At 68.3% G+C, this 108,008-nt stretch carries 128 protein-coding genes, 1 tRNA gene and 3 pseudogenes (1 of these 132 only partly in view); 27 read left to right on the top strand and 105 right to left on the bottom strand.

The features are described 5' to 3' along the window. Window positions 1–79: 79 nt before the first annotated feature. The 5 genes from DK389_RS25230 to DK389_RS25210 form a co-directional block, all read right to left on the bottom strand. On the bottom strand, window positions 80–478 hold the full coding sequence (locus tag DK389_RS25230; RefSeq protein WP_109893775.1) for an exopolysaccharide production protein YjbE: 399 nt from the start codon (window positions 476–478) through the stop codon (window positions 80–82). 186 nt (window positions 479–664) lie between these two features. Next, window positions 665–1,954 (bottom strand): Y-family DNA polymerase, encoded by a 1,290-nt coding sequence (locus DK389_RS25225; protein WP_109893773.1) that lies wholly within the window; start codon window positions 1,952–1,954, stop codon window positions 665–667. Then, the gene (locus DK389_RS25220; protein WP_109893771.1) at window positions 1,951–2,406 is read right to left on the bottom strand and encodes a LexA family protein; all 456 of its coding nucleotides are present in this window, start codon (window positions 2,404–2,406) and stop codon (window positions 1,951–1,953) included. Before DK389_RS25220 ends, DK389_RS25225 begins: the two co-directional genes overlap by 4 nt. 680 nt (window positions 2,407–3,086) lie before the next feature. Next, window positions 3,087–3,855 (bottom strand): IS5 family transposase gene (locus DK389_RS25215; RefSeq protein ID WP_109893769.1). Its coding sequence is split into 2 segments (ribosomal slippage): window positions 3,087–3,537 and window positions 3,536–3,855, totalling 771 coding nucleotides; the frame shifts between segments, so codons are not numbered across the junction. Window positions 3,856–3,994: 139 nt separating this feature from the next. Then, window positions 3,995–5,089, bottom strand: coding sequence for a calcium-binding protein (locus DK389_RS25210; protein WP_109893767.1), 1,095 nt, complete (start codon window positions 5,087–5,089; stop codon window positions 3,995–3,997). A 593-nt stretch (window positions 5,090–5,682) separates the two neighbouring features. Here DK389_RS25210 and DK389_RS25205 point away from each other — a divergent pair. Further along, window positions 5,683–6,150: a Ros/MucR family transcriptional regulator gene (locus DK389_RS25205; protein WP_109893765.1), complete on the top strand. Its 468-nt coding sequence runs from the start codon at window positions 5,683–5,685 to the stop codon at window positions 6,148–6,150. Window positions 6,151–6,222: 72 nt separating this feature from the next. Here the strand turns inward: DK389_RS25205 and DK389_RS25200 are convergent, their stop codons facing one another. The 24 genes from DK389_RS25200 to DK389_RS25080 form a co-directional block, all read right to left on the bottom strand. Further along, the gene (locus DK389_RS25200) at window positions 6,223–6,477 is read right to left on the bottom strand and encodes a DUF6894 family protein (protein WP_109893763.1); all 255 of its coding nucleotides are present in this window, start codon (window positions 6,475–6,477) and stop codon (window positions 6,223–6,225) included. A 504-nt stretch (window positions 6,478–6,981) separates the two neighbouring features. Beyond that, window positions 6,982–7,419, bottom strand: a complete 438-nt coding sequence (locus tag DK389_RS25190; RefSeq protein WP_418291971.1) for an SRPBCC family protein — start codon at window positions 7,417–7,419, stop codon at window positions 6,982–6,984. A gap of 226 nt (window positions 7,420–7,645) precedes the next feature. Beyond that, a protein-coding gene (locus DK389_RS25185) for an IS3 family transposase (protein WP_109893757.1) occupies window positions 7,646–8,883 on the bottom strand; the annotation gives its coding sequence in 2 pieces (ribosomal slippage) (window positions 7,646–8,523 and window positions 8,523–8,883; 1,239 coding nt in all). Window positions 8,884–9,635: 752 nt separating this feature from the next. Beyond that, window positions 9,636–9,944, bottom strand: coding sequence for a DUF6894 family protein (locus tag DK389_RS32880; RefSeq protein ID WP_162560847.1), 309 nt, complete (start codon window positions 9,942–9,944; stop codon window positions 9,636–9,638). A 136-nt stretch (window positions 9,945–10,080) separates the two neighbouring features. Further along, window positions 10,081–11,880, bottom strand: coding sequence for a DUF4214 domain-containing protein (locus tag DK389_RS25175; protein WP_109893753.1), 1,800 nt, complete (start codon window positions 11,878–11,880; stop codon window positions 10,081–10,083). 793 nt (window positions 11,881–12,673) lie between these two features. Beyond that, window positions 12,674–12,916: a hypothetical protein gene (locus tag DK389_RS25170; RefSeq protein WP_109893751.1), complete on the bottom strand. Its 243-nt coding sequence runs from the start codon at window positions 12,914–12,916 to the stop codon at window positions 12,674–12,676. Then, window positions 12,913–13,368 carry a hypothetical protein gene (locus tag DK389_RS25165; protein WP_109893749.1) on the bottom strand — a complete coding sequence of 152 codons (456 nt, stop codon included), beginning with the start codon at window positions 13,366–13,368 and terminating at the stop codon, window positions 12,913–12,915. Before DK389_RS25165 ends, DK389_RS25170 begins: the two co-directional genes overlap by 4 nt. After that, window positions 13,365–13,823, bottom strand: a complete 459-nt coding sequence (locus DK389_RS25160; RefSeq protein ID WP_162560846.1) for a hypothetical protein — start codon at window positions 13,821–13,823, stop codon at window positions 13,365–13,367. The genes DK389_RS25165 and DK389_RS25160 overlap by 4 nt, the downstream gene beginning before the upstream one ends. Before the next feature lie 20 nt (window positions 13,824–13,843). After that, complete coding sequence (locus DK389_RS25155) at window positions 13,844–14,347, bottom strand: hypothetical protein (protein WP_109893745.1); 504 nt, start codon at window positions 14,345–14,347, stop codon at window positions 13,844–13,846. 221 nt (window positions 14,348–14,568) lie between these two features. Beyond that, window positions 14,569–15,408: an N-acetylmuramidase family protein gene (locus DK389_RS25150; RefSeq protein WP_109893743.1), complete on the bottom strand. Its 840-nt coding sequence runs from the start codon at window positions 15,406–15,408 to the stop codon at window positions 14,569–14,571. A gap of 37 nt (window positions 15,409–15,445) precedes the next feature. After that, window positions 15,446–15,637: a hypothetical protein gene (locus tag DK389_RS25145; RefSeq protein WP_109893741.1), complete on the bottom strand. Its 192-nt coding sequence runs from the start codon at window positions 15,635–15,637 to the stop codon at window positions 15,446–15,448. A gap of 31 nt (window positions 15,638–15,668) precedes the next feature. After that, a complete protein-coding gene (locus tag DK389_RS25140; protein ID WP_109893739.1) occupies window positions 15,669–16,307 on the bottom strand; it encodes a gp53-like domain-containing protein in 639 nt (212 codons plus the stop codon). Continuing rightward, a complete protein-coding gene (locus tag DK389_RS25135) occupies window positions 16,307–17,434 on the bottom strand; it encodes a hypothetical protein (protein ID WP_162560845.1) in 1,128 nt (375 codons plus the stop codon). The genes DK389_RS25140 and DK389_RS25135 overlap by 1 nt, the downstream gene beginning before the upstream one ends. 103 nt (window positions 17,435–17,537) lie before the next feature. Further along, window positions 17,538–17,900 (bottom strand): hypothetical protein, encoded by a 363-nt coding sequence (locus DK389_RS25130; RefSeq protein ID WP_109893735.1) that lies wholly within the window; start codon window positions 17,898–17,900, stop codon window positions 17,538–17,540. Window positions 17,901–17,904: 4 nt separating this feature from the next. Continuing rightward, window positions 17,905–18,468, bottom strand: a complete 564-nt coding sequence (locus DK389_RS25125) for a hypothetical protein (RefSeq protein WP_162560844.1) — start codon at window positions 18,466–18,468, stop codon at window positions 17,905–17,907. Then, entirely contained in the window at window positions 18,465–18,932 is a 468-nt protein-coding gene (locus DK389_RS25120) for a hypothetical protein (RefSeq protein ID WP_109893731.1), read from the bottom strand. The genes DK389_RS25125 and DK389_RS25120 overlap by 4 nt, the downstream gene beginning before the upstream one ends. Before the next feature lie 32 nt (window positions 18,933–18,964). Further along, window positions 18,965–19,960, bottom strand: coding sequence for a hypothetical protein (locus DK389_RS25115; RefSeq protein ID WP_109893729.1), 996 nt, complete (start codon window positions 19,958–19,960; stop codon window positions 18,965–18,967). A 75-nt stretch (window positions 19,961–20,035) separates the two neighbouring features. After that, a complete protein-coding gene (locus DK389_RS25110) occupies window positions 20,036–20,866 on the bottom strand; it encodes a YmfQ family protein (RefSeq protein ID WP_109893727.1) in 831 nt (276 codons plus the stop codon). Continuing rightward, complete coding sequence (locus DK389_RS25105; protein ID WP_109893725.1) at window positions 20,859–21,944, bottom strand: baseplate J/gp47 family protein; 1,086 nt, start codon at window positions 21,942–21,944, stop codon at window positions 20,859–20,861. Before DK389_RS25105 ends, DK389_RS25110 begins: the two co-directional genes overlap by 8 nt. Before the next feature lie 3 nt (window positions 21,945–21,947). Next, window positions 21,948–22,439: a phage GP46 family protein gene (locus DK389_RS25100; RefSeq protein WP_162560843.1), complete on the bottom strand. Its 492-nt coding sequence runs from the start codon at window positions 22,437–22,439 to the stop codon at window positions 21,948–21,950. Beyond that, the gene (locus DK389_RS25095; protein ID WP_109893723.1) at window positions 22,436–23,050 is read right to left on the bottom strand and encodes a phage baseplate assembly protein domain-containing protein; all 615 of its coding nucleotides are present in this window, start codon (window positions 23,048–23,050) and stop codon (window positions 22,436–22,438) included. Before DK389_RS25095 ends, DK389_RS25100 begins: the two co-directional genes overlap by 4 nt. Next, window positions 23,047–24,171 (bottom strand): phage baseplate assembly protein, encoded by a 1,125-nt coding sequence (locus DK389_RS25090; protein ID WP_109893721.1) that lies wholly within the window; start codon window positions 24,169–24,171, stop codon window positions 23,047–23,049. The genes DK389_RS25095 and DK389_RS25090 overlap by 4 nt, the downstream gene beginning before the upstream one ends. A 3-nt stretch (window positions 24,172–24,174) precedes the next feature. Further along, window positions 24,175–24,846, bottom strand: a complete 672-nt coding sequence (locus DK389_RS25085; protein ID WP_109893719.1) for a hypothetical protein — start codon at window positions 24,844–24,846, stop codon at window positions 24,175–24,177. Further along, a complete protein-coding gene (locus DK389_RS25080; protein ID WP_109893717.1) occupies window positions 24,846–25,367 on the bottom strand; it encodes a DNA circularization N-terminal domain-containing protein in 522 nt (173 codons plus the stop codon). The genes DK389_RS25085 and DK389_RS25080 overlap by 1 nt, the downstream gene beginning before the upstream one ends. A 35-nt stretch (window positions 25,368–25,402) precedes the next feature. Here DK389_RS25080 and DK389_RS32875 point away from each other — a divergent pair, with 35 nt between their 5' ends. Continuing rightward, window positions 25,403–25,705, top strand: coding sequence for a hypothetical protein (locus DK389_RS32875; RefSeq protein ID WP_162560842.1), 303 nt, complete (start codon window positions 25,403–25,405; stop codon window positions 25,703–25,705). A 4-nt stretch (window positions 25,706–25,709) separates the two neighbouring features. Here DK389_RS32875 and DK389_RS25075 read toward each other — a convergent pair whose 3' ends face one another. From DK389_RS25075 to DK389_RS25010, 15 genes are all read right to left on the bottom strand, one after another. Then, window positions 25,710–27,479: a phage tail tip lysozyme gene (locus DK389_RS25075; RefSeq protein ID WP_162560841.1), complete on the bottom strand. Its 1,770-nt coding sequence runs from the start codon at window positions 27,477–27,479 to the stop codon at window positions 25,710–25,712. Window positions 27,480–28,190: 711 nt separating this feature from the next. Then, complete coding sequence (locus DK389_RS25070) at window positions 28,191–28,520, bottom strand: phage tail assembly protein (RefSeq protein ID WP_109893713.1); 330 nt, start codon at window positions 28,518–28,520, stop codon at window positions 28,191–28,193. Then, the gene (locus DK389_RS25065) at window positions 28,520–28,879 is read right to left on the bottom strand and encodes a phage tail tube protein (RefSeq protein WP_109893712.1); all 360 of its coding nucleotides are present in this window, start codon (window positions 28,877–28,879) and stop codon (window positions 28,520–28,522) included. Before DK389_RS25065 ends, DK389_RS25070 begins: the two co-directional genes overlap by 1 nt. A gap of 12 nt (window positions 28,880–28,891) precedes the next feature. Further along, on the bottom strand, window positions 28,892–30,400 hold the full coding sequence (locus DK389_RS25060; RefSeq protein WP_109893710.1) for a phage tail sheath C-terminal domain-containing protein: 1,509 nt from the start codon (window positions 30,398–30,400) through the stop codon (window positions 28,892–28,894). A gap of 6 nt (window positions 30,401–30,406) precedes the next feature. Further along, a complete protein-coding gene (locus DK389_RS25055) occupies window positions 30,407–30,619 on the bottom strand; it encodes a hypothetical protein (RefSeq protein ID WP_109893708.1) in 213 nt (70 codons plus the stop codon). A 23-nt stretch (window positions 30,620–30,642) separates the two neighbouring features. Continuing rightward, window positions 30,643–31,185, bottom strand: coding sequence for a hypothetical protein (locus DK389_RS25050; RefSeq protein WP_109893706.1), 543 nt, complete (start codon window positions 31,183–31,185; stop codon window positions 30,643–30,645). Further along, window positions 31,182–31,547 (bottom strand): head-tail joining protein, encoded by a 366-nt coding sequence (locus tag DK389_RS25045; protein WP_162560840.1) that lies wholly within the window; start codon window positions 31,545–31,547, stop codon window positions 31,182–31,184. The genes DK389_RS25050 and DK389_RS25045 overlap by 4 nt, the downstream gene beginning before the upstream one ends. Window positions 31,548–31,553: 6 nt before the next feature. Further along, the gene (locus DK389_RS32870) at window positions 31,554–31,814 is read right to left on the bottom strand and encodes a hypothetical protein (RefSeq protein ID WP_162560839.1); all 261 of its coding nucleotides are present in this window, start codon (window positions 31,812–31,814) and stop codon (window positions 31,554–31,556) included. Between the two features lie 2 nt (window positions 31,815–31,816). Beyond that, a complete protein-coding gene (locus DK389_RS25040; RefSeq protein WP_109893702.1) occupies window positions 31,817–32,848 on the bottom strand; it encodes a major capsid protein in 1,032 nt (343 codons plus the stop codon). Window positions 32,849–32,854: 6 nt separating this feature from the next. After that, on the bottom strand, window positions 32,855–33,223 hold the full coding sequence (locus DK389_RS25035) for a head decoration protein (protein ID WP_109893700.1): 369 nt from the start codon (window positions 33,221–33,223) through the stop codon (window positions 32,855–32,857). Between the two features lie 2 nt (window positions 33,224–33,225). After that, complete coding sequence (locus DK389_RS25030; RefSeq protein WP_109893698.1) at window positions 33,226–34,482, bottom strand: S49 family peptidase; 1,257 nt, start codon at window positions 34,480–34,482, stop codon at window positions 33,226–33,228. Between the two features lie 12 nt (window positions 34,483–34,494). Next, on the bottom strand, window positions 34,495–36,141 hold the full coding sequence (locus DK389_RS25025; protein ID WP_109893696.1) for a phage portal protein: 1,647 nt from the start codon (window positions 36,139–36,141) through the stop codon (window positions 34,495–34,497). Beyond that, window positions 36,141–36,413 carry a gpW family head-tail joining protein gene (gene gpW / locus DK389_RS25020; protein WP_109893694.1) on the bottom strand — a complete coding sequence of 91 codons (273 nt, stop codon included), beginning with the start codon at window positions 36,411–36,413 and terminating at the stop codon, window positions 36,141–36,143. The genes DK389_RS25025 and gpW overlap by 1 nt, the downstream gene beginning before the upstream one ends. Before the next feature lie 14 nt (window positions 36,414–36,427). Next, entirely contained in the window at window positions 36,428–38,530 is a 2,103-nt protein-coding gene (locus DK389_RS25015) for a phage terminase large subunit family protein (protein WP_109893692.1), read from the bottom strand. Then, entirely contained in the window at window positions 38,478–39,098 is a 621-nt protein-coding gene (locus DK389_RS25010; protein WP_109893690.1) for a hypothetical protein, read from the bottom strand. The genes DK389_RS25015 and DK389_RS25010 overlap by 53 nt, the downstream gene beginning before the upstream one ends. Before the next feature lie 220 nt (window positions 39,099–39,318). Here DK389_RS25010 and DK389_RS35025 point away from each other — a divergent pair, with 220 nt between their 5' ends. Together DK389_RS35025 and DK389_RS25005 are read left to right on the top strand one after the other, a co-directional pair. Beyond that, window positions 39,319–39,453, top strand: coding sequence for a hypothetical protein (locus tag DK389_RS35025; protein WP_257791912.1), 135 nt, complete (start codon window positions 39,319–39,321; stop codon window positions 39,451–39,453). A 132-nt stretch (window positions 39,454–39,585) separates the two neighbouring features. Continuing rightward, window positions 39,586–39,822 (top strand): hypothetical protein, encoded by a 237-nt coding sequence (locus DK389_RS25005; RefSeq protein WP_109893688.1) that lies wholly within the window; start codon window positions 39,586–39,588, stop codon window positions 39,820–39,822. Window positions 39,823–39,883: 61 nt separating this feature from the next. On the opposite strand, the gene DK389_RS25000 is transcribed toward DK389_RS25005, so the two are convergent. After that, window positions 39,884–40,108: a hypothetical protein gene (locus DK389_RS25000; RefSeq protein ID WP_109893686.1), complete on the bottom strand. Its 225-nt coding sequence runs from the start codon at window positions 40,106–40,108 to the stop codon at window positions 39,884–39,886. A gap of 97 nt (window positions 40,109–40,205) precedes the next feature. Between DK389_RS25000 and DK389_RS24995 the strand changes: the two genes are divergently transcribed. Beyond that, complete coding sequence (locus tag DK389_RS24995; RefSeq protein WP_236960353.1) at window positions 40,206–40,487, top strand: DUF6522 family protein; 282 nt, start codon at window positions 40,206–40,208, stop codon at window positions 40,485–40,487. 109 nt (window positions 40,488–40,596) lie between these two features. Here the strand turns inward: DK389_RS24995 and DK389_RS24990 are convergent, their stop codons facing one another. Further along, a complete protein-coding gene (locus tag DK389_RS24990; RefSeq protein ID WP_109893684.1) occupies window positions 40,597–41,115 on the bottom strand; it encodes a hypothetical protein in 519 nt (172 codons plus the stop codon). A 249-nt stretch (window positions 41,116–41,364) separates the two neighbouring features. On the opposite strand from DK389_RS24990, the gene DK389_RS24985 reads away from it, so the two are divergent. The 3 genes from DK389_RS24985 (at window position 41,365) to DK389_RS24975 (ending at window position 42,502) form a co-directional block, all read left to right on the top strand. Then, window positions 41,365–41,757, top strand: a complete 393-nt coding sequence (locus tag DK389_RS24985; protein ID WP_236960352.1) for a hypothetical protein — start codon at window positions 41,365–41,367, stop codon at window positions 41,755–41,757. A gap of 126 nt (window positions 41,758–41,883) precedes the next feature. Further along, window positions 41,884–42,114 carry a hypothetical protein gene (locus DK389_RS24980; RefSeq protein ID WP_109893680.1) on the top strand — a complete coding sequence of 77 codons (231 nt, stop codon included), beginning with the start codon at window positions 41,884–41,886 and terminating at the stop codon, window positions 42,112–42,114. Window positions 42,115–42,247: 133 nt separating this feature from the next. Further along, window positions 42,248–42,502 (top strand): hypothetical protein, encoded by a 255-nt coding sequence (locus tag DK389_RS24975; RefSeq protein WP_109893678.1) that lies wholly within the window; start codon window positions 42,248–42,250, stop codon window positions 42,500–42,502. A gap of 171 nt (window positions 42,503–42,673) precedes the next feature. Here DK389_RS24975 and DK389_RS24970 read toward each other — a convergent pair whose 3' ends face one another. The 19 genes from DK389_RS24970 to DK389_RS24895 all read right to left on the bottom strand — a co-directional run bounded on the left by DK389_RS24970 (window position 42,674) and on the right by DK389_RS24895 (window position 55,216). Beyond that, window positions 42,674–43,405, bottom strand: coding sequence for a hypothetical protein (locus DK389_RS24970; RefSeq protein ID WP_109893676.1), 732 nt, complete (start codon window positions 43,403–43,405; stop codon window positions 42,674–42,676). 414 nt (window positions 43,406–43,819) lie between these two features. Continuing rightward, entirely contained in the window at window positions 43,820–44,158 is a 339-nt protein-coding gene (locus DK389_RS35350) for a Fic family protein (protein ID WP_335645500.1), read from the bottom strand. Further along, complete coding sequence (locus tag DK389_RS35345) at window positions 44,155–44,475, bottom strand: hypothetical protein (protein ID WP_335645499.1); 321 nt, start codon at window positions 44,473–44,475, stop codon at window positions 44,155–44,157. Before DK389_RS35345 ends, DK389_RS35350 begins: the two co-directional genes overlap by 4 nt. After that, window positions 44,465–44,650, bottom strand: coding sequence for a hypothetical protein (locus DK389_RS24960; protein WP_109893674.1), 186 nt, complete (start codon window positions 44,648–44,650; stop codon window positions 44,465–44,467). Before DK389_RS24960 ends, DK389_RS35345 begins: the two co-directional genes overlap by 11 nt. A 132-nt stretch (window positions 44,651–44,782) precedes the next feature. Beyond that, a complete protein-coding gene (locus DK389_RS24955; protein ID WP_109893672.1) occupies window positions 44,783–46,510 on the bottom strand; it encodes a DUF3987 domain-containing protein in 1,728 nt (575 codons plus the stop codon). Beyond that, complete coding sequence (locus DK389_RS24950) at window positions 46,507–47,244, bottom strand: hypothetical protein (protein ID WP_109893670.1); 738 nt, start codon at window positions 47,242–47,244, stop codon at window positions 46,507–46,509. Before DK389_RS24950 ends, DK389_RS24955 begins: the two co-directional genes overlap by 4 nt. 1 nt (window position 47,245) lies before the next feature. Then, entirely contained in the window at window positions 47,246–47,665 is a 420-nt protein-coding gene (locus DK389_RS24945; protein ID WP_109893668.1) for a DUF6511 domain-containing protein, read from the bottom strand. After that, entirely contained in the window at window positions 47,662–49,302 is a 1,641-nt protein-coding gene (locus DK389_RS24940) for a DEAD/DEAH box helicase (RefSeq protein WP_109893666.1), read from the bottom strand. The genes DK389_RS24945 and DK389_RS24940 overlap by 4 nt, the downstream gene beginning before the upstream one ends. Beyond that, window positions 49,296–49,463 carry a hypothetical protein gene (locus DK389_RS32865; protein WP_162560838.1) on the bottom strand — a complete coding sequence of 56 codons (168 nt, stop codon included), beginning with the start codon at window positions 49,461–49,463 and terminating at the stop codon, window positions 49,296–49,298. The genes DK389_RS24940 and DK389_RS32865 overlap by 7 nt, the downstream gene beginning before the upstream one ends. Continuing rightward, a complete protein-coding gene (locus DK389_RS24935; RefSeq protein ID WP_194075108.1) occupies window positions 49,460–50,098 on the bottom strand; it encodes a methyltransferase in 639 nt (212 codons plus the stop codon). Before DK389_RS24935 ends, DK389_RS32865 begins: the two co-directional genes overlap by 4 nt. Continuing rightward, on the bottom strand, window positions 50,095–51,054 hold the full coding sequence (locus DK389_RS24930) for a PD-(D/E)XK nuclease family protein (RefSeq protein ID WP_109893664.1): 960 nt from the start codon (window positions 51,052–51,054) through the stop codon (window positions 50,095–50,097). Before DK389_RS24930 ends, DK389_RS24935 begins: the two co-directional genes overlap by 4 nt. Then, window positions 51,054–51,584: an HNH endonuclease gene (locus tag DK389_RS24925; protein ID WP_109893662.1), complete on the bottom strand. Its 531-nt coding sequence runs from the start codon at window positions 51,582–51,584 to the stop codon at window positions 51,054–51,056. Before DK389_RS24925 ends, DK389_RS24930 begins: the two co-directional genes overlap by 1 nt. Before the next feature lie 90 nt (window positions 51,585–51,674). After that, window positions 51,675–52,241, bottom strand: coding sequence for a DUF669 domain-containing protein (locus DK389_RS24920; protein WP_109893660.1), 567 nt, complete (start codon window positions 52,239–52,241; stop codon window positions 51,675–51,677). Window positions 52,242–52,247: 6 nt separating this feature from the next. After that, the gene (locus DK389_RS24915) at window positions 52,248–53,051 is read right to left on the bottom strand and encodes an ATP-binding protein (RefSeq protein ID WP_109893658.1); all 804 of its coding nucleotides are present in this window, start codon (window positions 53,049–53,051) and stop codon (window positions 52,248–52,250) included. 115 nt (window positions 53,052–53,166) lie between these two features. Next, window positions 53,167–53,718, bottom strand: coding sequence for a RuvC family protein (locus DK389_RS24910; RefSeq protein ID WP_162560837.1), 552 nt, complete (start codon window positions 53,716–53,718; stop codon window positions 53,167–53,169). Next, window positions 53,715–53,873 (bottom strand): hypothetical protein, encoded by a 159-nt coding sequence (locus tag DK389_RS32860; protein WP_162560836.1) that lies wholly within the window; start codon window positions 53,871–53,873, stop codon window positions 53,715–53,717. The genes DK389_RS24910 and DK389_RS32860 overlap by 4 nt, the downstream gene beginning before the upstream one ends. Next, entirely contained in the window at window positions 53,870–54,166 is a 297-nt protein-coding gene (locus DK389_RS24905) for a hypothetical protein (protein WP_109893656.1), read from the bottom strand. Before DK389_RS24905 ends, DK389_RS32860 begins: the two co-directional genes overlap by 4 nt. A 424-nt stretch (window positions 54,167–54,590) precedes the next feature. Continuing rightward, complete coding sequence (locus tag DK389_RS24900) at window positions 54,591–55,019, bottom strand: hypothetical protein (protein ID WP_109893654.1); 429 nt, start codon at window positions 55,017–55,019, stop codon at window positions 54,591–54,593. After that, window positions 55,019–55,216, bottom strand: a complete 198-nt coding sequence (locus tag DK389_RS24895; protein ID WP_109893652.1) for a hypothetical protein — start codon at window positions 55,214–55,216, stop codon at window positions 55,019–55,021. The genes DK389_RS24900 and DK389_RS24895 overlap by 1 nt, the downstream gene beginning before the upstream one ends. 38 nt (window positions 55,217–55,254) lie before the next feature. On the opposite strand from DK389_RS24895, the gene DK389_RS24885 reads away from it, so the two are divergent. The 5 genes from DK389_RS24885 to DK389_RS24865 all read left to right on the top strand — a co-directional run bounded on the left by DK389_RS24885 (window position 55,255) and on the right by DK389_RS24865 (window position 58,646). Next, window positions 55,255–56,244, top strand: coding sequence for a LexA family transcriptional regulator (locus DK389_RS24885; RefSeq protein WP_162560835.1), 990 nt, complete (start codon window positions 55,255–55,257; stop codon window positions 56,242–56,244). Between the two features lie 724 nt (window positions 56,245–56,968). Beyond that, complete coding sequence (locus DK389_RS24880) at window positions 56,969–57,400, top strand: hypothetical protein (protein ID WP_109893646.1); 432 nt, start codon at window positions 56,969–56,971, stop codon at window positions 57,398–57,400. After that, window positions 57,400–57,837, top strand: a complete 438-nt coding sequence (locus DK389_RS24875) for a hypothetical protein (protein WP_109893640.1) — start codon at window positions 57,400–57,402, stop codon at window positions 57,835–57,837. The genes DK389_RS24880 and DK389_RS24875 overlap by 1 nt, the downstream gene beginning before the upstream one ends. A 3-nt stretch (window positions 57,838–57,840) precedes the next feature. Then, on the top strand, window positions 57,841–58,056 hold the full coding sequence (locus DK389_RS24870; RefSeq protein ID WP_109893638.1) for a hypothetical protein: 216 nt from the start codon (window positions 57,841–57,843) through the stop codon (window positions 58,054–58,056). Then, complete coding sequence (locus DK389_RS24865) at window positions 58,053–58,646, top strand: winged helix-turn-helix domain-containing protein (protein ID WP_109893636.1); 594 nt, start codon at window positions 58,053–58,055, stop codon at window positions 58,644–58,646. Before DK389_RS24870 ends, DK389_RS24865 begins: the two co-directional genes overlap by 4 nt. A gap of 352 nt (window positions 58,647–58,998) precedes the next feature. Here the strand turns inward: DK389_RS24865 and DK389_RS32855 are convergent, their stop codons facing one another. The 3 genes from DK389_RS32855 to DK389_RS24855 form a co-directional block, all read right to left on the bottom strand. Continuing rightward, the gene (locus DK389_RS32855) at window positions 58,999–59,304 is read right to left on the bottom strand and encodes a hypothetical protein (protein WP_162560834.1); all 306 of its coding nucleotides are present in this window, start codon (window positions 59,302–59,304) and stop codon (window positions 58,999–59,001) included. A 169-nt stretch (window positions 59,305–59,473) separates the two neighbouring features. Continuing rightward, a complete protein-coding gene (locus tag DK389_RS35770; protein WP_109893634.1) occupies window positions 59,474–59,722 on the bottom strand; it encodes a PilZ domain-containing protein in 249 nt (82 codons plus the stop codon). Between the two features lie 57 nt (window positions 59,723–59,779). Next, complete coding sequence (locus DK389_RS24855; protein WP_109893632.1) at window positions 59,780–60,031, bottom strand: pilus assembly protein PilZ; 252 nt, start codon at window positions 60,029–60,031, stop codon at window positions 59,780–59,782. Window positions 60,032–60,387: 356 nt separating this feature from the next. Between DK389_RS24855 and DK389_RS24850 the strand changes: the two genes are divergently transcribed. Both DK389_RS24850 and DK389_RS24845 read left to right on the top strand, forming a co-directional pair. Then, window positions 60,388–60,537 carry a hypothetical protein gene (locus tag DK389_RS24850; RefSeq protein WP_236960350.1) on the top strand — a complete coding sequence of 50 codons (150 nt, stop codon included), beginning with the start codon at window positions 60,388–60,390 and terminating at the stop codon, window positions 60,535–60,537. Then, entirely contained in the window at window positions 60,534–61,625 is a 1,092-nt protein-coding gene (locus tag DK389_RS24845) for a tyrosine-type recombinase/integrase (protein WP_109893628.1), read from the top strand. Before DK389_RS24850 ends, DK389_RS24845 begins: the two co-directional genes overlap by 4 nt. Before the next feature lie 40 nt (window positions 61,626–61,665). Here the strand turns inward: DK389_RS24845 and DK389_RS24840 are convergent. The 14 genes and pseudogenes from DK389_RS24840 to DK389_RS24775 all read right to left on the bottom strand — a co-directional run bounded on the left by DK389_RS24840 (window position 61,666) and on the right by DK389_RS24775 (window position 72,951). Further along, window positions 61,666–61,742, bottom strand: a tRNA-Met gene (locus tag DK389_RS24840). A gap of 114 nt (window positions 61,743–61,856) precedes the next feature. Continuing rightward, window positions 61,857–63,098 (bottom strand): tryptophan synthase subunit beta, encoded by a 1,242-nt coding sequence (trpB, locus tag DK389_RS24835; protein ID WP_109893626.1) that lies wholly within the window; start codon window positions 63,096–63,098, stop codon window positions 61,857–61,859. A gap of 106 nt (window positions 63,099–63,204) precedes the next feature. Further along, a pseudogene (locus DK389_RS24830) lies at window positions 63,205–63,851 on the bottom strand (phosphoribosylanthranilate isomerase). A gap of 16 nt (window positions 63,852–63,867) precedes the next feature. After that, on the bottom strand, window positions 63,868–64,230 hold the full coding sequence (locus DK389_RS24825; protein WP_109893624.1) for a lipopolysaccharide assembly protein LapA domain-containing protein: 363 nt from the start codon (window positions 64,228–64,230) through the stop codon (window positions 63,868–63,870). A gap of 17 nt (window positions 64,231–64,247) precedes the next feature. Further along, a complete protein-coding gene (gene ihfB, locus DK389_RS24820; protein ID WP_109893622.1) occupies window positions 64,248–64,562 on the bottom strand; it encodes an integration host factor subunit beta in 315 nt (104 codons plus the stop codon). A gap of 50 nt (window positions 64,563–64,612) precedes the next feature. Then, a complete protein-coding gene (sppA, locus tag DK389_RS24815; protein WP_109896831.1) occupies window positions 64,613–65,596 on the bottom strand; it encodes a signal peptide peptidase SppA in 984 nt (327 codons plus the stop codon). 409 nt (window positions 65,597–66,005) lie between these two features. After that, window positions 66,006–67,724, bottom strand: a complete 1,719-nt coding sequence (rpsA, locus tag DK389_RS24810) for a 30S ribosomal protein S1 (protein WP_109893620.1) — start codon at window positions 67,722–67,724, stop codon at window positions 66,006–66,008. A 286-nt stretch (window positions 67,725–68,010) separates the two neighbouring features. Further along, window positions 68,011–68,421, bottom strand: coding sequence for a hypothetical protein (locus DK389_RS24805; RefSeq protein WP_236960348.1), 411 nt, complete (start codon window positions 68,419–68,421; stop codon window positions 68,011–68,013). Between the two features lie 234 nt (window positions 68,422–68,655). Beyond that, window positions 68,656–69,369, bottom strand: a complete 714-nt coding sequence (locus tag DK389_RS24800) for a DUF1013 domain-containing protein (RefSeq protein WP_109893618.1) — start codon at window positions 69,367–69,369, stop codon at window positions 68,656–68,658. Between the two features lie 151 nt (window positions 69,370–69,520). Further along, on the bottom strand, window positions 69,521–70,429 hold the full coding sequence (locus tag DK389_RS24795; RefSeq protein WP_109893616.1) for a hypothetical protein: 909 nt from the start codon (window positions 70,427–70,429) through the stop codon (window positions 69,521–69,523). A 111-nt stretch (window positions 70,430–70,540) separates the two neighbouring features. Next, entirely contained in the window at window positions 70,541–71,485 is a 945-nt protein-coding gene (locus DK389_RS24790) for a ribose-phosphate pyrophosphokinase (RefSeq protein WP_109893614.1), read from the bottom strand. 218 nt (window positions 71,486–71,703) lie between these two features. Next, window positions 71,704–71,931, bottom strand: coding sequence for a DUF4170 domain-containing protein (locus DK389_RS24785; RefSeq protein ID WP_109893612.1), 228 nt, complete (start codon window positions 71,929–71,931; stop codon window positions 71,704–71,706). Window positions 71,932–72,076: 145 nt separating this feature from the next. After that, window positions 72,077–72,451 (bottom strand): YybH family protein, encoded by a 375-nt coding sequence (locus DK389_RS24780; protein ID WP_109893610.1) that lies wholly within the window; start codon window positions 72,449–72,451, stop codon window positions 72,077–72,079. A gap of 56 nt (window positions 72,452–72,507) precedes the next feature. Continuing rightward, window positions 72,508–72,951: an OsmC family protein gene (locus DK389_RS24775; protein WP_109893608.1), complete on the bottom strand. Its 444-nt coding sequence runs from the start codon at window positions 72,949–72,951 to the stop codon at window positions 72,508–72,510. Window positions 72,952–73,250: 299 nt separating this feature from the next. Here DK389_RS24775 and DK389_RS24770 point away from each other — a divergent pair, with 299 nt between their 5' ends. Both DK389_RS24770 and frc read left to right on the top strand, forming a co-directional pair. Beyond that, complete coding sequence (locus tag DK389_RS24770) at window positions 73,251–73,679, top strand: PAS domain-containing protein (RefSeq protein WP_109893606.1); 429 nt, start codon at window positions 73,251–73,253, stop codon at window positions 73,677–73,679. A gap of 116 nt (window positions 73,680–73,795) precedes the next feature. Beyond that, window positions 73,796–75,045, top strand: a pseudogene (gene frc / locus DK389_RS24765) (formyl-CoA transferase). Window positions 75,046–75,577: 532 nt separating this feature from the next. Here frc and DK389_RS24760 read toward each other — a convergent pair. Both DK389_RS24760 and oxc read right to left on the bottom strand, forming a co-directional pair. After that, complete coding sequence (locus DK389_RS24760) at window positions 75,578–76,270, bottom strand: alpha/beta hydrolase (protein WP_109893604.1); 693 nt, start codon at window positions 76,268–76,270, stop codon at window positions 75,578–75,580. Window positions 76,271–76,448: 178 nt separating this feature from the next. Then, a complete protein-coding gene (oxc, locus tag DK389_RS24755) occupies window positions 76,449–78,224 on the bottom strand; it encodes an oxalyl-CoA decarboxylase (protein ID WP_236960347.1) in 1,776 nt (591 codons plus the stop codon). A gap of 471 nt (window positions 78,225–78,695) precedes the next feature. Between oxc and DK389_RS24750 the strand changes: the two genes are divergently transcribed. The 3 genes from DK389_RS24750 (at window position 78,696) to DK389_RS32845 (ending at window position 80,041) form a co-directional block, all read left to right on the top strand. Then, a complete protein-coding gene (locus DK389_RS24750; protein ID WP_109893602.1) occupies window positions 78,696–79,541 on the top strand; it encodes a transglutaminase-like domain-containing protein in 846 nt (281 codons plus the stop codon). A 117-nt stretch (window positions 79,542–79,658) separates the two neighbouring features. Continuing rightward, window positions 79,659–79,811 (top strand): hypothetical protein, encoded by a 153-nt coding sequence (locus tag DK389_RS32850; RefSeq protein ID WP_162560832.1) that lies wholly within the window; start codon window positions 79,659–79,661, stop codon window positions 79,809–79,811. Window positions 79,812–79,888: 77 nt separating this feature from the next. After that, window positions 79,889–80,041, top strand: coding sequence for a hypothetical protein (locus DK389_RS32845; RefSeq protein ID WP_162560831.1), 153 nt, complete (start codon window positions 79,889–79,891; stop codon window positions 80,039–80,041). A gap of 324 nt (window positions 80,042–80,365) precedes the next feature. Here DK389_RS32845 and DK389_RS24745 read toward each other — a convergent pair whose 3' ends face one another. Continuing rightward, complete coding sequence (locus tag DK389_RS24745) at window positions 80,366–80,578, bottom strand: hypothetical protein (RefSeq protein ID WP_109893600.1); 213 nt, start codon at window positions 80,576–80,578, stop codon at window positions 80,366–80,368. Between the two features lie 222 nt (window positions 80,579–80,800). Between DK389_RS24745 and DK389_RS24740 the strand changes: the two are divergent. Both DK389_RS24740 and DK389_RS24735 read left to right on the top strand, forming a co-directional pair. Beyond that, window positions 80,801–82,536: pseudogene (locus tag DK389_RS24740) on the top strand (type I secretion system permease/ATPase). 26 nt (window positions 82,537–82,562) lie between these two features. Further along, entirely contained in the window at window positions 82,563–83,915 is a 1,353-nt protein-coding gene (locus DK389_RS24735; RefSeq protein WP_109893598.1) for an HlyD family type I secretion periplasmic adaptor subunit, read from the top strand. 10 nt (window positions 83,916–83,925) lie between these two features. Here DK389_RS24735 and DK389_RS24730 read toward each other — a convergent pair whose 3' ends face one another. From DK389_RS24730 to DK389_RS24715, 4 genes are read right to left on the bottom strand one after another with little or no spacing between them, the layout of a single operon-like run. Beyond that, window positions 83,926–85,116, bottom strand: a complete 1,191-nt coding sequence (locus DK389_RS24730; RefSeq protein WP_109893596.1) for an adenylate/guanylate cyclase domain-containing protein — start codon at window positions 85,114–85,116, stop codon at window positions 83,926–83,928. 15 nt (window positions 85,117–85,131) lie between these two features. Next, complete coding sequence (locus DK389_RS24725; protein ID WP_109893594.1) at window positions 85,132–85,503, bottom strand: response regulator; 372 nt, start codon at window positions 85,501–85,503, stop codon at window positions 85,132–85,134. Then, complete coding sequence (locus tag DK389_RS24720) at window positions 85,500–86,300, bottom strand: sensor histidine kinase (RefSeq protein ID WP_109893592.1); 801 nt, start codon at window positions 86,298–86,300, stop codon at window positions 85,500–85,502. The genes DK389_RS24725 and DK389_RS24720 overlap by 4 nt, the downstream gene beginning before the upstream one ends. After that, window positions 86,300–87,808 (bottom strand): PDC sensor domain-containing protein, encoded by a 1,509-nt coding sequence (locus tag DK389_RS24715; RefSeq protein WP_162560830.1) that lies wholly within the window; start codon window positions 87,806–87,808, stop codon window positions 86,300–86,302. The genes DK389_RS24720 and DK389_RS24715 overlap by 1 nt, the downstream gene beginning before the upstream one ends. Before the next feature lie 206 nt (window positions 87,809–88,014). Between DK389_RS24715 and DK389_RS24710 the strand changes: the two genes are divergently transcribed. Beyond that, on the top strand, window positions 88,015–88,710 hold the full coding sequence (locus DK389_RS24710) for a Crp/Fnr family transcriptional regulator (RefSeq protein ID WP_109893588.1): 696 nt from the start codon (window positions 88,015–88,017) through the stop codon (window positions 88,708–88,710). A gap of 19 nt (window positions 88,711–88,729) precedes the next feature. Here DK389_RS24710 and DK389_RS24705 read toward each other — a convergent pair whose 3' ends face one another. Beyond that, window positions 88,730–90,622, bottom strand: coding sequence for an SUMF1/EgtB/PvdO family nonheme iron enzyme (locus tag DK389_RS24705; RefSeq protein WP_109893586.1), 1,893 nt, complete (start codon window positions 90,620–90,622; stop codon window positions 88,730–88,732). 308 nt (window positions 90,623–90,930) lie between these two features. On the opposite strand from DK389_RS24705, the gene DK389_RS24700 reads away from it, so the two are divergent. Further along, window positions 90,931–91,794 (top strand): DUF4399 domain-containing protein, encoded by an 864-nt coding sequence (locus tag DK389_RS24700; RefSeq protein ID WP_236960346.1) that lies wholly within the window; start codon window positions 90,931–90,933, stop codon window positions 91,792–91,794. Window positions 91,795–91,802: 8 nt separating this feature from the next. Here DK389_RS24700 and DK389_RS32840 read toward each other — a convergent pair whose 3' ends face one another. Next, complete coding sequence (locus DK389_RS32840; protein ID WP_162560829.1) at window positions 91,803–91,976, bottom strand: hypothetical protein; 174 nt, start codon at window positions 91,974–91,976, stop codon at window positions 91,803–91,805. A gap of 210 nt (window positions 91,977–92,186) precedes the next feature. On the opposite strand from DK389_RS32840, the gene DK389_RS24695 reads away from it, so the two are divergent. Beyond that, window positions 92,187–93,212, top strand: a complete 1,026-nt coding sequence (locus tag DK389_RS24695; protein WP_236960345.1) for a M23 family metallopeptidase — start codon at window positions 92,187–92,189, stop codon at window positions 93,210–93,212. A gap of 24 nt (window positions 93,213–93,236) precedes the next feature. Here the strand turns inward: DK389_RS24695 and DK389_RS24690 are convergent, their stop codons facing one another. After that, window positions 93,237–94,007, bottom strand: coding sequence for a sensor histidine kinase (locus DK389_RS24690; protein WP_109893584.1), 771 nt, complete (start codon window positions 94,005–94,007; stop codon window positions 93,237–93,239). Between the two features lie 107 nt (window positions 94,008–94,114). On the opposite strand from DK389_RS24690, the gene DK389_RS24685 reads away from it, so the two are divergent. Next, window positions 94,115–94,462, top strand: a complete 348-nt coding sequence (locus DK389_RS24685) for a response regulator (protein ID WP_236960344.1) — start codon at window positions 94,115–94,117, stop codon at window positions 94,460–94,462. A gap of 80 nt (window positions 94,463–94,542) precedes the next feature. Here the strand turns inward: DK389_RS24685 and DK389_RS24680 are convergent, their stop codons facing one another. From DK389_RS24680 to DK389_RS24620, 13 genes are all read right to left on the bottom strand, one after another. Then, entirely contained in the window at window positions 94,543–95,457 is a 915-nt protein-coding gene (locus DK389_RS24680) for a DUF3108 domain-containing protein (protein ID WP_236960343.1), read from the bottom strand. A 91-nt stretch (window positions 95,458–95,548) separates the two neighbouring features. Then, the gene (locus tag DK389_RS24675; protein WP_109893580.1) at window positions 95,549–95,851 is read right to left on the bottom strand and encodes a cytochrome C oxidase subunit IV family protein; all 303 of its coding nucleotides are present in this window, start codon (window positions 95,849–95,851) and stop codon (window positions 95,549–95,551) included. Further along, on the bottom strand, window positions 95,848–96,513 hold the full coding sequence (locus DK389_RS24670; protein ID WP_109893578.1) for a cytochrome c oxidase subunit 3: 666 nt from the start codon (window positions 96,511–96,513) through the stop codon (window positions 95,848–95,850). Before DK389_RS24670 ends, DK389_RS24675 begins: the two co-directional genes overlap by 4 nt. Beyond that, on the bottom strand, window positions 96,510–98,207 hold the full coding sequence (gene ctaD, locus DK389_RS24665; protein ID WP_109893576.1) for a cytochrome c oxidase subunit I: 1,698 nt from the start codon (window positions 98,205–98,207) through the stop codon (window positions 96,510–96,512). Before ctaD ends, DK389_RS24670 begins: the two co-directional genes overlap by 4 nt. A 37-nt stretch (window positions 98,208–98,244) precedes the next feature. Next, entirely contained in the window at window positions 98,245–99,312 is a 1,068-nt protein-coding gene (coxB, locus tag DK389_RS24660; RefSeq protein WP_109893574.1) for a cytochrome c oxidase subunit II, read from the bottom strand. Next, window positions 99,312–99,794, bottom strand: coding sequence for a hypothetical protein (locus DK389_RS24655; protein ID WP_109893572.1), 483 nt, complete (start codon window positions 99,792–99,794; stop codon window positions 99,312–99,314). The genes coxB and DK389_RS24655 overlap by 1 nt, the downstream gene beginning before the upstream one ends. After that, on the bottom strand, window positions 99,787–100,749 hold the full coding sequence (locus DK389_RS24650; protein ID WP_109893570.1) for a hypothetical protein: 963 nt from the start codon (window positions 100,747–100,749) through the stop codon (window positions 99,787–99,789). The genes DK389_RS24655 and DK389_RS24650 overlap by 8 nt, the downstream gene beginning before the upstream one ends. Continuing rightward, on the bottom strand, window positions 100,746–101,207 hold the full coding sequence (locus DK389_RS24645; protein ID WP_236961046.1) for a c-type cytochrome: 462 nt from the start codon (window positions 101,205–101,207) through the stop codon (window positions 100,746–100,748). The genes DK389_RS24650 and DK389_RS24645 overlap by 4 nt, the downstream gene beginning before the upstream one ends. Before the next feature lie 98 nt (window positions 101,208–101,305). Continuing rightward, entirely contained in the window at window positions 101,306–101,821 is a 516-nt protein-coding gene (locus DK389_RS24640) for a DUF3341 domain-containing protein (protein ID WP_109893566.1), read from the bottom strand. Then, window positions 101,818–103,173 (bottom strand): NrfD/PsrC family molybdoenzyme membrane anchor subunit, encoded by a 1,356-nt coding sequence (gene nrfD / locus DK389_RS24635; protein WP_109893564.1) that lies wholly within the window; start codon window positions 103,171–103,173, stop codon window positions 101,818–101,820. The genes DK389_RS24640 and nrfD overlap by 4 nt, the downstream gene beginning before the upstream one ends. Continuing rightward, window positions 103,170–105,992 carry a 4Fe-4S dicluster domain-containing protein gene (locus tag DK389_RS24630; RefSeq protein ID WP_109893562.1) on the bottom strand — a complete coding sequence of 941 codons (2,823 nt, stop codon included), beginning with the start codon at window positions 105,990–105,992 and terminating at the stop codon, window positions 103,170–103,172. The genes nrfD and DK389_RS24630 overlap by 4 nt, the downstream gene beginning before the upstream one ends. Next, window positions 105,980–106,639, bottom strand: coding sequence for a cytochrome c3 family protein (locus DK389_RS24625; protein ID WP_109893560.1), 660 nt, complete (start codon window positions 106,637–106,639; stop codon window positions 105,980–105,982). The genes DK389_RS24630 and DK389_RS24625 overlap by 13 nt, the downstream gene beginning before the upstream one ends. A 113-nt stretch (window positions 106,640–106,752) precedes the next feature. Next, the gene (locus DK389_RS24620) at window positions 106,753–107,610 is read right to left on the bottom strand and encodes an SDR family oxidoreductase (RefSeq protein WP_109893558.1); all 858 of its coding nucleotides are present in this window, start codon (window positions 107,608–107,610) and stop codon (window positions 106,753–106,755) included. Between the two features lie 163 nt (window positions 107,611–107,773). Between DK389_RS24620 and DK389_RS24615 the strand changes: the two genes are divergently transcribed. Further along, window positions 107,774–108,008: the 5' portion of a hypothetical protein gene (locus DK389_RS24615; RefSeq protein ID WP_109893556.1), read on the top strand. The gene runs 71 nt beyond the window's last position; only the first 235 of its 306 coding nucleotides appear in the window; the start codon lies at window positions 107,774–107,776; its stop codon lies beyond the right edge, outside the window.

Raw genomic sequence — 108,008 nt, 5'->3', positions numbered from 1 at the left:
CCACAGTTGACAGCGACAACGAAAGAGCCCGCCGCAGCGTTGGCTGGACGGGCCCTGGCTCAATCTCTAGGCGCAGTGATCAGCAATCGTCGTCCTTCTTGCCGACCTTCTGGTCCGCGCCTGCATTGTTCATCGCACCGACCGTACCAGGCGAAGCCGGCTGCTCGCCGCCTGCGAGGTTCTTGGCGCCTGGGTCCGTGCGATCCCCCTTGTTGGCCTGCGCCGTCGAACCCGTGTTCGCGCCCGCCGCCTGGTTCGCGCCGACGTTGTTCATGGCGCCGACGGTCCCCGGCGAGGCCGGCTGCTCGCCGCCCGCGAGGTTCTTGCTGGAGGTGTCGACATCCGAGCTCTTCGGGTTCGCCGCTTGCTGCCCGGGGTTCTTGTCCTTGGTCGTGCCGGTGTTGCACGGAGCGGCCAGCGCAAAGCTGCTCGAGAGGGCCAGCGCAGCAGCAGCGCTGATGAAGGTTGAAGCTTTCATGGTGCGTTCCTCCAAGTCTAATTGGCGCGGAGAGAATCATCCAGCTGCTCAGAAGTTCCTTAGGGAGCGGCAGACTGATTTTGTGCGGTGCCGATGGTGGCCGCCGGCAGTAAGAGCCTCGCTGTACATAGCAACGCTGCTGCCTCGGCCGGAAAGTGGTCAGCTCTGGCGCCAGTCGCCAGCAGCTCACGCATTCGCGGTCGGCAGTTCAGACAGCTGTGTCGTGTAGCGCGGGGTCCGCATCTCGAACTTGGTGCTCCAGTCGCGCTTCGCCTCAAGGCCCGCGCGCGCCGGGACCACTGTGCCGCGGCCGAAGCGGGCGTTGCAGGCATCTATCGCTGCCATCAGCGGCCCAGAGTGCTCCCGATCGAGGCGGCCGATCAGCGCCCGCGGGCTCGCCTCCAGCAGCATCAGGTCGGTCGTGACGATGCCGGCCTTGCTGTAACGCCAGGCGCGCTCGCCGGGCTCGCGCCACGTCTTCGCGACGCCGAGGCGCGCGGCCTTGATCAGGGCCAGGGTGTCGTTCGTCGCTTCCGGCAGCGTCACGGTGGTCGAGACCGACCGCATCGGCTCGCCGCGGTCGTGCTCGCTGGTGTGGTAGAAGACCGTCACATGCGAGGTACCGAGACCACCGCGCCGCAGCTTCTCCCCGAGCCGGGTCGCGTGGGCGGACACCGCCTGCTCCATCGTCTCGCGATCGCTGATCCGGGATGAGAAGGAGCGCGTTACGGCGCAGCCCTTGCGCTGGGCCGGCATCAGCTCGAGGGGCAAGCAGGACAGGCCGCGCAGCTCGTGAATGATGCGCTCGCCTACCACGGTCATGGCCTTGCGGACGGGCCGTGGGTCGAGATCGCGCAGATCGGCCACGCTGTCGACGCCCATTGCCTCGAGCTTGGCGAGCGAGGCGCGGCCGATGCCCCAGACCTCGCCGACATGCACCCGGCAGAGCCAGGCCGCCCGCTCATCCTCGTCGCTGAGATCGCAGACGCCGCCGAGATCGGGAATGCTCTTGGCGATGTGATTGGCAAGCTTCGCCAGCGTCTTCGTTGGACCGATGCCGACACAGGTCGGGATGCCGGTCCAAGCTTTCACCGTAGCACGCAGATCCCGAGCGAGCTCGAGGCGGTCGCGCTCTCGCACGTCCGACAGGTCGAGGAAGCTCTCGTCGATCGAGTAGATCTCCACGGCCTTCGCGAAGTCGCGGTAGACCGCGTTGGTGCGCGCCGACATGTCGCCGTAGAGTGTGTAGTTCGAGGAGAAGACCCGCACGCCTTGCGCGCGGCAGATGTCCCGGATCTTGAAGTACGGCTCGCCCATGCGGATGCCGAGCGCCTTGGCCTCGGCCGTGCGGGCGATCGCGCAGCCGTCGTTGTTCGAGAGCACGATGACGGGCACGCCGGCGAGCTTCGGATCGAACACACGCTCGCAGGAGCAGTAGAAGCTGTTGCCGTCGATCAGGGCGATGGCGCGCGTCATCGCACGAGGCCCGCCCGCGCGATGTGCCAGCGGATCGAGAAGCGCACGACGCCCCAGATCTCAGCCTCTCCAAGCTCCTCGACGGCGAACACCGGCAGTTCCGAATTGTCGAAGGCAAGGCGTGCCACGTTCCCGTCGATGACAAGGCGCTTGATCGACATCTCACCGTCAACGGCCGCCACGACGACGCTGCCGTGACCGGCCTTGAGGCTGCGATCGACGACCGCAAGATCGCGATCGAAGATGCCGGCACCTCGCATCGAGTCGCCCGAAATGTTCCAGGCGAAGGTCGCTGGTGGGTTCGGCGCGAGCCAGCGCGGCAACTCCAGGGCCCCTTCCAGAAAGTCGTCAGCGGGCGACGGGAAGCCGGCGCAAAGGCACTGGCCGAGGATCGGGATGTGGACGAGATCCCGACCGCCATCGCCGCCATCGCTGATGCGATAGACGCCCATCCGCCTCCCCGTGTGAGAACATACGAGGAACAAACAGGATGGGCGGCCTCGGTTCAATCCGGAGTCTGCCCGCCGCCGTTCAAGCCTGTGCACTCCTGTGGACGGCGGCCAGAAAGATGAGGCGGCGACGGCTGTTAGGCGTGCTGCAAAATGTGAATGGGAACCGGCGATGGTGATGCGGACGAGCTACGCGGTCCCGCAATCTCGCCTGAGCGCGATCCACCCGCTTCGGGAACCGCCTCAGCTCATCCAGCTCACCGCGGCGGGCTTTTATGGGGCTACAAGCTGCAGGATCTTACGGCTCGGAACCTTCGAGCGTAACAGTTGCGGGGGGATGAGCGACATAGATAAAGTTACTATTGATTAACCTAGGTAGGTGCGCGCGAGCACATCATTGGCATAGCCTGCAAGCGCTGGTAGTCTAGGCTATTGGCGTGGCCCTGCTTCACGAAAGTCTCCTAAGCTGGAATGGCAGGGCCACTTTTTACTGATATTTAGGGAATATCATACTACAAATTTTTTGTCTAAGTTCATCCTTCAGGCGAGCGTTGCAAAATTTACCAATAGACAATACGAAATCTGCTATTCGAAGCTGTCAGTTTAGCTGTTGCCACGAGCATAGCTCATTTTCGCAAATAGGATGATCGACAGACCAGCACTAGCCACCCGGCTACGGCCTGTTATGACTTGAGCCAGTCGAGTGCGGCGGCAAGGCAGAGGACACCGGCGAAGCTGGTGGCGGTCTTCTCGTAGCGGGTGGCGACGGCGCGCCATTCCTTTAACCGCGCCCAGAGACGCTCGACCCGGTTGCGGTTGGTGTAGATCCAATCCGGACAGGCGACAGGCGCCTCGTGCCGCTGCGGCGGGATCGCAGGCCGTGCACCCATGCCCCAGATGTGCGCGCGGAAGCGATGGCTGGTGTAGCCCCGGTCGGCCACCACCCACTTGGGCACGCCCGGCAGCTGCTCGAGCAGCGGGATGGCCTGAGGCAGTTCATGTGCTTGCCCAGGCGCGATCCGGAACGCGATGGCGCGACCAGCGCCATCAGCGATCACGCAAGCCTTGGTCCCTGAGAGGCCACGAGAGCGGCCAAGCGCCTCACGCTTGCTCCGCTCAGCTTGAGATCCCCCTTCGCGCAGCCCCCGCCGCCTTCTGGTGAGCGCGCACGCTGGTGCCGTCGAGGAACACCATGCCGAGCTGCACGCCGCGCTCCTGAACGAGGCTGAGGAGCCGCTCCCAGACACCAGCGCGTGCCCACCGGATGAAGACCTGAGCGGCCCGCCACCAGGGTCCGAGTTCAGCTGGCACGGCGCGCCACTTGGCGCCATTCTGATGCCGCCAGAGGATAGCCGAGACGGTGCGACGCAGATCCTGTGGTGGCGTCTTGCCCTTCGGCCGGCAGGCTTCCACCAGCGGCTCCAACTCAGCCCATTGTGCGTCCGACAGCATCGCTCCTCCTCGTTCAGGAGAGGCGAAACGCTCACCGCATCAGACGGTTCAAGCGATCACAGGCCGTAAGCGCCGAGGGGCTAGCGGTGTATTGAGACGCCTGAAATTGGTCAACAAAACTTCAGGCATTCAATCATCTTTAATGGAAGAAAACTCCATCACTGACAACTTGGCGTCCTTCCACGGCGCCGAATTCCAAATAATGCACCAGAGGATTGATGCCGGCCGCTGCAACGTCCGGGTTTGCGGCAAGATATCCTCTCGTGTCAAAGTTCGCGGACGGGTCGCGTCCCTCTTTCCAGCCAAAATTGAGATAGTGCTCCAGCGGATTCACTCCTGCCGCTCGCACATCTCCGTAAGCATTCAGATACCCCTGCGTATCGAAAAAGGCGTTCGGGTTGCGGCCTTCGCGCCAACCAAACGTATTGTAGTGCGAGTCTGCGTCTAAACCTGAGTTGAATACATCTTGGTTTCGGCTCAGATAGAATAGATCATCAACGAGCGGGCTTCCGTCGCCCTGAACAATCGTGCGGTCACCGAACTGGAAGACCTCAGTATTTTTCACAATGTCTGTGCCGTTTTCCCCTGTTCCACTGACGGATACAAGGGTCCCCCGAGAATCGATGCCCGCTTGCAGGAACGCGAAATTGAAGATGGCAGTATCGCGGCCAATTCCTCCGTCCAAGATGTCGTTACCTGCGCGCCCGTTCATGACGTCGTCGCCAGAGTCGCCGAAAATGACATCATTTCCGGCTTGCCCGTCCAACAGATCATTGCCTGCATCGCCATCTACTAAATCGTTGCCGGGGCCTCCATCAACGTAATCGTCATCGTCGCCGCCAGCCACAAAATCGTCGCCCTGCTCGCCATAGACTTGATCGCGTCCTGCCTCGCCAACAAGGAAGTCATTGCCGAGCCCGCCGACTACGAAGTCGTCACCTGGGTTACCGGCGGCATAGTCATCACCATCTTGTGTGAAGATGCGGTCGTTGCCGGCTTCGCCAATGATCTGGTCATTGCCACCGCGGCCGAAGACCGTGTCGTCGCCGGGCCCAGCCGCGATGTAGTCGACGTCGCTGCCGCCCGTAATCGTGTCGTTGCCGTCCTGCCCGTCTATCCGGTTGAAGCCGCCTGGGTCCGTGATGATGTCATTGCCCAGAAGACCGAGGATGATGTCATCGGCAGTTGTGCCGGTCAGGTTGTCTGGACCGTTGGTGCCAGAAATCGTCGCCATCGGAGCGTCTCCCTAAGCTGTGCATTGCGCATTCAGCTTCAGAGCCAACCGGAGGCATGGAGTAATAGATCCTTAACAGAGATTAACGAGTACGCTTTTGTGCAGAAAAGGCCAAGCTAGAAATTGGCAAAACGCCTTCTTGGTATTCATTTTTTGGACGACTAACGCGACAACCTGCCGCAACTTACGGCGAAGCTTTAATGACGAGAATGCCTCTCTACTTTGGTTTTATCGTACCATGAGTTTGTTGAGGCGGCGCCTTCGAAGGCGACCATGTTGCATCGCAGATGCTTGACTGTTTCTGCGGTGCGAAAAGCCTTAGAGTTAGTTTTACTCTCATGCCCCGGGCCAGCCGCGCGGATCTGTGAGCCGCTGGAGCGGCGCGGGTGGGCTGAGCGGCGCGGGACGAAGGCGCTGCCGACGTGGCGAAGATGCGAAGGCGACCACAAGCTACGAGGCTACAGCTAGCGTAGCAGAAAGCTACTCTTCCACACGACGATCGCCACGCATCGAAGAACAATGCCCGGGCCCGCTTGATGTTTGCGGAATGATCTTCCATAGGCGAGCCGAGGGGCAAGCTACGGAACATTAACATGACAGAAGAAGAGCAGGGGCAGAGCCCCGACTTCGTGCAACTCGCAGCCGATATCGTCTCGGCTTACGTGAGCAACAACTCTCTCCCGGTCGCCGAGCTGCCGACTCTGCTCGCCAGCGTGCACGTGGCGCTGAACGGCCTCGCCAGCGGCGCGCCTCAGGCTGCTGAGGAAGTGGTCGAGAAGGCCACGCCTTCGCAGATCCGCAAGTCGATCACGCCGGATGCGCTGATCAGCTTCATCGACGGCAAGCCCTACAAGACCCTGAAGCGCCACCTAACGACGCAGGGGCTTGATCCGCATACGTATCGTCAGCGCTACGGCCTGCCCAACGACTACCCAATGGTCGCGGCCAGCTACGCCGCCCAGCGCTCCGAGCTCGCCAAGGCGATCGGCCTTGGGCGCACAGGCGGTATGGCGGAGGCTGCCGAGGCACCGAAGGGCCGCGGGCGCCGTAAGGCTGGCTGATACGGCCGGGCTCGCCCTTCCTAAGGGCGAGCACTCACCTCCTTCGAGCGGCTTCCTCGAATCGTGTTCCGATCAGCCCATGGCGGGAGGTCCACCATCTGGCCCCGTCGGCATCGGCACGAGAGCCAGCACGGTTCCATGCACGTCTAGGATGGCAACATTCCAGTGCTGAGGATCCCGGCCGCCGCCAGCACGCTCCTCAATGATCCTGTGCCAGATCCCGATCGCGTGGCTCTGGGCCGCGTCCATATCGGGGAGGTCTACACCCTTGTGATCCCGGGTGACGTCATCCCCATCGTGCAGCACGTCGAAGAAGTACCAGGGCATGAGCGCTCCCGCCGGCAGATGGGCTCTGCCGTCGTCAACGCACGGGCTTGCGCGCGGTGCTCGCCCGATCGCTCCAGCGCCCCCGACCTTGGCAACTCGGCCACGCATGCGGAAGGTGTGAGATCGGCAGGACGGGCGGCTCGGATGACAGCTTGGTATTGATCAAGTCACAATCTGAAGCCCACCGCCCTCCGAGAAGCTTTCCTCTGTCGTCCCCGACAATTCGTACAAGGCTTGGTTGAGCAGCGCCGGCCATGACTCGCCTCGCTCGTGAAGCAACATGGCTGCCTCAACGAGCGCACGAAGCTGTCGGGTAGGTATCTCCTGATCCGCGAGCCGAGCCATGAGCACGCGATCGGAAAGATCGATAGCCAAGCGAATGAGCTCGCCGAGGCGTTCAGAGCCGCTTCCATTGGTCGTGCTCACTTCAAATAGCCCTTCGCTGTCATTGCAGCCACGTATGAAGCAGGGGCAGGGCTTGCCGGCCCCTGCTGAATTGATGGCTTACTTCGCCTTCTCGGTGATTCCCTTGAGCCCAGCTTCGTAGATGCCGCCAATCACCTCCTGAGCCTTGGCATCAGGGGCACCTTTGGCCTTGAACGAGCCGGTCCAGGTAAGCTTCGAGCCCGCGCCATTCGGTGCCACAGAGAGCGTCGACTTGTAGTCCGACACCGGCAGCGGGCTCTGTAAGATCGTATAAGTGTAGTCCATCTTCTTCTCGTCGCGGGAGACCTGCTCCTCGACGATCTCGCCACCGCCCTTAAGGTTCAGGGTGCGCATCTTCTTGCCGCCCTTCTCGGAGAGCGTGCATTTCTCCACTGCCGGGTGCCAATCCCCAATCCCACAGAACTCGCCGATGGTCTTCCAGACTTTTGGGGGTGGGGCCGCGACATCTGCGGTCTTGGTAACTTCGAGGGCTGCGGCGGGGCTGAGGGCTGCCATAACGAAAGTAGCGGTCAGCGCTAACGACCTGAACATAAGGCGTTTCCTCGAATGGTTGATTGCGTTGGCATCGAAGCCGCCGAAGAAGATAGCGCACAATCAATCGGAAGCGAGGCCGCACGGTGCCATGCTTGCGCATGTGTGAACAAAATAATTGCCGTATTGAAAGCCGCGCGAGCCCCGAGTGGAGTGCACCCTGTCTGAGCGGACAGGCGGCGGGGCGGGTTTAGGCACTCCGGCTGAGGAACTCTCGGGGCGAGAGCATGCGCAGGCCGGAGTGCGGGTGGATGGTGTTGTAGTCCTCGAACCAGCCGGGCAGAAGCCGCATCACGGTCTCGGCGTCCGGCAGGATCGTGAGGCGGGCGTAGTCGCGCTTGAGCGTCTTCACGAATGCCTCCGCGATGCCGTTGCTCTGGGGCGAGCGCACCGGCGTGAACAGCAACCGCAGGCCGAGCGCAGCGGCCGTTTGAGCAGTCTGCTTGGCGATGTAGGCGGAGCCGTTGTCGGACAGCCACTCGACCGGATGCGGTGTCTTTGTCGCGCTGAACCGGCGCTCGGCGCAGGCAAGCATCAGGTCGCAGACCATCTCGGCCGAGACACCCGCCGTGGTCGCTGACCAAGCCATGATTTCGCGATCGCAGGCGTCGATGGCAAACAGCACCCGCACGACTGCGCCGTCCCGGCAGCGCAGTTCGAGGTGGTCCGAGCACCATCGCACGTTCGAGTGTAGTGCGACGACGACGCCGTCGTGGGTCCGGCCGGGACGGCGGGCAGTGTGCGGCGCGAGGGTGAGCCCGTTCGCCCGCAGGATGCGGAGCACGCGCTTGGCGTTGATGACGGGCTCGCCGCGCGAGCGCAGCACCCGGTTCACCAGCGCAGTGACGCGGCGGTAGCCGTAGCTCGGCCGCGCATCGACGATCGCGCGGATCGTCGGCAACAGCAGCGCATCCTTGGGCTTGCGGTAGGGGCCGCGCGGCCGGGAGGAATGGCTCAGGCGCTCGGTCAGATGAGAGCGGGCTACGCCGAGCGTGTCGGCGACCGCCTTCACCGCGAACCGCCCGTCGGCTCGCCCCAGGAGGCGAGCGGCAAGCTCAGTTTTTTTGTGCGCGCGAGGTCGAGCGCCTCCTTCAGGATCTCGACTTCCATGGTCTTGCGCCCGAGCAGGCGTTCGAGATCGCGCACGCGCCGTTCCAACGCGCGCACCCGGCTGGTTCCGACGACCTCCTCGTCGGCTTGCACGGCCTGATGGCCGCCCTCCAACATGCGTCGCTTCCACGAGAACAGCAGGCTCGGCGATATGCCGTAGCGGCGGGCCACGAACGATACGGACGAGCCGGGCTGCTGGCTCTCCTCGATGAAGCGGATCTTCTCGGACGTGGACCAACGACGTCGGCGCTGAACGCCAGCCAGGATCTCGCCGTGCACCGGCGGGGCAGTCGGATCAGGTGACATAGCCTTACCCATAGGCTTGCGCCTATGCCTTCGTGAGCTATGCCGCCTGTCCGGTCAAAACGGGGTGCAGTTCACCGAGACTGCGGGGCCGGCCTAAGCATGATGATTGCTGGCGAAACGGCCCTGCCAGCGGAGAATCCCTGAGAGGCGCCGGCAAGGCCGTGTTGGATGTGCACTTCCAGCCTGTTCACCGTGCCTGATCAGCCGCCCGCGGCATTCACCCAGATTAGGCGCCTCAGAGGGAACCCAGGCGTCTGGGACAGCAGGGCTGTGCCGAGCAAAGCAGTACGGTTTGAAGAGCGGCCCCGCCGCCAGCTTAGGGGGCACGGTTGGTAGATCGGCGGAGCCGGGCTGAAGGGTACCCGGGAGGGTTCCGCTTCAGCCCGGCCAGCATGATCCTCAGATCCTGGCGGGCATTCACGCAGGTGAAGCGCGGCAGGAGAAAGCCCCGCGAGCGTGCAGAGCAAGGATTGGGCAAGCCTGACACCTGACGTCGTGTAACCGTGATTAATGCATAGGCTCACGCGGCCGCATACGACGGAGACTCGCGCTCGACGGCGGCGAGCCAGATCCGGAGGCCGTGAGTGAGTCCCGACATGCAGAAATTTCTGCGCGTTCTGGCGGAACGCGGTCGTCCACTCGGCCCACGACAGATCGGCATCGGCTGCACGGTGGCCCAGGGGCAAGCTCGACAGGCTGCGCGCGCTCTCGGCTATGTGACGTTCGACGCGACGGCGCACGTGTGGGCGATCACCCAGGCGGGCCTAGAGGCTCTCGAGAGGATGCAAGCCTTCTTGTAGGATGACGGACCGAGCATCGGGTCGACGGCTTACGGCTGGGCCTGCTTCCACTCGCCAACCAGGCTTAGGGTTGCGGTAGAGCGTGGCACCGCGCTCATCCCGGATGCTGATGCAGAAGGTGCGGCAATCTCCGTCAGGCAGCCTTTCTCGGGCCATGTCGGGAAACAGCATCATCGCCGCGTCTCGAGCTGCTGCCAGATCGCGAAACTCCTGTCCCTCATCGTCCTCGACGAGCATGTCATCGTCGTTCGAGTCGATGAAGAACCGCGGCATGCCCCTTCCCCGTTTGAGCGCGAGTACAACTTGGGGCTGCAATGTAGGCTCCAGTACAATCAGCTGCCGCACGAGGCGCACGAAAAAGCCCGCCGCGGCGAGCCGGGCGGGCTGAAGGTGGTGTCGAGTGATTGGCTTATGCGAGCTGCCAGCCGAGCTCGATCTGGCTGAGGTGCACGCTATGAGACTCCGCACTGTCCGAGAGCAGGACGGCGAGATCAGCCCGTGACGTGCCTCCGTTTAGTAGGTTCGTCCAGTACGCCTTGCCATCGGCGTCCGCCGGGCGGCCGAGCGCATTGTCGTAGAGAGCCTCCACGTAGTCGCTATTCTGCATGCTGCCGTACTTCGATACGTTCTCCGGCGTGCCGAGGAACGCCTTCGCGAGATCGCTAATGGAGCCGCCCGTCTCGAGTTGGCTGGCCCAGTACTGGAGGCCACCGGCGTCGGGCGCGCGATCGAGCATGGTGTAGTAGAGTCGCGCCACGTCTGCGGCCTGCTTGTCGGTCACGAAGACGCCGGCATCGAACACCGGCTTGAGGTTACCGAGGTGCTCGGCGGAGAATACGAAACCGCTCGCCACGTCGATGCGCGCAGCGCCGGCATTCAGCTGGCCCGTCCAGTAGTCGAGCCCGCCTGTGTCGGCCTCGCGGTGCAGCGTGGCTTGGTAGAGCTGGCCCACGAACTCGCGATTACCGAGCGCGCCTGCCCGCGCCTGCCCCTCAGGAGAGTCAAGGAACAGCTGGCCGAGGTCGCGTGCCGTGACCCCGTGTTCCAAGCGGTCAGCCCAGTACTCTAGACCGAGCGCGTCAGGTGCTCGGCCCAGCAATCCGTCGTATAATACGTAGACTTGGCCGCCAACGCCGGCCGCATTCGTCGCAAAATGGCCGAACGCGGAGGGTTGGGACACGACAATCTGGTAATTTGTTGCTGATATCGTATAGGAACCTGTCGTGTTCAGAAAGCCGCCAGCCTCAAGAAGATAGGGTCCGGTAGCCGGTGCGGTGAATATGATTTGCGAGTTGACATTCCCGCCACCGTTGTCGTCGAAAGCGAGTTGGGTCCCAGCAGAGTCGAGCAATCTCAGAACTGGATCCAGTGGCGCTGAAGTGCCAATTAGTTCGAATTTGTATGCCTGTCCCTGAATTAAATTAAGTGAGTAAATGTCTTTCTCTAACGCTGCACTAACTGACCCCTGAATCGCACTGGACGCCCCGATCCCCAATACACCGTCTGGATGTGAGAGCTTCCAAGTTTGCCTTATGGCCGCGAGCTCGTTCGCATCAAACGCGCCATTGAAGAATATCAGGTTTAGGGTAGTGTCATCAGATCCCTCAAGATCCCTTCTGTGGAAACTAAAATTTCCCCAGTTGTAATTACCTGGCGCAATTGTCCCGTCGAGAAGAATCCAATTTGGGCTCGTTGCAATATTCCCCGGTTGTGCGCCAGGAAACGGACCAACTGCCGTTGTTACAGATAAATTTGGGAACTCACCGGCATCAATTAGCGGACTGCCGGAAGGATGGAAATGTGTGTAGATTGTATGAAAAGCATTTGGTGTGTTCGGAAACTGGTCGCTATTGCCTGCTAAATAAAAAGCCATAGTATCGTTAGAGGGCGGGTTTCTCAAAGTTATGCCGAGATTGTTGTGAAAATTGATACCGATCAACCCTCGCAGTCCGTTTGCTGACTCAACCGTCGGGGGCGTGTTTGTTGGGTCATCGGGATCAATTTCATGCATGCCAATAGTTATTATGCCATGATAATCCGCTCCAAATAGCAGATCAGGACTAAGATTGTAGTCGAATATAAGTGGTTCCGAAACGCCATCTAGCCTGAAATTATCTACTAAACTGCCCTGCCTTAAGGTCACTTGGTCTGGCAAGGTGAACGTCCAAGCGCCACCGTTAACATCAATCACGTTTCTGGTATAGGACATCTTCGCCTCCCGTTGGACGATGCAGGGCGATTTGTCAGACTAAACCACCTGGAATCATGTATAATCTACAGCGCCGCGTGACTTTTCTCCTAGGCTCGAGCGGCGCTAGTCGGTTCTATTTTCGTTTGTGCAAAATCGACAAACGATGCTCCGCCACCGCAGGTGCTTTATGCTCGCTATTTCTATGACATAACACTGAAGGAGCACGCAAAGTATCGAGCGTACTGAAATTTGCGCATCGAAAGCACGCGCAGACGGCCGAGGTTCACGCCCGCGCCAGATGAGATCTGCGGATGGTTGGCGCATGATCTGCGAAGGTTGTGACCGATGCAGAAGCACCGCGGGTGCGGCGCCATTGAAGGGACCGGCACTCCCAGCTCGACCTGGAGCACACAGCTGCGGGACTGAGGAGCGTCTTTGCGAATTGGCCCCGTCAGCGTCGATTGGGGGGTGAACCGGAGCTGACGGGGCCACGTCGGGTGTCGAGGCCGACTGGGGCACGTTCTGACCCGTTGCCGGCAGCAGCCTTTGCAAAAGTGTAGTGCGAGACGCACGAAAGAAGCCCGCCACGGCGGCGACCGGGCGGGCTACCTTGAACGCAAAGAGCCCGCCACGGCTGAGGAGGGATGCCGGGCGGGCTCAGGTGAAAGCGAGAAGAGCGCTCTCGGCTTGGGAGTTAAAGCCTGATTGTTGCCAAGGCATGAAAAAGCCCCGCTCGGCGGGTGCCGGCGGGGCTGAAGGTGTCGTTTCGTGAGAGATACGCACCGGGACAACGAGGCGCAGGGCGGCCGGTTCAATCCGGCGGACCACCCTTCCCCACCACGCAGGGTGCTCGCATCACCTCGGCCGGCGTCTCGACGACCCACCGTAGGGCGTTACCGTTGAAGCTGAGGAGCGTGTTCGCGCCGGCATAGGCCGATCCTCGCTCGAGCCGGACGGGCGTCGCCACCGTGATGAGGTCGCGGTTCACGTAGATCTCGGGCGGCGGCGCGCCGGGCTCGCCCGTCAGGGCATGGAGCAGCACGAAGCACCTCACTGCGGGCTCTCCACCTCGAACGGCACCACGATGTCATCGCGCGTGATCGGCCAGTAATAGCGTTGCAGCGGGTTGCACGCGTAGATCGGCACCGCCCGGAACTCGGCCGGCCCAGAGCCGAAGAAATCCGGCACGTCGATCTCGCTGGTGTAGGTGAACTCGCCCAGACCCTGCGGCGGGCGCTCGTAGTCGATGTCCGGCAGGAAGCGACGGTGGGTGTGGCTGTCGTAGATCGCCCTGTCCACGTGCGTGTTGCACTCGCGCAGGTATCGGATCCGGGTCTGCACGATGAGCTTGCCGCCGGGCTTCACGACGGGCGTCAGCACATCCGTCGACACGATCTCGACCGGCAGTTTCCGGTCCGCGGCAAACCAAGCCAGCGTGCCGGCCGCGAGAAGGATCGCGCTGCTGATCACGGCGAGGCAGAAGTAGCCGAAGATCCGCAGGCTCATTTGCCACCCCGCAGCAGGGCGAAAATGTCATAGCCCGACTTGGCCAGCGCCACGGTGCCGGTGACGAACGTGACGGCCACGCCGCTGACCCACATCAGCACCTTGGCGGCCGTGCGCGAGGAGTTGATGAAGTCGACCGCGCCGTCGAGGTTCTTCAGTTCGCGGTCGTTCTTGCCATCGACCCAGGCCACGGTCTCCGGCCGCAGGCTCAACAGCTTCTCGAGCTTCGCGACGTCGGCTTCGCTGAGGGCATTGATGAGCCGGCGGACGTGCGGCGGGCCGCGAAGGTACCGGCGATCGTCGTCATCATCCATGTCGTAGGCACGCCGTACTTCATCCTCACCAAGCCCTCTCTTCGGTAAGGGGACTGTCTCTTGGAGGCTGCGCCCGACCTGCTGCAGCGCTGCACGCCGGCATGCGTTCGGGTCGTTCTTCGGCCGGCGCGGCTCATCCATGATGTGTCAGCCAGCCCGCCTCACTTCGTGGGCAGCGCCGGCAGCACCGGGTCGAGCGTGTTGGTCTTGGTCGCCGCGTCCTCAAGATGCAGCATCCGGAACACGCGCTCGGCGATGCCGGTCGGTCCGCCCGCCGCCTTCACGATCCAGTCCGGCGTGGAATCCACCGCGCGCTGCACCGCCTTGGCGATGACGACCGAGCCGACCGGGATGGTGAGCTTCTGGTCCTTCACGGCGCCGGAGACCGCGTTCAGCGCGTACTCGATCGCGGTGCGCACCATCCGATCGATCAGGGCATTCGTCAGGAAGATGCGGAGCGGCCACGCGAGCGTGCTGACGAGGCCGGTCAGGAAGGTCACCGCGGCCGGGACGACGATGGCCTGGGCGGCATTGCCGAAGGCGACGATCCAGGCGCCCCAGGGCACGATGACGGCCTTGTCGCCGATCTCGGCAACCTCGGCGGCGAAGACGGGGGCGGCGAGGCAGACGAGCGCCAGCGCCGCGAGCGTGAGCATGCGGGTCATGATGGGATCCTGATGGTGGTGTGCTCGGCGGGCCCGGCCGGCGCGGGATGGAAGGGCCGAAAGGGCCTGCGGCAACGACGTATCTGCCGTCCCGGCCCTACCTTGCCGTAGGTTCAACCGTCAGACTGCGGTCCACCTCGTGGACAGCTGCTTGGCGGGCGGATCGGTGGGGTTCCCCGCAGTTCCTTGTCGGTCCGCCTCGGTGACTCGCGCGGTATTCCTCAGGCGCGATCGCCGAAGGTGTCGTCGATCCAGCGGCCGATGCGCGCCCAGAAGCTGGGCTGAGCTTGGACGGTGACGGGCGGGAGCGGCACCGGAGCGGGAGCCGGCTTCGCAGCCACAGGCGGCAGGGGCGCGACCACGACCGGAGCCGTCGGCACCGCGGGTGCCGTCACGACGTCCATCTCAGGCGACCAAGCAGTGTCCTTGATCTTGGCCCAGCGCGTGAACGCGGCCGCGAGCTTCGTGTGATAGGCGTTCTCGGCGTACTTCGGACCGTTGTAGCCACGGGCGAATCCAGCCCAGTTGTGAGCCCGGAGCTCGTCGTCGAGGTGGTTCGCGACGATAAAGTTGATCATCGCCTCCAGGTGCTCGGCCTCACCGCCCTCGACGAAGGCCAGAACCATTTGCTGCGGCGAGTCGTAGCCGGCCGCCACGTAGTTCTCGCCCATGATCTGCCCAAGACCCCAAGACGCGCTCTTGAGCGCGGCGGTCTCGTCGATCTGCATGGCCTGGAACAGGCGCGGGTAGCTGTCGGAGGGATAGTCCTTGCGCCACTTCGGATACGCGAGGCCCTGCGCCACCGCGGCGTCGCGCTTCGGGCCGGCCGCGAGGTTCGCATAGAAGCGGTGCGGCTCGAACAGCATCTTCGGCCGCTTGAGCTTGTCGAAGCCGCCGCCAGCAGTCTCCACGTCGATGACGGCATGGATCTCGTCCTCGCCGACCCCGATGCGGTGTCCGAGCCGTGGGAGGTCGATATCGGCGAGCCGCATGGCACTGCCCACGAAGCCGAGGGCGCGCACGCGTGCGAAGGCGTCCGCGCTGGTTGCGGGCGATGCCATGGCAGATCCTTGTTGGGTTCAGGATAGGTCGGGACGCTCAGCCGTCGAAGCCGCCGAGCAGGGACAAGCCGGCGAGGCAGAGCGCCGAGACGATCAGCGCCAGCGCGGCCCAGATCACGACGTGGCCCGCGCGGCGCTCGCCCTCGGTCTGCCCGCGCTCCGAGAGCATGGCGCCGAGGATGAGGAGCACGAGCCCGAAGCCGAGAAGGGCGAGGCCGGCGGCGAGCATACGGATGCCTTTTCCGGTCAGACGCGCCGCGTCAGTTCCCGACCGCGAACCAGTGAACGCCCTCGCCGCCCCGAGCGACCGAACTGCCCGAGACGAACCGAACGGCCACCGAGAACCCGGTCAGCGAGAGGTTGTAGGGGTTCGCGCTCTCGAGGACGGTGGTGGCGGTCGATGGCTGCTGGACGGAGGTCTGCACCGAGAAGACACCGCCTATGAATGGCGTCGGGAAAGTCACGGACACATCGGCTGCGGAATTGCCGGCAACCGTGCCCCATTGCTCAATCAGCCCGTTCGACCACTTGCGATAGCCTGGGTTTCCGACCACCGCTGCGGTGATGTACGGCACCTTCGGTGTCCGGTCCGCTGGCTGATACGACGTCACCCGATGATTGCCGGACACATCGCTTTCGATCAGGCAGCAGTCACCCGCCGCGGTGACGATGTTCGCGAGCCCGGGCAGGATCAGCGAAGTGGCGTTGTGGGTAAGCGTGAGTGACGCAGCGAAGCGCAACCGATAGTCCCGGTTCGGCGTGGTCCCGAAGGATGTGATCGTCGTCGTGCCGGTGATGAGGACGTCACGAGTGCGCAAGCTGCCGATATTGGTGGTCGCGGCCGAGGCGATTGAGGTCTCGCCTGTCCCCAGCGTGCCGCTGTCGCCGAGCCGACGCATCAGCCGGTGATCGCGACGCTGTAGGTGGTGCCGTTGGCCGGCGCCGTGCCGAACGTGACCGTCATCGTGTTCACCGTGGCCGCGGTCCAGTCGATGTCGACGCCAATGTCGGAGGAGTCGCGGAAGGCCGGCACGATCCGCTTGGTGTTGAGGTTGTGCGTGATCGTGAAGGTGACGGTCGTGCCGTCGCCCGTGATGATGCCGCTCGTGATGCGCGCCGTGGCGATCGTCGAGGTGGTGTCGATCGTCAGGCCGCTCGCGCTCTGGGCGAGGCCGGAGTTGGCCGGCAGCAGCAGCGAGAGGCCGGAGGCCGTGTAGGTCAGGCCGGACGTGCTGGTGAGCAGGATCGAGAGGCCCGACGCCGTGGTCTGAAGGCCGGATGCCGAGGGCAGCAGTACCGAGAAGGCGTTGCCGACGAGCTGCAGGCCGCCGTTCGAACCCGCGGTGTAGGCGGCAGCGGCGCCGAACTGCACGATCGTGATGGCGGTGGTGCCGAGCGTGATCGTGCCCGTGTTGTTCACCCGCCACTGCGTCTTGCCGTAGGTCGTGCCCTCCTCGACGAACCAGAACGCGCCAGGCGTGATCTCGCCGGTCTGATCCGCATCGGTCGCCCGGGTCCAGGCGCCCGAGGCTGCTACGTAGACGCCGTTCTGCGAGGTGGTGGTCTGAGCAGTTGCCAGGATGCGATCGCCCGCAACCGGCGTGACCCCATCGAGGGCGGACAGGCCGCTGAGGGTGATGTTCGAGGTGGCGACGAGGCGCACGCTCGGCTTCGAGTCGATACCGGCCGCCGCGCTTTGCACCGCACCGTCGACGTAGTTCTTGGTGGCGGCCTCCTGCGCGTTCGTCGGGTCGGCGAGGTTGGTGATCTTGAACCCGCCACACGACACGTTGGCCGTCGGCGCCGCGAAGGCGCTGAGTGAGTAGCCCTGCACCACTGTCGCGAGATCGGAGATCGTGCTCGCCGTCTGCGTGCCGGTGTGATTGGCGCGGGATAGCGGGTTCGTGGCGAGCGCCGCGATCGGAATTGAGCCGTCCGTCAGCGCGGCCGCATCGTGCGGGCGCCAAGCCGCGCCATTCCAAGTGTAGCGGACGCCGGTCGAAGTGTTTGTATAGTCCTGACCCACCTTCGGCGATGAAGGCGCCGACGCCAGCGGGTGAATGACGGGATTTCGCAGTTCACCCTGCGCGAAATCCTGAAAAGGACCAAGCCGCTTCATGACGATGTCCTTAGTTGAGGAAGGCCGTGCCGGCGGTCGGCGCGATGAGCGTCACAACGATCGTGTTGGCATCGACGTAGCGGGTGTCGCCGTCGAACACGTCGCCCGCAGAATCGATCAGCGTGACGCCCGGGAAGCGATTGAGGCCGTGGGTCAGGATCCAGACTGAAGCGGCCTGCGCCTGCACGATCACGGCGCGCGAGACCGCCTCACCGTCCTGTCCCGGCGGGCCCTGCTCGCCCTTCAGAGAAACAAGGAAATCGTCGCGAGTGCCGGCGTTGCCGGCCGCAAGCCAGACCTCGTAGGCGTCGGCGCCAGCTGGCCCGCTCTGCCCGAGCGGCGGCAGCGGGATCGGCGATGTAGGGGTGCGCATCGGTTCAGACCCAGGTCAGCGCGCCGTTCACCGCGGCGAGGGTGTAGGTCTTGGTCGACGCATCCGGCGGCAGCGCAGGCAGCGCGCCGGGCGCGCCCTGCGGCCCAATCATGAGTGGCGCCGTCACGAGGCGATTCTCGTAGGGCTGCGCCGGGATCAGGACGGGCGCATAACCGCCGCCGGCCAACCCGGTCGAATCGGATCCTGGATGCACTTTGAGCTCGACCCGCCCGACCCACTCGGTGCGGGCGAGGTTGCCCGGATCTGGATGGCGCTTGATGTCGCCCAGGACGACCGTGGGCCGACCGATCCGCCAGGTCCGGTCTGCGACGCGCAGATCGATGGCGAAATAGGGTGGCACGTCGTCCGTCGCCGGCACGAAGGTGAGCGTGCCGGCCTCGCTCGAAGCCGTGGCGATCGGCGCGCCGCCGAGCGTCGGCGTCAGGGCCACCGTGAGCAGCGTGTCGGACAGGTCGAGATCCTGGCCCGGCAGCGTGGCGATCGGAACCGCCAAGAGCCAATCGGCCGTGTCAATGACGGAGCTGAGCACGGTCGCAGGTCCGCTCAAGCCGCGATCTTGGCGGCTTCGATGAACAGCGCGTCGATCTCTGCCGCGCCGCCCAGAAGCTGCTCGCCGAGATCGATCACGTGTGGGTTCTGGCGCTCCCAGGTCGAAGCATCGTCGAACCAAATCTGCACTTCGGGATCGGCCTCGACCGCGGTCTTGACCATGTCGAGGAGCCCGGTGCGGTGGAGAGCGATCTTGGCCTGCGCTCGTGTCACTGACTGCGGAACGGAGGCCCCGCTCGACATGCCGAGTCCGTAGAGGGCTAGGACCTCGGCGAGCGCGGCGTCGGTCTGCTTTCCGTCATCGTCGCGCGGCCAGATCGTAGGCAGGCGACCGACCTCTTTCCAATTGCCAAACGCCTCGTCCGAGGCCGGCACCGGGGCGCCTTGGGCGCTGGAGAAGACACGCCCGTTGTCCGCTTGCCAGTACCAGTCGGACGGCGTGAAGCTCGGGATCTGGTCCATCGTCAAGCCTGCGTCGAGAGGAATGAGGAGCGTCAGGCGTACTGGCCGCCGAGCGCGGTCGAACCTGCTGTGCTGCCGGGGAAGAAGTTCGCGCCGCCACCGGTGTTGATGATGCCGTTGAGCGAGGCCGAGTACCGAGCTCCTGTTGCGGTGCCAGACACCGAGGCGCCAGAACCGGCGTAGATCAGGCCTACGCTCGAGCTGTTTGCGAAGGCGTTAGAGAAGGCCGGAGTGCCAACTACTGTCAGCGTGACGCCGGCGTTGATCGTGATGCTGCCGCCGAGCGTCTGGAGCGCTGACCCCATCGGGCCCGCGATCGTGCAGCCAGAGCCGATCGTGATCGATGCGCCGTTCGTCGCGACCATGTGGGCGAACCCGCCCGAGGACACCGACGTGAAGCTGACATTCTGCAGGAAGACGCTGCCGCCGGCGTTGGTGCCGAGCGTGTGGTTCGACGTGCCCGTGTTGGCGAGCGTGACGCCACGCAGTTCGATGGCGCCGCCGGTCGAGCCGACGCACGACTGAGACCCCCCAACCGGTCCCGATCCGGAGAGGATGTAGGCGCCCTGGTTCGCGACATCACCCTTGATGACGAGCGTGCCCAGCGTCGGCGGAATCGAACCTGGCATGGCGTAGGTGCCGGCCACGCCGAGCTGGATTGTGATCGCGGTGCCGATGTTGGCGTAGCGAGCGCCGGCCTTGGCCGCAGCTGCGGCGATCGTGGCGAACGCTTTGGCCGCAGTGTTGGCCGAGCCGTCGTTGGCATCGTTGCCGTCCGGCCGGACGTAGATGATTGGGTTCGTGGCGATGCGTGGCGCCAGAATGCCGAAGAGCTGCAGCAACTGCGTGTTATCGGTGTGCGAGGGTGTCAGACCTGCCGCCGTGAACGCATTCACAAGCTCGCGCTGAACCCACTCCCACGCCCGGGCGTCGGCGATGCTGCCAGGGATGCCGAGCTCGGCATTGCCGTTCTGGTAGGAGGCATCCGGGTTGTCCGGCTGATCGAACGGACCGTAGTAAGCGCCCATGGAGACATGACCTCGCGCGAGGGCGCCGACTGAGCGGGCGCCGCGTCAGGGGACAGAGATTGAGAGAGGCGGCCGCTAGTACGCGCTGAGCGGCTGGCCGGTGTAGAGGAAGGTCACGAGCGTGTGCGCCGGCTTCCAGCGTCGGAACACGCACTCCAGGTCCTCGGCGATGTCGGGCTCGAAGTGGTGGTCGACGCCGGGGTTGCCGCCGTTCGGGCCGCCCCGGAACCAGCGGTAGGCCGGCATGATGCGCAGATGCGGGTCGATGCCGGCCTGACCGGAGCCGCCGCGGAACCACGACAGGCGCCGTCCCGCGACAAGCACCCGCCACCACGCCCGATTGCCGGGCGGCCCAGCCCGCCAGCGGTAGGGACCGGCGATCTGCAGGTCGCTCGGCAGCTCAAGGTGATGCGCGAGGCCTGGGCGCCCACCGCCAACGCCACCGCGAAACCAGCGATTGCTTCCCGTGTAGGGTCTCGTGTCGCCGGCCCGGCTGATACCACCCTGGTAAGGCGACCACTCGACGATCTGGATCTGATAGCCGAGCGTCGACGCGATCCCGATGAAGAAGGCGCGAGACTGGCCGCCGAGCGCCGTCATCTTGTTCAGGAGCGCGTTGCGCCGGTCAATGACGCTGAGCGGCGTCGTCACGCAGGGGTCGGGGAGCCCGAAGGCCCGCTCCCACTCGCCGAGAAGCTCCAGCGTCTGGCGCGGATCCGTCTCGACCTCGACGAGGTCCCCAGCGCGACTGTCGACGTGCCCCCAGACCTCGCCGAGACCGCGCACGGTCTGCATCAACGCGCTCTTCGGGTCGCGCGGCCAGGCCGCGCCAGTCGGCAGCAGCGCGGCGAGCGCGTAGGCGTAGTCCTCGCCGTCATGGCGCGCGTAGCCGCCCGCCTCAGGCATACGTGATCTCGCCGAGCACGGCCAAGGCGCCGTTGTAGGGCATGACGTGGTCGCTCATGGCGAGGTCGAAGTGATCGACGCCGACCGCTGCCATCGCGGCCTCGGCAACCCAGGCGGCGTAGATGGTCTGGGCCGGGACGCGGGTGCCGTTCACGGCGCGGGCCGGCGCTGCCTTCTCCCGCAGCATGGTCGCGACGCTGGCGGCGATGTTGGTGCGCGTGCCGGGTGTGTTCGAGGACAGCCCGGTGATGGTGAAGTCGATCGGCTCCGGCACCGGGGCGGCGACGATGAAGTCCTGCACCGCCACCGGGCGGCGCTCGTCCATGTAGGTCTGCACGGTTGCGACGTCGTCCGCAGTCGGGAAGCCGCCGGCATCGGCGCGCAGGTCGTCCATCATGAAGCGGAGCGTGACCGAGCCAGGGCCGAGCTCGCCGGGTGACGTCCAGGCCCGTGTCACACCCGGCACTGCACGAGCCCAGGCCACGTAGTCGTCGGCGTCGCCGCCCATCGGCGGCTTGCGGATTCGCTCCAGAACGCGGTCGCGCAGGCTGGCATCGCTCTCAGTATCAACGCCGCCACTGAGGCTGACGACGAGCGCGGCGGCATCGACGCCCGCGATGGCCGTCGTGAAGGCCAGGGCGGCCCCGGCGACGAGGTTGCCGGCGGTGCCGGCCGTCGTGGCACGGATCGGGACGGGCGTGACGGTATCACCAACCGTCGTTTGCACCAGCACCTCGAACGACGCGCCGCCGCCCGCGAGCAGCGTGCCGACCGGCACGAAGGTGCCCTCGACACCGGTCACCGTGATCGACCCCTCGGAGAATGTCGCCGCCTGACGGCCGTTGAGGAAGATGTTCGCCCAGCGATCCAAGAACTCCGCTGAGGCCGTGTCGGGTAGAAACTCCGTAGCGAGGCGGGCGATGAACTGATAGGCGCCGAAGGCCAGACCGGCGTTACCGTCCGACAGGACGCGCGCCCGAGAGTTCGGCGGCAGGTCCGCGCCGCCGGCTAGGTAGGCCGCGAGGAAGTCGCGGCTGAGCGCCCGGGTTTCCGGCAGCGTCGGGATCGCGAACGGCATGCGTCAGACCTGGATGGTACGCCAGAGGTCGGCGAAGCGGAGCTCGATCTCCGGCTCGTCGCCGCGGAACAGGGTCACGCTCGCGTCGATGCCATCGACGCCGACCCGCTCGGCCTGAACGGCGAACCGCGAGCAGATCCGCTTGTCCTTCAAGGGCTGAATCGCCTCGCGGATGTACGTCTCGACCCGGGCGAGGAGCGAGCCTTCCCGAGCGTTCGGCCCCGTGATCTTGGCCCGCTCCAGCAGCCAAAGCCGGGAGCCGATCGGCCACCCGTCCCAGAGCGTCTCGGCGTCAGTGTCCCCCCACCAGCCGCGACGGTCGTCGTTGTCCGGGTTAGGCAATGCGTCGTCCACCTTGGCACGACGGTCAGTGCACAGGGCGATGGCGGCGGCTGAGACCAACTCGCCCGAGCCTTCCGTCTCAGTGGCCGGACCGAGCAGCCAATCCAGAGTGACCGCCTCGGGGGCGTAGAGGACGCGCAGGTCGTCGCTCACAGCGCCTTCACCTTCGTGGCGAGATTCGACTGCATAACATCGCCATCGCTGTCGACGCTGTCCTTCAGCGCCACCTCGCGGCTCGCGCCGGCGCCACCGAGTTTCACGTTGCCGTCGAGCACGATCTCAGCGCCCTTGATGGTCACCTTGCCGTCCTCGATCGTCACGACGGTGTTGTCGCCGACCTGGAGCGTGAACTTCTTCGCCTTCCCGACGATGCCGTCCCGGCCCACGAGCCAGGACTGGCCCTGATCGTCGTACTGGGCGCTCTCGCCGGGTTTCAGCTTCTTCGGGCGGTGCCGGCGATCATCGATCGCGATGACGAGCGGGTGCGAGCGATTGCCGGTGCCTGACAGGATAACGGCCTCGGCGTGCCGCATCTTCTGCTGGTCGCCGCTCTGGCCTTCGGCCCGGCCCTCCTGGCTCGGCGGCAAAGGCACGGACGAGAAGCCGTAGTTCTGGACGCGCTCGACGCCGGTCTTCAGCTCGTCGTGGAGGCCGTTGACGTCGACCTCCTGCATCCGGGGATCATCGTTGACCTTGGTCACCGTGGTGCGCGTGACCATGACGCCCGCGCGAGCGGCCGCGTCGCGAGAGGTGTTCCGCCTCATAGCTCGGCGCTCGCGGGGCCGGGGAAGGTGTTGAAGGGATTGCTGGAGCCGCTTCCTGGCGTCGGATTGGCGGTTGCACCAAGGGCCTGAGGGAGCACGAGTGAAAGCGTGGTCTGCGTGCCCCCGTCGCTGTCCTGGGTGCAGGAGGCGGCCCGGATGCCGAGCAGTTGTGTCCCGTTCTTCCCTGGGAAGAGCATGGGGGACTTCACGGCGATCAGCTTGCCGACCCGGTTGAGCCAGAGCGTGCGATTGTCCTGCAGCCAGCCCTGCACCGTGATCTGACAGTCGACCATTGTGCCGATCTGCTCATCGATCTCGCGCTCGACGCGCCGGCGCATGGCCTCCTTGTCGCCAGGCTCCTCCGCGAGGAACTTGTTCGGCCGGTAGCGATCAACGAGCGGGTTGGTGGCCGTCGCCGCGCTGTTGCGCGCGTCCTCGCCCCAGATCTGATCGCTGCCGGTCTGCTGCTGAACGGCCGTGGTCTGCTTGTAGAGCTCGGTGTCATTGATGGTGCAGCGCGCGACCTTGATGTTTCGCCCCTCGGCGAGCTCGGCGACAGGTCCACCACTCGCCTTCGTCGCGATGAGGTTGCCGTCGGCATCGTCCATCAGATGCAGGTTCACCATCCGGGTCAGGCGCTCGATGAACTGGTGCACGGTCTCGCCGAACTGAACGTTCACGGTGCCGAGCTTGCCCCCGTTCTCGGGCTGCGCCTCAAGCTTGAACTGGATGCCGAAGGGCTGAAGCACCGAGCGGACGATCTGCTCGTAGTTGTAGCCCTTGAACTGCCCGGTCTTCGCCACGACCGAGCAGTCGACGGCATCTTGGTACTTGGACCGCCCGGCGACCTGAACGCCGTGCGAGCGGGCGTTGTAGCCGGCTTGGCGGAGATTAATGAACCCGTCGACGGCCTTGATGCCCGCCAAGTAGATGGCGCAGGAGTCGCCTGGCTTCAGCTTCAGCGCACCCCAGTCGCCGGGGCCATCCGAGCCCTCGACCACGCTGAGCGAGAAGGTCGTAGCCATGTAGTCGTCATAGGACCGCGACACCTCGACCGTCGTCCAGTCGCGGTAGCGCTGGCCGCGAACGACGATCTCCGCAATCTCCTCAAGTTGCGGCATCGATCAGGCCGTGAGCGCCTGCACCTGCAACGGCAGGAAGAGCGGGTGGAACGCGCGGTTGCCGTCGCGAAGCTCGTCCGCTCGCTCGGCATCGGCGTAGAAGCGATTGGCGAGGGTCAGGGCCGGCAGCGCCTCTGCGAAGGCGTAGACGACGCGGCGCGGCAGCAGGCGGGCTCGCTCGGTCAGATCTCGGGTCACGGCGGCGTGCAGCGCCACGAGAGCCCGATAGATGGCATTGGTCGGCGTGCCGGCCGCCTCATCCTGCGCAGCTGAAAAGGCGGCGTTCATGGCGGCGAGCGTCGCGTTGGCGTCGTCCTGGCTGGCGAAGGTGGTCGCCGCGATGAAGCGAGCCTCCTCGACGAGGCAGAAGCGGATGGCGAGCGCCCGCACGACGCGGGCGGGCCGGCTTGTCGGCGAGAGAGCCTGAACCGCGGCACGCACGCGGCCCATGGCGGGCTGCGTGGCGCCCGCGGCCGTCGCGGCAGCGAAGCATGCTTGAAGCGGGGCGCTGATCGCACCTGAGCGAATGGCGCTCTCAGCCAAAGCCGACAGCGCTCCGACCTCGCGGCGCAACGTGGCCGCGCCCTGCGTCGTGCCGTCGACTGGCACGCCGAGCAGCAGCGTCAGAACCTGCCGAAGCAAGTCGGCCGCCTCGTCTCGCGTCTTCTGGCCCATCACACCCAGTCCGTATCGCGGCCGGCGCCAAGGTCGAGGCTGTCGGTGTTGACGTAGCTGTCGGCGAAGGCGCCCGAGGCCGTGCTGAGATCGTCGGCCTTCATGCCGACGGCGCCCGCGGTGTCCGCCTGCGCTTGGTAGGACCCGATGCTGCCTACCTCGATGAAGGTGCACTCGATCTCGACGTAGCCGCCGCGCTCGCGCCGCTCGATGGCGTTGAAGCCGTCGCAGACGACATCGAACTCGCCGAGCGTTGGGTGGATCAGGAGCCCGGGCCCTTCGGCGTCGAGCGATTCGATCAGGATGTCGCGGTCGTCGAGATAGTCGGGACCGACGAGGTAGGCCGTCACCGCGTTGCGGATCGCACGGCGACCCATGTCCTCGGCGTAGGGATCGTCGCGCTTCGCAAACTCGTGCAGGGCAACGCGCCGACCGCCGGCGCGGGTACCGACCTCGACGTGAAACTCGGCGCCGCGGAACGAGGCCGGGCGGAGGCGGGCGCGCCAGGGGCTATCAGCCATCTAGACGCTTCCGTCGCACTGCATACATTCTGCGCATGCGCATCACTTTTTCCGCCATCGGCCTTTCCATCGCATTCATCGCCTCAGCACACGCTGAGCCGCGGCCATCAGTCGAGCAGCTGCTCAAGGCAGAAGCTCAGGCGACATTGATCTGTCGCGGGTCAACAGACGAACTGAAGATCCAAGAAGGATGCGCTTGGCGAGATAGGCTTGTGGGCCGACTGGCGCAGGAAGGTTATTGCTGGGGCAAAAAGGGACAGATTGAAGGTGACAAGACTTGGCACAAGTGCAAGGCGGGTTCGATTTATTTTAATGATCTAACCCCACCGAAACTCTGACCGTTCAAGCGTCCTCACTAGCCAACGCCATCGACCGACCGCGCCGCAACTCAACGCGGTTGAAGAGATCGTTGGTCGGCGCCTTCACCTTCACGCCCGGAGCGCCTGTCGAGTCGATTTTGATGCCGAAGTCACCCGTGATGGCTTGCGTGTTCTTGCCGACCATACCGTCGCGAACCGCGCGCCGCAGGATGTCGGCGCTGCGGTCGTAGCTCATCCGGAGGTCGCCCGGTTCGGTCTTGTTGCCGAGGAAGCGGCGCGAGGCGTCGAAGCCCTGGCCGTCGGCACCCGTCGCAACCTCTTCACGCGGGATGCTGTATGCACCGCGATTCCACTCACGAAGGAAGCGGCGCGCGTGAGCTTCGCGTTGCGGCTGAAGCGGGCCGCTGTAGCCCTCAAACGACCGGCCGATCAGGTTGCCGCGACCGAGATCAGTCTCGTTGCGCCAGTTGCGCTCGGCAGGGTTCCGTCGGCGCGATGTTTCCTCGTTGAAGAAGTCGACCTGCGTATCGAAATCGGTCCAAGCCTTGCCCCGCTTGGCTGCAAAAGCCTTCAGAGCCCTGAAGCGCTCTGCACGCCACTGGAACATGCCGTGCGCCGCGTCATCGCCGAAGCCGAAGCGGGCAGTATCGCCGAGCGGCCCGTCTGATCTGACGCTGCTCTCCTCCATCGCCTGACCGATGGCACTTGCAGCAGCCTCAGGCTTCCATCCGTGGCCGATGAGGCGGCCCATGGCCCGCATTGCCCGCGCATTCACGCCAGCGGGCACTCCCCCCTCGCTTTTGAGCCGACGGCCGGTATCTGGGCTTCCGCTGCCCTGCCGCAGTCGCTCGCCTGCGTCCGAGCCCCCTCCGACCGTGGGAGGCAAACCGCCTGGGCGCCCGAAGCCGCCGGCCGATCCACCGAAGCCTGCACCGCCGCCGAACCCGCCACCTCCCAGCGACGCCCGCAAGATGCGCGCGCCGCCGAACGGCACGGCATCGTTGAAGGACTGCTGCTGGACCGTGGCGCCGCCGTTCTCACGGAGCTTGCGCAACTCCTCGGTCAGCTGCCCGATCTCGCGGTTCAGGTTCCGGATCGCAGTCTCGTCGCGCACCGGAAAGCGGCGCTGCTGGTAGTCGAGATCCTTCTGGGCCGCCTGCAACCGGGCTTCGAGATCAGACGCCTTCGCCCCACCGGCGCTCTGGCCACGGATCTGCGCATCGAGCGCTTCATCCAGCGCGGAGGGCGCACGGGAGGCCGGCGCGCCGCTCCGGCGGCCGAGCCCCATGTCGGTGGCGCCGTCGAGCCGCTTCAGGCCCTCGATGATCTTGCCGTCGCGGAAGAGGTCGATCGCCTCCTTCGCCGCCTTGATGCCCTCGGCGAAGCTCTTGGCAGCGGTTCCGGTCTCCCGGAAGAACCACATCAGGCCGTCGCCGACATCCTTGTACGGAAAATCGCGTGCGGCCTGGGCGAGCTCGCGCAACCCCGTTGCGACCCCGGTGCCGATCTCCTCTCGGTTCGCGTTGATGAAGTCACGGACGCCGGTAGTGAAGTCGCGCAACGCCGGCAGCGCCTGAACACCGATCTCGTCGCGCAGGCCGCGCAGCGAGTCGCGGAAGCGGGTCAGATTGCGTTCGAAGGCGAGCGCGGTGTCCTCGGCCGAGCGCGGCAACTTGCCGAGATCCCGCTCTGCTTCTTGCACGTAGCGCCGGAGCGCGGCCGGTCCTTCGGAGCCGAGGATCGCGAACGAGCGCGACCCGAACAGCTGCATCGCGACCTCGGCGCGCCGCATCGGATCTTCGATGCGGGACAGAAGATCGAGCGAGCGGCCTAGCGCCTCCTCAGTCGAGCGCGAGCCCATGATGCCCTGGAGGGCCTCGCGCATGCCGCTGGAGCGCTGCGCTTGGGCCGAGAGGTAGTTGTAGGTCTCGCCGGTGCGGCGGCGGATCTGGTCGAGGTTCTGAGCGAACGTCCGCACGCCCCCCGACATCTCATTGGCATCGAGGTTGAACTTGGACCCGATCGACTGCAGGGCGCGCAGTCGCTCGGCCGAGACGCCAACCTCTCGCGACATCAGCGAGAAGTTCGAGGTCTCCGTCGAGAAGCCGCGGAGAGCCTGCGCCGCGGTTGCCAGGGCCGCGCCGATGCCGACACCGGCCACGCCGACCGCCGCGATCGCCGGCGCAACGACGGTTCGGACGGCGGTGCCGACGGTCTGCGCTGCCGCGGCCGCAGCGTCGAAGTCGGCCTTAAGCCCTTTGACGCCGGGCCCGGACTGGATCCCGCGTAGCTGGTTCTGGAGCGCGCGGAGCGGGGCCGAGAATTTGTCGACCACCTCCGCCTGGAGGCGCAGGGAATCATCGGCCATACAGCCCTGCCTCGCTCATCTCTTCCAGGATCTCAGGGGTATGCTCGACCAGCGTCGCGATGACCTCAGGGGAGCGCTCGAACATCGCGACCGGGTCGCAGCGGTAGATGATCGCCAGCCTGAGACAGGCTCGGATCAGGCCGTCCGCTGCACCGGCAGAAAAAAATCCGAGAGCTTCCAGGCGCAGGCGGCCCAGTCGTTCGTGTCCATGCGGGCGATCGCCGACGGCGGCACCGCGGCCAGCCGGGACATCATCGCGCTCATCCGGCGCCCGTCGAAGTCGATCGTCGAGGCCGGATCCGAGTGGTTCATGTCGATGCGGACCGGGTTGCCGCCCACCTCGATAATGTCCATGGCGGTTGGCTTCCGGAACGTCAGCTCGCTGACCTCCTGCCCGTTCGCGGGGATCGCCTGCGAAAGCGAAACGGTGACGGTGCCGGCCGGCTTCGGGGTCTCGTCAGCCATCAGAGCAGTTCCTCACACGACTCGCCCTCGAAGCGGACCTGATACTGGCCGTCCTTCGAGTTGATCTCGGACCGGCCCGCGCGCCACGCGTTGCGCAGCACGTAGACCCGACCGTCCGCGAGTTCGGCCGTGATGGTGGCGTCCACCACCGCGTCGACATCGTTGACCGACGTGCCGGGCTGCAGCGAGACGTCGCCCTGGACGAAGGGAACGACCGGGTTCTCCGAGTAGCCGTGGATCCGGTCTTGGCCGGCGATGCCGGCCCGCTCGTACATGGTAGGCGAGACCGTGAAGTTGCCCTTCACGGCCATCTGCCGCCCGTCGACCGCCCAGAAGGCGACACCTGCAATACGTGCCATGGTGGCGGCTCCTTAGACGGCGGTGGCGAACTGGAGGCGGAACTGCGCTCGAACATTGAATCTGCGCAGAGAATTAATGATGTCCGGTGGGAACAGCACCTCGACCGTGGTCGGCTCGGTGGTCGAGCGCTGCACGATCAGGGCCTTGATGAAGGCGTCGCCGTTCTCGACGAGGCCGTCGTATTCCATCTGCCGGTACAGGGCGACGAGCTCGGCCTTGATATTCTTCGGCGTCGCGATGACTTGCCCCGGGCCGAAGCGCGTGCCGTCGTTGGCGAGCTTACAGCGCCCGAACTTCTGCTCGACGCCCTGCCGCAGCCGCCGGAAGATCGTGGCCAGCGTCGCGAGCGTGGTGACAAGCTCGTAGGCGTTGTCAGGCCGGCCGAAGACGTTCTTCTGGTACTGCGTCTGCTCGCGCAGGATCGTCGAGACGTTGCCAGCCAGCGCGCCCTTGATGGCGAGCCCGACCTGCGCCAGCGCGTTCAGCTCGGAGTGATTGAACCGGTCTTGGCGCGGGGCCGGGATGTGGCCGGTCAGTTCGAGGGTGTGCAGCGGCAGGGCCGGATCGGCGCCGAGCGATTTCGCGGCGCGCGCAGTGTAGATCGCGGCGGTCTCCCAGGTCGGCGAGGGCGAGGTGAGTTCGTCCTCCAGCACCGAGATCACGGGCGAGTTGTAGGTCGCGCCCCAGGCCGCGTGGCCCGAGTACGTGTCTTTGCGGGCCGAGAACACGCTGCCGTAGGTCTGGCGCATCCAACCCCAGCGACCGGAGTCGGTGAAGCCGTACTCGAGGTCCCAGGCCGAGAGCGAGCCAGTGTCGGTGAACGGCATCGAGACCCACTCGTAGGGCTCGTCCCCGAGGTTTGCGATGCCGGCCGTCCAGTCCGGCACGCCGGTGCCGCCCGACAGCACGTTGTTCGCTGGGTAGGTGATGGTGAGGCCAGCCGGCAGCACCTCGCCGCCGTTCACACCGAGGATCGAGTCCTCGATCCGGATCTCGTTGCCGGTCAGGCCCTTCCACTTCGCGGTGAGCGCCACCGTGTTCGTCGAGGCCGTGGCGGTCAGCGGCAGGCTGGTCGCGGCCGTGATCGCGGCGGCCACCTTCGTCGCGACCTGCGCCGCGGTGTCCGCGGTCGCGATCGACACCGAGACCTTCTGACCCGCGACGTACAGCGCCAGCGTGCCGGCGACGACCGACGAGGCGGCGAGAGTCAGCGTGCCCGTCGCGGCAACACCGGCGGCCGGCGGCGTGATCGGCAGGCAGACGATCGGTGTGCCCTGATCGACCGTGAAGTACTTCTCGAAGGCACGGGCGAGGGGCGAGCCGTCACCGAAGAAGGTCTTCGCGGCCTGCACGTTGCCGACCGCGATCGGCACATCGGCCACCGCGGTCCCGGCGGCGATCTTGTAGCCGACGAGCAGCGCCTCGAGGTTCTGGACCGGCGTGCCGGCCTGGCTCGGGTCGACCTCGATGCCGACGAGCGGCACTTTGTAGTTCGGCGGGATGGTCTGGATGAAGCTCACAGCGGCTTACTCCTTCCCCTTGGAAGCGGCGGGGGCCGCGGAGCGAGCGGGATGCGCGTCGGCCTCGTCGGTCTCGACGCGCTTGATGTCGCCGTCCCGCAGACGGCGCAGGGTGAACTGGTCGTCGCGCCACAGCCCGCCGTCGTCGGCGAGCGGGCCGTCCAGCGGGTGCGTCAGGGCCATGCCCTTGCGCACGGGCTTCACGCCGATGTTGGCCATTGCAGTGCTCCAGGAAGGGCGGCCTAAGGGCCGGGGAGATCGATGCGCGTCGTCACGGCCGGGGTGTCGTCGTCGGCCGGCGCCGGGCGCGTGGTCAGGATGATCTGGCGGAGATCGTCGATGATCGCCGGCGGCCATTGCGAGCGGAACTGGATCGTGAATTCCAGGCGCGCTTCGGCGTAGTAGGTCTCGCCGTCCGCCGGAAACCGCTGGGTCTGGTCGATGTCGGTGACCGCTTCGATCTCGTTCTGGAAATCGATGTCGGTGAGGAGCAGCGTCGTGACCGCGGTGGCGTAGCGGTTCAGCGTCGGCTCCAGTTCGCGCTTATCGCCGTGGTCGACGGTGATCAGTACGCCGAGCGTCAGCGTGTTCACGAACTTCGGCATGCCGGTGTTGGCGTCGCCGTCCGGCGCCAGCCGTTCGCGGCTCACGAACACGGTGACGGCCGGAAGCTGGTCCGCCGGCTCCAACTGCTCCACGATGCCGTCGCGCGTGGTCTTGAAGATCCCGAGCGCGCAGATCCGCGCGTAGGCGAGGTCACGGACCTCGATGGCCTCAGGGGTCACGGGCCACTGCCCTGCGTCCGGATGTTCTCGGCCTTCAGGATCCAGGCCTGCTTACCGAAGCCATCATCGCCGGTATCCTCGATCGTGAAGACGAGGCCGGCGAGGAATGGCAGGGCGATGTTCGAGACCTTGTCTCCGCGCTGGACCTGCATGGGCAGTTCAGAGATCCGCACGTCGAAGGTGTAGTTGTCCATGCGCAGGACCTGCCCGTCGCCATCAGCGAAGTCCGCGCCTTTCAGCGCGTAGATCCCGCGCACCGGGAAGGCTGCCATACCGGGCGCGGTCCGCACCGGCGTGACCATGGCGGCAACGCCGTAGTCGTCCTGACACGCTGCCAGAACGTCATCGAAGTCGACCGCCATGGCTGATCAGCGGGTCGGCCGGCCGCGGGCGGCGTCGGCGACGGCCTGCGGGTTGGGGGCCTCGGTAGCGCCGGAGGCCGGCCCCTTGGGCGCGGTGTTCTCAGCGACGGGCACGACCTTGGTCTCGCTCTCGTCGGCCTTGCCCTTCTCGCGCGCGGCGCCCGACGCGATCAGGGCCTTGGCCTGCTTGTCCGCGACATCGAACTCGCCGCCCGGCGCCACGTACTTCCCATCCGCCTTCACGGTCTGGATCGCGATCATCTTCATGGTCACTTCACCTTCACTGAGAGGCTGGCGTTGACGCGGTACGGGACCACGAGCGGTGCCGACTGCAGCATCAGGAAGCGCACGGCCGGGTCGGGCTGGGTCCAGGACTTCTGGTAGTAGTCCGTGACTTGGAAGCCCGCGCTCTCGTCCTTGATGCCACCGAAGTGCTGCACGCCTTCGAGGCGATCCGAGACCATCAGCAGATAGCCGTCGGGCACGTACTTCTGCGTGGTGCCAGAGGCGTCCACGTAGGAGTCGGAGTAGATCCAGATCCGGTAGGCACCTACGTTGCCGGCGTAGGTCGCGCCGTACTTGTAGGAGCCCGGCGCCAGGTCGATCGTGGTGCTCGGCGAGCCGCGATCGTACTCCAGAAGCTCGCGGACCTGCGCGTTGCCGCGGAACGCTTTCCAGACGTCCTGCGCCATGACGACGTCGATCGGCGTGGCACCCGACGCATTGCGCATCAGGCCGGACCACTCCTCCAGATCGTCGAGCGGGGTCGCCGTCGTCTGATCCCAGGCGTCGCCGCCGGTGAGGGTCACCGTCAGCGACGGATCGCGGCCGAAGTTCACGACGGTGGTCGGGTACTTCTCGCCCGTCACCGTGATGGTGCCGGTCAGGAGCGCAGACGCCGCCATCCACTCCATGCGACGGCGGACCATGCGGATCTGATCTTCGGTCTCGGTCTCGATGGTCATCAGGCGGATGGCCAGCGGGTCGAGTCCGGCAGAGATCGGCATGCCGGGACGGCGGCGGATGGACTTGCCGTCCTCCAGCACGCGCTTGTCCTTCACGTAGGCCGGCGTGAAGCTGTTCGTCTTGTAGCCGAGCGACTCGACGATCTGGCCCTCGACCAGCGGCGAGCAGAACGGGGCAAGTCGGGGCTTGCCGGTCAGCACGTCGAAGTAGACGGCCTCCTCGCGGGAGATCGACTGCTCCGGGAAGAAGGTGCTGACGAGGAAGGAGCCGACTTCCGGCGCGTCGCGCAGGTCGTCGACGACGCGGCCGAGCACCGCGGGCGAGTAGAGATCCATCGGCGCTTACCTCGTGATGCTGGACTGAAGCAGGATGCTGACGTCGCGCAGCGGCTCGCGAGCCGTGGCGGGCGTGACGCCGATCCCGTAGGTGCAGGCGTTCTCGTCGAAGGTGCCGGCGAAGTAGGCCACGGTGACCTTATCGCCGGCGCTGGCGTTGCAGTCCTCGGCGAGGATGACGGCCGGGACCTGCGAGCCATCGGACGAAGCCGACAGCGCGAGGGTGTACTTGCCGCCCGTGGTGATCTTGCCGAGCACGGAACCCCGCTTGAGGTTCTGACCGGAGACCAGGGTGATCTGGCGGGAAACCGTCTCGCTGAGGACGAGGCCGTCGTCGGCCGTGAAGGTCGCCTCCTGGGTGAAGCTCGCGAGCATGGTCAGGCGCTCCTCTTCTGGCGCTTGGCGGCGAAGTAGGCGTCAGCGTAGGCGACGCCGTCGTCCTGGTTGGCGGCGGGCTCCAGCCCGACCTGCGGGTTGCCGGCCGCGGCCATCGCTTCCTCGAAGCGGTTGCCGGGCTTCGCGCCCTCGGCCTTCGGCAGCGTCGCGAGCAGAGCGATCGCAGACTCCGCCGTCATGTCGGTTTCCATGGCGAGGTGCGTGGCCTGAGCCTGCCGGCCCTTGGCCTCCTCGCTGCCCTGGATCGCCTTGATCCGAGCCTTGGCGTCCGCATCGCCGGCCTTGCGACCAGCGGTCTCCCCGTCGGCGCGCGCGGCGGCGACGGCTGCCTCGTGGGCCTCCGGAGTGATCATGTCGTTTTCGTCCTCTTCCTGGGAGGGATTGCAGTCGGCCGCGAATGCGGCGACGGCATCGTCGAGCGTGTCGGTGCTGTCAGCCAGCTTGTTCGACACGGCCTCGGTCGCGGTGAAGCAGAGCGCTTCAGTGTCCCGGACCGCCTGCTCGTTCAGCCCGCGGTTGCGGGCAACGGTGGTGACGAAGGTCCCGTAGAGCTCGTCGATGCGAGCCTGGAATCGAGCCTTCACGTCGTTGGGCAGCGCCTCGAAGGCGTTGCCATTGACCTTGTGCCGGCCGGCGTAGATGAAAGTGACCTTCACCCCGGCCTGCTCCATGGCGCCGGACACGTCGTAGTGCGCGGCGACGACGCCGATCGAACCGACACCGCCGGTGCGGGACACCACGATCTGATCCGCCGCGGAAGCGATGGAGTAGGCGGCCGAGTAGGCGGCCTCGTGCGCGAAGGCTCGGATCGGCTTCGTGCCGCGCGCCGCGAACATGCGGTCGACGAGATCGAAGTTGCCGGCCACGTGTCCGCCCGGGCTATCGCAGACGAGGGCGATGCCGCGCACGGTCGGGTCGGCCAGCCCGCGGTCGAAGGCGCGCTGGATGTAGACGTAGCCCGTGGCCCAGCCGCCGAGCGCGAAGGAGAAGTCGTGCAGCAGCACGCCCTTCACGGGGATCTGCAGCACACCGTCTCGAACGACATAGGGCCGATAGGCCGCGCGCCAGTCGTCCGGCGCCGGCCAGAAGCCGTCGTCGGCGTAGGCGTTCGCCTCCAGCATCTCGGCCGCGCGCGGATGCGAGGCAGCGGCAGTGAGACACCCCTCGAACCACTCGCGCATCTCGGGCGCGACGAGAGAGGGCCGTGACGCGAAGCGCGCCAGCAGCGGGTTCGACATGCTTCCTCGCTGTCAGTCGTTGCCCGCGACTGCGAGCTTGGTGTCGGCGGCGATCTCGGCCGCCGCGATGCGCGGGTTGGCGACGTGAGGGCGCGGCAGGCCGAGTTCGTCGGCCAGCGCGTTCTCGCGAGCCATCTGCTCAAGCTGCTCGCGCCAGTCCCTGCCCTGCTCGGCGCACTCGTCGGCCATGGTCGAGATGTTGCCGTCCATGCGCGCCTTGGCGGCGAGCGCTTCCTTCAGCGGATCGACCCAGCCGCGGCCCGCGAAGGTCCAGTTGCAGCGCGTCCAGGCCCGCTGGTTCGGATAGTAGTCGTCGGGTGTGCAGTCCGGGATCAGTCCCCGCTGAACCGCTTCCTCGAACCAGAGGTCGAAGATCGGATCGAGCCAGTGGTCGACGAGGAACTGGCGCACCGACAGGAAGTAGCGCCACGCCTCAAGCAGAGCCGCGCGCGCCGACGAGTAGTTGGACTGCGAGAAGTCCTTACTGGTCAGCTCGTAGCCGATGTTGAGGCCGGCACCGACCTGCTTCAGCACGGTCCGGAAGAACTGCTCGAAGCTCGCCGCGTTCTGGTTGTTCGGCGCGAACGGCTTCAGGTTGGTGCCCGGCGGCATCGGGATGATGGCGCCGCCTCGCATCTGGACGCGCCACTCGTTGATCGCGCTCTGATAGGCGGCGAAGGCTGCGCTCGGATCGTCGAGCCCGTCGGCACCGGCACCGCCCATCATCTCAACGATGGATTGCTGGTCGAGCGGCGTCTCCAGCGCGCCGAACACGAGGGAGTTCAAGACCGCAAGGCGGACCTGCTCCACCGCGTACTTGTCGAGCATCTTGAACTGACGCGCGACGGCCGCGACGATCGACTTGCCTCTGGTCTGCCCGACGCGCTCGCTCTCGTAGACGTGGATGACGCGACGGCGGCCGAACGCCTGATAGGCCGGGATCCGCTCCCACGCCCCGGCCGAGAAGGCGGAGCGAAGGCTGAAGGCGTCGCCGGGATGGCTCTTGCGGATGTGGTAGGCCACGGCCGCGGTGGTGACCGCGTCGATCTCGACGCCGCCACGCAGGGTCGACGTGTCGGCGCTGCCGTTCGGGTTCGACAGGCGGGCCGGGTCGACGAGCTGGATGCAGGTGTTCCAGCGCGAGCCGTTCCGCTTGGTGTAGAGCGGCAGCGCCAGGCCCTCGCCCGTCGCCGCGATCGTGCGGGCGAGGAGGCGCGTGGAGACGTGCCCGTTATACCGCAGGCCAGCGTCGAACCAGTCGGTGTCGAAGTACGAACCGAACAGGCTCTCGACCTGCTGCGACCACTCCGCGACCCATTCCGCGGATCGGCCGAGAGCGATGCGATCCGGGTTCGGCTTGCAGCGGACCCGGGGCCCGATGACGTTGTCGACGAAGGTCCGCTCGGCGCCCGCCGCGATGCCGTTGTTGCGGGTGAGATCGTCGACCCGCGCCGCGATCGTGTCGAGCTCGGGCAGCAGAGCCGCATCCGGCGAGATCCGGAAGTTGCTCCAGGTCGCCATGTCGCGCGCCGCGAGCGAGGCGGCGTGATGCGCCGTCTCGACCTCAGCCACGGCCGACATGGCGGTTCGGCGCACCGTGACACCCCCGCCGAGGCCGGGGCGCTCGCGATGCACCCAGGGGATGCTGGACGCCGTCATCAGAAGCTCAGGTGAATCGGTCGGCGGCGAGCGAACGGCGTGCCGTCGAGACCCGCGATCCGACCCTTCAGCAGGTTGATCCAGTTCGCGAGGTCGTCGCGGTTGGCCTGCGTGAACGACGCGCTCTTGCCCTCATACGAGGTCGAGACCGCCTTCTTGCCGATCATCAGCTGGTGCATGGCCAATTCGGCTTCTGCGAGCCAGACTCGTAAAACAACCACGGGGGCGGTCGTCAGCGTGTAAGGCGGCTGATCAGTGACCGTATCAGCCATCGCGTGTCCTGCGGTCAGAGGTATGGGTCCGAAGCGGTGATCACACGCGGCCGGCTCGGATGTCGGGCCACACTGACCGATGGCGCCTGCGGCTGCGGTGCGGGCACGACCTCGGCGGTCGCATCCGCTTCGATATCGGGCTCGTCGGCCGTAGCGTGCGCCCGGGTGTCGTACTGCAACGTCTGCTCCAGCCGGCGCGGGAGACTCTTCCGAACCGCCATCGCCCCGACCAGCGTATCCAGGGGCTCGTTGCGCTTGCCCGACGGGCAGACCCACACGGTGTAGGGCTGGCCCATCCGGCGTCGCGTCTCTCGGCGCTCAACTGTGAGGCCGGCGAAGTAGTCGACCCCGAAGCCAGGCTCAGCCGGGAAGTGGATGAAGCCGGGCTTTCGCTGATCAACCTCGGGCGGTTCGATCTTCAGGCGGCCGTAGACTGCGTCCTTGCCGGCATCGACGCCGAGCATCCAGAAGCGCTCGTTCGTCTTCGACTTCGAGGCACGCAGCGGCCACAGAGGTCGCTTGCCGGCCGAGCCTATGGTCGCGAAGACGCGTTGATTCCGGCGAGGCCGGCAGTAGGCGTAGACCTGAGCTCCGTGATGGCCACCGACGTCGACGCCGAGGGCCGCAACGCGAAGGGTTCGCCCGTCGCGGGTCCGGTAGGCATCAAGTCGGATTCGGTCCAACTCGCGCCAAGCCTGCGGCTGGGCCGGGTCGAATGGGATGATCTCGTAGAGGAAGGGCCAGGCTTCTTCATCGTCGCCCCACCCGACCAGCTGGACCTCTAGACGGTCACCCTGCACGTCGGCGAAGCCGGTGATGGCGCGAACCGCCTCGGGCAAGTCCTGCGGCCCGTAGGATTCGGCGCGCTCGATCAGGCGTGATCCGTCCAAGGCCTCGATCCCGGCGGGTCGCCACAACTCGGCCAGCGCCGTGTTCGTGAACTTCTTCAGTAGCTCCGGGTCGCCGACCGCGGACAGAAACTCGCGCACCACCCGGGAGAGCTTGTGGCGCGCCGAGTAGAGCTTCGAGATCGCGAACCCGGCGTGCCCGTCGTACCGGGCCGGTGCTTCGCAGACCTCGCAGCGGGCTCGCCCGCGATCGTCCCAGTTCCTCGGCTCCTGCCGCACCTCGCAGCAGACGAAACGGCGGGTCTGGCGCCATCCGTAGTCCGGTGCGTGCTCCAGAGCCTGCAGCGCCCTGAGACGGTCGCGCTCGGTCCAGATGACCCCGCAATCCTCGCAGGCGATGCCGGCCGTCTCCGGTCGGTGCTCGCGAACGCTGGCGCCCTCCGGCACGTCGATCGTGACGGTGCCGTCCTCCAGCACCTTCTCCCACTTGACCTTGGCCCAGGTCAGCGTCTGGGCATGGTCGCAGTGTGGGCACGCGACGAAGCAACGACGCTGATCGCTGGCCTCGTACTCTCGCCCGATGCGAGACGTGCCCTCCTCCGTTGGCGAGCAGACCCGGACGAACTTCGCGAGGCCCAGATCCTCGTAGGTCGAGGCCCGCTCCTCAGCGAGGACGAGCGGGTCGCCTTCGGGGCCGGCGCTCGGCGGGTATTTGTCGATCTCGTCGCACAGGATGATCCGCTTCGGACGGCTGGCGAGATCAGTCGGCGAGTTAGCTCCGACGAAGTCGAGGGGGCCGCCCGGGTACTCCTTGTGCGTGATCGTGTTGTCGCTGTCTCGAGCCTTTGGCGCCTCGATGATCGCCTGAAGCTCCGGCATCCGCCGCACGTCGGGCGCGAAGCGCTCCTTGGAGAACGAGGCCGCAGCGCCCTGCGAGGGCTGCACGAACAGGATCGGCGATGGCTCCTGGTGGATGTAGTAGTAGGCGACGTTCTTCAGCAGCTCGCTTTTCACGACCTGCGTGCCGGCCATCACCGTGACCTTGTGCGTGTCGCTCTCCGTCACGGCTCGCATCGGGCCATAGGCGACCGGCTGCGAGCGCGTCTGCCACTTGCCGGGCGATGACGAGAGGCTGACGTACCGGTACTCGTCCGCCCATTCGATTAGGTTGAGCCGCGGAGGCGGCTTGAGGGCGTTTCGCGCTCGGGCGAGGCGGTCAGCGAGCGCCGCCCATCCCGCCAGCGCCGTCGCCGGGGTCATGCAGTTCATTCAACGCCTCGGAGACCTCGGCGAGGAGCGCGGCGTCGATCTCAGCCCGATCCAGTCCGACCAGCTTCGAGGCCAGCTTGCCCGGGATCGCCAGCAGCCGCTCTCGCACCACCGCGTACTCTCGCTCGACCTGAGCGGCCACGGCCTCGATCTGCACGAGCTTGCCTTGCTCGACCTCGTATTCCTGGCGCCGCAGCAGCGCGAGGTAGATCTCTTTGACCCGCTGCGCCTCGGCGGTTGTCCAGCCCAGCGCCTCGGCGATCTGCGCGGGCGACTGGGTCAGGATCTCCGATGCTTCCACGGCCTGCGCGTCACCGGTCGCCGCCTCAACGGGCGCCGGCCTCGCGGCGGCGGGCTTAGCTGATGGGGCTTCAGCGCGCGCGCCTCGGTTGGTGGCGCCGCCCCGATAGTTCTGAGGTCGGTCGGCGAGAAGCCATTCCGACTCCTCGACCTTCACCAGCCCCGCGGGGGTCATGGAGAGCAGGCCCTTGGCCTTCCACTCCGTCACCGTCTTGCGCGAGACGCCTCGCAAACGGGCGAACTCGGCCTGCGTTACCTCCGCCGCCATGCCCGTTACCTGTTACCCGTTACCTGTTACGGGGTTTTGGAACCCGAACGCTACACATGTCCCGAACTCGGGCGGACCCTCGACACCTCCCCCACCCAGGAAGGACCCGGCGAACATCCAATCGGCAAATAGCTTGCGATCCGAAGCATCCGGCTCGTAGGCTAGGAGGTGATTCGCCGATGTGGTCGCGATGACAGCTTTCGGCGATTGGAGACACGCTATGGCCAAGGTCGGCGATCTCCGAAGCATCGGACATGTCCGCGACCGCGATCCCCTCATCTCCTTTGCGCACACCAGCTTCAGCTTGGCACTTGCCTGCATGCTGACGTTGCTCGCTCAGCCTTTCCTGTCCTGACGTGCAGATCAAGGCGAGCGCGCTCACCACGTCGCCTCCCGCTGCACCTCTCAGAGCTCCATGCCACGCACTTGTCGCAGGCACGGTTCTCCGCCCGGTCCGTTGACCTAGGTCGATTGAGAGGTCCCGCCGGTGTATGAGAAGCTGATCACCCTGAACAACGTCCTCATCCAGGATACTGCCGAGCGTCATCTCGCGCCGCTTCGAGGTGAAGGGCTGCAGTATCGGATGTGGGTGACGGGCACTCCCCGAAGCAGCACAGTCCACATGCGAGTCGCTGATCTCACGTCCGAGATGAAGGCGCGCATCGCCGACGTGCTCAGTGGACGAGGGGTCCTCTTCGACATTGAGGATGCGCAGGCGGCCTGAACTGAAGCGAAGGCGCTCACCGCATCAGATCCTCGTGCAGCCGCCAGCGCTTGCCGCGACGTTAAACCCACTCAGGGTTCTCGCGCCGCAATCGCGGGAGCTGCTTGTAGACGCCGCCCTCGGTGATTCCCCAAGCCGAGGCAATGACCTTGAGCCGGACGAAGGGGTCTCTGCCGGGACGCGCAGCTAAGGGCTCAGCCCCTGCCAGCACAGCCGCGATCGCCTCGGCGCTGGCGAGGCAGGCCGCGCGGGCATCCTCCAGGGCTGCGCGCTCAGTCGGCGTCATGGGCGCGCTCCTTGAGCAAGTAACTTTCCGACTCCTCAAGATCAAAGGGTGATACGGTCAGTCTCAGCCCGTCTCTGCTGTCGAGCTGAGGGAGGGCATGGCGATGCGCCTGAAATTTGACCTTCACGACAAATGGATTGTCGACCCACACGAGCTTGCAGCGAAGCTCGGCACCGATGCGACTGAACTGCGCCGACTGGACGAGCTTGGCCTCGTCGTCTGCCGTGTTGTTTCGGGGATCGGTGCAGACGAGGGCAAATCCCGGGTGACCGTTCGAACCGAGCAGGCCGGCTGGGAAGGCGTCTTCGACTTGACGGGCGCTCTGATCGACGAGAGCCGGCTGCCGGACACGACGCGGCTGAATGGATTTACCCATTAAGCACCCATCACGTAGCATCGTCCGGGCAGTCCTTGGCCGCCGGGTGATGGGTGACCCTTGATGACGCGTCGGAGCTGCAGGGCGCTCCTGGGAATCGGCTTCGGCAACTCTACCGCCTCGTCCGCATGGCTTGCGCCACCGCCTTGGGTAGCTCGCGCCGCATCTCTTCCTGCATGAAGCGGGCGAAGTCGCGCCGGAAGGGGACGTCGGCCTTCACACGCGTCGCGGCTTGCAGCTTGAACATCAGTTGCAGCCTCTGGGTCTTGCCCTTGCCGACGGCCTGGAAGATGAGGCCGTCCTTCACGACCTTGCGCTTGAGGTTGCCGGGTCGCTGGCTGGCGACCACACCCTTCGAGCCGCGTCGCACCCGCGAGGTCGGGATGGCGAAGCGGCCGGACTGAGCCCGCTTCACGCCACCCTTGTCGTGCAGGTTCAGCGTTGCCCTGCCGATGCGGTCCACGAGGGCGACGCGCAGATCGGTCTTCTTCGAGAACTCAGGCTGGCGAAGAGCGGCCTTGATGAAGGCCCTGTTCCGCACCTTGACGTGAGACGGCCAGGTCTCGTCCGCGAGGCGATCCCGTGTCCTCAGCACGGCTTGGTTCAACGTGCGGCTGATTGCGAATGGCATCTGATCGGCAGATGCGCCTACACTCTGGGCCGCGCGCTCCAACGCGCTCAGATCCAGAGTCAGCACAGCCCCATCTCCCGCATCACCGCACCCGGCATCTCGATCACAGCGAGGGCCCAGATTTCCCAGGCGCAGATGGAGAGGATGAGGAGGTCGGAGAGGCGGGGGTGGGCCAAGGGCACGAGCCTCGCTATTTATTTCGGACCGTATCAGCAAGAAGTGTGGTAGTCGGACTGCAGCAATTCTGCGATGTCGGCCGATCGAGTGCGCGAAATGACAGCCTTTTCCTATCTGATGGCCAATCTGAAATGGCTGATATTCGGTGCTCAAGCTGATCGGAAGGGCCGCAGACTGGCCGACAACGCCGAGAGGGGGCAGTCATCGGGCCCGATGGTCTACTATAGGCGGAACTTCGAGGAAGACTACAACGCCGCTTCCGCGATGCTGAAGGGACGGATGAACGCCAGATACCCGGATAGCTACCACGCCCGGCTCGGCGGAGGTGGTAACAACAGCTACAACTATGGCGACAAGCGATCTCAGGCTGTTGACACCGCATCCACTGCGATTGCCCACGCTCTGCGCGCCGGCGCTACCGCTCATCAAGCCGCAGAGGCCGGGGCAGCCAGCATCGGCATCTGATGAGCGAGCCGCAGCGGAGCTGCCTGAGAATGCGGGTCGAACATTGGCGCCTCCGGGCAACGGGCTAGTCCCGTACAACGGCCCCGAAAAGGTCTCGTCTCGCCGAAACTAAGAGGAGAAGCCGGCATGGACTGGAGCGACTGTAAGCACAATCCGCAGGCTTACGGGCTTGCGGCCGCGGCCCTCACAGTGGCGCTGATCAAAGACCTTGCGGCGAAGGGTGTGCTTTCGCAAACCGAGGCGCGAGAAATCGTCTCCTCAGCAAAGCACGAGTTGGAGCGGTCACAAGCGAGCCACGTGAAAGCCGCGAAGAAGATCGTCGAGACAGAGATCTTGCCAGATTTTTCGGGCAGTTAAGTGCGCTGGGCAGATTCTGATCAAAGAAGCCGGCTCAGCTCGGGGTCTACATGCCGTCCTCGGAGCCGCCTGCCTGACCTATGCTCGGCCTCAAGTGCGGGCATGAGGCCCGGCCAAATCGAAGGAGGGGCAGTTGGAGCCCGTTGATTACGACGAGATCGTCACCGTCATCTGGAATGAAGACGCCACTACGTCATCCAAAGACACTGCAGCGTCGAGCGGCAAACGGGATTGTAGTCTGAAGGATGCCGTCCTGATGATCATGGATGAATGGCGGGGCTCGCCGAGGCGGTCAGTCAACATCATCCTCCCTGATGGCAAGCCGCCGATCACGGCCTACGATGACGTCAGGGCAATCTACGAGCGCGAAGACTTCCCCGCCAATTAATGCAAAAAGCCCTGGAGCGGCTGATCGCTCGCGGCGCATTTCTCCTACTGCCTCGGTGATGCCGTGGGCCGGGTCTGAAGGACACATCCCGCATTGCGGGCAGTCGGGGCGGTCTAGGACGCGCACGCTCCAGATAACCTGACCGACTAGATGCAGCATCAAACGAATCCGTCAAGCGGCTTCCAACTGATCTTCTGCAAGTTCCACAGGAGTTGCCCGCCCAAAGATGTCGGCGACGACGGTGTAGCGACCGCGAGCGGCATCGATCCGCTCAATCACTCCGGTGCAGGCGGCGAATGGCCCAGCGGAGATGCGAATGGTCTCGCCCTCCGAGAAGAGCGCCTTGATCAGGTCCGGCACGAGCTTGTCGTTCCGACAGTGGCCGGTGATGTGATCAGCGAACTTCTGCATCGCGAGTGGTCCGATACGGATCGGCCTCGCGCTGGCCAGCCACTCGCGCGGCGTCCAGATCCAGGAGCCCTCGCCGAGCGCCCAGACACTCTCCACGTGCTGAACGGCAGCAAGGTCAGCGGGCCCCTCGCCTTCCGCGATGCCGACGAACAGGAGCCTGCGCAGCAGCGGAACCTGAGCGACGCGGGCCTTGCCGTTCTCGGCGACGAGACGCTCTTCCTGGCGGGCTTCGAAGACGGGCAGCCCAGCCTCGCGCAGCATCTGAGCGCAACGCGCGGCGCGGTTCTGCTCGGCCCGGACCACGATCCAGTCGCGATCTTGATCGACTTCGAAACGATCGGTCTTCGCCCTGGCGCGCACGCGCTCCGGGCTCGGCATCGCCACCCGCTGACGGATCTTCATGCGCGACAACCGGCGCTTGCGCGCCGGGCGGCTGAGCTTCTTTTTCTTCGCCAGCGCCTTCGTCTGGCGGGCAACGTCTTGCAGGTTCATCACGGCGGCCTCTCTCGGGGTCGCCGCGGTCACGGTCGGGATACGCGGGGTGGAGAATAGCGGGCGGGTGGCACCAGGCAAGCCCGAGCGCGCCCAATGGGTTTTTGGGGTTTTTACGGGTGGCCCCAGAAACGAGGGGGAAAATGGCCTCAGAAAAAATGTGAGAGGCAGGAACCCGTAATAACTGTAATAACAGAAAAAATTCTTTTTCTACCTTATATATCAATCTCTTGGCTGTGGAGGTTTTTGCGGTCGAGTGTCCCTGCAAAAACCCGGTAAAAACCCAAGCGTGTCGATGCCGCGGAGGGTTATTGCGGACCGCAAAAACCTCCGGCTCCCGTAAAAACCCTGCCTGTGGATGGCGCACGAAAAAGCCCCGCCGAAGCGGGGCTGTGAAGCGAAAGGCGGCGCGGTCTATTTTTGGCCTGCCGCCTCGTTGGCGGCATGGAGCAGCTGCTTGGCGAGCATCGACTCGAGCATCTTCTCAAGCGACGACACGTCGATGGCGTCCTTGGTCCAATGGGAATCGGCCTCCTCCAGCGCGTCGTAATACGGTCCCTTGTCGGCTGCGATCTGCTCCGGAATCGTCGGCGTGCCTGGCAGCAAACTGTCCAGTTTGATGCTCATGACGACGTAGGACACAGCGCGCGACGTCCTGCCGTTCCCGTCGGCGAACGGGTGGATCCAGTTCAGTTTCCAGAGCACGTAGGCGGCTAGATGAATGGCCGAAGCCGTTCTCCAGTTCGTGTTCACGTACTCGCAGAGGTCCGAGACCTCGTCGCTGACGTGCAGGCCGCCGGCGGCTTGTGCGTGCTCTGCCCGATTGAAACAGGCGTATTGCGGAAGGTGCCGGCGAGCGGATGGATGCCCTTCAGCGCGGTCTCATGCAGCGCAAGGATCGTGCTCTGACGCAGTCGGAACGGGCGCTCCTGATCATGCACATGGCCCCGGATCATCTCCAGGGCCATCTGATATTGCCTGACGCCGTTTTCCGCTTCGCGCTTGGCCTTCTCGACCTCGTCGGTGATCAGCTCCGCGGTTTCGGCGACGCTGTGGCGATCACCGGCCACCGTTGTCCTCGCGCTCCACCTTGAGGTCGGCCTCCGCCACCATCTCGCGCGTGATGCGCTCGTTCTCGATGTGCGTGTTGCCGTACACGAAGCTCTGGCGCTGCTCGCGCAGCTGCGAGGGCGTCATCTCGACCTCGCGGGCACGCCGCACGAGCTCCAGCAGTTCCTCACTCATTGCCATGCCTCCTGACTCGCATTGACGGACGCTAGTACCCCATTAACGCGCTGGCGAGCCGGTTCGAAAAAAATTCTCCCCAGCGGGTTTTGCGCGCCACGCATCGCGTGGCACGTGGCAGTGAAAGGGCCGTCAACGAAGCACGTATATCGTTTTCGGGCGGCCGCCTTTCGAGCCCTCCGGCGGTTTCTCCTCCAGTACCTCGATTTTTCCGGCCTCGGCCAATCCGCTTAGAATGCCGATTAGATCGCGCACCTGCAGTCGGCCATCGACCTTTCGGTAAAGATCGGAACGCGTGATGCGTCGGCCCTTGGCGGTGCGAATGAGCGCCAGCACCATCTTCGCGTTGGCCTGATGCTCGTTCTCCGACATGTGGTTGCGCAGGCCGTCCACGAAGGACGCCATGCACCAGTCGACGAGGCTTGAGGCCCAGCCCACATCACTCGCCTCAATCCGGCACGCGCTCATGTCACGCCAGTGCCGTCCGCAGGCCAGGACAAGGGAGAGGCGCTTCACCATCTCGGCCGAGCGCGCATAGACCTCGAGCACGGAATCGTCGTCGGACGCCACGATCATGGCCCTGGCCCGTACCCGCGCTTCGCCAAGCAACGTCTCGGCGTCCGGCGCGATCGGCACGATGAAGGGGGCAGGCGGGTTCTCCGCGTCGTCTGCCATGGAGCTCGGCGCGTGGCTCAGCGTGCGTCCATCCTGCCACGTCCGGAGCGCGCGGAGCGCCTCAACGATTGTCGGGGGCACCTCGTCCTCGGGCACGAGATCGGTGCTCTCCTCGACCCGCTTGTGCCGCTGCAGCACGAGGAAGCGGTTGAGGAAGCCGCCCGCCACCTGGGCCGACCGCAGCTGCGAGTAGAAGTTGGTGGGCGTCGTGGCGCCGAAGAAGGTGAGGCTCGGCCGTTTGATGGACGTGTCCGCGCGCACCGTGACGCCCTCGGGCTCGAACGAGCCGAGGTTCTTGCCCCAGACCGAGCAGTAGTCGTCGAGCAGCGCCATCTCCTGGCTGGAGGCGTGCCGCGACACGAATTTTCGCAGCACCTTCCCGACCTCGTCGATGACCTGCACCTGCACGGGCCGCTCAAGCAGCGACAGGCCGAGCTTCGCCGACGAGGACACGGATGGCTTCACGAGATGCTGCAGCCCGGCCGCGGCGAACATCTGCTTGATGGCCTCCTGCGGCCGATCCTTGCCGCCGCCGGTGGGGGCGATGGCGAGCCAGTACAGTGCTGTGCCAGTCCGCGGCACGCCCGTGTAGACTTGGCGCCCCACCGCCACGCCGACGGCCGAGAGCGCGGCCGCCGTCGCGAAGAGGCGGCAGGGGAACATGGACGTCGCCATGATCCAGTCGGCGATCTCGCCAACGAGGCCATCGACCCGGAGCGCTTCGTCGGGATAGTCCTGCCCGACCGCGACCTCGGGCATCGTCGGCGTGACGAACTCGCCCGTCTCGGCGTCGACGAGCTCGCCGTTCGGCGCCTCCACGACCTGCCGCGCGAGCAGGCCCGCCGCAATGTCAGCGCCGATCGCGTCGCGGTCGACGTAGCCGAAGGAGGCCGGGTCCTTCCCCATCTGCTGGCAGAGCCAGAACGCGGCGTCCTTGGGTTCGCGCTCGAAGCCGAACGCCATCACGAGATCGATCGGTGTCCGCGCGCCGTGGCGCGCGTCGCCCATGTCGCCGACGCCCCAGTCCCGGATGCCGTTCGGCGCGATGGAGAGATCTTCCTGGAGGTTGCGGCCCAGCGCCTTCGACGAGACCCGGAACGCACCGGTGCCGGGCTGGAATCGCGCAGCCGCGCCGAAGATGGTCGGCACCCAGGCCTGCAGGTTCGCCAGCGCCGCGGTGTTCACGTTGCGGTAGAATGGCGTACCCTCTCCCGATTGAGAGAGGGGGCGGAGACCCGCGTCCCAAGCGACTGATTTTGTTCCGTTATCGGTATACCGATAGCGCTTTGCCCCGCGCCCTTCCGGCGTTCCTGCTCGGCATCGAAGGCCCCGACCCGCGCCTGCAGCGCGGCAAGCGTCCGCGGCGCCGGCCTGATCTCGGTCGGCGTGCCGGGCACGTGCCAGCCCGTGATGGTGAGGTAGCGTTGCGTGCCGTAGATCTCGACGTTGACCGGATCGCGCTTAAGGCTCGCCGTCACCTTGCCCAGCGCGATGAGGCGCAGGCCCGTCTCGGACGGTGACACCTCGCAGTAGGTCTCGCCGAGATCCACAATCTCCTGCGCCCAGGCTTCGATCTCGCCGGTGTCCGGATCCCGGCAGTTGTCGAGGTCGAACCCGGTGAGTTCGTCGTCGGAGGTCAGAACGTAGCCGACCCCGCTCATGCGGGAGCGCGTCGCGCGCGCCACGGCCTCGTCGTAGGTGCCCCAGTGGCGCGGGTTGCTGTGGCTCGCCGGCAAGCCGCTCGCGGGCTGGAACGGCGGCTTCGTCGGCTTGCCGCCGTCGTCGCGGTAGACGTACTTCCAGGCCACCCACTGGCGCCGCGCCTTCAGCTGGGCGATCGCCGGCAGGTCGGGCAGGTCGGAGAAGTTGCACGGCCTCGGAACAGCGGCCGGATCGAAGGTGAAGTGCAGGGCCGCCATGTCACGCGGCCTCCTGGCCAGCTGCCTCGGCCTCGAGTTCTTCGGTGGTCTTGTGCGCGTGGATCACCTCGCCGAAGCCGTCGCGCAGCACGCCCTTGCCGACCTCGCGGCGGATCGCGTCCCCAAAGCTCGTAATCAGGGTCTCGCAGAACACCCGCCAGTTCGCGGGATGGAGCTTCGCCAGATCGGTCTGGCCGACACTGTCGAGGTAGGCCCCCGCCGCGTCACCGGCCGCCGCGATGGCCCGCGCCTCGAACTCGTCGAATGATCTGGCACTCATCCTGATCGCCTTCATGCCGTACCCGCCGTCGGCGCACTGCTGGCACAGCCATCCGATGCGGTTGCCTTGGTTCACCCCGAGCCCGTCCGCCCGCCGACGGCAGACGAAGCAGGACTCTGAATTGTCGAGGTGCTTGGTCACGCAGCCTCGTCGAAGTCTCTGACGGCCCGGCTCGACCAGCCCTCGCCGGCGGCGAAGCGGTAGCCGACCACCTCCCAGAACTTGCCGGCCTGCCGGACCTGGATCTCGTGCGGCCAGACCAGATCGTCGGCGCGCGCGAGCCCTTCCTCGACCGTCGCGGGAGGCTCGCCGCCGCCCATCCGGCGCCACCAGTCACAGGCCTTCCGCGCCGCCGTGCCGCCGTGCTCCAGGCAGACCCAGAGCCGATACGTGGAGACCCCGCAGTGAAACTCGGCCCGGAGACTGTCGGGCGACCCGGGCTTGGTGTGCCGGGCGAACGACATGCCGGTAACGGTGAGCCAGGGCGGGCCGTCGAGCGACAGGATGGCGTGCACGGCGTCGGCTACGGCGTCGTGTCTCGGCGCCTCGTCGCGGATCCACTCGTGGCCGCAGGTCGTGCAGATCCGGGTGTTGAGCGCGACGAGGCTCCGGCAATCCGGGCACTCCTTGGCGCGGACCTCCTCCTCGCCCTCCTTCGCGGCCGCCTTCGGCTTGCCACGCGCCGTGATCGCGTCGATCGGGCCGTGCGCCTTTACGAGGCCGGCGTAGTCGAGGATGAGCGCGTCCGTCTTGCCCGGCGCGCGCCGCAGGGCGCGCCCGACCTGCTGCACGTACAGGCCCGTGGACGCCGTCGGGCGCAGCAGCGCGACGAGGTCGACGTGGGGCACGTTGAACCCGGTCGAAAGCACCCCGACGCTGGTCAGGCACCGGATGCGGCCGGCCCGGAACGCGTTGATGATGGCGTCACGCTGGCCCGACGGCGTCTCGCCGGACACGGCCTCGCAGGTCAGGCCGCGGGCCCGGATCGCGTCACGCACGGCCTCGGCGTGCTTCACGCCGGCGCAGAAGGCGAGCCAGGCGCGCCGGTCCTGGCCGAGCGCGACCATCTCGGACACCGCGCTCTGCGTGATGTCGTCGTGATTGACCGCGGCCTCGAGCTGGCCCGGGATGTAGTCGCCGCCGCGCTTGCCGACGCCGGTCAGATCGAAGCTCGTCGCGGTTGCCTTGCTGACGAGCGGCGACAGGTACTCGTCGCGGATCAAATCGCCGACATTCGCCTCGAAGACGATGCGCTCGAAGATCCGGCCGTCACCCTCGTCGAGCCGGCCGGAATCGAGCCGGTAGGGCGTCGCGGTGAGGCCGACCACACGCATATCCGGCGTCACGGCCTGCAGGCCGGAGAGGAACTTGCCGTAGCTGGTGTCCGACGAGCGCGGGATGAGGTGCGCCTCGTCGACGATGACGAGATCGAAGCCGCCAAGGCGCCCGACCTTGTTCCAGACCGACTGCATGCCGCAGAACAGGATCCGGCTGTGCGTATCGCGCCGCCCGAGCCCGGCCGAGTAGATGCCAGCCGGCGCGCCGGGCCAGTAGCCCAGCAGCTCCTTGAAGTTCTGGCTGACGAGCTCGCGGACGTGCGTGACGATACAGATCCGGAGGTCCGGCCAGCGCTCCAGCGTCTCGCGCACGAGCGCCGCGATGGCGAGCGCCTTGCCGGCGCCCGTGGGCAGAACGATCAAGCCGTTGCCGCCGCCGTCCTGCCAGTGCTCGTAGAGCGCGTCCAAGCTGGCGCGCTGGTAGGGGCGGAGGCTCAGCATTGCCGCACCTCCATCTCGTTGAGGCGATCGGCGAGCACGTCGGCCGCGATCTGCAGGGCCGCGAGCGCCACTTCCTCGGTGGCGTCGGCCAGGATCTCGGCGATGTCGCGCAGGGCGTTCTCGTAGAGCTCCAAGAGCGTGGGGTCGGCAGGGCGGGTCATGCTGCCACCTCGTAGTCGGCCGGCCGCTCCAGCTTGCGCCGGCAGGGCGGAATCCACACGAAGGCCGGCACGCCGTTGGCGCACGGGCGGTGCGGGCGCGTCTCCCAGACGATCCAGCAATAGGCGGTGGCCGTGGAGCCGTTGGGTTCCAAGCGGCCCTTGTGCATGGGCACGCGCTCGGAGAACTGCAGGATCGCGGTCGGCTTCCGCTTCGAGAACAGCGAGTCGTACCGGCCGACGCTCTCCAGAAAGGCCGTCCGGACCAAGATCGCGGCGCCCTCGCTGGCGCGGTCGATCATGGTGTGCGCGAATTCCTCGGCGAGCCGGAACGGAGGATTCGTGATGATCCAGTCGAAGGCCGGCTCGTCACCCGGAAAGAGGAAATCCCGGACCGCGCCGTGGCCGTAATTCACCGCGTCGGAGGCGTAGACCATCTCGAAATACTCGGAGAGCGGCCGCACCATGTGCCCGAGGCCGCAGGCTGGCTCCCAGGCACGCCGGCGCTTCAGGTCGCGGTCGACGCCGATGAACTCGCACAGGGCGCGCGTAGCCCACGGCGGGGTCGGGAACAGGTCGAAAGAATCGGCCGCCTCGTGGCGCTGCGCCATGACGGCGTGTGAGAGGTTCTGGCTCACGCCGCCCTCCCCTGGCCAGCGCCGTCGACCCACGTGGAGCCGTCGCCCATGCAATAGGTCACCGTCCCGCGCGTCGGATCGGCGTCGACCTGCTCGCCGGGGACGAGGTCCGGGATGAAGAGGTGCGCGTTGCAGCCAGCCTGGGCCGCATCGTAGGACAGCCGGCGCCTGTGACGCTCGCAGTCCCAGCGCGGGCCGTCGCTCGGCGTCGAGGACAGGCAGGTCCGGCAGTTCTGGCGCGGAAATGCGCCCTCATGGCAGATCGCCCGGGCGGGGCAGAACTGGCACGCGAAAGCCGCCTTCGAAGTCGGGTCCTCGTAGAGCCGGGCCGGCGGTCTCGGTGTGGCCACGATGCGTTCGACGCGGGCGACCAGCGCCAGGCAGAACGCCGGGTCGTACTCGACGCGCTCGCAGTGGATCGCGTCGTCGTTCTTGTTGGCGAGCATGTAGAGCCCGCGGCGCAGGTCGAGCGCGTGCATGTAGAGTTGGATCTGCGCGAAGTGCTCGGGCTTCGTCTCGCGGATTGGGCCCTTCACGATCGCCTTGAACGACTTGTCGTTGGCGCTTTTGCACTCGACCGCGTGCGGCGCCGTCGGCGCCTCGGGCAGGCCGGACGCGACCCCGTCGAGCTTGCCGCGAAGGTGGCCGCCAGCGAGATCGACCCGGATCTGCTTGCCGGTGGTCTCGTCGATCTCCTGCACGTCGGCGCCGATCATGCGGAGCATGTCGAGCAGACGGCCTTCGTAGATGTTGCCGGTGTTGAAGCGGCGCTGGCGGGACCCCTCAGCGCTCTCGGGCGGGGCGGCCCAGCGGAAGGCGTACCAGAGTGCCCGGTCACAGGGATTGATGACCTGAGACATCGGCACGCCGGCGCTATCGCCGTCGCGCGCAGCCGCCACGAAGGCAGCGTCGATGGCGAGTGCGGTGTGTGAGAGGGGCGGCGGGAGCGCGGCCATCAGGCGGCCCTCGCAAAAGCGCCAAAAATCCTATCGGCAGCTGCGGTGTACGCCGCAGACGCAGCTTCAGCTGTGTCGAACAGCCCAAGGTGAATCTGCCGGTCGTTCGTCTTAATATAAGCCTTAAATTTCCGTCTTTGCTTCGACCAACTCACCCCCTTGAAGCCAGAAGTATTATTCTTCGCGATCTGCCTGTTGGCAGCATTGCCGCGCTCATCAGCAAGACGCAAATTGCAAAGCTTGTTGTTGAAAGTATCGCAATCTCTATGATCTACGATCCCATCCGGCAATTCGCCGTGATGGAGAGCCCACGCCACAATATGCGCGCCGATCTTGCGCTGACCGATAACGATCCTGAGATAATTGTCATCTGGGCGACGACACCCAGCGGGCGTGCCGACGAGATATTGCAGATGCGGCGCAGGAGCTTTGATCCAGCGCACGATACCCGTTGTCCCATCGTAAGCTAGGTGCGCACGCAGCCAACTAAGATCGTCCAGTCCCTTTGAGACGAGAAAGTGCCGTGCCATGAAACGGTGCTCCGTTTGGCTCAAGAAGTCGGACAGGGTGGAAGGGCGGCCGGCGAAGTCTTGGAGGGCCGAGCCGGCCGCCCGGCTACGCTAGAACGGGATGTCGTCGTGCTGCTGCGAGCGCGCCGCCTCATTCTGGCGCGCAGTCCAGGGCCGCGAGCCAGTGCCGCCACCGCTCGGGCGCGCAGCGCCGCTGGATTGCGCGGACTGGCGCTGCGGAGCAGCCTTGCCGGCCGGCGGCTGGCCGCCGCGGGCCTTGTAGCGCTTCACCGCGTTGCGGGCGTCGTAGGTCTTATCGCCGACCGTGCGGGGCGGCTCGATCTTCAGCGTCGCGACGAACGGCTTGAAGTGCAGATCCTCGCTGTCCGTGATCGGACCCGTGCCCGTCGCGGTGCAGATGTCGGCGAGTGCCCGCTGGGCGATCTGCTGCGCTGTCGGGTTCGAATTGCGGATGTTGAGGTTGTCCCAGACCTTCCGATTGGCGAACTGCCCGTCGATCACCTCGAGGGTGAGCTTCAGCATGTCGCCGCCGTTCTTCGTCGCTGCGATCTCGCTCTCGACGATCTGCACGTTGTAGTCACCCTCGGGCATCGGCTCGAAGGAGCGCTCGTCCTCCGGCACGTCGGCCGGGTCGAAGGTGTTGCCGAGATAGGCCATGGCTGATCACTCCGCTGCGATGCGAGCGGCGTCGGCCGTCGCGAGGTGGGGGAAGAAGGGGGCGAGGGCATCGAAGCCCTTGCCGGGCTCGTAGAGCGTCTTCTCGGGCAGGCCGTAGCGGTTGCCCGCGGCGTAGGCCGGGCGCGAGGTGGCATGCATCCAGACCGAGCGGCCGCCCTGCCCGATCGCCCGGGTCTTGTTGAAGCCGGCTTCCTCCGACTTCACTGTGACGTCGGGCTTCACCAGCAGGACGACGTCGGCCTCGCGCTTCAGGAAGTCGCGCGCCTTGTCGTGCAGGTCGATCTCGTAGCGCGAGTAGCCGACTGTTTCGGGATCGTCGAAGCGCTCAATCTTGGAATGCGCGATCAGGATGATCGTCATCCCGCGGTCGCGCCGCAGAGCGTTCAGTCCGTCGAGCACTTCCTGCCAGACGGCCAGGGCGTAGACGTAGCCCTTGCCGTAGCCGAAATCCTCGATGCGCTTCTTCTTATTGCCCTTGTCGTCGCCGCGCTCGCCGGTCTCGGCCCAGATGATGGGCTGCAGAGCCGTGACGCTGTCGACCACCACGGTCTGGAACTCGTGCTCGCGCTCATAGAGCATGCCGATCGCCGACATGAGGTCTTCGAAGCTCTCGATCTTGCCCATGCTGGCGATGTCGAGAACGCCGTCGCCCTCTTCGGTCTGCAGGAAGACCGGGTTCGGAAACTCCGAGGCCAGCGTGGTCTTGCCTGCCTTCTCGGGTCCGTATTCGAGGATCACGGGCGGCCGTGGCCGCTTCTTCTGCGTGAGTTGATCCCAGGAAATAGCCATTCGTTCTCTCCTGTGCGGTCGCCATGTCTTGGGAAGGCCCGGGGGCACCCGGAACAAGACAGGGAATGGCGACCTGACCGCCCGTCGGCGGTGCCCCGGGTGCCCCTCGGCGTTGCTAAGCGGCCAGCTCAGGGGAGGCCGACGCGGCAGCCTCCCCGTCGCCGGCGCATCCCGACCGCGCCGCGGTCGTGGAAAGGGTAAGCAGCTTCTCCGCGCAGTAGCGGGCCAGCAGAGCGGCCTCGGCGCGGTTGTGATCCTTCTTGCGAGCGAAAAGCTCGGCTGAGGCCGGGAACATCTGCAGCGCCAGCGCGCGCGACTGCTCCTTGCCTTCCGGCCCACCGGCGAGCCGAAATGTCTTCTTCCAGGAAGCGGGCGTCACGAGGTGATAGGGCACCTCGCAGACCGCGACCGCGACCTTGGCGGCAGCGTAGGCCGAGCCGAAGCGAAACGCCTGCACAGCACCGTCCCGCGGCATGGGCCCGACACGCTCGACGATGGCGAGCGTCGGCAGCATTTGCCGAATGCGACGGATGAGCGTCGCGGGTTCCACCTCGCCATCGACTACCGGCATGTCCTCGACGGCCACGCGAGCGGGCTCGGACGGGAAGTAGAAAGCGATCGCGCCGGTCAGGCCAGGATCGATGGCGAGGATGCAGGGCTCGATCATCGCGAGCGCTCCTGCTTCGGGGAAATCTCCTCGGCGCGGGCGTCGCAGGCGTCGGCCTTCTGCTCCAGCGCGCGACCGCGCGCAAACGCGCGGAGCGCGAGCGTGCGCAGCCGGTCGGCGCGCCACCGCAGCATGAGCCAGTGAAGGAACTTCACGCTTCCAACTCCGCGTACTCGAGATCACTGAATTCGCTGTCGACGGCGGCGCGGACCGCGGCCAGCCGCCGACGCTTCTCCTGGCGCGCGGCCTCGCGCAGCCATGCCGGCGGCGATCGCATGCCGGCGACGAGAAATTCCGGCCCATAGGCGCTGAAGATCGGGCCCACCCAGACGAGCGATGGGCACGCCTGCCCGGAGAACCACTTCTCGACGGTTCGCGCCGGAGCGCCGAGGTTGCCGGCGACCGTCTGCACGGGCTTCAACGGATGAAGCCGCCGCCATTCGTCCACCCAAAGCTGGGTGTCGATCCACCCAAGTTTGCGAACGTTCGACCCAGAGTTTCGCATCTGCTTCCTGCATGTTCGAGGAAGCGATGCAGCACTGAGTGGGGAGGGAGAGAGCGCGGATGAGGTCATGCCGCGACCACCGAGGACAGAGGACGACGAGCGCGCAGGGCCTGGCAGCCCGAACCGCGCGAGAGGACGCCGAGAGCTCCTGGCAGGGCGATCGGCAGACGAGAGAGAAAAGACCGCGCTGGCAGACGCGCTTCCCGCGCGCTGCCGCTGCGGCGGCTCGCAGAAGGAAGCGGGTCAAGGCGCAGGACCTCGACGCGCGAGGCCTGCAGTTGCAGCTGGAGCGCGCGGTATGCGCCCGGCCGATCACGCGAGACCTGAGTCTCGACCGGACGCAAACGGGTATGGCGCGACGCAGCCATCAGACCCGCGCCTCCGCGGCGCGACGGATGGCTGCGACGGCATGAGCCGGCGGGATCCCAAGGCAATCCTCGAGATCGACGAGCGTCAGGCCCGCCTCGTGGAAGCAGGCGACGGCATGCTCACTCAGCGCGTCGGCATCGACCGGCCGGGCGCGCAGACGCCGGACAAGCGCGGATGCGGTGGCGTCCTGGCGCTTGCACATCACGCGAAGACGTTGCGCCGGCCTCTGCTTCGGGCGCCGCGAAGCGGCCGCTCGGTTCACGTAGGCGTTCGTCGCAATGCGATCGCGCAGGCCGAGTTCGACGCCGCGCTTGTAGACGAAGGCGTGACTTGCACCGATGCTGCAGCCGATCGCGTAGGTCGTGAGACCGTTCTCGACGCCTTCGCGGATCGCATCGTCGTGCATTACGCCGTAGCCGCGCCGCATCACCGACCCTCGACATGCTGAGGACCGGAGAACGGTGCGCGGAACGGATGCGCGGTCAGACCCCAGAAGATCAGCGCCCACATGCCGATGCTGAGCGCGACGCCGAGCGACCAGCCGGCCAAGCGGCTCATTTCGCGATGTGCGACAGGCGCCGGCTTGCGCTGCGGGAACGGGATGATGCGAGCGGCGCGGGTCATGCCGCGGCTCCTGTCCGCTCGGCGGCGCCGCCCGTCTGGTGCGCGAGGATGAATTGCCGAATGCGTGCCGCTTTCTCGAGCGTCACCGTGCTCCCGGCGCGGAGCCGCATAACGAGCTTACCGTCGTTCACCGCTTTGCGGCCGAAGGTGCTCGCAGCCATCTCGGCCGAACCGATGAAGGCCTCGATCTCATGAAGAAGCTGGCGCGTCTCGCTCATAGCGAGAGGGATAAAGGGCATTTGCCCATCATGTCAATGGGCATCTGCCATATTGGCGATGGGCAGAAGGGTGGGCACTCTCCCACCATGCTCGACAATGCAGTTCGCCGCCGCCTGGAAGAGGAGATGCTCGCGCAGGGCCGCGAGATGAAGGAGCTGTCGTTGGCAGCTGGCCTTGGCGAGACCTACGTGCGCGACGCCCTGAAGCGCGGCCGAGGCAAGCTAGAAAATTTGGTGAAAGTCGCTGCGGTACTAGGTAAGCCGCCGGAGTGGATCTTAGGTTTCACCCACGTATCAGATGTTCATGCATCTGGCGGAAATGCTCAGACGCGCAAAGACGCTGTAATACGCAATGTTTTGCAGCATATCGGCGGACCTAAAGAGCTTAGTTTTGACACGGCGCCAGCATATGGGCCGCCTCTCGATGTGATCGGTGTGGTCAAGGGCGGCGACGACGGACGGCTCGTCTACAACGGCCAGGTAATCGAAACGATTCCACGACCACCCATCCTGGAGAACGTCGAAGACGCCTACGCCACCTATGTAGCTGGTGACAGCATGCGGCCGCGGTTCAAGGAGGGAGAGAAGGTCTGGGTTCACCCGCACCGTCCTGCCCGGCGCGGAGACGATGTCGTCGTACAGCTCTATCCGGAGCAGGAGGGCGATGCGCCGGAAGGCTACATCAAGGAATTCGTCCGGTACTCAGGTTCGAAGCTCGTGCTTTATCAGCATAATCCGAAAGGCGAGATCGAAATTGACCGGAAGCTCGTTAAGTCAATCCATGTGATCGTCGGGTCTCTTTTTGCGTAGCTTCACCACAGATCATTTCTAACGAGATGCTTTTCCCTAAGCCTCCGGCGCCGAAGCAGTCGTAGCACTTCAGCCGTCGGCCCAGATCGCCGAACGTAGCGCAGCCAGCTTGCTCTAAGGCCGAGAGCTTCCCGCGATCGAGAAACGCCAAGTGGCCGCAATCATCACAGACCACCCGCACGGCGTCTGCGGCTGTCAAAGGCACATCGAGACGAGGGTCCTTGTTCTTTGCCGTTCGTCGCCGACTCACCATGGCAGGGCTGCGGTGAGGAATTCCTCGGGGATGGTGCCATTCTGGGCGATGACAACAGCATCCCCCATTCCCCGTCGCTCGGATCGCCAGTGCGAGCGACGGCGAGCGCTCCCACGATGTTCCCTCGCAATGCTTCTACAGCTCGCTCGGCGCTTCGCCGTGAAGGCACCTGAACGGCATCGCCAGGGATGATCCTGTTGCCCTTTGTCGCTCGCTTGAAGGGCTGCACGACATAGAATGTCACCTCCGACATCCGACGACTCCAGTTCCGCGGTTTCGCTAAGGCTGCGTCACGCGATGGAACAAATCCAGAACAAAACGCGCGGTTCCGCACCGGATTTCGGCACGCCTGTGGACAACGGTGGACAAAGAGCAATGGGCGGAGAGTAGGGCGATTGCCCATTATTCGCTTGACATAGGGCATTTGCCCATTATGGTTTGCCCATCGCCACCGCCGCGATGGAGCCACCGATGCCCACCCACCGTCCCCTCGATTGGCGCCGCGCTCTCGCCGATCTCAAGTCCGACCGCTCCGCCCGCCCCGACGTTCGCGAAGAGCCGCTGAACACGCGGGCGAACCTGCGCGGCACCCCTGCCCTTTCGCTGTCTGCTTGGCGCGGCCGCAGCGGCAGGCGGTTCGTGGTCGGCGTCCACACTCTCGAGCAGGCCAGCACCGACGACTTCGGCTCCTGCGTCGCGATCGCCGTGAAGCGCAATGCGGATGGCATCGCCGAGATGCTGTTCGCCGCCGACATCGACTTCGAGATCGCCGCGACCGGCTTCCTCGTCCTGGCCCGCCGCGGCGGCGCGAACGAGATCCACATCCACCGCTTGGCCGCCTCGGTCGCCGAGCGCGCCGCGATCGCCGCGGATCTCGGGCTTCTCGTCGAGGAGGCGGCGTGATGGGCGCCCCGGTCTTCTACGACGACGCCGCGACGAGCCAAGCCGCCCGCGCGCTCACCAACCTGCACGAGGCCGAACGGCATCTGGTCGGCCTCGTCCGTGACGCCGGTGACGGCGCAACCCGGTACTGGTTCCCGAACCACGATGCCGACGCCACGATCGCCAACGCGATCCACCGGTTCGAGCAGCGCCAGTTCGAGTTTCTGCGCGCACTCTGCAGCGAGATGGTCGGCGAGACCTACCGGCCGCCGGCAAGCCTCGACGCGCTCAAGGCGGCGCTGAAGGCCCGGATCGTCCGCAACGAGGCCGACCAACGCGCTACGCCGCACGGGCCTGTCGCCCAGGCCGAGGCGATCCGCGGCGCCGAGCAGTCCTTCCTCCGATCCGCCCATCAGCACGGCGCCGACCTCGTCGCCGTCGTCTCTCCCTGGGGTTGAGCCATGGTCGAGTCCCTCCCCTACGTCGTCGCGTTCATCGCGATCTGCGTGATCCTCGCCCTCGCCTTCGTCGTCCTGTCCGGTCGGACACCGCAGGTCCGGCGCGCCGATGGCAGCATCGGCAACGACGTCACCGCGCTCGGGCTCATCGCCTGGGGTGCCGCGACGGTCTCCGGCGTGCCGAGCCTCAGCCTGTGGCTGTGGAGCCTGCAGGCATGAACGCCCCGCTCCGCCTCGTCACCATCACGCGCGACGCGCCGGCCCGGGTATTCAGCCTGAAGGTGCCGGAGAGCCTGCACGCCGCGGTCCGTGCCTATCAGGCCGAGACCGGGCTCGACGACACGGCCAGCGCCGTGCGCAGCCTGCTCCGGCTGGGCCTGCGCCCGCACGGTGAGACCACGGCGCTGAAGGCAGCCCACGCCGCGCAGTGCGCCGAGTACGAGGCCCGGATTGCGGATCTCGAGGAGGCGCTGCGGCAGGCCAGGGCGGCAGAGGTGCCGAGCCTCGATGTACCGGGGCGCTGGGGCCTCACGACCCGGGAGGCGCAGCTGCTGACGCTGCTGCGGGCCCGCGCGCCGCGCATGGTGCTGCGCTTGACCGCGATGAGCGACATCTACGGGCCGCTGAGCCGCGACGCGCTGGACCCCAAGGGGCTCGACGTTCCGCTCTGCTTTCTGCGCCGCAAGCTCGCCGCAGCCGGCGTGCCGGTCGCCATCCGGACCCGGCGCGGGCTGGGCTGGCAGATCAGTGAGTCCGACGCCTTGGTGCTTGATGCTGCCATCGCCGCCGAAGCGCGGAGGACGGCATGACCGACCACATCGCGGGGTTACGCCGCCTCATCGATCTTGTTGCGGCTGTCCGCGATCGCCGCGGTGGGACGCGCCAACAGGCGCGGCCACTCCATGCGGCTTGGTCGCGCCGGTGGCGGTGTTGCGCGCCGATCCGTTTCAACGGGGTCTGGGCTCACGCTCTGAGCTCGGGATGGCGCGAGCGATATTCCAAAGAACGCGAAAGACATCGCGGCATGCCTCGAAAACAGATTTTGTGGATCTCTGCTAAGGAAAGACTTTCTGAGACCCGCTTGTTCCTCCGACTCGCGTTTCGACCGGTCGTATTGGCGAGGGCCGCCGCATGACCCCCGTCAAGCACAGCGCCGGGGCCTCAGTTTTTTGTCGATCCCGGTGCCTCACTCATCGCCACCATGCGATCGAGAGCGGTGCGCAACTGCTCGAAGGCGGCGGGCGATCCACGCAACTGAGCAACTACCTTGCGGTGTCCAATCAGCGTGCCGTCGGTAGCTATGTCCTGCACGATTGCGGTGAGAAGGATACGCCCGACGCCGTTGCCGGTGCCAAAGATCGGCGCTTCATCGAAGTAGATGATGGGCGCATCAAGCGCGCCTTCGAGTTTTTGCGGGTCGCCAGTTTTTATTCTGGGCAAAGAGAAGGGGTTGATTGGATCACGCAAGGGGAGAACTCCCACGTTGCTCGGCAACGATCAGGTGACCGCCCACACAGCGCACGAACATATGCACGAGCCGTTCCCAGGGCCATCACCACCCCCCGCCCGGCAGGGGAGGCGCGGTCGTGAGCGCTCACCTAAGCGGTAGATCTGCTTCGCTCAAGCCGCCGCGCTTTCAGATCGTGAAAGCCACACCGAGCCGTCGTCCGGTTCGCCGCACCACGAGGCAGCTCCGAACGACGCCGTCCGCGTGGACAACAAGGTCGAATGCATCGGGCGGGCTACTTGGCGGCTCTACCTCGATCAGTGCTCCCGTCGCCGACATGTTCCAAATGAGGCATGGAGTATACGCCACTCCCTCGAACAGAAGCTCGCCGGAGCTAAAACACTCGGCCCTTTGTTCTTGGCGGCGCTCTGAAGTCATCGCCCGGTTCCTTCCATCTCACTCTTGTGCGTTTCCCAGCGCCCTCGTGATGCGCGCTCAAGCCACGAACGCGACGCCGATCTTTCGTCCATCGCGCCAAGTCTGCATGGCGTTGCGGTCGAGGTTCAGGGCGGTCGCGATCACCCGGAAGCGGCGGGGCGGAGATGCGTGGGGCTCGACTTCAATCAGTGCGCCGAAGTCCGAGACGTTCCAGATCAGGCAATGCAGGCAGTGCGGCTCTTCGTGGAAGAACAGCGACCCAAGCCTGAAGGCATTTCGGCGTGGTGCCTGCCGGCGCTCGACGAACATCGTGCGACTCCAAGTGGCCCCTGTCGCCTGTTTAGCCCATCACAGGTTAAGTCTGTCTGAAAGAATACAGAGGGCTGTGCGTGCCTGTGCGTCGGCAGCAGGCTCCGCCTGATGCCCCCGCTCCACCCCAACGCTGCCCGGGCCGACGGACAGAGCGCGAACGGTGTCCCAAACAGTCAACTAGAGGACGGACAGGCCGCGAACATCGGGCCCGCGCCGGACCGGAACATGAACTGTCGCAGGGCCGACGCGCCCGCAGGGAGGCTGTGATGCCTAGAAGCGAAGGCGTGCCGGCTCCGCACAGCCGGCTTCTGACGCCCGCGGAGGCCGCATCCTACTGCCGACTGTCGCGGCCGATGTTCGACCGCCTGTGCCGCGTGCAGCCCATCACGTTCGACGGTGCCAATGTGCGTCGGTTTGATCGGCTGGACCTCGACCGCTGGATCGAGGCGCTGAAGAGCGGCGTCATGGAGAGCGACGACGACATTATCGCGAGGCTCGGATGACGCTGATCCGCGTCAAGGGCTTCAAGATCTTCAAGGATCGGCACGGCAAGCCCCGCTGCTATCACCGGAAGACCGGCGAGCGGATCGACCTTGAGAAGGCGCCGCTCGGCTCCGCGGGGTTCATGGCCGAGGTCGCGCGGATCGGCGCCGCACAGGAGAAGGTCGCGGCGAAGCCCGGCACCCTCGGCAGCCTGATCAAGGCGTACCGCGAGCACACTGCGTTCACGGACCTCGCGCCACAGACACAGGCCGACTACCAGAAGGTGCTCAACTACCTGAAGAGCATCGAGGGTACGGACCTGAAGCGGTTCGAGACGCCGCTCATTGTGCGCATCCGGGACAAGGCTGCCGAGAAGAAGGGGCGCCGGTTCGGCAACTACGTGAAGGCCGTTCTCTCCCTGCTGTTCGCGTGGGGTGCCGAGCGCGGGCACATGAGGGGCAACCCCGCGCAGGGCATCAAAGACATTCGGAGGAAGAAGGGCGCCGCCGAGGCGAACCGGCCCTGGACGGACGCGGAGCGCGCCGCTGTGCTGGAGGCCGCCCCGCCACACATCAAGATCCCGGTCGCCTTGATGATGTTCACCGGCCTCGGCCCAAAGGACGCACTGACGCTGCCGAAGGCCAGCTACCGGGATGGGGAGATTTCGACTAGCCGGGCCAAGACCGGCGAGCCCGTGTTCTGGCCCGTGCCGCTGCCGCTGGCGATGGTCCTGGCTGCAGCGCCTGAGCACCCTGCCCCGACCCTCTGCGCGAACTCAGAGGGCAAGCCTTGGACGCTGTCAGGCTTTCGGGCGAGCTGGCGCCCGATCCGCGTGCAGTTGGAGAAGGCCGGGCGCGTGCAGCCGGGGCTGACGCTCTACGGCCTGCGCCACACGGTTGCAGTGATTCTACGGGAGATCGGGCACGACGAGCGTACCATCGCCGATGCCCTCGGCCAGCGCACGATCGAGATGGCCCGACACTACGCCAAGGGGGCCGATCTGGCGCCGAAAATGCGGGCTGTTGTGGCGTCGCTGGACGCGGAATTAGCGCGACGCGGTGTCAAAACTGACCCGGAAAAGCGTCAACCCTTAGGGGGTGACGCTTAACCTGAGCCCGGGAATATGTTGTTTTTGTAGTGACTTAAGATGGTAGCGAGGGAGGGATTTGAACCCCCGACACAAGGATTATGATTCCTCTGCTCTAACCAGCTGAGCTACCCCGCCCCAAGCCGGGCCGCCGATGCGATCGGCGGCCGTTCGGAGACCGGCGGTATAGGGAGAACGGGCTTCCGGTGTCAACGGGCTCCCATTCCCGAACCGCGCGAAAAGCGCCCCCGCTCAGAGCCGCGTGCCGAGGATCTCGGCGACCTGCGGGATGTCCTTGTCGCCGCGGCCGGAGAGGTTCAGCACCATCAGGTGGTCGGCGGGCTTGGCCGGCGCGATCTCCAGGACCTTGGCCAGCGCGTGGGCGGGCTCCAGGGCCGGGATGATGCCCTCGAGCTTCGAGCAGAGCTTGAACGCCTCCAGCGTCTCGGAATCGGTCGCCGAGAGGTAGGTGACGCGGCCGGCCTCGTGGAGCCACGCGTGCTCGGGCCCGATGCCCGGATAATCGAGGCCCGCCGAGATCGAGTGCGCGTCGGCGATCTGCCCGTCCGCGTCCTGCAGGAGATAGGTGCGGTTGCCGTGCAGCACGCCCGGCTTGCCGCCCGTGAGCGAGGCCGCGTGCAGCCCCGAGGCGACGCCGTGGCCCGCCGCCTCGACCCCGTAGATCTCGACCTCGCGGTCGTCGAGGAAGGGGTGGAACAGGCCCATCGCGTTCGAGCCGCCGCCGATGCAGGCGATCAGCGAATCCGGCAGCCGCCCCTCCTGCGCGAGCATCTGGCTCTTCGTCTCGCGTCCGATGATCGACTGGAAGTCGCGCACCATCGCCGGGTAGGGGTGCGGGCCCGCCACCGTGCCGATGCAGTAGAACGTGTCCGCGACGTTCGTCACCCAGTCGCGCAGGGCCTCGTTCATCGCGTCCTTGAGCGTCTTGGTGCCGGATTCGACCGGGATCACCTCGGCGCCGAGCATCTTCATGCGGAAGACGTTGGGCGCTTGGCGGGCCACGTCGACGGCGCCCATGTAGACCACGCATTGCAGGCCGAAGCGGGCGCAGAGCGTCGCGGTGGCGACCCCGTGCTGGCCGGCCCCCGTCTCGGCGATGATCCGCGGCTTGCCCATGCGGCGGGCGAGCAGGATCTGGCCGAGCACGTTGTTCACCTTGTGCGAGCCGGTGTGGTTCAATTCCTCGCGCTTGAAGAACACCCGCGCCCCGTGGCCCCGCTTCGCGCCCGTGCGCAGGTGCTCGGTCAGGCGCTCGGCGTAGTAGAGCGGGCTCGGCCGGCCGACGTAGTGGGTGAGGTAGGAATCCATCTCCGCCTGGAAGGCCGGGTCGGCCTTGGCCGCCTCGTAGGCCGCCTCCAGGTCGAGGATCAGCGGCATCAGGGTCTCGGCCACGAAGCGACCGCCGAAGATGCCGAAGCGGCCGCGCTCGTCGGGGCCGGTGCGGAACGAGTTCGGGGTGGGGGCGATGGTCACGGGCTGCAATCCTGGCAACGTTCGGCGCGGCGTTCCGCGACCTCTAAACCCGGGGCGCCGGACCTGCAACGCGGCGCCCTGCGGCACCCCGGGGGCCGAGCAGCGGTCAGGCGCGCCCGCGCGCGGCCGCGACGAAGGCGCGGATCCGGTCCGGGTCCTTGTGGCCGGGGGCCGTCTCGACGCCGGAGGACACGTCGACCGCTCCGGCGCCGCTGCGCCGGAGCGCCTCGGCGACGTTCTCGGGGGTCAGGCCGCCGGAGAGCAGGGTGCCGGCCGGCAGCCGCAATCCGGTGAGCAGGTCCCAGTCGAAGGCGATGCCGTTGCCCCCGGGGAGCGCCGCCCGGGGGGCGCCTTGGCGTCGAGGAGGAGCCGGTCGGAGGCGGCCGCGTAGGGGGCGAGGAGGCGCAGATCCTCGACGCCCGCGACGCCGACGGCCTTCATCACCGGCCGCCCCGTCCGAGCGCGGATCGCGGCGACGCGCTCCGGGCTCTCGCGGCCGTGGAGCTGGATCAGGTCCGGGTCGACGGCCTCCAGGGCCGCCGCGACGAGGGCATCGTCCGGATCGACGAGGAGCACGACGCGCTCCGCCCGGCCCTTCGCCGCCTGCGAGAGGGCGCGCGCGCGCTCCAGGCTCACGTGGCGCGGGCTCCTGGGGAAATGGACGAGGCCGATCCAATCGGCCCCCGCATCCAGGGCAGCCGCCAGCGTCGCCTCGGTGCTGAGGCCGCAGATCTTGACGCGGACGGCGGACATGGGCGCGACGGGGACCTCAGCGGGGCGCCGGCAGGGCGGCGCGGTCGGAGCCGGGGCGATAGAGGGCGCCCGTCTCGGAGGCCGGGGCGTAGGTCCTGAGACGCGCGGTCTCGCCTTCGAGCCGGCGGATCTCGCGGCGGCGGTCGCGGGCCTTCCGGCGGGCCTCGCCCTGGCCGGCCCAGGCGCCAATGCCACCCACCACGATGCCGATCGCCACCGCGACGAACAGGATCGCGTAGAGGGGCAGGCTCAGGCTGAAGACCGGCGCCTCCGAGAAGGGATCGAAGGACAGGCGCACGGCCTCGCGGTTCGCGACCGCCAGCAGGATCACGAGGATCGCGACGGGAAGCAGCACCAGACCCTTGAGGAAGCGGATCATCGATCTCTCCGAGGTAATCAGTTCGACGCGGCGGCCGTGCTCTCGCCGATGCCGGCCGCGTTGAGGCGCTGGCGCATCTCCTTGCCGGTCTTGAACACGGGGATCGCCTTCTCGGACACGGCAACGGCCGCGCCCGTGCGCGGGTTGCGCCCGCGCCGCGCGTCGCGCCGTTTCACCGAGAAGGCGCCGAAGCCGCGCAGCTCGACCCGGTCGCCCCGCGCCAGGGCGTCGGCGATCGTGTCGAGGATCGCGTTGACGAGCGTCTCGACGTCCCGCTGGTAGAGGTGCGGGTTCTGCTCGGCGATCTTGAGCACAAGCTCTGACTTGATCATGCGGCGGTCTTCTCGAAGGATCCGTGTCGGGTGCGGGGTGGCCGGCCTCTTCAGCGGGCGGAGGCGGCCTCCGGCCGCCAGACGGCCATGAGGCCGCCCTCGGCGATGTCCCCGGCCTCCCGGCCGATCGCGCGGAGCCGCGCGCCGAGCCCGTCGAGGCCGGCGAGATCCGCCCCCAGGCCGAGCGCCGACCAGAGCTGGAAGCCGCTCTCGGAACTCGGCTTCCAGTCGCGCACGGGCAGGTTCTTGGCCACCTTCCGCTCGGTCTCGAGCCAGGCGACGGCCTGGCGCTCGCCGCCGAGCTCGTCCACGAGCTTCAGGGGCACGCTCTGGCGGCCGCTGAAGACGCGCCCGTCGACGACCTTGGCGAGCTCGGCCTCGCCCATCCTGCGCCGGTCGGCGACGAGGCCCTTGAACCAGCCGTAGGTGTCGCCGACGACGGCGGCCAGCGCCGCGCGCGCCTCCGGCGAGGTCGGGCTGAAGCCCGAGGGCTCCGCCTTGAGCGGCGAGGACTTGATGGACTCGACCTTGACGCCGACCTTGTCGAGGAGGCCCGAGACGTCCGGATACTGGAACAGCACGCCGATCGAGCCGACGATCGCGGTCTCGCGGGCGACGATGTGGTCGGCGGCGATCGCCGTGATGTAGGCGCCCGACGCCGCCGTGCCGTCGACGAAGGCGACGATCGGCTTCTTCTCGGCGAGCTGGCGCAGATTGCGGAACAGCTCCTCCGAGCCGGTGGTGGTGCCGCCCGGCGAGTTGATCGAGACGACGACCCCCTGCACGGCCGAGGATTCCCCGATCCGCTTCATCAGCTTCGTGGTGGATTCGCTGCCGGCGATGAAGCCGGAGACCGAGATGCGGGCGATCTGCGGCTGCACGGCGCCGAAGAGGGGACTCTCCGTGCCGGCGCGGACGCGGAAGCCGACGGCGCCGGCCGCGACCACGAGGCCGCCGATGCCGAGCACGCGCCACAATGAGAGCTTGCGGCGCAGCCGCCGGCGATCGATCAGGAGTTCGGCGTCAGCGGCCATGCGATGGCTGTCTCCCTCGCGCTCCGGCATGCGGCGCCGGATTGTTCTCGCCTGCTCTCCGCGGGCCTTCTCCGCGGATCGTCGGCCCCGTCGCCGGCCTGTCCGCACCGCGGCCCGGGTCCGGGGCGCATCGTCGGACAAGTCATTGGTTTGCCAGGGACTCGCGGGTCTTCAGGCCGGCCCGCGTGGCGTGTTCTAGCCTCGCCCGGCGCGGACCGGCAAGGGGGTGGAGGACGCTTCGATGCATCCTGCCGGGATCCGCGACCGGTCTCCCCGCCCGTTTCAGGGGATCGCGCGCACCGCGCGCCGCAGGGCGACCAACGTGGCGGCCAACAAAAAACCCGCGCGGGGAGACATCCCCGCGCGGGCTTTCCCGGCGTCGCGGCCCGCCCGTGGGCGGGCGGACGCCTTACTCCTTGTCGTCGCTCGTGCGGGCCTTCTTGAAGGCCGCGCCGAGGATGTCGCCGAGCGAGGCGCCGGAATCGGCCGAGCCGAACTGGGCCATCGCCTCCTTCTCCTCGGCGACCTCAAGCGCCTTGATCGAGACCTGCACGCGGCGGGCCTTGCGGTCGAACTGCACGACGCGGGCGTCGAACTTCTCGCCGGCCGCGAAGCGCTCGGGGCGCTGGTCGCCGCGGTCGCGGGCGAGCTCGGCCCGGCGCACGAAGGTGGTCAGGTCGGTGTCGATGATCTTCACCTCGACGCCCGAATCCTTGACCTCGGTCACCTCGCAGGTGACGACCTGGCCCTTCTTGATCTCGCCGGCTTCCGCGAAGGGGTCGCCGCCGAGCTGCTTGATGCCGAGCGAGATGCGCTCCTTCTCGACGTCCACGTCGAGAACCTGGGCGCGCACCATGTCGCCCTTCTTGAACTCGTCGATGACCTGCTCGCCCGGACGGTTCCAGTCGAGGTCGGACAGGTGGACCATGCCGTCGACGTCGCCCTCAAGGCCGATGAACAGGCCGAACTCGGTCTTGTTCTTGACCTCGCCCTCGACCTCGGAGCCCACCGGATGCTGCTCGGAGAAGGCCTCCCAGGGGTTCTGGAGGGTCTGCTTGAGGCCGAGCGAGATGCGGCGCTTGACGGGATCGACCTCCAGGATCTGCACCTCGACCTCCTGGGAGGTGGAGACGATCTTGCCCGGATGGACGTTCTTCTTGGTCCAGCTCATCTCGGAGACGTGGATCAGGCCCTCGATCCCCGGCTCCAGCTCCACGAAGGCGCCGTAATCGGTGATGTTGGTCACGCGGCCCTTGAGCTTGGCATCCACGGGATAGCGCTGGGCGATGCCCTCCCACGGATCGGCGAGGAGCTGCTTGATGCCGAGCGAGATGCGGTGCGTCTCGTGGTTGATCTTGATGATCTTGACCTTGACCGTCTGGCCGATGGTCACGACCTCGGACGGGTGGTTCACGCGGCGCCACGCCATGTCGGTGACGTGCAGCAGGCCGTCGATGCCGCCGAGATCGACGAAGGCGCCGTACTCGGTGATGTTCTTGACGACGCCGTCGATGACCTGACCTTCCTCAAGGTTGGCCACGAGCTCGCTACGCTGCTCGGCGCGGCTCTCCTCCAGCACCGTGCGGCGCGAGACGACGATGTTGCCGCGGCGGCGGTCCATCTTGAGGATCTGGAAGGGCTGCGGCGTGCCGAGCAGCGGGGTCACGTCGCGCACCGGGCGGATGTCGACCTGGGAGCGCGGCAGGAAGGCCACGGCGCCGTCGAGGTCGACGGTGTAGCCGCCCTTGACCTGGTTGAAGATCGTGCCGGTGACGCGCTCGTTGGCCTCGAACGCCTTCTCGAGCTTGACCCAGCTCTCCTCGCGCCTAGCCTTGTCGCGCGAGATGACGGCCTCGCCGAGCGCGTTCTCGATGCGGTCGACGTAGACCTCGACCTCGTCGCCGACGCTGAGCTCGCCGTCGCGGCCGGGGCCCTGGAATTCCTTGAGGGCGACGCGCCCTTCGGTCTTCGCGCCGATGTCGATGACGGCGACGTCCTTCTCGATCGCGACGACGCGACCCTTGACGACGGAGCCCTCGGTGATCTCGTGGCTGAGGAAGCTCTCCTCGAGCAGCGCCGCGAAATCCTCGCGGCTCGGTGCGCCCTGCATAGCGGTACCAGCGGTCATTCTGTCTCCTGAATGGCCCTTTCGGGGCCGGCGTCGGCGGCTCGTGTTGCGGGTGCCCTCCCCCACCGCCGCCCGTGGCCGGATCGGGCCTGAACGGGCTTGGCCTCCCCGCGGGAAGGGCCGACGCAGTCTCGAAGCGATGTCGAGGGCGATTCTCCCGGCGGCTGCGGGCCGGGCCGGGAACGGCCGCGAGCCTCAGACATCCGTCCGGACAATCGGCGCGTTCCTTATCCGATCCGGGCCCGCACGGCAACCGGAGCGCGGGGCTGCCGTCGCGGCCCGCCCCTCAGCCCTGGAGGCCCGGGCGCGGCGCGTTGCGCAGCCAGATCGCGGAGGCCACGGTGAGCGGCTCCAGCGGCAGGGTCACCGCTCCGCAGCGGCGGCCCCACAGGTCCAGCCCCTCGAAGCTCACCTTGCGGATCGTCAGCCACGCGCCGAACGGGAAGGTCGCCTCCGTTCCCTCCCCCGGCCCGTAGCATTCCTCGAAGGCGGCCGGATCGACCATGATCTGGTCGTATTTCTGCAGGTGCTCCAGCATCGAGACCTTGGAGCGGAACAGCACCCGGTCCCGGTGGAAGGAGGAGAAGCAGGGCTCGTAGTCGGAGAGCGTGACCCGGAGCTTGCCGCCGATCCGCAGATAGGGCGGGTTCGGGCCCGTCTCGCCGAAATTCGCCGGGCTCCAGCCCGCCTCGACCATCAGGGAATCGGCGAGGGTGACGGGCTCCGAGGGTATGGGAGGTCCTGGCAGGACCGGCGGCGGTTCGTGGGGGCGGGACGCGCGATGTCGGTGCCGACGGAGGCCATGGGCACTCCCTTCCTGTCGCCGCGCGGGATGCGCGGCCGGCATTATCGCGCATGTCGGCCCGTTTGGCGACACGGGGCGGCGACGGGGCCGCCCGGCGTCATGAACTATACCGCAGAGCTTCGGCCCTCACGCCTCGTCGTCGTCCTCGTCCGTGCGGCGCATGCCCTTGAGCTTGGCGAAGACCGAATCGGCGTCGAGGCGTTCCTCGCGGCCCGCCGGGCGGCGATCGTCGAACTCGGCCTCGGGCTCGGCGGTCGAGACCTCGGCCGGCAGGAGGGAGGCGCCGGCCTCGCCCGCCGCCGCGGCGGGGCGGTCCTTGGCCGCGCGCTGCACCTCGAAATCGAGGTCGATCTGCGTGCAGAGGCCGAGCGTCACCGGATCCATCGGCTGCAGCGAGCTGGAATTCCAGTGGGTGCGCTCGCGGATCTGCTGGATCGTCGACTTGGTGGTGCCGACGAGGCGGATGACCTGCGCGTCCTTGAGCTCGGGGTGGTTGCGCAGCAGCCAGAGGATGGCGTTCGGCCGGTCCTGGCGGCGCGACAGGGGGGTGTAGCGCGGGCCCTTCGTGGTGCGCTTGACCTCGGGGAGCTTCACCTTCGAGACCGCGACCTTGAGCCGGTAGTTCGGCGATTTCTGCGCCTTCTCGATCTCGTCGCGGGTGAGCTGGCCCGTGGTGATCGGGTCGAGGCCCTTGATGCCCGCCGCCACCTCGCCGTCGGCGATGCCCTTCACCTCCAGCGGGTGCAGCTTGCAGAAGTCGGCGATCTGCTCGAAGGCCAGCGAGGTGTTCTCGACCAGCCACACGGCGGTCGCCTTCGGCATCAGCGGACCCTGGGACATCGGGCAACTCCAACGAATGCGCGGGGACGGGCGGCGCGGCGCGGACGATGGTCCGCGGGCTCCGGCCCGCCCATCCGAGGGGCCGAAGCATCCCGTCTCACGCTGTAAAAGGGGAACGCCATCTATATAGGTTCCAAGGGGTTTCGCGCAATCACGATGATCGGGCGCATGCCTCGGGCGCGCCGGCCGCCGCCCGCCTCGTCCCGCCGATGAAGGCGAGGACGATGTCCGAGAATTCCGGGGTGCGCAGGTAGCCGTAGGACTTGTGGTGGTTCGCCTCCCCGTCCGGGCGGCGATAGGCGTTGATGACGGGCACGTCGACCGGGAGCACGCCCCGTCCGCTCGGCGCGAATTCCGCCCGCAATGCGGCCGCGACGGTGGCGACGTCCGCCGGGTCGGTGAGGTTCGTCCAGGCCAGGACGTTGCCGGGCACGCGGGCGTCCCCGTGCTCGGCCTCGATCGCCGCCTTGACCTCGACGAGGCCGAGGGGAGCGCCCAGGGTGACGAGATGGGCGACGCGGACGTCCTCGCCCGCCCGCTCCAGGATCCGGAGGCAATCGTAGGCGATGATCGATCCCATCGAGTGGGCCGCGAGCAGGATGCGCCGGCCCGCATGGCGCCTGAGCCGGTCGATCAGGCGTGCCCGGGCGGCGTTCCGGAAATCCGCGTCCTGATGGTAGTTCCAGAGGTCGTCGAGGCGGAACTCGAGGAGGACGTCGTCGAGCGGCGTCACGCCGAGGGCGGCCTGGAGCCGGCCGAACCGGTGATAGAGGCGCCCGGTGAGGCTGGTGCGGCCGGCATCCCGCTCTGGGTCGTAGCGCGGCAGGGCGCCGAGGCCGTCCGCCGCGGCGTAGGGCTCGCGGTTGCGTGCATCGTCGAGGGGCGTGTCGTGGCGCAGGTCCGCCCAGTAGACGAACGCGAAGTCGAAATCCCGCTCCGGCGCGGCGCCGTTGCGGGCGAGGCCCTCGCGGATCGCCGTCTTCCACCAGCGGGCCTTCTCGTCCTCGGGCGGCTTGTTGGCGAGCCCGTGTATGCCGATGACGACGCTTCCCCCCTCCATGCCCCGTTAAGACTCCCCGATCTCCCGCCCGCGGCGCCGCGGAGGCGGGCCGGTTGTGCGCGATGAGATAGGGCGCGATCGCGGGAGGCGTACGGGCGGCGGCGTCGCGCCTCAGTCGAACAGGCTCGACACGCTCGATTCGGTGGCCGTGCGCCCGATCGCCTCGCCGAGCAGCGGCGCGATGGTGGCGACGCGGATGTTGCGGGCGAGCTTCACGGCCTGGGTCGGCTGGATCGAGTCTGTGATGACGAGCTCCTTCATCCGCGAGGCGGCGATGCGGGAGACGGCGCCGCCCGAGAGCACCCCGTGCGTGATGTAGGCCGAGACGTCCTTGGCGCCGGCATTCAAGAGCGCCTCGGCCGCGTTCACGAGGGTGCCGCCCGAATCGACGATGTCGTCGACGAGGATGCAGGAGCGCCCCTCGACCTCGCCGATGATATTCATCACCTCCGACTCGCCGGGGCGCTCGCGGCGCTTGTCGACGATGGCGAGCTGCGCGTCGATGCGCTTGGCGATGGCGCGCGCGCGCACCACGCCGCCGACGTCGGGCGAGACCACCATGCGGTCCCCGCCCGAGAGCCGCTCCTTGATGTCGCGCACCATCACGGGGGCGGCGAAGAGGTTGTCGGTCGGGATGTCGAAGAAGCCCTGGATCTGGCCGGCGTGGAGATCGAGGGTGAGCACGCGGTCGGCGCCGGCCTCGGTGATCAGGTTCGCCACCAGCTTGGCCGAGATCGGGGTGCGGCCCGAGGTGCGCCGGTCCTGGCGGGCGTAGCCGAAATAGGGGATCACCGCCGTGATGCGCCGCGCCGAGGAGCGCCGCGCCGCGTCGATCATGATGAGGAGTTCCATCAGGTGGTCGTTGGCCGGGAACGACGTCGACTGGACGATGAAGACGTCCTCGCCGCGCACGTTCTCCTGCAGCTCGACGAAGATCTCCATGTCGGCGAAGCGCCGGACCATGCACTTGGCGAGCGGCAGCTCAAGGTAGGCGGCGATGGCCTCGGCCAATGGCCGGCTGGCATTGCCGGCGATAATCTTGATCGAGGACTTCATGCCGGCACACTCATGTCGCGGATCCGGGGCCGAACGACGCTGCGGAACCTGGATTATGCCGCCGGCCCGGCCGTCGGGACCACCGGTACGGCCGGCCGGGCTCTTATCAGCGGTGGATGGGCGTCACAATGCCTTCATCGCCAGGGCATCCCTGCCCTGCACGGGCATCCCTGCCCTGCACGGGCGCGCCTGCCCCGCACGGGCGCGAGCGCCCGGGCTCACGGCTCCAGGAGCCGGTGCAGGTGCACGATGAAGTACCGGGTCTGGGCCGAATCGACCGTGGCCTGGGCCTTCGCCTTCCAGGCCGCCTGGGCGGAGGCGTAGTCGGGAAAGATGCCGACGATGTCGAGGCCCTTGACGTCGCGGAAGCGCACGCCCTCGAGCCGCTCCAATTCGCCGCCGAAGACGAGGTGGAGCTTCTGGTCGCTGTCGATGCTGGTGGTCATGCCCTCTCCTTCGGGACCCGGTTCGCCCCGGCGCAGCCCCGAGTCCGGCGCGAACCAAGCAAGGATCGGGCTCGTGCGCGGGTGCGCCCGAGGCGGTCGCAGAGGCGCGTGCCCGCGTCAACCGGCCGTCGGCGCGGGGCTGACCCTACCCCTGAGGCTTGATCTTCAGCTGGTCGATCACCCAGCGCCAGCCGCCCTCCGGCTGCTCGCGGGCGACCTCCGCCGAGATCGTGCCGTTCGGCAGGCGCGCGAAGGTCATGGCGAGCGTCCCGTTGCGCACCGGGGGCAGCACCTCGGCCGCCGGGAATTCGGAGCGCCGCGACAGGAGGTCGGCGTAGAAGGCGCGGATCTCGGCGTGGCCGCTCGCCACCACCTTCCCGGCCGCCAGCACCGCGTCGGGCTCGTAGAGCGCGACGAGGCCCTCGACGTCGCCGGCATTGGCGCGGGCGTTGAACAGGCCCGCGAGGTCCTGCGGCTCGCGCGCCGTCTCGCGGTCGGTGCGTGTCTCGGGATGGGTCATGGAAGCTCCTTTCCGAAGGTCTGGCCCGGGCCTGAGTCCGGGCGGGTCCGACAGGCTCAGCGCAGCCGCTCCCCGGCCGCGTCGCGGACGGCGACGGCGACGGGGATGCCGGCCTTCACGCTCTCGGAGACCGTGCAGAACCGCTCGAACTGCGCCAGCACCCGGTCGATCCGCGGCACGTCGGCCGCGCGGCTGCCGAGGGTGATCGCGACGTCGATCCCGTAGATCCGCAGGCGCCCTTCCGGGTTCCGCTCGACGCGGCAGGTCGCCTCGGCGCGGATGCCGTGCGCCTCCTGCCGGTACTTGCCGAGCGCGAAGACCATGCTGGCGCAGAGGCAGTTCGTCACGCTCGCGATCAGCATCTGCTCGGGGAACGGCCCCTCCCCGCCGCCGATCGGCACGGATTCGTCGACGAGGAGGTCCGGGATCAGCGCGCCGAAATCGACGGTGAACTTGTAACCCTCGACCTGCGTGATCGTGATGCTCGGACTCGTCGCCATCGTGCCTCGTCTCGTCTCCGGTGCGCCGCGGCCGGTCCGCCCGCAATCCCCGACCCGGCGCCGTGCGGCGGCGGGGCGGTGTGGGAACGCCCTCCGGCCCGCCCGCGCTCCCGGCGATCACCCGGGAAATCGCGCGCTCCTGGCGCTGCCCGCGGCGGCCGCCGCGGGCATCCCTTGACAATCCCTGCCATCTGGCATACCAAATGCCAACAAGACATCGAGAGCCCGTCGGGGCGCAAGCAGTCAGACACTAGGTTCAAGACCGTAGCAAGCAACGCGGCGCAATCGTCGGGACGTTCATGTCGCAGACCTTCGACTTGGCGCAGATCATCACCGCAGCGGGCGATGCCATCGTCGTATCGGATGTCGGCGGGGCGATCGTCGTCTGGAACCCGGCCGCGGAGCGGATCTTCGGGTTCACGCAGGAAGAGGCGCTCGGCCGGTCGCTCGACCTGATCACGCCGGAGCGCCAGCGCCAGCGTCACTGGGACGGGTACCACAAGACTATGCAGACCGGCGTGACCCGCTACGGCACGCAGGTGTTGCGGGTCCCGGCCCTGCACAAGGACGGTCGGCCCCTGTCGATCGCCTTCACGGTCGCGATGCTGCGCGGCGCGGACGACGCGATCGTCGGCATCGCGGCGATCATCCGCGACGAGACGAGCCGGTGGAACGAGGAGCGCGCGATGCGCCGTCGTCTCGCCGACCTCGAGGCTCAGGTGTCTTGAGAAATTTGCGAGCCAATCCAAAGGGATAATTGGATAGCGACGCAAGCGTTTCCCGGTTCGGTCCGGACCGGGCGTGAGAGAACTTCGTTCAAACCGTCGAAAGGGAGAATGCCGAGATGAGCAAGCCGCTCGAGGGAATCAAGATCATCGACTTCACGCACGTCCAGGCGGGTCCGGCCTGCACGCAGCTGCTGGCCTGGTTCGGCGCCGACGTGATCAAGGTCGAGCGTCCGGGCGCCGGCGACGTCACGCGGACCCAGCTCCGCCACGTCGAGGACGCGGACGCGCTGTACTTCACCATGCTGAACTCGAACAAGCGCTCGCTCACGCTCGACACCAAGACGCCCGAGGGCAAGGAAGTCCTGACGAAGCTGATCAAGGAATCGGACGTCATGGTCGAGAATTTCGGCCCCGGCGCCCTCGACCGGATGGGCTTCTCCTGGGCGAAGATCCAGGAGCTCAACCCGGGCATGATCCTCGCCTCGGTGAAGGGCTTCTCGGACGGCCACCATTACGAGGACCTGAAGGTCTACGAGAACGTCGCGCAGTGCGCGGGCGGTGCGGCCTCCACCACCGGCTTCTGGGACGCCCCCCCACCGTGTCGGCCGCCGCGCTCGGTGACTCGAACACCGGCATGCACCTCGCCATCGGCATCCTCACGGCGCTGCACCAGAAGAACAAGTCGGGCAAGGGCCAGAAGGTCGCCGTCTCAATGCAGGATTCGGTGCTCAACCTCTGCCGCGTCAAGCTGCGCGACCAGCAGCGCCTCGACGCCCTGGGCTACCTCGAGGAGTACCCGCAATACCCGCACGGCCAGTTCTCGGACGTGGTGCCGCGCGGCGGCAACGCGGGCGGTGGCGGCCAGCCGGGCTGGGTGCTGAAGTGCAAGGGCTGGCAGACCGACCCGAACGCCTACATCTACTTCACGATCCAGGGCCATGCCTGGGCCCCGATCTGCAAGGCGCTCGGCAAGGAGGAGTGGATCGACGATCCGGCCTACAACACGCCGCGCGCCCGCCAGGACAAGATCTTCGAGATCTTCGCCCTGATCGAGGATTGGCTGGCCGACAAGACGAAGTTCGAGGCCGTCGACGTCCTGCGCAAGTTCGACATCCCGTGCTCGCCGGTCCTGTCGATGAAGGAGATCGCCAACGACCCGTCGCTGCGCGCCAGCGGCACGGTGGTGGAGGTCCCCCATCCGAAGCTCGGTTCGTACCTGACCGTCGGAAGCCCGATCAAGTTCTCCGACATGGCGGTCGAGGTGAAGGCCTCGCCCCTGCTCGGCGAGCACACCGACGAGGTGCTGAAGGATCTCGGCTACTCGGCCGAGCAGATCGCCGCCCTCCACGAGGCCCGCGCCGTCTGATCCCCTCGACCTTCGAGTCTTGAAAATCTTGGGGCGGCGTGCCGGTGGCACGCCGCCTCGTCTCGTCTCAAGGGTCGGCCGCCCTCCGCGGCTTGCCCGAAGGAGCTGGCACCCTGCGTCTCGACGGCCGGTGCGACTGCGCCGGTTCATCCTGGAATTGCGGCCCTCCCCGCCCTGATCGCACCGATGAGAGCCTCGGCCGTGCTGCTCGTCGCGGCGCCGCCCGAGCCTACGTGCGTAGCCGCTGGCAGCTCATCAGCGGTAAACTCCCCCGCGAGCGTCGTGGGCGTCACCGTTGCGCGGTTGCCGGAGTTGGCCCCGCATCACGTGCCGGTGATCGGGCCGGACGACCGGCTCGGCGGCATCGTCTCACGGACGGATCCTCATCGCTGCTCTTGTCGACGCGACCAGGGCGAACCCAGAACGGCCGGTGATCCGCTGGGCCGGTGCAGGGCGGGTCCGGCCTGATAGGCTCGGGGGCGCGTCGCCCCGCGGGCCCGCCGTCCGGCGGCCCGGAGCGGCGGACGGCCCCCTACCCCGGGTCGTTGTCGACGAGGAAGAAATCGACCGCCATCGCGGCCACAGCCGGGCGGTAGGCGTGAGGACCGTCGTACTCCACCGCCGTCACGTCGTAGCCGGCCTCCCGCAGCCGGGCGGCGTGAACCCGCGCGCTGCGGTCGATCGGGATCTGCTCGTCCCGGACTCCGTGCGAGATGAAGACCTTCGGCGCGCCCGCCTGCATCTGCACCGACATGAAGCCCGCCGACGAGACGATGACGTGGGTCACCAGGTCCCCGTTCGTCAGCCCGAGGGAGAGGGCGTAGCTGCCGCCGTCCGAGTGGCCCGCGAAGGCGAGGTGGCCGGGATCGAGCAGGAAGCGCGAGGAGACCTCCGTCAGGGCCGTGTCGAGGCGCATGCGGTCGGGGCCGTTGCCCGCGATCACGATGTCCCAGGTCGGGTACTGGGATTGCGGCGCGAGCAGGAGGAAGCCCCGCGCCTCCGCGTGCCGCTCCAGCATCGGCAGGATCTTCTCCGCGCTGCCGCCGCCCCCGTGGAACAGCACGACGAGGGGCGTCGGCCGGCGAGGCTCGATGCTCGTCGGCACGACGAGCACCGCGTCGCGTTCCTCGAACAGGCCGAGGGCGTGGCGTCCGGGCGGAAGCGGCGCCTTGACGGGCATGCGGTGGTGGAAGCCGAGCCGGCCGGCGAGGTGAGGGTCGATCATGCGGGCGATCCTGATGGGCCGGTCCCGGACTCGCGAGCGCCGGCGTGACGTTGCTGACGGGGCGATCCGTTGACGGCCTCCGGGTACGGATGCGCAAAGGGCTGCGGCGGGCTCGTCCAAGCCCGCCGCAGCCCCTGCATCCTGCCGGATCGCCGGCGACGTGGTGTCGAGGAAGCGCTTACTTCTTCTTCTTCACCGTGCTCTGCGGGTTGAGGCTGCCGATGTTGCCGCTCTCGGTGCCCGCGTGCGGATCGATCACCGCGTTGATCAGGGTCGGCTTGCCCGAATCCATCGCCTCGTTGACGGCTCGGGCGAGCTCGTCCGGCGTCGTGGCGTTGACGCCGATGCCGCCGAAGGCCTCCATCATCTTGTCGTAGCGGGAATCCTTCACGAACACCGTCGTGCCGGGATCGCGGCCGGTCGGGTCGGTGTCGGTGCCGCGATAGATGCCGTTGTTGTTGAAGATCACGACGCAGACCGGGAGGTCGTACCGGCAGATCGTCTCGACCTCCATGCCCGAGAAGCCGAAGGCGCTGTCACCCTCGACCGCCAGAACGGGCTTGCCCGTCTCGACGGCGGCGGCGATGGCGAAGCCCATGCCGATGCCCATCACGCCCCAGGTGCCGACATCCAGGCGCTTGCGCGGCTGATACATGTCGATGACGCTGCGGGCGAGGTCGAGGGTGTTGGCGCCCTCGTTGACGAGGATCGCGTCGGGGCGCTCCTTGATGATGGTGCGCAGAACCCCCAGCGCCCCGTGGAAGTCCATCGGCGCCGAGTTCTTGAGGAGCTTGGCGGACATCTTGGAGAGGTTCGCGTCCTTGCGGGACTTGATGGCGTCCGTCCACTCGGCCGGCGGGGCCTTCCAATCCTGGCCCATGCCGTCGAGCAGCGCCGAGACGCAGGAGCCGATATCGCCGACGAGCGGGGCGACGATCTCGACGTTCGAGTCCATCTCCTTCGGCTCGATGTCGATCTGGATGAACTTCTTCGAGCCCGGCTCGCCCCAGGTCTTGCCCTTGCCGTGCGACAGGAGCCAGTTGAGGCGGGCGCCGACCAGCACGACCACGTCGGCATCCTTGAGCACCATGGAGCGGGCGGCGCCGGCCGACTGCTCGTGCGTGTCGGGCAGGAGGCCCTTGGCCATGCTCATCGGCACGTAGGGAATGCCGCTCCGCTCGACGAGGGCGCGGACCTCCTCGTCGGCCTGCGCGTAGGCCGCGCCCTTGCCGAGGACGATGAGGGGGCGCTTGGCGCTCTTGAGCACGTCGAGGGCGCGCTTGACGGCCGCCGGGGCGGGAAGCTGGGCGGGGGCCGGGTCGATCACCTTGACGAGGGACTTCGCGCCGGCCTCGGCGTCCATCACCTGCGAGAAGAGCTTGGCCGGCAGGTCGAGGTAGACGCCGCCCGGGCGGCCCGAGACCGCGGCGCGGATGGCGCGGGCGACCGCGATGCCGATATCGGCGGCGTGGAGCACGCGGAAGGCCGCCTTGCAGAGGGGCTTGGCGATGGCGAGCTGGTCCATCTCCTCGTAGTCGCCCTGCTGCAGGTCGACGATCTCACGCTCGGACGAGCCCGAGATGAGGATCATCGGGAAGCAGTTGGTGGTGGCGTTGGCGAGCGCCGTCAGACCGTTGAGGAAGCCCGGCGCCGAGACGGTGAGGCAGATGCCCGGCTTCTTGGTGAGGAAGCCCGCGATGGCGGCGGCGTTGCCCGCATTCTGCTCGTGACGGAACGAGATCACGCGCATGCCCTCGGCCTGCGCGAGGCGGCCGAGATCGGTGATCGGGATGCCCGGCACGCCGTAAATCGTGTCGATGCCGTTGAGCTTCAGCGCGTCGATGACGAGGTGGAAGCCATCGGTCTGCTCGGGGCCCGTATCCTCGACCGTCGCCACGCTGTTGGCGGAGAACTCCGATTCGATCGTCGTCGGGTCCGTCGTGTTCCTGTCCATGCCGCTTCCTCCGAATTGCTTGGTTTTGATCTGCGCTCGGGATGCGGATGGTGCCCGTGACGGAGCCACCCGCATGCGTGTCGCCGAACGTGACTGAGACGTCCGGCCCTCGATCCCGGGACCGGCCGGCCGTGCCGGGAAGCCGCCCCAGTCTCGGGTCAATCGTGCCTGTGCCAGGCGTTCTGAGTCGGGTTCTTGTTGTTGCTTATCGCGATGATGCTGGCATACCAAATACCAAAATCGCTGTCAAACATCCGGTGCGCCCCCGCGGCCGGAAATCGGGCCGGGCTCCGCGGATCGCCCGCCGGGCACGGGGGCTCTGACACGGCGTCTCGGACACGGGGTCTCGGACGCGCGGGCGGATTGCCCGCAATTCGGGCAGCCGGATCCAACATCTGAGCAGTAAGGCCGGGAACGTTCGGGTGTTCCAATGTTTAGGGGAATTAACATGATCTGAGAAAAGCAACGGTTATGCGCATCCGCACCGGCTACACCATCGCCTTCGACACGTTCGGCCCGACGCCGATGCTCCTCCTGCTCAACGTTCGGCCGGAGCGCCGCCGGGACCTCGTCACGCCGGAGCGGATCACCTTCGACCCGCCCGTCGAGGCGCGCCAGCACCTTGACGAGTTCGGCAACGTGCGCACGCGCATCCTGGCGCCGGGCGGCCGCATCACGATGGCGGCGGATTTCCTGATCGAGGATGACGGCCTGCCGGATGCCGTCGCCGCCGACGCGCGGCAGATCCCGGTGCAGGACCTGTCCGACGACGTGCTGATCTACCTGCTCGGCTCCCGCTACTGCGACACCGACAAGCTGACCGAGACCGCGTGGTCGCTGTTCGGCACCGCGCCGGAGGGCTGGGCCCGGGTCCAGGCCATCGTCGACTACGCGCATGCCCGCATCCGCTTCGACTACCAGCAGGCGGACGCGACCCGCTCGGCGCATGACGGGCACAGGCAGCAGGTCGGCGTCTGCCGCGACTTCGCGCATCTGGCGATCACGCTCTGCCGCTGCATGAACATCCCGGCGCGCTACGCCACGGGGTATCTCGGCGACATCGGGGTGCCTCCGGTGCCGGACCCGATGGATTTCTCGGCCTGGTTCGAGGTCCATCTGCAGGGGCCGGAGGGCCCGCGCTGGTACACGTTCGACGCGCGCCACAACACCCCGCGCATCGGCCGCGTCGTGATGGCCTACGGGCGCGACGCCACGGATTGCGCCATCACGACGAGCTTCGGGGCGGCCCCGCTCGCGACGTTCGAGGTCCACACCGACGAGGTCGACGGGGACTTCATCCTCGGCCGCGCCGCCTGAACCCCGTCCGCGGCGGCTTCAGCGCCGCCTCCGAACCAGCGAATTCGCGGTCGCGTGCCCGGCGTGCTCCGGCTCCCCGACGACCCGCGATGCGATCACCGACGCGCCCGAGGTTCGTTGATCGCGATCATCACCCGGGACGCGGCGGGCGCCGGGACGGACGGGCCGCCCCGCATCCACCAATCCTTCGCCGTCAACACCCGGCGCCGCACCTCGGACGGGCTGGACGGCCCTTGCCGGAACTCTCCCGCTGCGGCGTGGCGCCGCTGACGGCGTTCCGGGCGTGAGCCCGATCACGGTTCCCGGAGGCCGACAGGGGGATGATCGCTCCACTCGGAGCGCGTCCCATGTCACGCCGCATCCTCAGCCTGATCGCCCTTCTCCTCGTCACCGACGCGATCGTCGTGCACGGGCGCGGCCCCCGGCCGTCCCAGATCGTCGCCCCCGACGCCGGCGAGACCGCCCGCCTCGGCCGGCAATACGTCCTGCCCCGGATCTGAAACGCGGCTCGGACAGGCCGGCCGACGACCCGGCCGTGGGGCGGGGAGCCGCGCGCGAGCCGCCCGCCGTGCCGTCTTGGAGAAGGGGGGAGCATCCGAGCCCGGCCGTCGCGCGAGGTTTCGCGCGGCCAGGGGCGGCGGACGGGCGTGAGCGGCGCCTCTCCCGGCATTCCGGGTGATCGCGCCCCGCGCGATCGAGCCGCTTCCCGAGCCGCTTCCAAAGACGTCCCGCGGTGCAGGAGATCTCGTACCGGATGAGGCTTTCGTCGTCCGCGATTCGCGCGGTCCGTGAGGATCGGGGGCCCTTTGAGCCGGCGCCGTCCCTCAATTCAGGTAGGTCTGGATCCAGGTCGGCGAGAGCAGCTCGCCTTCGTCGGTGACGATCCAGGGCTCGACCCCCGGAGCGGACAGGGTCTCGGCGGCGGCGGCGATCGCGTCGCGGAGGCTGCCGAAGCGCTTCCGGCGGGACGCCGCCGGGGCCGGCACGACGTGCCAGATCTGCAGGTCGGCGGGGCGTTCGAGGGCTTCGAGTTCCATGGGGGCCTCCTGCTGCTGTGGTCCCAGTATCGCGCCGGCCCCGCGCCGCGACTGTGATCCGCCTCACGCAGGGCCGCCGCCCGCCCCGGCCGACCCGAGCGTGATCCGCGTCACGGAAGGCGGCGCCGGGAGGTCTACGAAGGACGTCAGCCCCCGACGGACCGGAGCCGCACCCGCCGCACCGTCCCGCCGGCCCCCATCCCGCTCCAGGGAGCGTCCGCGATGAAGCCCCTCTCCCCCGATCTCTCCGCCGCGCTCACGGGCTGCCGCCCGGCGCTGGTCAGCCTCGCCATCGTCAGCGGCCTCGTGAACGTGCTCTACCTGACGGGCTCGTTCTTCATGCTGGAGGTCTACGACCGGGTCATCCCGAGCCGGTCCGTGCCGTCGCTGATCGCGCTGCTCCTGCTGGCGCTGATCCTCTACGCCTTCCAGGGGGCGCTCGAATCGCTGCGCGGGCGGATGCTGACCCGGATCAGCGCGGTCATCGACGAGGCGCTGAGCCCGCGGGTCTTCCAGTACGTCGTGCGCTCGCCCCTCAGCGGCGCCCCGTCCGGCGAGAGCTTCCTGCCCCTGCGCGACCTCGACCAGGTGCGCGGCTTCCTGTCGAGCCCGGGGCCGACCGCCCTGTGCGACCTCCCCTTCATGCCGCTCTACTTCGCGGTCTGCTTCCTGTTCCACCCGCTGGTCGGCCTCGCCCTGGCGGCGGGCTCGGTCCTCCTCATCCTCATCAACGTGACGACCGACCGGCTGACCCGCGGCCCCTCGAAGGCGGCGAGCGAGCACGCCCGGGGCCGCAACCTCGTCGTCGATGCCGGCTGCCGCAACGCCGACGTCCTCGTGGCGATGGGCATGCAGGGCCACTTCACCACCCGCTGGGAGGAGGCGAACCAGAACTACATCCTGTCCCAGCAGCGGGTGACGGACGTGGCGGGCCTGTTCAGCGCCGCCTCCAAGGTCACCCGCATGGCCCTGCAATCCTGCGTGCTGGCGCTCGGCGCCTGGCTCGTCATCAACGGCGAGGGCTCGCCCGGCATCATCATCGCGTCCTCGATCCTGCTGGGCCGCGCGCTCGCCCCCCTCGACTCGATGATCGCGAGCTGGAAGGGCGTCGTCGCGACCCATCAGGCCTGGGGCCGGCTGACCGCGCTCCTCGCCAACGTGCCCCAGGAGCGCCGCAGCGCCGTGCTCGGCGCGCCCGGCCGGGAGCTCAAGGCGGACGCGGTGTGCGTGGCCCCCCGGGCAGCAACCGGCTCACGGTGAAGGACGTCAGCTTCACCCTCAAGGCGGGCCAGGCGGTCGGGGTGATCGGGCCGAGCGGCTCGGGCAAGTCGACGCTCTCCCGCGCGCTCGTCGGCGTCCTCCCGGCCGCGCGCGGCGCCGTGCGCCTCGACGGCACCCCGATCAGCCAGTGGACGAGCACCGATCTCGGCCACCACATCGGCTACCTGCCGCAGGACGTGGCGCTGTTTGCCGGCACCATCGCCCAGAACATCGCCCGCTTCGCCCCGGACGCGCGCGGCGCCGACATCGTGGCGGCCGCCCGCGAGGCCGGCATCCACGAGCTCGTGACGAACCTACCCGAGGGCTACGAGACCGTGCTCGGCGAGGGCGGCCTCGGCCTCTCCGGCGGCCAGCGCCAGCGCATCGGGCTCGCCCGCGCGCTCTATGGCGCCCCCTTCCTCGTCGTCCTCGACGAGCCGAACGCGAATCTCGACGGCGAGGGCGAGGCCGCTCTCACCCGGGCGATCCGCAGCGTGCGCGAGCGGGGCGGGATCGTGGTCGTGGTGGCGCACCGCGCCAGCGCGCTCGCCGCGATCGACCTGCTCATCGCCATGGAGGACGGCCGCGCCGTCGCCTTCGGGCCGAAGGAGGCCGTGCTGCGCCACACCGGCCACCTCCCGAAGGCCCCCACCCCCGCCAACGAGACCACCCCCCGCCCGGCCCGGGCCTCGGCCTGAACCCCGATCCCGCAGGAGAGCGACCGATGCCCACCACCCTGACCCTCGCCGGCTCCGCCCGCACCTCCGCCCGGCCCGCCGCCGACGCCGCCCGCGCCGCGATCCGCCGCCAGGTCCGCGCCGCCGCCTTCCTCGTCACGGCCCTCGTCGGCGGCGTGGGCGGCTGGGCCTGCCTCACCGTGATCGGCGGCGCCGTCATCACCTCGGGCCAGCTCGTCGTCGACAGCGACGTCAAGAAGGTGCAGCACCCGGTCGGCGGCATCGTCGGCGAGCTGCGGGTGCGGGAGGGCGACCGCGTCAAGGCGGGCGACATCCTGATCCGCCTCGACGAGACGCAGGCCCGCTCCAGCCTCGACATCGTCCTGCGGGCCCTCGACGGGCTCGCCGCCCGCCGCGCCCGCGAGGAGGCCGAGCGCGACGGCGACATGGCGATCAGCTTCACGGCCGACCTTCAGGCGCGGGTCGCCTCCGACCCGGCGGTGGCGACCCTCATCGACAGCGAGACGCGCCTGTTCCTCGCCCGCGCGAAGGCGCGCAACGGCCAGAAGAGCCAGCTGCGCGAGCGCCTCGCGCAGCTCGGCGAGGAGATCGGCGGCCTCACCGAGCAGATCAACGCCAAGACCAAGGAGATCGCCGCGGTCACGATGGAGCTGAAGGGCATCCGCGAGCTCTGGCAGAAGAACCTCGTCCAGATCTCGCGCCTGACGAACCTGGAGCGGGAGGCGGCGCGCCTCGAGGGCGACCGCGGCAAGCTGCTCGCCTCGGTGGCGCAGGCGCGCGGCAAGGGCAACGAGGTCGAGCTGCAGATCCTGCAGATCGACCAAGACATGCGCAACGAGGTCTCGAAGGACCTCACCGAGATCCGCGCCAAGTGGTCCGAGTACGAGGAGAAGCAGACGGCGGCCCTCGATCTCCTGCGCCGCACGGACCTCCGGGCGCCGCAGGACGGCATCGTCCACCAGATGACGGTGCACACGGTGGGCGGCCTCGTCACGCCGAGCGAGCCCGCCATGCTGATCGTGCCGGAGGCCGACGAACTCACCGTCGAGGTCAAGATCCAGCCGAAGGACATCGACAACGTGCGCATCGGCCAGCCGGCGCGCCTGCGCTTCTCGGCGCTCAACCAGTACACGACGCCGGAGATCGAGGGCAGCGTCAGCCGGCTCGCCGCCGACGTCGCGCAGGATCAGAAGACCGGCCTGTCCTTCTACAAGGCGCGCATCCGGGTCGCGGACGCGCAGCGCAAGCGCCTCGGCGAGGTCCAGCTCATCCCCGGCATGCCCGTGGAGGCCTTCCTCCAGACCGGCGAGCGGACGGTGTTCTCCTACCTGACGAAGCCCTTCGTCGACCACATCTCGAAGGCGTGGCGGGAGAAGTGAGACGGGCGCTTCAGGCGGGATCCTCCCCGCCTCTCTCCCCGGCCCCCTCCTCCGCCCCCGTCTCCGCCCCTGCCAGCCAGCCGATCAGGCCGAACGTCGTCATCGGCCGGTTGAACCCCTTCAGGGGGAGCGGTCCGAGGCGCTCGGTCTCGGCGAACGACTCGGTGAGGGACTGGAGGCGCTGGCTGAGCAGGATCTGCCCGGGGAGCGCCTCGTCGCAGAGGCGCGAGGCGAGGTTGGTGACGCTGCCGAGCGCTCCGTACTCGCGGCGCCCCTCGAAGCCGAACTGCCCGAGGGTGGCGTAGCCCGTGGCGATGCCGATGCCGAAGCCGATCTCGTAGCCGCGCCGCTGCCAGGCCTCCGACAGCCGCCCGAGGGTCTCGCGCAGGTCGAGCGCCATCCGGAGGGCGCGGCGCGGGTGGTCGGGACAGGGAACGGGATCGTTGAAATAGACCATGATCCCGTCGCCCGCGAAATGCTCCAGCGTGCCCTCGTGCCGGACGATGCAGGCGCCGACGACCGACTGGTAGGCGCGCAGCACCTCGAGCGCGTCCTCGGGCGCCGCCGTATCCGTGAAGGCCGTGAAGCCGCGCAGGTCGCAGAACACCACCGTGATCTCGCGCCGGTGGGTCTCCAGCAGCGTTCCCTCGCTGCCCGAGGCGGCGACGAGGTCGGCGATCTGCGGGGAGAGGAAGCGGCGCAGGCGCCCGATCCGCTCGATCTCCGCCACCTGCTCGGCGATGCGCGTCTCGAGATCCGCGTTGCTGCGGGCGAGCGCCGCCCGCTGCGCCTCAAGTTCCTCGGCCTGGCGCCGCACGGTATCGGTGAGGGCCTTCAGGCGCAGCATCGCGCGCACCCGTGCCATCAGGGCGGCATGCTCGTAGGGCTTGGCGAGGTAGTCGTCGCCCCCCGCATCGAGCCCCGCCACCACGTCCCGGGTCTCGGCGCGGGCGGTCAGCAGGATGACGGGGACGAAGCGCAGCCCCGGATCCTCCTTGAGGATGCGCAGGACGTCGATGCCGCTCAGCTTCGGCATCATCACGTCGAGGAGGATCAGGTCCGGCGCCGTCTCGCGGGCGCGGGCGAGGCCGGCCTCGCCGTCCTCCGCGGTGACGACCTCGTAGCCCGCAGCCTCCAGGCGGATCCGCAGGATCTCCAGATTCTCCGGCGCGTCGTCGACGGCGAGGATGCGGGCGCTCACGGGCTCTCCCCGGGGTCACGCATCCTGCAGGATCTCGCGGACGAGCGCGAGGATCTTGCGCGGGCTGAAGGGCTTGGCGACGTAGCCGTCGCAGCCGGCATCGAGCGCCTTCCCCTCGTCGCCGGACAGCGCGTAGGAGGTCACCGCCACCACCGGGATGTGGCGCGTCGTCGGGTCGGCCTTGAGCCGGCGCGTCGCCTCGTAGCCGTCGAGCACGGGCAGCTGGATGTCCATCAGGACGAGGTCGGGCCGCTCGCGGAGGGCGAGCGCCACGCCGCTGCCGCCGTCCGTCGCCTCCAGAAGGTCGTAGCCGGCCACCGTGAGGAGGTCGCGCAGGATCCGGCGGTTGTCCTCGGTGTCCTCGACGATGAGGATGCGCTTCGTCATGCGGCCTGCTTCTCCTCGCTGGCGCGGACCGGCAGGTGGACCCGGAACACGGCGCCGCTGCCGGGCTCCGACTCGACCTCGATGCGCCCGCCGTGCAGCAGGACGAGCTTGCGGGCGATCGACAGGCCGAGGCCGGTGCCGCCCTGCTTGCGCGTGCTGGAACTGTCGATCTGCTGGAACTCGTCGAAGATGCGGCCCTGGTCGGCGGCGGCGATGCCGGGACCGGTATCGGTGACGGAGACCGTGAACCACCCGCCCGCGGCGGTGGCGGCGACGCGCACCGCGCCCGATTCGGTGAACTTGATGGCGTTGCCGACGAGATTCATCAGGACCTGGGTCAGGCGCCGCTCGTCGCCCTGGCCGACGGGCAGCCCCTCCGCCACCTCGGTGGTCAGGGCGAGGTCCTTGGCCTGCGCGAGGGAGGCGGCGGCCGCGACCACCTGCTCGATCATCGCCGGCATCGAGTATTCCTGGATGCTGAGGGTGAGCGATCCGGCCTCGATCTTGGTGAAGTCGAGGACGTCGTTGATCAGGCTGAGGAGGTGGCGGCCGTTGATCTGGATGCGCTCCAGGGCGTCGAGCGCCTTGTCGCTCAAGGGGCCGTAGAGCCCGTCGACGAGGAGTTCCGAGTAGCCCAGAACGGCGTTGAGCGGCGTGCGCAGCTCGTGGCTCATGTTGGCGAAGAAATGCGTCTTGTGCCGGTCGGCCGCCGCGAGCTCGCGGTTCTTGGCGTCGACCTCCTGGAACAGCCGGGCGTTGCGGATCGCGAGCGCGGCCTGATGGGCGAAGCTCTGCATCACGTCCGGCGAGGCCGGCGCTCCTGGCTCCGCCCGCAGGGCGAGGACGAGACCGAGGGGCCCCTCGGCGTCCGAGAGCGGCAGGACGAGGCCGGAGGAGAGCCCCGCTTCGAGGGCCGCCGCGCGGCCCGGGAACCACGCGGCCTCGGCGAGGTCGGGAAGGGGAGCGCGCCGCGGGGGGCGTCCGCGCGCGGCAGGGAGGCCGGCGCGATCTCGGCGATCGCGTCCCGTCCCGCCTCCGGAAAGCCCTGCGCGGCGGCGAGCGTGTTGCGCCCGCTCCCCGCCTCGCGCAGGTAGACGAGGGCCGCCCGCGCCCCCGTCAGCGCGGCGGCGCGGGCGGCGATGGCGGCCGTCACGGCGTCGAGTTCCAGAGAGCCGACGATCGCCCGGCCGGTCTCCTCCAGAGCGCGCAGCTCGCTCACCGAGCGCGCGAGGTCGCGGGTGCGCTTCTCGATCTCGACCTCGAGCCGCCCGTAGGAGCCGGACAGCTCGTCCGCCATGCGGTTGAAGCTGTCGGCGAGCGCCTCGAATTCGTCGCCGGTCCGGATCGCGATGCGGTGATCGAAGCGGTTGGCGGCGAGATGCTCGGCGCCCGCGTGGAGCGCCCGGATCGGGACGACCATGCGGCGGGCGAGGACGAGGCTCGCGCAGATCGCCACGACGAGACCGAAGGCGAACAGCCAGGCGAGGCGGATCAGGAGCTCGCGGATCGGCGCGAGCGCCTCGGGCAGGGGCTGCTCCACCGCGAGGGAGGCGGGCAGCGCCGCGACGGGCCTGAGGGTGCGCAGGACGGCGCGGCCGTCGGGGCTGCGGCCGAACCCGCCGGCCTCCGCCCCGACCGCGTCCGCCCGCGGGACCTCCGCCCCGACCGCGACGGGGCTCGCCGCGGTGCGCCCGAGGACGCGGCCCTCCGTGTCGACGAGATAGGCGTAGCTGCCGCTGCCGGGCGTGCCGGCGGGCAGGGCGTCCGCCAGCGGCTCCAGGCCGACCTCGGCGACGGTGACGGCCTGCTCGGGCCAGGCATGGGCGACGACGAGGGCGGCGAGCGACCGGCCGTCCCGGAATTCCGGCTTGGCGAAGCCGGGCCGCGTCGGGAAGGGCTCGCCGGCCGCCACGCTGCCGGGCCGGCCCGAGCGGACCTGCACGTGGCCCGCGGCATCGACGAAGGTGAGCGCCAGGACGCCCGGCGCCTGCTGCAGCAGGAGTTCGTAATCGTCCCGATGCTGTTCGAGCGTGATGGCGCTCGCCCGCGTGACCCAGCTCACCTGCCGCTCGATCTCGCCGAGCGCCGCCTCGACCGCCTTCTCCGCCTCCTGCGCGTAGTCCCCCTGCGCGCGCGCCACGGCCCGCACCGTCTCGCGGTAGAGGATCCAGGTCTCGACCCCGGCATTGATCGAGAGCACCAGGGCGACGAGGCTGACGAGCGTCAGCACGTACTTGCGGAACAGGCTGCGATGCCAGGGCAGACGGTCGGGGAATCTCGCCGAGAGGCGGGCGCGCAGGCTCATGCGCCGGCCCCGTCGGAGCGCCGCGGCGGGCCGGGTGCGCGCGCGCCTGTCATCGCCTCCTCCGCCCGATGCCGGCCCTCGCGCCGGCCCGCGACTGTCGGCTCGGGCGGTCCTTGCAAAAAATAACATTCGTGAAGGAGGGGCGGGCAACCTATTCCTAGGCTCGGCCGCGGGGGATCGTTCGGATTCCCGCGGGGCGAACCGCCATGAGCAAGGGTGCGGATTTCGGGGTCCTGCTCCGCCTCAACCCGCTCTTCGCGGATCTCGGGCCCGAGATCGCCGCCACGCTCGCCGCCATGAGCACCACGCGCTCGCTGCGGGCGGGCGACGTGCTGTTCCGCGAGCACGATCCGGGCGACGCGCTCTACGGCATCCGCCGGGGCGAGGTGCGGATCGAGACCGGCACCGCGTCCGGCAAGCGGATCGTGCTCAACACCCTCGGCTCCGGCGACGTGTTCGGCGAGATCGCGCTCCTCGACGGGCGGCCGCGCACGGCGGACGCCGTCGCGGTCGAGCCGACCGACCTCTTCGTCCTGCGCCGGGCCGACCTCCTCGCCTATCTCGGCCGCGAGCCCGGCATCGCGATCAAGCTGATCGAGCTGCTCTGCGCCCGGGTCCGCTACATCGCGGGCCAGATGAACGAGATGACGGTGCTGCCGCTCTCGACCCGGCTCGCCCGCCGCCTGACCGTGCTGGCGGCCGATTTCGGCAGCGAGATCCAGATCTCGCAGGAGCAGCTCGGCGCCTACGTGGGCAGCACCCGCGAGAGCGTGAACCGCCAGCTCCAGGCGTGGCGCCGGGCCGGTCATCTCGACCTGCGGCGCGGCCGCATCATGCTGCGCGACAAGGCGGCGCTCTCGCGCGAGGCCGCCCTCCTCGACGGGGACGAGGAGGGCTGGTGAGGGAGGCGGCCCGCCGCGCTCACGGCAGGGCGCGCACCACGCGGAAGCCGTTCGCGTAGTAGCGGACATCCGCGTCGTAGCGGAACCGGGCGCTCGGCTTCACGTAGGCCGCGGAGCTGTCGAAGGAGCCGCCGCGCAGCACCCGCTGGCCGCAGGCGCCGCGCGTCAACGCGGTGCCGTCGGCGTGGGCGCCCCGGTAATCGTCGCTCCAGCAATCCTCGACCCACTCGGCCGCGTTGCCGGCCATGTCGAACAGGCCGAACCCGTTCGGCGCGAAGCGGGCCGCGTCGAGAATCTGCTCGTCCTGGCCGGAGCGGCACTCGCGGCAATTCGCCTTGCCGGCGCCGACCTGGGCGCCCCAGGCATAGGCCGTGCGGGCATTGCCGCGGGCGGCATATTCCCACTCCGCCTCGCTCGGCAGGCGGTAGCCCTGGCGCGTCTTGCCCGAGAGCCAGCCGACGTAATCCTTGGCGTCGTACCAGCTCACGTTCGTGATCGGCCGGGCGCCGGATCCCCCGGGCGGCGGCCGGTACTTGCAGGCGCCGCTGTCGACGCACTGGTTCCACTGATCGACCGTGATCTCGGTCGCCGACATCGCGAAGGGCTTGGCGATCGTGACCTTGTGCACCGGCCGGTCGAAGGGCGTGGAGGCGGAGCCCATCTCGAAGCTGCCCGCCGGCACCACGACCATCTCGGGGCAATCGCTGCAATCCCGCAGCGTCTCGCCCCGCTGCGGGGCGGGCTTTCCGGGCGCGGCGGGCGGCGAGATCGCCGCCGTCGCCTGGACCGGTGCCGCCGCAGGGGTCGCCGCCGCCGCAGGGGTCGCCGCCGGCGCGGGGGTCGCCGCGGGCGCGGTGGGCGGCGTGGGGGCCGGCACCGGGGCGGCGACGGGCGGCGGCGCGACGGCCGGAGCGGGTTGGGGCGCGGGCGCTGGCGGCGCGGCGGCCGGGGGCGTGTTCAGGGCCGTCGTCCGGGCCCTCGGCGGCACCCGCGCGGGCGCGAGGTCCGGCTCCGGCGCGCGGGGTGCGGCGGCGGCCGCGCTCGGCTTGGCGACGTGGAACTCCTCGATCAGCGAGGAGGACACCCAGGGCACCTGCTCCGTGTTCGAGGCGCGCGACACGCCCATCCGCGTGTGGGCGAAGGCCTCCTCCGCGCTGAGGTTCGGGGTGCGGAGCTCCTTCACGAGCTCGCCCATGAACAGGCTCGGCTCGGCCGTCGGCTCGCGCACGAGCTTGCCCGGCGGGGCGGCGAGCAGGACGAGGGTGCCCTCCGGCGCGTCAACGGGGGCGAGGCCCGCCCAGGACGCGCGGAAGCGCCGCTCGTAAGGGTTCTCCCGGGCCGCGTCGACGACGGCGATCTTCACCCGCGCCCCGCGGCGGTTCATCTCGGCCAGCACCCCGTCGAGGCTGATCCCGTCCTTGCGCACCTCCGTCTCGGACCAGATCTGCGCGTTGACGGGCAGGAGGTAGGTCTGCCGGCTCACCTGGATGCCGTAGCCGCCGAAATAGAGGAAGGCGGCCGAGCCGGCGTTGATCTTGGCGTAGAAGCCGTCGAGCACCGCCTGCATGTCCTCGCGGGTGACGTTCTCCCGCAGGTCCACGTCGAATTCGTGCCGCCGCAACTCGTCGGCCAGGAGGCGCGCGTCCCGGCTCACCGCCGCGAGCGGCGCCTTCGCGTCGGGATAGCGCGCGTTCGCGATGAGGAGCGCGAAGCGGCGGCCCGCTCCGATCGTCGCCTGAGCGAAGGCCGGTGCCGCCAGCAGCGGGAAGAGGATGGCGGCGAGGCACGCGAGGAGAAGGGCGCTCCGGCCGATCGGGCGGGGCGAGACCGGGGGTCGGCCCTCGCCCGAGGGCTCCCGGCGCGTCACGGGCCCGTGCCGAAGGCGTCTGTCGCGGAAGAGTAAATCGCGCATCGGCGGCAATCCAAAACCGTCAGCTTGACCGTTCTCGACTACTGTTCGGTATAGCACGCGAGTGCCGGGGCAAACCGTAGCCGTTGCAAATCATTGTGGCATGTATTCTCTTGGTCATTGACCGCACACTGCATCTTTCGGGCTAGCGAATCACCTTTTTAGGGGCGTCCTAGCTCGTTTTTGCGGGTCGGCGGCAGGCACGAGATCGTGCGCCTATTCGGCTGCGGAGACGCGATGCCTGACGGGAGGGCGACGATGGGCAGCGCAACGGCCTGGAAACGCCGGATTCGGACCTGCCGAACCTGGACTTGGCGGATCGGCGCGATCCTGGCGCTGACGCAGGCGGCGGGCGCGCAAGCGCCCCAGGGCGATCGGAAGGGGGCCCGACGCCCTCCGCGCCGGGCGCCGCCGTCTACTTCATCGACATCAAGGACGGCAGCATCCTGCCCCGCAAGCCGATGATCCGATTCGGCCTGCGCAACATGGGCGTCGCGCCGGCGGGCTCGGAGCGCATGAATGCGGGCCACCACCACATCCTCGTCGACGTGCCGACGCCGCCCCTCGACCGGCCGATCCCGAACGATTTCAACCACCTGCATTTCGGCGCGGGCCAGACCGAGGCGGAGATCGAGCTGACGCCGGGCGAGCACACGCTGCAACTCCTGCTCGCCGACAAGGACCACATCCCGCACAGCCCGCCCGTCCTCTCGGACGTGGTGAAGGTGCGGGTCGCCGAGGCGCCGGCCGCCGGTGCGGAGGCGGCTGCGCCGGCCGCGCGCCATTCCTCGCCGCCCGGCGCGCGGGTCTACTTCGTGCAGCCACGTAACGGCGCCGTCGTCCCCCGCAAGGTGACGATCCGCTTCGGCCTCGTCGGGATGGGCGTCGCCCCGGCCGGGTTCGACAAAGCCAATACCGGCCATCACCACCTGCTGATCGACGCGCCCCTGCGCTCCCCCAACGAGCGCATCCCGAACGACTTCAACCACCTGCATTTCGGCCTCGGCCAGACCGAGGCGCAGGTGACGCTGCCGCTCGGCACCCACACCCTGCAATTGGTCCTGGCCGACGCCGACCACGTTCCGCACGTGCCGCCCGTGGTCTCCGAGACGATCAAGGTCCTCGTGACCCGCAACGGGCGCCGGCCGCGGGTCGCGCGCCACCGCGACCGCTGAGGGCGCCGTCAGAACGCGTCGTAGGGATCGGAGGCGGGAAGCCGCGACCGCACCGTCATCTCGCGGATGTCGATGTTGGCGGTGGCCTTGACCGGCACGCGTGCCGGCGCGGCGAGCATGCCCGCGCGCACGATGGCCATCGTCGCGAACAGCGCGACGGCGACGACGAGAAGCTTCAGCATGGCAGTATCCTGAGTTTCGTGACCTTCCCGGCTCGGGCCGCGAAGAGAAATCCGTGCTCGGATCTCACGAAACCGGTATTCTGCTTGATGATGGCGAACCGTGATCGAGATCACATTCCGAGATTTCTTGCGGATGCATGAGATCTGCTTTGCTGTTTCCGGTCGGCCGCGATCGCGTGCGCCGCGCGGAAGGCCCGCGGGAGACGACCCTTGCGCAACGCCCTCACCGTCCCCCTTCTCACCCTTCTCCCGGCCCTCATGCTCGCGCCCACGCCCGCGTGGCCGGAGGGGTTTCGCCTGCGTCTGCCGCTCGCCTGCGAATTGGGCGTCACCTGCTTCGTCCAGTACTACGTCGACCGCGATCCCGGGTCGGGGGCCCGGGATTACGCCTGCGGCAGCCGCAGCTACGACGGCCATGACGGCACCGATTTCCGTCTGCCGACGCTCGCGCAGGAGGCCGGCCCCGCCGGCACGGTCGTGGCCGCCGCCGCCGGACGGGTGCTGCGCAGCCGCAACGACGCGCCCGACGTCTCCGTGCGGGAGACGGGGATCGAGAAGGTGGCCGGCGTCGAGTGCGGCAACGGTCTCGTGGTGGCCCATGCCGACGGCTACGAGACCCAGTACTGCCATCTCGCCCGCGGCAGCCTGAAGGTTCGCCCCGGCGACGCGGTCTCGGCCGGTCAGCCCCTCGGCCAGGCCGGCCTCTCGGGCGCGAGCGAGTTCCCCCACCTCCACTTCACGCTGCGCCGCGCCGGCCGCACGGTCGATCCCTTCGCGCCGGATGCCGGCGCGGGCGCCTGCGCTCCGGCGGTCGGGCCCGCATCCGACAACCTCTGGGAGCCGGCCCTGCGCGACGGGCTCGCCTACCGGGCTGGCACGGTGCTCAATGCCGGCTTCTCCGGCGGCCCTGTCCGGATGGAGATCGTCGAGAGCGGCACGGTCGACCCGGCCGCCCCGGGCGCGCCCGCCCTCGTCGCCTTCGTGCGCACGATCGGCCTCGATGCGGGCGACGTGCAGAGCCTCGTGCTGAGCGGGCCGGACGGCCGCCCCGTCGCGCAGAGCGCCGAGGCGCCGCTCGCGCGGGCGCGGGCGCAATCCCTGGTCTTCGTCGGGCGCAAGCGGCCGGAGGCGGGGTTCCCGGCCGGGACCTACACGGCGACCTTCCGTGTCACCCGCGCCGGCGCCACGGCGCTGGAGCACCGCTTCAGCACCACGCTGCCCGCATCGAGCCGGTAGGTCCGCGCCGCGGACGTGGTGGCCTCAGGGGCGCGGCGCCGCGCCGACCTGCGGCGTGAGCGGCAGCTCGATCCGGCAGCGCACGCCTCCCCGTTCGAATCTCAGGGCGCATTCGGCCTGCAGCTCGTAGGGCAGCATGCGCTCGAACAGGGTGAGGCCGAACCCCTTGCGCGCCGGCGGCACGGCCGGGGGGCCGCCCCGCTCGGCCCAATCGATGACGAGGCGCGGCTCCGGGCCGGCCTCGAGCCGCCAGGAGACCGCGATGCGGCCCTCCGGCCGCGTCAGCGCCCCGAACTTCACGGTGTTCGTCGCCAGCTCGTGGAAGGCGAGCCCGAGCGTGCCCGCGGCGCGCGGCTGCAGCACGATCTGAGGCCCGGACAGCTGCAGCTGCTCGCCCTCCTTGGCCTGGAAGGAGAGAAGCTCGTCCGAGATGAGGGAGTGGAGATCGAGGCGCAGCCCCGGATCGGCCGCGATCGCGCCCTGCACTCGTCCGAGGGCGCTCAGGCGCCCGTCGAGATGCATCGCGTATTCCTCGACGCTCTCGCTCGTCTCGGCCGAGCGGCGCGCGACCGAGCGCACGACGGCCAGGAGGTTATTGAGCTGGTGCTGGAGATCGGCGCAGCGCCACGCGGCTTCCGTCAGCCGGCGCTCGGCCTCCGCGGCCCTGACGTTCGCCTTGTCCAGGCTGAGACGCAGATGAGCGTCCTCGGACTCCAGCTCTGCCTCCCTGACGATCCGGATCACGCGTACCGGGCGGTCGGCGACCGTTCCCTTGCCGAAGGTCTCGCCGGGCATAGCTACGAGCTTCCGGGCGACATTGCACGCTCTGTTTGCCAGCGTTGCGCGCGTGGGAGAGTTCGATCCCTGCAATCCCCGCTTCGGACGATCTGGCGCATTGCCGCGTGCTCGTTGTGGAGGACGAGTACTTCCTCGCCGACGACGTGGCGCGCATTCTCTCGGCCCGCGGGGCGGAGGTGGTGGGGCCCGTGGGGACGCTATCCGAGGCGGAGGAGCTCGCCCGGTCGCGGCCGCTCGACGCGGCCCTGCTCGACATCAACCTGAAGGGCGAGTTCACCTACCGCGTCGCCGACATCCTGCGGGACCGCAACGTGTCGGTGGTGTTCACGACGGGCTACGGCCCGTGCTTCATCCCGCCGCCCTACGCGCATGTTCCCGTCTGGAAGAAGCACACCGAGGTCCGCGACCTCGTCGCGCTCCTGCGGGCGGCCTGCCCGATGGCCCGGGCCTGAGCGGCGCCGGGACGCGGCGTGCCGAGGCGGCCGGCGTTGATGGCCGTCCGCGATGATCTCGGGGCGCGGGCCCGCGGGTCCTACCGGGCGCTCGGCAGGCTCACGCGGACATTCGCCCGCCCGGCCTCCGCCGCGGGCGGCGATCCGGGGGCCGCCTCGCTTCCCCAGCCCGTCGCCTCGATCCGGACCTCGCCCCAGCCGGTGGCGACGCCGATCGAGAGCGGCAGCAGCAGCGCGCCGCCGGGCACCGGCGCGAGGCGCACCCGCATCGCGTCGTTCTCGGCCATGCGACGGACCGTCGGCCCGTTCGACCGGTGCCCCGCGATCGGCACCCAGCGCACCCGGCAATCGAGGGCGGGACCGCGATAGGGGCCCTCGCTCACCGTCGCCAGCGCGCCGCGAGAGAGGACGAGATCGGCCCGGGTGGCGCCGTCGAAGACCGGGATCCGCCGCTCGCAGAGGCTGGGATCGAGGGGCGCGGCGCCGACCGGCAGGGCGAGCGCGCTCAGGGGATCGACGATGCCGGCCCTGTCCCTCGGGGCGAGGGGAACGCGGTCGGGCCGGGGCGTCGGCTCCGGCTCCAGGGTCAGGCTGCGCACGCTGCCCCGGTCGAGACGCATCGCGACGCGGATCGGCTTGCCGGCGTAGCGGCTCTCGACGTCGAACCGGGCCGGGACGGCGCCGGCGGGACCGAGATGCCCCGACGCCTTCGCCGTTCCCGCGCCGTCGACGAAGAACCCGACGAGTCCCTGCAGGGAGGCCGACAGGTCGAGGCCGTAGCGGCCGCCCGGAGAGCCCTGCTCCAGGGTGAGGCTCGCCCGGCCGACCGGCAGGCCGATGAAGCGCAGGCTGTAGGCGGCGGTGAAGCGCTGCGGAGCGGGCTCGGCGCGGGCATGGCCAGGCCCCGCGGCGAGCGCAAGCCCCGCGGCGAGCGCAAGCCCCGCGGCGAGCGCAAGCACGGCCATGGGGCCGGCGCGGAGGGCGGGTGCCCTCATCGGGAGGCAAGGCTCCCCGTGTCGTTCGATGGCATGGTCCCCGGCACCTCCGCCTGCGCGCCCTCGGTGCCGATCGTAGCACGACGGCGCCTCAGGCGTTGGCCAGCCGGCTCAGCACGTCCGCGAGGCAGAGCGCGAACAGAATCGCGAGCCAGAACAGGCCGGTGGCCGCAGTGAGGCGCACCAGCGGGCTCGCCTCGTCGAGGCGCATGAACAGCACGGCGACGAGGCCCGCCTGCACGGCGGCGAGCCCGAGATTGGCCGCACTCGCGAGGGCGCCGAGGGGTGCGTAGGCGGCGAGCACGGTGAGCGCGAGGAGCGCCATCAGGCCGGCCCAGACGATGAGCGGGCGGACCCAGATCCGGGCCGCCGCGGGATCGGGCCGCCCATTCATCCCGACCGCCCCGGCAGGTAGAGCAGGGGAAACAGGACGATCCACACGATGTCGACGAGGCCCCAGTAGAGCAGGCCCACCTCGACCTGCGGGTTGCCGGGCAGGAAATCGGGGTCGCGCCATCCCTTCCAGATCAGCCGGCCGACGAGGCCGACGCCGATCGAGAGGTGGATGGCGTGGATTCCGGTGGCGAACCAGTAGAAGGCGAAGAAGAGCTGCGCGGCCGGCTCCCGCAAGGGGAAGGCGTCGCCCGGGACGAGGTGCCTGCCGAGATCCTCCCGGTATTCGAGCCCCTTCACGGCCAGGAAGGCGAGGCCGAGCGCCGCCGTGGCGGAGAGGCACCACAGGCTCGTGCGCCGCAGGGCGGCGTGCTCGGCGCTCTTCGAGGCGACCGCGGCGCAGAGGGCGCTCGTCAGCAGGATCGCGCTGTTGAGGGTGCCGTAAACGATGTTGGTTTCCCGCGCGGCCGCCGCGAAGGCGGCTGCGTGCTCCAGGCGCATCACGGTGTAGGCGAGGACGATCGCGCCGAAGAACAGCACCTCGCTCGCGAGGAAGATCCAGATGCCGAAGGTCGCCACCGCGCGCTGGCGGGCGAGCGCGCGCTCCTCGGGCAGGCCGAGCCCGTCCCAGGGCTCGCGCAGGAGCTTCCCGACCGCGCTCACGTCAGCGACCCCTGCGCCGGGACGCGGGGGCGGTCCTTGATCGGAGGCGCGCCCTCCGGGTGGTAATTGTAGGGCATGGCCAGCACCTCGGGCTTGCCGAGGAAGTTCTCGCGCGGCGGCGGCGAGGTCGTGCGCCATTCGAGCCCCGAGGCGTTCCAGGGGTCGTTGCGGGCGCGCTCCCCGAAGAAGACCGACCAGGTCAGGTAGCCCAGCGGCATCAGGTAGGCGGCGGCGAGCACCGCGGCACCCGCCGAGGAGAGCACGTTCCAGACCTGAAATTCCGGCGGGTAGACGTGATAGCGCCGCGGCATGCCGAGGTAGCCCGCGATGAATTGCGGGAAGAAGGTCAGGTTGAAGCCGAAGAACATCAGGATGGCGGAAAACTTCGCCCAGGTCTCCGGATACATCCGCCCCGTCACCTTCGGCCACCAGAAGTGCAGGCCGGCGAAGTAGGCCGACACCGAGGCGCCGACCATGATGTAGTGGAAATGCGCGACGACGAAGTAGGTGTCCTGCACGTGCACGTCGATCGGGATCGAGGCGAGGAACAGGCCCGTCAGGCCGCCGACCGTGAACAGCCCGACGAAGCCGAGGGCGTAGAGCATCGGCGACTCGAAGCCGATCTGGCCGCGGTAGAGCGTGGCGGTCCAGTTGAACACCTTGATGGCCGAGGGCACCGCCACGATGAAGGACAGGAACGAGAAGACGAGCGCCGCGAAGGGCGACATGCCCGAGGTGAACATGTGGTGGCCCCAGGTGAAGAAGCCGATCACCGAGATCGCCACCAGCGCGTAGACCATGAAGCTGTAGCCGAAGATCCGCCGCCGCGCGAAGCAGGTGATCACCTCCGAGATCACGCCCATGGCGGGCAGGATCATGATGTAGACGGCCGGGTGCGAGTAGAACCAGAACAGGTGCTGGAACAGGATCGGGTCGCCGCCCCGCGCGGGATCGAAGATCGGCAGGCCGAACACGCGCTCGGCGAGGACGAGGAGCAGCGTCACCGCGAGGACGGGTGTCGCGAGCACGAAGATCAGGCTCGTCGTGTACATCGCCCAGACGAAGAGCGGCAGCTTGAACCACGTCATCCCGGGCGCCCGCAGGGTGTGGGTCGTGGCGATGACATTGACGCCCGTGGCGATGGTCGAGAAGCCCGCGACGAAGACGCCGAGCACGCCGAGCGAGACGGCCGTGTTCGAGAACACGGTCGAGTAGGGCACGTAGAAGGTCCAGCCCGTGTCGATGCCCCCCGCCAGCATGGCGGAGGCGGTGAGGATCCCGCCGGCGATGTTGAGGTACCAACTCGCGAGGTTGAGCTTGGGGAAGGCCATGTCCCGCGCGCCGATCATCAGCGGCAGCAGGAAGTTTCCGAGCGTCGTCGGGATCGACGGGATCAGGAAGAACCACACCATCACGACGCCGTGCAGCGTGAAGAGCTTGTTGTAGGTGTCGGCCCCGACGACGTCGGCCTTCGGCGTGAACAGCTCCAGCCGCACGATCGTCGCGGCCGCGCCCCCGATGAAGAAGAACAGCGTGATCGAGATCGCGTAGAGGATCGCGATCCGCTTGTGGTCCGTGGCGGTGAGCCAGGAGCCGAGCGTGTGGCCGGCCGCGAGGTAGCTCTCGGGCAGGCCGAGGGCGAGCTCGCCCCGGTCGGCCAGGGCGGTGGGACTCTCGGCGACGTCTGCGCTCATGCGGGCACGTCCTGGCTCTCGTCCTGTCTCGGGTGGCTCATGGCCGGGTCGCGGGGCCGGCGGGCGTCGGCGTGTCGGTGACGGGTGCGCCCGGCACCAGGGCGGGGCTGCGCGCCTCGGGCCCGCCGGGCACGCGGGAGGAGAGCGGCGGCTCGCCGAGCCGGCGGCTCGATCGCGACCCGGACCCGAGGGCGCGGATATAGGCCGTCAATTCCTGGATCTCGCCGTCGGAGAGGAGGCCGGCATAGCTCGGCATGATCGGCTCGTAGCCCGCCACCACGTCCCGCTTCGGCTGCAGGATCGAGTCGCGGATATAGGCGCCGTCGGCGGTGACGGTGCGGCCGCCCGCCAGCTGCACCGCGCGGCCCCAGAGGCCGGCGAGGTCCGGGGCGTGGACTGCCGAGCCCGGCGCGTGGCAGCCGGCGCAGCCGCGGGCCGTGAAGAGCCGCTCGCCCTGATGCGCGAGGTCGTCTCCCTCGGGCTGCGCCGAGAGCCAGCGCGCGTAATCCTCCGGCTCCATCACGACGATCCGGCCGAGCATGCGGGCGTGGTCGGTGCCGCAATATTCCGTGCAGAGCAGGTGGAAGGTCCCCGTCTTGGTGGCCTTGAACCACGCCTCCGTCTGCTGGCCGGGCAAGGCGTCCCGCTTCAGGCGGAAGGCGGGCACGTAGAAGGCGTGGATCACGTCCTGCGAGGTCAGGATCAGGCGCACCGGCGCGCCGACCGGCACGTGCAGCTCGTTGATCTCGCGGACGCCGTTCGCGCTCTGCGTCTTCCACATCCACTGCTTGGCGACGACGTGGACCTCGATCGCGTCCTTCGGCGCGACGAAGGCCCGGATCTCGGCCGAGGCCGCCCACCAGAAGATGAACACGAAGACGAACAGCGTCGCGGCCGTCCAGCCGATCTCGAACTCGCGGGAGACGAGGTTCGGCAACGCGTCCCGGTTCGCCTTCGAGCCGCGGCGGAAGCGGATCGAGAAGGCGACGACGAGGCCGACGACGAGGAGCACGATGAAGGCCGAGATCGCGGTCAGCCCGAGGAAGATCGCGTCGACGCGCGGCGCCAGCTCGGACGCTTGCTCCGGCATCAGCCCGGCGAGCATCAGCGGCCCCCTCCCCGGTCGGGCGGCGCCGACGCGGCCCGCGCGCCGCCGCGGCTGCCGGGCACGGGCGTCACCTCGGGCTGGACGGGCGCGGCGTAGGCGGCTTGCCCCCTTTCCGCCAGGAGCCGCATCGCCTCGGTGACGGGGATGCGGGCGATGCCCCGCTCCCGGTCGACCCAGCCGTAGCCTTCGAGGCGCGCCCGCTCCTCCGCCAGCATCCGCGCGAGGTCGCGCGCCGGGCTCGCCTGCAGGCGCGGCTCGGGGAAGTCGCGCGGGGCCTGCTGGAGCGGGCCCTTGATCTCGGTCCGGTAGTAGAGGTGGAGGCCGCCGAGCGTCGCCGCCGTGAAGGCGGCGATGCAGGCGCCGGTGATCAGGATCGGGCGGAGGGCGATGGTGTCCGGCGCCTCGGTGCCGGGCGGGGCGTGGCCGACCACGTCGTCGTGCACCCCGGTGTGAAGCTGTCCCCGCGCCGCCTCAGGCATGGTGCGCCCTCCCCGCTTCACGGCGCCGGAGCATTCGCAGGAATACGGCGGAGGCGATGGCCAGGAGGGCGAGGCAGGGCAGGCCGAATGCCGCCGCGAGCCCCGCCCCGGCGCCGTAGGCGGGCAGGACGTACCAGGCGAGGTGCAGCGCGAGCCCGACGAGGACGAGGAGGCCGACGACGCGCAGGGTCGCCGGGCTCCGCCGCACGGCCGAGACCAGCAGCATCGCGAACGGGATCAGCCCGCCCGCCAGGAAGGCTGCGGCGAGCACCGCCCCCCAGGCGCCCTCCCCCCGCTTCATATACCACGCGGCCTTCGGCGGCAGGTCGCCGTACCACGCCACGATGTAGGACATCAGGCCCATGTAGAGGACCCCGAGGAGGGCCGCGAGGACGAGGCCGGCGAGGTCCGAGGCGCCGCGCGCGCCGAGGCCCGGCGGGCTGAGGATCGCCGCCCAGGCCAGGGCCGCGAGGATCTGGTGCAGCGCGATCTCCGACGCGAAGGCGGAGGAATTGAAGCCCGGCTCGACGGAGAGGATCCAGTCGACCGCGACGAGGCTGATCGTCAGCCCGTAGAAGGCGAGGCCGAGGCCGGCCGCGAGCTTGCCGCAGCGGCCGGTCAGGCAGAGGAGCGCGAGCAGCGACCAGCCGGCGAGCGTCACGCCCGCCCGCAGGAGGAACAGGGCCGGGTCGAGGTAGAGCCGCAGCACGTCGGCCTTGGCTGCCCCCTGCCCCGTCGCCCAGGGGTAATCCGCAGGCAGGCCCGCGGCCACGCCGAGGAAGGCGAGGGCCGCGAGGGGCACCAGCGCGGCCGCCGGGCGCAGGGCGGGGGCCAGGGTCTCGCCCCAGCGCCCGCCGGTCACGAGGTGGATCAGGAGGAGCACGAGGCTTCCCACCGGGATCGCGCTCCAGGCGATCCAGGCGAGGAGCCAGCCGCGGGCGAGGGCCTCCGTCACGGCAATTTCTCCACGAGGCCCGGGATCCCGGCGACGCGGGCGCCCTGCGCGAGTTGGAGCGCGCGGATATAGGCGGCGATGGCCCAGCGGTCGCGCGGCTCCACGCGGGCGGCGTAGGGATACATCACGCCGTAGCCTTCGGTGATGACCGTGACGACGTAGCGGGCGGGCGCGGCGCGCAGGCGCTCCTCGTGGAAGGAGGGCGGCGCCGGGAAGCCCCGCCGGACGATCATGCCGTCGCCGTGGCCCGTGTAGCCGTGGCAGGGCGTGCAGATCACCTCGTAGCGCTGCCGGCCCCGCTGCAGCAGGGCGGCATCGACGGCGGGCGGATCGCGAAAGGCCGCTTCCCGGTCGAGGGCGCCGATGGCCACCGCCCCGTCCGGGGGCGTGCGGGCCTCGGCGCCGTCGGGGAAGAGCGCGGCCCGGCCGTAGACCGCGTAGCGCTTCTGCTGGCGCATCGAGAGGTCGTCGCAGGCGGCAAGACCGAGGACGAGGCCGGCCGCGAGGACGAGCAGGCCTGCGCGCGGGAGAGGACCCGGGAGCGGTTCGGCGGGCCTCATTCGTGCAGCTCCGACACGAGACGCGCGCCGGCCTCCTCCAGGGTCCGGCGCAGCGGGTCCGGTTCGCCGTGTGGGGCGACGAGGAGGAAGAAGCGGTCCTGGCTGGCGCGCTCGAAGCGCGGCATGGCGAAGAGCGGGTGGTGAAGGCGCGGCAGGCTGCAGGCCCGGAGCATCACCGCGAATCCCGCGATCGCGGCGCAGAGCACCCCGACCTCGAAGGGCACCAGCAGGAAGACCGGCCAGGAATGGAGCGGGCGCCCGCCCGAGTTCAGCGGGTAGGCGTGGACGGCGCTGTACCATTGCAGGGCGTACATCGCCGCCGCTGACCCGAAGCCGGCGAGCGCCATGATCGGCCGCACGGGCAGGCGCGGCGGGTCGAAGGCGGCCGAGACCTCCTCGATCGCGAAGGGGGTGAAGGCGTCGAGGGCTCGGTGCCCGTCGGCGCGGGCGAGGCGCAGGGCGCGGACCAGCGCCTCCGGCGTCTCGAACTCGGCGAGCAGCGGCCGGCTCATGCGGCGCCCTCCGCATGGCTGACCTGGCGGACCTCGTGCATCGAGACGATCGGCAGGAGGCGCACCAGAACCAGGAAGCCGAGGGCGAACAGGCCCAGCGGCCCGAACAGGATGACGAGGTCGTAGAGGCTGACATGGTAGGTTCGCCACAGGCTGATCGCGTAGCCGTGCGAGAGCGTGTTCCAGACGATCAGGATACGCTCGAGCCACATCCCGACATTGATGAGGATTGCGATGGCGGCGAGCAGCCAGAGGTTGGCCCGAACGGAGCGGAACCAGAGCGCCTGCGGCACGAGGCAGTTGCAGGCCAGCAGCGCCGCGTAGAGCCAGCGGTAATCGCCGGCGAAGAAGTAGCCGACGACCGTGCGGTCGGCGTGCTCGCCGCCGTACCAGGCCATGAACCACTCGGTGGCGTAGGAGAAGCTCATCACGATGCTGGCAAACAGCATCACTTTTGCCATCGCGTCGAAATGCGCGGGCGTGATCATCGCCTGGAGGTTCAGCCCCCGGCGGACGACGATGGCGAGCACCACCACCATGGCGAAGCCCGAATACATGGCGCCCACGACGAAGTAGGGCGGGAACAGGCTCTCCTGCCAGCCCGGCATCAGGCTCGCGGCGAAGTCGAGCCCGACGATCGAGTGCACCGAGCAGACGAGCGGCACGGCGAGGGCCGCCATGGTCATGTGGAAGGTCTCCAGGACCCCCCAGTGCCGGGCGGAGTTGCGCCAGCCGAGCGCCAGCGCCCCGTAGACCATCCGGCCGGCCTGCGTCCCGGCCCGGTCCCGCATCGTGGCGAGGTCGGGCAGGAGGCCGGTGAACCAGAAGATCCCCGAGAACAGGAGGTAGCTGAGGATCGCCCAGAAATCCCAGACGAGGGCCGAGCGCCATTGCGGCCAGAGGTCCATCGTGTTCGGGTAGGGCGCCAGCCAGTAGGCGTAGAGCGGCCGGCCGAGATGGATGATCGGGAACAGTCCGGCGATCGCGGCCGCGAACAGGGTCATCGCCTCGGCGAAGCGGTTGATGGAGGCCCGCCAGCGCTGGCGGGTCAGGAGCAGCATCGAGGAGATCAGCGTGCCGGCGTTGCCGATGCCGATCCACCAGACGTAATTGGCGATCGAGACGCCCCAGACCACCGTCGTGTTCACCCCCGACAGGCCGATGCCGACCGTGAGCACCGCGCCGATCGCGATCAGAGTGATCACCGAGAGGACCATCGCGACGATGATCGCGATCATCCAGGCGCGGCCGGGCCCGCGCTTCTGGATCGGGTCGGCGATGGCCGCCGAGATCGCGCCGTAGCCGAGCCTGTCGGCGTCGATCCAGGCCCTGGGCCGGGGCACTGCGCTCACGAGCGGTCCTCCGCGAGGTCGGGGTTCGGGGCGCGCACATCCGCGAGGTAGGTGGTGCGGGGCCGCGTGTTGAGCTCCGCGAGGAGCGCGTAGTGGCGCGGGTCCTCGCGGAGCGCCGCGATCCCGTCCTCGGGCCGGTTGAGGTCGCCGAAGCGGATCGCCCGGGTCGGGCAAGCCGATTGGCAGGCGGTCGAGACGATGTCCATCGGCCGGTCGTCGCGGTCCGCCGCCTGCCGCTCGGTCGCGATGCGCTGGACGCAGTAGGTGCATTTCTCCATGACGCCGCGGGCGCGCACCGTGACGTTGGGGTTGCGCTGCGCCCGCACCGGCTCGGCGTCGAGATTGGCGAATTCCTGACCGTCGGCGTAGCCGAAGAAGTTGAAGCGGCGGACCTTGTAGGGGCAGTTCGCCTGGCAGAAGCGAGTCCCGACGCAGCGGTTGTAGACCTGCAGGTTCAGCCCCTCCCCGTCGTGCACGGACGCCGCCACGGGGCAGACCGGCTCGCAGGGGGCGTGCTCGCAATGCATGCAGGGCACCGGTTGGAAGCCCGCCCGCACCGCCTCCGGCGTGCCGGAATCGTAGATGTCGATCCGCAGCCAGTGCATCATGCGGCCGCGGGCGACCTCCTCGGGGCCCACCACCGGCACGTTGTTCTCGGACTGGCAGGCCACCACGCAGGCGTTGCAGCCGATGCAGGCCGCCGTGTCGATCACCATGCCCCAGGCGTGGCCGTCCGCGTCGCCCCGCCAGGGGTCGAGCAGGCTCGGCTGGTCGGCGCCGATCCCCTTCGGCTCGGCCCGCGCGAGTTCGGCGAGGTCGATCTGCCGGAACAGCGTCTTCGTCTCTCCCTCGATCTCGACGTAGTTCTGGGTGCGCAGCACCTCCGACCTCCGCCCCGTCGCCGCCAGCTCGACGCCCGTGGCGAGCCAGGGCGAGGCCGCCGTGACGAGGGGGTAGGCGTTCGCGCCGATCCGGTTGCCGATGGCGCCGGCCCGCTCGCGGCCGTAGCCGAGGGTGAGGGCGCCGACACCCTCCGCGACGCCGGATTCGATCGCGACCGTCGCCTCGACCGCGCGACCGCCGGCGGAGAGCCGGACGACGTCTCCGGCGCTCAGCCCACGCCGGGCCGCATCGCCGCGCGAGAGCGCGAGCGCGTTGCCCCAGACCTGCTTCGAGACCGGCTTCGGGCATTCCTGCAGCCACGCATTGTTGGCGGGGCGCCCGTCCCACAGGCAGGGATCCGGCCGGATCTCGACCGTGAAGCCCTCGGGCGCGGTCGCGGGCCGTACGGGCAGGCGCGGCTCGCCGGCCGCGACCGGTGCGGCTGCGCTGCCCGCCACGATGCCGTCGTGCAGGCAGCGGCGCCAGCGGGTCTCGAAATCCGCGCCCTCCCCCCAGGCCGCCTGCCAAATCTCCTGCCACGTCCGCCTGACGAGGTCATGGCCCGAGGCGGCCGCCTCGCCGCAGAGGAGCGCCAGCACCTCGTGCACGGAGCGACCGCCGTAGAGCGGTCGGATCAGCGGCTGGACGAGGCTCGCCGTGCCGTCGGTGGCGCGCAGGTCCGACCAGCTCTCGAGGGCGTGGGTGAGCGGCAGGTGCCAGTGCGTCGCGCCCGCGGTCTCGTCGCCGTGGAGCCCCGCATGGACGCTGAAGCGCGCCCGGCCGAGCGCCCGCGCAAAGTCGAGGTCGGCCGGCGCGGTGAGCACCGGGTTGGCGTCGAGGATGGCGAGAGCCTCGACCGTGCCCGCGTCGAGGGCCGCGCAGAGGCCCGCGAGGTCGGAGGGCGCGGGCTCGGCCCCGTCCGGCGGCGCGATGAGATCGACCGGCGCCCGCAGGCGCCCGTTGATCCAGTGCACCAGCGCATGCAGCTCCGGGGGCAAGGCGGGGCCGGCGAGCACCAGGGCGCGCCCCTCGCGGGCCCTGAGGTCGGCGGCCGCGGCCTCGGCGAAGCGGCGCGCGCCGTCCGTGAGGTCCGGGGCGGGCAGCCCCGCGCCGAGGGCGTTCGCCACCTGCGCGAGGAGGCCCGGCCAATCCCGCGGATGGAGCGCGCGGCGCGCGTCGGCCTTGATGCCGGTCAGCGTCGGGGCGGCTTCCGCGACGTAGAGCCGGCCGAAGCGGGCGGGGTCGCGGCGGCGCTCGGCGAAGGCCGCGGCGAGCCGGATCTGGTCCGGGCCGGGTCCCAGCGGGTCGGCGCCGACGCAGAGGATGGTCTCGGCGCGGTCGAGGTGCGGCAGCGCCCGCAAGGGGCGGCCGAAGGCGAGCTCCGCGCCCCGCGCGGCGGCCGCCTCGTCGACAGGCTCGTGCACGTGCCAGACCGCCTCCGGCAGGCTTGCGCGCAGCGCCGCGATCTGGCGCGCGAGCGTCGGCGAGGTGACGCGGCCGGTCAGCAGGTGGAGGCCGCGCCCGCCCTGCTCCCGGACCTTCGTGAGCGGCGCCCGCCATGCCCGCTCGAACATCTCCCAGGAGGCGATGCCGCTCGTCCGCTCGGTGACGGTGCGGGAACGGTCCGGATCGTAGAGGTCGAGGATCGCGGCCTCGGCGAACACGTCCGTCGCGCCCCGGCTTCCCGGATGCAGCGGGTTGCCCTCGATCTTGATCGGCCGCCCGTCGACGGCGATGGCGTGCACGCCCCGGCCCCAGCCGCTCAGGGACAGCGTCGTCGCGTAGCGCGCGGGTACGCCGGGCAGGAGTTCCTCCGGCGCCCGGACGTAGGGCACGATCTCCTCGGACGGCTTCGCGCAGGCGCCGAGCGCCAGGGCGAGGCCGGAGCCGAGGAGGCCGAGCGCCTCGCGGCGGGAGGGCGCGCTCAGCGGTGGCATATCGAGCACTCGCTGAGCCGCTCCGGCGAGCGGATGTGGCGCTCCTCGGCGAGGCGCCGGCCCACGACCCACTGATCGGCGGGCGCCTGCCAGAGGACGTCGAACACCGCCTCGTGCGCGCGCAGGTGCGGGGCCGGGTCACGGTGGCAATCGAGGCACCAGCCCATGGTGAGGGGCGCGGCCTGGTAGACGAGCTTCATCGTCTGGATCGGCCCGTGGCAGGTGGTGCAGCCGACGCCCTTGGCCACATGCACCGAATGGTTGAAGTAGACGTAGGCCGGCAGGGTGTGCACGCGCCGCCAGACGAGGGGGCGCTCCTCGGCGAGGCTCGTGCGGACCGGGGCGAGCATCGGTGCGTTGGTCCAGATCTGCGAGTGGCAGCTCATGCAGGTCTCGGTCGGGGGCAGGCCCGCGAAGGCTGCCGTCTCCACCGCCGTGTGGCAGTAGCGGCAATCGATCCCGAGGCCGCCGACATGGTGCTCGTGGCTGAAGGGCACGGGCTGCTCGCGGACGACGTTCTGGGCGGTGGCGTAGGGCGAGCGCCACAGGGTGTAGGCGAGGCCGACCGCCAGCACCGGCGCCGCGGCCATCCCGGCGAGCACGACGCGGGCGACCGAGTCGGCGCCCGGACGAAAGATCTGCACCATCCCCCGCGGGCACCCTCTACGCCGGCCCTGACACTGTCAGCGTAAGCGTGCAGGGCCGGCGGCAGTTCAATCGCGGATGCGAAAATCGTCGGCCGGACCGGGGCCGCCTCCCCTCACATGAACGGGCGTCCGCCCGTCACCGGAACCGTCGCGCCGGTGACGTAGCTCGACTCGTCGGAGGCGAGCATCACGTAGGCGGGCGCCAGTTCCCGCGGCTGCGCGGCGCGGCCGATCGGGGTGTTGCCGCCGAAATTCTTCACCTTGTCGGGCGGCATCGTAGAGGGGATCAGCGGCGTCCAGACCGGCCCGGGGGCGACGCAGTTCACCCGGATGCCCTTCCCCGCCACCATCTGGGCGAGCCCCGCCGTGTAATTGTGGATCGCGCCCTTCGTGGTGGCGTAGGCGAGGAGCTGCGGGCTCGGGGAATCGGCGTTGATCGAGGTCGTGTTGATGATCGACCCGCCCGGCCTCATGTGCGCGAGCGCGGCTTTAGTCAGGTAGAACATCGCGTGGATGTTTGTGGCGAAGGTGACCTCCCACTCCGCGTCGCTGATCTCCTCCGGGTCCGTGAAGGTCGCCTGATGGGCGGCGTTGTTCACGAGGATGTCGAGCCGCCCGAACGCCTCCACGGCCTTCTCGACGATCGCCCGGCAATGGGCGGCGTCCTTGATGTCGCCCGGCACCAGCACCGCCTTGCGGCCCGCCTCCTCGATCAGCCGGCGCGTCTCCTGCGCGTCGTCCTCCTCATCGAGATAGGAGATCAGGACGTCGGCGCCCTCGCGGGCGAAGGCCAGGGCGACGGCCCGTCCGATGCCGCTGTCGCCCCCCGTGATGATTGCCGCCTTGCCGTCCAGCCGGCCCGAGCCCCGGTAGCTCGTCTCGCCGTGGTCCGGCTGGGGGTTCATGGCGGCGGTCGAGCCCGGCATCGCCTGCTGCTGTTCCGGGTAGGGTGGCTTGGGGAAGTGCTCCACGGACGTCTCCTTGCGTCGAGCGGTGGGGTCTGTTCGGGAAACCGCGGCGGCCGCTAAAAGATCGGCGCCGGCCGCGATCGAATCAGGCGGCCGGCCAACGGGATCGATCGAACCAAATACGGCTCCGGGCGTTATCAGCGCCGGACAAGGGAGAACGCGCGACATGAAGATGCTCTGGGCAACGGCGGCCGTGGGTCTCGGCCTGTTGGCCGCGGTGGGTTCGCCCTCCGCTCAACCCTATGGCGGCCCCGATTACGGCTATCGGGACCGCGACTACCGCGACCGCGGCCGCGACTACGACGACAGGGGCCCCCGCTACCGGGATCGCGGCGCCTACGGGTTCGACGAGCGCGAGTACCTGCGCTGCAATCCGGACGTGCGGCGCGCGGTCGCCCGCG

Source organism: Methylobacterium durans (assembly GCF_003173715.1).
Lineage (GTDB): Bacteria > Pseudomonadota > Alphaproteobacteria > Rhizobiales > Beijerinckiaceae > Methylobacterium > Methylobacterium durans.
The sequence above is the reverse complement of the archived record's forward strand: the minus strand, read 5'-3'. Positions and strand labels throughout refer to the sequence as shown.

Coding starts and splice junctions, on each gene's coding strand:
- DK389_RS25230 (WP_109893775.1), bottom strand. CDS start 478: ATGAAAGCTTCAACCTTCATCAGCGCTGCTGCTGCGCTGGCCCTCTCG.
- DK389_RS25225 (WP_109893773.1), bottom strand. CDS start 1,954: ATGACGCGCGCCATCGCCCTGATCGACGGCAACAGCTTCTACTGCTCC.
- DK389_RS25220 (WP_109893771.1), bottom strand. CDS start 2,406: ATGGGCGTCTATCGCATCAGCGATGGCGGCGATGGCGGTCGGGATCTC.
- DK389_RS25210 (WP_109893767.1), bottom strand. CDS start 5,089: ATGGCGACGATTTCTGGCACCAACGGTCCAGACAACCTGACCGGCACA.
- DK389_RS25205 (WP_109893765.1), top strand. CDS start 5,683: ATGACAGAAGAAGAGCAGGGGCAGAGCCCCGACTTCGTGCAACTCGCA.
- DK389_RS25200 (WP_109893763.1), bottom strand. CDS start 6,477: ATGCCCTGGTACTTCTTCGACGTGCTGCACGATGGGGATGACGTCACC.
- DK389_RS25190 (WP_418291971.1), bottom strand. CDS start 7,419: ATGGCAGCCCTCAGCCCCGCCGCAGCCCTCGAAGTTACCAAGACCGCA.
- DK389_RS32880 (WP_162560847.1), bottom strand. CDS start 9,944: ATGCCGCGGTTCTTCATCGACTCGAACGACGATGACATGCTCGTCGAG.
- DK389_RS25175 (WP_109893753.1), bottom strand. CDS start 11,880: ATGTCCTATACCAGAAACGTGATTGATGTTAACGGTGGCGCTTGGACG.
- DK389_RS25165 (WP_109893749.1), bottom strand. CDS start 13,368: ATGAGCCTGCGGATCTTCGGCTACTTCTGCCTCGCCGTGATCAGCAGC.
- DK389_RS25160 (WP_162560846.1), bottom strand. CDS start 13,823: ATGGATGAGCCGCGCCGGCCGAAGAACGACCCGAACGCATGCCGGCGT.
- DK389_RS25155 (WP_109893745.1), bottom strand. CDS start 14,347: ATGACCCGCATGCTCACGCTCGCGGCGCTGGCGCTCGTCTGCCTCGCC.
- DK389_RS25150 (WP_109893743.1), bottom strand. CDS start 15,408: ATGGCATCGCCCGCAACCAGCGCGGACGCCTTCGCACGCGTGCGCGCC.
- DK389_RS25145 (WP_109893741.1), bottom strand. CDS start 15,637: ATGCTCGCCGCCGGCCTCGCCCTTCTCGGCTTCGGGCTCGTGCTCCTC.
- DK389_RS25140 (WP_109893739.1), bottom strand. CDS start 16,307: ATGCGTCGGCTCGGCGACAGCGGCACGCTGGGGACAGGCGAGACCTCA.
- DK389_RS25130 (WP_109893735.1), bottom strand. CDS start 17,900: ATGCGCACCCCTACATCGCCGATCCCGCTGCCGCCGCTCGGGCAGAGC.
- DK389_RS25120 (WP_109893731.1), bottom strand. CDS start 18,932: ATGGACCAGATCCCGAGCTTCACGCCGTCCGACTGGTACTGGCAAGCG.
- DK389_RS25115 (WP_109893729.1), bottom strand. CDS start 19,960: ATGGGCGCTTACTACGGTCCGTTCGATCAGCCGGACAACCCGGATGCC.
- DK389_RS25110 (WP_109893727.1), bottom strand. CDS start 20,866: ATGCCTGAGGCGGGCGGCTACGCGCGCCATGACGGCGAGGACTACGCC.
- DK389_RS25105 (WP_109893725.1), bottom strand. CDS start 21,944: ATGCCGTTCGCGATCCCGACGCTGCCGGAAACCCGGGCGCTCAGCCGC.
- DK389_RS25095 (WP_109893723.1), bottom strand. CDS start 23,050: ATGAGGCGGAACACCTCTCGCGACGCGGCCGCTCGCGCGGGCGTCATG.
- DK389_RS25090 (WP_109893721.1), bottom strand. CDS start 24,171: ATGCCGCAACTTGAGGAGATTGCGGAGATCGTCGTTCGCGGCCAGCGC.
- DK389_RS25085 (WP_109893719.1), bottom strand. CDS start 24,846: ATGGGCCAGAAGACGCGAGACGAGGCGGCCGACTTGCTTCGGCAGGTT.
- DK389_RS25080 (WP_109893717.1), bottom strand. CDS start 25,367: ATGGCTGATAGCCCCTGGCGCGCCCGCCTCCGCCCGGCCTCGTTCCGC.
- DK389_RS32875 (WP_162560842.1), top strand. CDS start 25,403: ATGCGCATCACTTTTTCCGCCATCGGCCTTTCCATCGCATTCATCGCC.
- DK389_RS25075 (WP_162560841.1), bottom strand. CDS start 27,479: ATGCGGCGCGCCGAGGTCGCGATGCAGCTGTTCGGGTCGCGCTCGTTC.
- DK389_RS25070 (WP_109893713.1), bottom strand. CDS start 28,520: ATGGCTGACGAGACCCCGAAGCCGGCCGGCACCGTCACCGTTTCGCTT.
- DK389_RS25065 (WP_109893712.1), bottom strand. CDS start 28,879: ATGGCACGTATTGCAGGTGTCGCCTTCTGGGCGGTCGACGGGCGGCAG.
- DK389_RS25055 (WP_109893708.1), bottom strand. CDS start 30,619: ATGGCCAACATCGGCGTGAAGCCCGTGCGCAAGGGCATGGCCCTGACG.
- DK389_RS25045 (WP_162560840.1), bottom strand. CDS start 31,547: ATGGCGGTCGACTTCGATGACGTTCTGGCAGCGTGTCAGGACGACTAC.
- DK389_RS32870 (WP_162560839.1), bottom strand. CDS start 31,814: ATGAAGATGATCGCGATCCAGACCGTGAAGGCGGATGGGAAGTACGTG.
- DK389_RS25040 (WP_109893702.1), bottom strand. CDS start 32,848: ATGGATCTCTACTCGCCCGCGGTGCTCGGCCGCGTCGTCGACGACCTG.
- DK389_RS25035 (WP_109893700.1), bottom strand. CDS start 33,223: ATGCTCGCGAGCTTCACCCAGGAGGCGACCTTCACGGCCGACGACGGC.
- DK389_RS25030 (WP_109893698.1), bottom strand. CDS start 34,482: ATGTCGAACCCGCTGCTGGCGCGCTTCGCGTCACGGCCCTCTCTCGTC.
- DK389_RS25025 (WP_109893696.1), bottom strand. CDS start 36,141: ATGACGGCGTCCAGCATCCCCTGGGTGCATCGCGAGCGCCCCGGCCTC.
- gpW (WP_109893694.1), bottom strand. CDS start 36,413: ATGGCTGATACGGTCACTGATCAGCCGCCTTACACGCTGACGACCGCC.
- DK389_RS25015 (WP_109893692.1), bottom strand. CDS start 38,530: ATGAACTGCATGACCCCGGCGACGGCGCTGGCGGGATGGGCGGCGCTC.
- DK389_RS25010 (WP_109893690.1), bottom strand. CDS start 39,098: ATGGCGGCGGAGGTAACGCAGGCCGAGTTCGCCCGTTTGCGAGGCGTC.
- DK389_RS35025 (WP_257791912.1), top strand. CDS start 39,319: ATGGCCAAGGTCGGCGATCTCCGAAGCATCGGACATGTCCGCGACCGC.
- DK389_RS25000 (WP_109893686.1), bottom strand. CDS start 40,108: ATGACGCCGACTGAGCGCGCAGCCCTGGAGGATGCCCGCGCGGCCTGC.
- DK389_RS24995 (WP_236960353.1), top strand. CDS start 40,206: ATGGCGATGCGCCTGAAATTTGACCTTCACGACAAATGGATTGTCGAC.
- DK389_RS24990 (WP_109893684.1), bottom strand. CDS start 41,115: ATGCCATTCGCAATCAGCCGCACGTTGAACCAAGCCGTGCTGAGGACA.
- DK389_RS24985 (WP_236960352.1), top strand. CDS start 41,365: ATGTCGGCCGATCGAGTGCGCGAAATGACAGCCTTTTCCTATCTGATG.
- DK389_RS24980 (WP_109893680.1), top strand. CDS start 41,884: ATGGACTGGAGCGACTGTAAGCACAATCCGCAGGCTTACGGGCTTGCG.
- DK389_RS24970 (WP_109893676.1), bottom strand. CDS start 43,405: ATGAACCTGCAAGACGTTGCCCGCCAGACGAAGGCGCTGGCGAAGAAA.
- DK389_RS24960 (WP_109893674.1), bottom strand. CDS start 44,650: ATGAGTGAGGAACTGCTGGAGCTCGTGCGGCGTGCCCGCGAGGTCGAG.
- DK389_RS24950 (WP_109893670.1), bottom strand. CDS start 47,244: ATGGCGGCCCTGCACTTCACCTTCGATCCGGCCGCTGTTCCGAGGCCG.
- DK389_RS24940 (WP_109893666.1), bottom strand. CDS start 49,302: ATGCTGAGCCTCCGCCCCTACCAGCGCGCCAGCTTGGACGCGCTCTAC.
- DK389_RS32865 (WP_162560838.1), bottom strand. CDS start 49,463: ATGACCCGCCCTGCCGACCCCACGCTCTTGGAGCTCTACGAGAACGCC.
- DK389_RS24930 (WP_109893664.1), bottom strand. CDS start 51,054: ATGGCCGCGCTCCCGCCGCCCCTCTCACACACCGCACTCGCCATCGAC.
- DK389_RS24925 (WP_109893662.1), bottom strand. CDS start 51,584: ATGGCACGGCACTTTCTCGTCTCAAAGGGACTGGACGATCTTAGTTGG.
- DK389_RS24920 (WP_109893660.1), bottom strand. CDS start 52,241: ATGGCCTATCTCGGCAACACCTTCGACCCGGCCGACGTGCCGGAGGAC.
- DK389_RS24915 (WP_109893658.1), bottom strand. CDS start 53,051: ATGGCTATTTCCTGGGATCAACTCACGCAGAAGAAGCGGCCACGGCCG.
- DK389_RS24910 (WP_162560837.1), bottom strand. CDS start 53,718: ATGATCGAGCCCTGCATCCTCGCCATCGATCCTGGCCTGACCGGCGCG.
- DK389_RS24900 (WP_109893654.1), bottom strand. CDS start 55,019: ATGCGGCGCGGCTACGGCGTAATGCACGACGATGCGATCCGCGAAGGC.
- DK389_RS24895 (WP_109893652.1), bottom strand. CDS start 55,216: ATGACCCGCGCCGCTCGCATCATCCCGTTCCCGCAGCGCAAGCCGGCG.
- DK389_RS24880 (WP_109893646.1), top strand. CDS start 56,969: ATGCCCACCCACCGTCCCCTCGATTGGCGCCGCGCTCTCGCCGATCTC.
- DK389_RS24875 (WP_109893640.1), top strand. CDS start 57,400: ATGGGCGCCCCGGTCTTCTACGACGACGCCGCGACGAGCCAAGCCGCC.
- DK389_RS24870 (WP_109893638.1), top strand. CDS start 57,841: ATGGTCGAGTCCCTCCCCTACGTCGTCGCGTTCATCGCGATCTGCGTG.
- DK389_RS24865 (WP_109893636.1), top strand. CDS start 58,053: ATGAACGCCCCGCTCCGCCTCGTCACCATCACGCGCGACGCGCCGGCC.
- DK389_RS35770 (WP_109893634.1), bottom strand. CDS start 59,722: ATGACTTCAGAGCGCCGCCAAGAACAAAGGGCCGAGTGTTTTAGCTCC.
- DK389_RS24855 (WP_109893632.1), bottom strand. CDS start 60,031: ATGTTCGTCGAGCGCCGGCAGGCACCACGCCGAAATGCCTTCAGGCTT.
- DK389_RS24850 (WP_236960350.1), top strand. CDS start 60,388: ATGTTCGACCGCCTGTGCCGCGTGCAGCCCATCACGTTCGACGGTGCC.
- DK389_RS24845 (WP_109893628.1), top strand. CDS start 60,534: ATGACGCTGATCCGCGTCAAGGGCTTCAAGATCTTCAAGGATCGGCAC.
- DK389_RS24825 (WP_109893624.1), bottom strand. CDS start 64,230: ATGATCCGCTTCCTCAAGGGTCTGGTGCTGCTTCCCGTCGCGATCCTC.
- ihfB (WP_109893622.1), bottom strand. CDS start 64,562: ATGATCAAGTCAGAGCTTGTGCTCAAGATCGCCGAGCAGAACCCGCAC.
- sppA (WP_109896831.1), bottom strand. CDS start 65,596: ATGGCCGCTGACGCCGAACTCCTGATCGATCGCCGGCGGCTGCGCCGC.
- rpsA (WP_109893620.1), bottom strand. CDS start 67,724: ATGACCGCTGGTACCGCTATGCAGGGCGCACCGAGCCGCGAGGATTTC.
- DK389_RS24805 (WP_236960348.1), bottom strand. CDS start 68,421: ATGGTCGAGGCGGGCTGGAGCCCGGCGAATTTCGGCGAGACGGGCCCG.
- DK389_RS24800 (WP_109893618.1), bottom strand. CDS start 69,369: ATGTCCCAGGGTCCGCTGATGCCGAAGGCGACCGCCGTGTGGCTGGTC.
- DK389_RS24795 (WP_109893616.1), bottom strand. CDS start 70,429: ATGGAGGGGGGAAGCGTCGTCATCGGCATACACGGGCTCGCCAACAAG.
- DK389_RS24790 (WP_109893614.1), bottom strand. CDS start 71,485: ATGAAGTCCTCGATCAAGATTATCGCCGGCAATGCCAGCCGGCCATTG.
- DK389_RS24785 (WP_109893612.1), bottom strand. CDS start 71,931: ATGACCACCAGCATCGACAGCGACCAGAAGCTCCACCTCGTCTTCGGC.
- DK389_RS24780 (WP_109893610.1), bottom strand. CDS start 72,451: ATGACCCATCCCGAGACACGCACCGACCGCGAGACGGCGCGCGAGCCG.
- DK389_RS24775 (WP_109893608.1), bottom strand. CDS start 72,951: ATGGCGACGAGTCCGAGCATCACGATCACGCAGGTCGAGGGTTACAAG.
- DK389_RS24770 (WP_109893606.1), top strand. CDS start 73,251: ATGTCGCAGACCTTCGACTTGGCGCAGATCATCACCGCAGCGGGCGAT.
- DK389_RS24760 (WP_109893604.1), bottom strand. CDS start 76,270: ATGATCGACCCTCACCTCGCCGGCCGGCTCGGCTTCCACCACCGCATG.
- oxc (WP_236960347.1), bottom strand. CDS start 78,224: ATGGACAGGAACACGACGGACCCGACGACGATCGAATCGGAGTTCTCC.
- DK389_RS24750 (WP_109893602.1), top strand. CDS start 78,696: ATGCGCATCCGCACCGGCTACACCATCGCCTTCGACACGTTCGGCCCG.
- DK389_RS32845 (WP_162560831.1), top strand. CDS start 79,889: ATGTCACGCCGCATCCTCAGCCTGATCGCCCTTCTCCTCGTCACCGAC.
- DK389_RS24745 (WP_109893600.1), bottom strand. CDS start 80,578: ATGGAACTCGAAGCCCTCGAACGCCCCGCCGACCTGCAGATCTGGCAC.
- DK389_RS24735 (WP_109893598.1), top strand. CDS start 82,563: ATGCCCACCACCCTGACCCTCGCCGGCTCCGCCCGCACCTCCGCCCGG.
- DK389_RS24725 (WP_109893594.1), bottom strand. CDS start 85,503: ATGACGAAGCGCATCCTCATCGTCGAGGACACCGAGGACAACCGCCGG.
- DK389_RS24720 (WP_109893592.1), bottom strand. CDS start 86,300: ATGCAGAGCTTCGCCCATCAGGCCGCGCTCGCGATCCGCAACGCCCGG.
- DK389_RS24715 (WP_162560830.1), bottom strand. CDS start 87,808: ATGAGCCTGCGCGCCCGCCTCTCGGCGAGATTCCCCGACCGTCTGCCC.
- DK389_RS24710 (WP_109893588.1), top strand. CDS start 88,015: ATGAGCAAGGGTGCGGATTTCGGGGTCCTGCTCCGCCTCAACCCGCTC.
- DK389_RS24705 (WP_109893586.1), bottom strand. CDS start 90,622: ATGCGCGATTTACTCTTCCGCGACAGACGCCTTCGGCACGGGCCCGTG.
- DK389_RS32840 (WP_162560829.1), bottom strand. CDS start 91,976: ATGCTGAAGCTTCTCGTCGTCGCCGTCGCGCTGTTCGCGACGATGGCC.
- DK389_RS24690 (WP_109893584.1), bottom strand. CDS start 94,007: ATGCCCGGCGAGACCTTCGGCAAGGGAACGGTCGCCGACCGCCCGGTA.
- DK389_RS24680 (WP_236960343.1), bottom strand. CDS start 95,457: ATGAGGGCACCCGCCCTCCGCGCCGGCCCCATGGCCGTGCTTGCGCTC.
- DK389_RS24675 (WP_109893580.1), bottom strand. CDS start 95,851: ATGAATGGGCGGCCCGATCCCGCGGCGGCCCGGATCTGGGTCCGCCCG.
- ctaD (WP_109893576.1), bottom strand. CDS start 98,207: ATGAGCGCAGACGTCGCCGAGAGTCCCACCGCCCTGGCCGACCGGGGC.
- coxB (WP_109893574.1), bottom strand. CDS start 99,312: ATGCTCGCCGGGCTGATGCCGGAGCAAGCGTCCGAGCTGGCGCCGCGC.
- DK389_RS24655 (WP_109893572.1), bottom strand. CDS start 99,794: ATGCCTGAGGCGGCGCGGGGACAGCTTCACACCGGGGTGCACGACGAC.
- DK389_RS24645 (WP_236961046.1), bottom strand. CDS start 101,207: ATGCGCCAGCAGAAGCGCTACGCGGTCTACGGCCGGGCCGCGCTCTTC.
- DK389_RS24640 (WP_109893566.1), bottom strand. CDS start 101,821: ATGAGCCGGCCGCTGCTCGCCGAGTTCGAGACGCCGGAGGCGCTGGTC.
- DK389_RS24630 (WP_109893562.1), bottom strand. CDS start 105,992: ATGCCACCGCTGAGCGCGCCCTCCCGCCGCGAGGCGCTCGGCCTCCTC.
- DK389_RS24625 (WP_109893560.1), bottom strand. CDS start 106,639: ATGGTGCAGATCTTTCGTCCGGGCGCCGACTCGGTCGCCCGCGTCGTG.